Origin of the sequence: Candidatus Chazhemtobacterium aquaticus, from assembly GCF_009936135.1 — a bacterium.
In the GTDB taxonomy this organism is placed as follows: Bacteria; Patescibacteriota; Microgenomatia; order UBA1400; family Chazhemtobacteraceae; genus Chazhemtobacterium; species Chazhemtobacterium aquaticus.
This window is the reverse complement of the sequence record NZ_CP047901.1, coordinates 166,443-281,363: the sequence shown is the minus strand read 5'-3', so window position 1 is coordinate 281,363 and position 114,921 is coordinate 166,443. Positions and strand designations below refer to the sequence as shown.

At 44.7% G+C, this 114,921-nt stretch carries 105 protein-coding genes, 8 tRNA genes, 1 other RNA gene and 1 pseudogene (2 of these 115 running past the window's edge); 58 read left to right on the top strand and 57 right to left on the bottom strand.

Annotated elements, in window-relative coordinates; translation table 11 throughout:
* The 7 genes from MICH65_RS01445 to MICH65_RS01415 form a co-directional block, all read right to left on the bottom strand.
* A protein-coding gene (locus MICH65_RS01445; RefSeq protein WP_161931651.1) for a DHH family phosphoesterase crosses the window boundary here: on the bottom strand, positions 1-230 show its start. The gene continues 709 nt to the left of window position 1, outside the view; only the first 230 of its 939 coding nucleotides appear in the window; it begins with the start codon at positions 228-230; the stop codon falls past the left edge of the window.
* A 56-nt stretch (positions 231-286) separates the two neighbouring features.
* On the bottom strand, positions 287-1,765 hold the full coding sequence (gene infB / locus MICH65_RS01440; RefSeq protein WP_161931650.1) for a translation initiation factor IF-2: 1,479 nt from the start codon (positions 1,763-1,765) through the stop codon (positions 287-289).
* 47 nt (positions 1,766-1,812) lie between these two features.
* Positions 1,813-3,150 (bottom strand): transcription termination factor NusA, encoded by a 1,338-nt coding sequence (gene nusA / locus MICH65_RS01435; RefSeq protein ID WP_161931649.1) that lies wholly within the window; start codon positions 3,148-3,150, stop codon positions 1,813-1,815.
* Between the two features lie 111 nt (positions 3,151-3,261).
* A complete protein-coding gene (locus MICH65_RS01430; RefSeq protein WP_161931648.1) occupies positions 3,262-4,116 on the bottom strand; it encodes a DnaJ C-terminal domain-containing protein in 855 nt (284 codons plus the stop codon).
* Between the two features lie 96 nt (positions 4,117-4,212).
* Positions 4,213-6,123 carry a molecular chaperone DnaK gene (gene dnaK / locus MICH65_RS01425; RefSeq protein ID WP_161931647.1) on the bottom strand — a complete coding sequence of 637 codons (1,911 nt, stop codon included), beginning with the start codon at positions 6,121-6,123 and terminating at the stop codon, positions 4,213-4,215.
* A gap of 86 nt (positions 6,124-6,209) precedes the next feature.
* Positions 6,210-6,659: a nucleotide exchange factor GrpE gene (locus tag MICH65_RS01420; RefSeq protein ID WP_161931646.1), complete on the bottom strand. Its 450-nt coding sequence runs from the start codon at positions 6,657-6,659 to the stop codon at positions 6,210-6,212.
* Positions 6,660-6,666: 7 nt separating this feature from the next.
* Positions 6,667-7,392, bottom strand: coding sequence for a hypothetical protein (locus tag MICH65_RS01415; protein ID WP_161931645.1), 726 nt, complete (start codon positions 7,390-7,392; stop codon positions 6,667-6,669).
* Between the two features lie 131 nt (positions 7,393-7,523).
* Between MICH65_RS01415 and MICH65_RS01410 the strand changes: the two genes are divergently transcribed.
* A complete protein-coding gene (locus MICH65_RS01410) occupies positions 7,524-8,906 on the top strand; it encodes a GH39 family glycosyl hydrolase (RefSeq protein ID WP_161931644.1) in 1,383 nt (460 codons plus the stop codon).
* A 6-nt stretch (positions 8,907-8,912) separates the two neighbouring features.
* Here the strand turns inward: MICH65_RS01410 and lepA are convergent, their stop codons facing one another.
* On the bottom strand, positions 8,913-10,685 hold the full coding sequence (gene lepA / locus MICH65_RS01405; RefSeq protein WP_161931643.1) for a translation elongation factor 4: 1,773 nt from the start codon (positions 10,683-10,685) through the stop codon (positions 8,913-8,915).
* Between the two features lie 20 nt (positions 10,686-10,705).
* Positions 10,706-12,355 carry a murein biosynthesis integral membrane protein MurJ gene (gene murJ / locus MICH65_RS01400; protein ID WP_161931642.1) on the bottom strand — a complete coding sequence of 550 codons (1,650 nt, stop codon included), beginning with the start codon at positions 12,353-12,355 and terminating at the stop codon, positions 10,706-10,708.
* A 211-nt stretch (positions 12,356-12,566) separates the two neighbouring features.
* Between murJ and rpsT the strand changes: the two genes are divergently transcribed.
* The 9 genes from rpsT (at position 12,567) to MICH65_RS01360 (ending at position 22,729) form a co-directional block, all read left to right on the top strand.
* Positions 12,567-12,887, top strand: coding sequence for a 30S ribosomal protein S20 (gene rpsT, locus MICH65_RS01395; RefSeq protein ID WP_161931641.1), 321 nt, complete (start codon positions 12,567-12,569; stop codon positions 12,885-12,887).
* A 52-nt stretch (positions 12,888-12,939) separates the two neighbouring features.
* Complete coding sequence (locus MICH65_RS01390) at positions 12,940-13,527, top strand: PilN domain-containing protein (RefSeq protein WP_161931640.1); 588 nt, start codon at positions 12,940-12,942, stop codon at positions 13,525-13,527.
* Positions 13,520-14,203 (top strand): hypothetical protein, encoded by a 684-nt coding sequence (locus MICH65_RS01385; RefSeq protein ID WP_161931639.1) that lies wholly within the window; start codon positions 13,520-13,522, stop codon positions 14,201-14,203. The genes MICH65_RS01390 and MICH65_RS01385 overlap by 8 nt, the downstream gene beginning before the upstream one ends.
* Positions 14,204-14,219: 16 nt before the next feature.
* On the top strand, positions 14,220-14,645 hold the full coding sequence (locus MICH65_RS01380) for a hypothetical protein (RefSeq protein ID WP_161931638.1): 426 nt from the start codon (positions 14,220-14,222) through the stop codon (positions 14,643-14,645).
* 154 nt (positions 14,646-14,799) lie between these two features.
* Positions 14,800-16,497 carry a fibronectin type III domain-containing protein gene (locus tag MICH65_RS01375; RefSeq protein WP_161931637.1) on the top strand — a complete coding sequence of 566 codons (1,698 nt, stop codon included), beginning with the start codon at positions 14,800-14,802 and terminating at the stop codon, positions 16,495-16,497.
* 3 nt (positions 16,498-16,500) lie between these two features.
* Positions 16,501-18,261 carry a hypothetical protein gene (locus tag MICH65_RS04355; RefSeq protein WP_177525414.1) on the top strand — a complete coding sequence of 587 codons (1,761 nt, stop codon included), beginning with the start codon at positions 16,501-16,503 and terminating at the stop codon, positions 18,259-18,261.
* Positions 18,262-18,265: 4 nt separating this feature from the next.
* The gene (locus MICH65_RS04310; protein ID WP_165983839.1) at positions 18,266-19,339 is read left to right on the top strand and encodes a hypothetical protein; all 1,074 of its coding nucleotides are present in this window, start codon (positions 18,266-18,268) and stop codon (positions 19,337-19,339) included.
* A gap of 114 nt (positions 19,340-19,453) precedes the next feature.
* Positions 19,454-20,719: an FAD-dependent oxidoreductase gene (locus MICH65_RS01365; protein WP_161931636.1), complete on the top strand. Its 1,266-nt coding sequence runs from the start codon at positions 19,454-19,456 to the stop codon at positions 20,717-20,719.
* A gap of 9 nt (positions 20,720-20,728) precedes the next feature.
* Complete coding sequence (locus MICH65_RS01360) at positions 20,729-22,729, top strand: DUF2298 domain-containing protein (RefSeq protein ID WP_161931635.1); 2,001 nt, start codon at positions 20,729-20,731, stop codon at positions 22,727-22,729.
* Here MICH65_RS01360 and MICH65_RS01355 read toward each other — a convergent pair.
* On the bottom strand, positions 22,726-23,811 hold the full coding sequence (locus MICH65_RS01355) for an LCP family protein (RefSeq protein WP_161931634.1): 1,086 nt from the start codon (positions 23,809-23,811) through the stop codon (positions 22,726-22,728). The genes MICH65_RS01360 and MICH65_RS01355 overlap by 4 nt on opposite strands.
* 29 nt (positions 23,812-23,840) lie before the next feature.
* Positions 23,841-24,506: a triose-phosphate isomerase gene (locus MICH65_RS01350; protein WP_161931633.1), complete on the bottom strand. Its 666-nt coding sequence runs from the start codon at positions 24,504-24,506 to the stop codon at positions 23,841-23,843.
* A 56-nt stretch (positions 24,507-24,562) separates the two neighbouring features.
* Between MICH65_RS01350 and MICH65_RS01345 the strand changes: the two genes are divergently transcribed.
* From MICH65_RS01345 to MICH65_RS01335, 3 genes are read left to right on the top strand one after another with little or no spacing between them, the layout of a single operon-like run.
* Complete coding sequence (locus MICH65_RS01345) at positions 24,563-26,473, top strand: ATP-dependent helicase (protein WP_161931632.1); 1,911 nt, start codon at positions 24,563-24,565, stop codon at positions 26,471-26,473.
* 9 nt (positions 26,474-26,482) lie between these two features.
* Positions 26,483-27,490 carry a lipid II:glycine glycyltransferase FemX gene (locus MICH65_RS01340; RefSeq protein ID WP_161931631.1) on the top strand — a complete coding sequence of 336 codons (1,008 nt, stop codon included), beginning with the start codon at positions 26,483-26,485 and terminating at the stop codon, positions 27,488-27,490.
* Positions 27,490-28,317 carry a lipid II:glycine glycyltransferase FemX gene (locus MICH65_RS01335; protein WP_161931630.1) on the top strand — a complete coding sequence of 276 codons (828 nt, stop codon included), beginning with the start codon at positions 27,490-27,492 and terminating at the stop codon, positions 28,315-28,317. The genes MICH65_RS01340 and MICH65_RS01335 overlap by 1 nt, the downstream gene beginning before the upstream one ends.
* On the opposite strand, the gene MICH65_RS01330 is transcribed toward MICH65_RS01335, so the two are convergent.
* The 3 genes from MICH65_RS01330 to MICH65_RS01320 are packed head-to-tail and all read right to left on the bottom strand — an operon-like array spanning position 28,283 to position 32,852.
* On the bottom strand, positions 28,283-31,387 hold the full coding sequence (locus MICH65_RS01330) for an ATP-dependent helicase (RefSeq protein WP_161931629.1): 3,105 nt from the start codon (positions 31,385-31,387) through the stop codon (positions 28,283-28,285). The genes MICH65_RS01335 and MICH65_RS01330 overlap by 35 nt on opposite strands.
* Complete coding sequence (locus tag MICH65_RS01325) at positions 31,380-31,787, bottom strand: dUTP diphosphatase (protein ID WP_161931628.1); 408 nt, start codon at positions 31,785-31,787, stop codon at positions 31,380-31,382. The genes MICH65_RS01330 and MICH65_RS01325 overlap by 8 nt, the downstream gene beginning before the upstream one ends.
* Positions 31,788-31,823: 36 nt before the next feature.
* Positions 31,824-32,852, bottom strand: a complete 1,029-nt coding sequence (locus MICH65_RS01320; protein WP_161931627.1) for a DNA recombination protein RmuC — start codon at positions 32,850-32,852, stop codon at positions 31,824-31,826.
* Positions 32,853-32,908: 56 nt separating this feature from the next.
* Here MICH65_RS01320 and MICH65_RS01315 point away from each other — a divergent pair, with 56 nt between their 5' ends.
* From MICH65_RS01315 to MICH65_RS01305, 3 genes are all read left to right on the top strand, one after another.
* Positions 32,909-33,262, top strand: coding sequence for a hypothetical protein (locus MICH65_RS01315; protein ID WP_161931626.1), 354 nt, complete (start codon positions 32,909-32,911; stop codon positions 33,260-33,262).
* Between the two features lie 133 nt (positions 33,263-33,395).
* Complete coding sequence (locus tag MICH65_RS01310) at positions 33,396-33,761, top strand: Trp family transcriptional regulator (protein ID WP_320410902.1); 366 nt, start codon at positions 33,396-33,398, stop codon at positions 33,759-33,761.
* A gap of 23 nt (positions 33,762-33,784) precedes the next feature.
* Positions 33,785-35,224, top strand: a complete 1,440-nt coding sequence (locus MICH65_RS01305; RefSeq protein ID WP_236870868.1) for a methionine--tRNA ligase — start codon at positions 33,785-33,787, stop codon at positions 35,222-35,224.
* On the opposite strand, the gene MICH65_RS01300 is transcribed toward MICH65_RS01305, so the two are convergent.
* Positions 35,221-36,075, bottom strand: a complete 855-nt coding sequence (locus tag MICH65_RS01300; RefSeq protein WP_161931624.1) for an SDR family NAD(P)-dependent oxidoreductase — start codon at positions 36,073-36,075, stop codon at positions 35,221-35,223. The genes MICH65_RS01305 and MICH65_RS01300 overlap by 4 nt on opposite strands.
* 22 nt (positions 36,076-36,097) lie before the next feature.
* Between MICH65_RS01300 and MICH65_RS01295 the strand changes: the two genes are divergently transcribed.
* The 6 genes from MICH65_RS01295 (at position 36,098) to MICH65_RS01270 (ending at position 42,333) form a co-directional block, all read left to right on the top strand.
* Positions 36,098-36,877: a TatD family hydrolase gene (locus MICH65_RS01295; protein ID WP_161931623.1), complete on the top strand. Its 780-nt coding sequence runs from the start codon at positions 36,098-36,100 to the stop codon at positions 36,875-36,877.
* Positions 36,878-38,395, top strand: coding sequence for a glycosyltransferase family 2 protein (locus MICH65_RS01290; protein ID WP_161931622.1), 1,518 nt, complete (start codon positions 36,878-36,880; stop codon positions 38,393-38,395).
* A gap of 97 nt (positions 38,396-38,492) precedes the next feature.
* Positions 38,493-40,010, top strand: coding sequence for an ArnT family glycosyltransferase (locus MICH65_RS01285; RefSeq protein ID WP_161931621.1), 1,518 nt, complete (start codon positions 38,493-38,495; stop codon positions 40,008-40,010).
* Between the two features lie 14 nt (positions 40,011-40,024).
* Entirely contained in the window at positions 40,025-40,372 is a 348-nt protein-coding gene (locus MICH65_RS01280; protein ID WP_161931620.1) for a hypothetical protein, read from the top strand.
* Complete coding sequence (locus MICH65_RS01275) at positions 40,373-41,452, top strand: glycosyltransferase family 4 protein (protein ID WP_161931619.1); 1,080 nt, start codon at positions 40,373-40,375, stop codon at positions 41,450-41,452.
* Complete coding sequence (locus MICH65_RS01270) at positions 41,401-42,333, top strand: decaprenyl-phosphate phosphoribosyltransferase (protein WP_161931618.1); 933 nt, start codon at positions 41,401-41,403, stop codon at positions 42,331-42,333. The genes MICH65_RS01275 and MICH65_RS01270 overlap by 52 nt, the downstream gene beginning before the upstream one ends.
* A 49-nt stretch (positions 42,334-42,382) precedes the next feature.
* On the opposite strand, the gene MICH65_RS01265 is transcribed toward MICH65_RS01270, so the two are convergent.
* Positions 42,383-43,324, bottom strand: coding sequence for a PEGA domain-containing protein (locus MICH65_RS01265; protein WP_161931617.1), 942 nt, complete (start codon positions 43,322-43,324; stop codon positions 42,383-42,385).
* 84 nt (positions 43,325-43,408) lie between these two features.
* Between MICH65_RS01265 and MICH65_RS01260 the strand changes: the two genes are divergently transcribed.
* Positions 43,409-43,480 (top strand) — tRNA-Cys (locus tag MICH65_RS01260).
* A gap of 7 nt (positions 43,481-43,487) precedes the next feature.
* Here MICH65_RS01260 and MICH65_RS01255 read toward each other — a convergent pair.
* Both MICH65_RS01255 and MICH65_RS01250 read right to left on the bottom strand, forming a co-directional pair.
* Positions 43,488-44,576, bottom strand: coding sequence for a type I glyceraldehyde-3-phosphate dehydrogenase (locus MICH65_RS01255; protein ID WP_161931616.1), 1,089 nt, complete (start codon positions 44,574-44,576; stop codon positions 43,488-43,490).
* Between the two features lie 18 nt (positions 44,577-44,594).
* Positions 44,595-45,599 carry a phosphoglycerate kinase gene (locus MICH65_RS01250; protein ID WP_161931615.1) on the bottom strand — a complete coding sequence of 335 codons (1,005 nt, stop codon included), beginning with the start codon at positions 45,597-45,599 and terminating at the stop codon, positions 44,595-44,597.
* Positions 45,600-45,893: 294 nt separating this feature from the next.
* On the opposite strand from MICH65_RS01250, the gene MICH65_RS01245 reads away from it, so the two are divergent.
* The gene (locus MICH65_RS01245) at positions 45,894-46,595 is read left to right on the top strand and encodes a M23 family metallopeptidase (RefSeq protein WP_161931614.1); all 702 of its coding nucleotides are present in this window, start codon (positions 45,894-45,896) and stop codon (positions 46,593-46,595) included.
* Positions 46,596-46,721: 126 nt separating this feature from the next.
* Entirely contained in the window at positions 46,722-47,819 is a 1,098-nt protein-coding gene (locus MICH65_RS01240) for a tRNA-ribosyltransferase family protein (protein ID WP_161931613.1), read from the top strand.
* 45 nt (positions 47,820-47,864) lie between these two features.
* Here MICH65_RS01240 and MICH65_RS01235 read toward each other — a convergent pair whose 3' ends face one another.
* From MICH65_RS01235 to MICH65_RS01205, 7 genes are all read right to left on the bottom strand, one after another.
* Positions 47,865-48,476: a DNA-3-methyladenine glycosylase family protein gene (locus MICH65_RS01235; protein ID WP_161931612.1), complete on the bottom strand. Its 612-nt coding sequence runs from the start codon at positions 48,474-48,476 to the stop codon at positions 47,865-47,867.
* Between the two features lie 76 nt (positions 48,477-48,552).
* Positions 48,553-50,181, bottom strand: coding sequence for a chaperonin GroEL (groL, locus tag MICH65_RS01230; RefSeq protein WP_161931611.1), 1,629 nt, complete (start codon positions 50,179-50,181; stop codon positions 48,553-48,555).
* A 54-nt stretch (positions 50,182-50,235) separates the two neighbouring features.
* Positions 50,236-50,565, bottom strand: coding sequence for a co-chaperone GroES (locus MICH65_RS01225; RefSeq protein WP_161931610.1), 330 nt, complete (start codon positions 50,563-50,565; stop codon positions 50,236-50,238).
* Between the two features lie 143 nt (positions 50,566-50,708).
* Positions 50,709-53,225: a type IV secretory system conjugative DNA transfer family protein gene (locus MICH65_RS01220; RefSeq protein ID WP_161931609.1), complete on the bottom strand. Its 2,517-nt coding sequence runs from the start codon at positions 53,223-53,225 to the stop codon at positions 50,709-50,711.
* A gap of 57 nt (positions 53,226-53,282) precedes the next feature.
* Entirely contained in the window at positions 53,283-53,912 is a 630-nt protein-coding gene (locus MICH65_RS01215) for a prohibitin family protein (protein WP_161931608.1), read from the bottom strand.
* Positions 53,913-54,043: 131 nt separating this feature from the next.
* Positions 54,044-54,910, bottom strand: coding sequence for a hypothetical protein (locus MICH65_RS01210; RefSeq protein WP_161931607.1), 867 nt, complete (start codon positions 54,908-54,910; stop codon positions 54,044-54,046).
* A 15-nt stretch (positions 54,911-54,925) separates the two neighbouring features.
* Positions 54,926-56,671: an ABC transporter substrate-binding protein gene (locus MICH65_RS01205; RefSeq protein ID WP_161931606.1), complete on the bottom strand. Its 1,746-nt coding sequence runs from the start codon at positions 56,669-56,671 to the stop codon at positions 54,926-54,928.
* Between the two features lie 86 nt (positions 56,672-56,757).
* On the opposite strand from MICH65_RS01205, the gene MICH65_RS01200 reads away from it, so the two are divergent.
* From MICH65_RS01200 to MICH65_RS01185, 4 genes are all read left to right on the top strand, one after another.
* Positions 56,758-58,554, top strand: a complete 1,797-nt coding sequence (locus tag MICH65_RS01200) for a VanW family protein (RefSeq protein ID WP_161931605.1) — start codon at positions 56,758-56,760, stop codon at positions 58,552-58,554.
* Positions 58,515-59,564 (top strand): tRNA (adenosine(37)-N6)-threonylcarbamoyltransferase complex transferase subunit TsaD, encoded by a 1,050-nt coding sequence (gene tsaD, locus MICH65_RS01195; protein WP_236870867.1) that lies wholly within the window; start codon positions 58,515-58,517, stop codon positions 59,562-59,564. The genes MICH65_RS01200 and tsaD overlap by 40 nt, the downstream gene beginning before the upstream one ends.
* A gap of 321 nt (positions 59,565-59,885) precedes the next feature.
* Entirely contained in the window at positions 59,886-61,991 is a 2,106-nt protein-coding gene (locus MICH65_RS01190) for a valine--tRNA ligase (protein WP_161931604.1), read from the top strand.
* Positions 61,988-62,560 (top strand): tetratricopeptide repeat protein, encoded by a 573-nt coding sequence (locus MICH65_RS01185; protein WP_161931603.1) that lies wholly within the window; start codon positions 61,988-61,990, stop codon positions 62,558-62,560. Before MICH65_RS01190 ends, MICH65_RS01185 begins: the two co-directional genes overlap by 4 nt.
* A 16-nt stretch (positions 62,561-62,576) precedes the next feature.
* On the opposite strand, the gene MICH65_RS01180 is transcribed toward MICH65_RS01185, so the two are convergent.
* The 9 genes from MICH65_RS01180 to rpmH form a co-directional block, all read right to left on the bottom strand.
* On the bottom strand, positions 62,577-63,335 hold the full coding sequence (locus MICH65_RS01180; RefSeq protein WP_161931602.1) for a 50S ribosomal protein L25: 759 nt from the start codon (positions 63,333-63,335) through the stop codon (positions 62,577-62,579).
* 102 nt (positions 63,336-63,437) lie between these two features.
* Positions 63,438-66,269, bottom strand: coding sequence for a DUF4012 domain-containing protein (locus MICH65_RS01175; protein WP_161931601.1), 2,832 nt, complete (start codon positions 66,267-66,269; stop codon positions 63,438-63,440).
* Between the two features lie 263 nt (positions 66,270-66,532).
* Positions 66,533-66,952, bottom strand: a complete 420-nt coding sequence (locus MICH65_RS01170) for a ribonuclease HI family protein (protein ID WP_161931600.1) — start codon at positions 66,950-66,952, stop codon at positions 66,533-66,535.
* A gap of 12 nt (positions 66,953-66,964) precedes the next feature.
* Complete coding sequence (locus MICH65_RS01165; protein ID WP_161931599.1) at positions 66,965-68,143, bottom strand: O-antigen ligase family protein; 1,179 nt, start codon at positions 68,141-68,143, stop codon at positions 66,965-66,967.
* 18 nt (positions 68,144-68,161) lie between these two features.
* On the bottom strand, positions 68,162-68,629 hold the full coding sequence (locus tag MICH65_RS01160; protein ID WP_161931598.1) for a protein jag: 468 nt from the start codon (positions 68,627-68,629) through the stop codon (positions 68,162-68,164).
* Positions 68,630-68,674: 45 nt separating this feature from the next.
* Positions 68,675-69,418 (bottom strand): YidC/Oxa1 family membrane protein insertase, encoded by a 744-nt coding sequence (locus MICH65_RS01155; protein WP_161931597.1) that lies wholly within the window; start codon positions 69,416-69,418, stop codon positions 68,675-68,677.
* An 8-nt stretch (positions 69,419-69,426) separates the two neighbouring features.
* Positions 69,427-69,648, bottom strand: a complete 222-nt coding sequence (gene yidD / locus MICH65_RS01150; RefSeq protein WP_161931596.1) for a membrane protein insertion efficiency factor YidD — start codon at positions 69,646-69,648, stop codon at positions 69,427-69,429.
* 14 nt (positions 69,649-69,662) lie between these two features.
* Positions 69,663-70,007, bottom strand: a complete 345-nt coding sequence (gene rnpA / locus MICH65_RS01145; RefSeq protein ID WP_161931595.1) for a ribonuclease P protein component — start codon at positions 70,005-70,007, stop codon at positions 69,663-69,665.
* Between the two features lie 35 nt (positions 70,008-70,042).
* Positions 70,043-70,174, bottom strand: a complete 132-nt coding sequence (gene rpmH, locus MICH65_RS01140; RefSeq protein WP_161931594.1) for a 50S ribosomal protein L34 — start codon at positions 70,172-70,174, stop codon at positions 70,043-70,045.
* 229 nt (positions 70,175-70,403) lie between these two features.
* Here rpmH and dnaA point away from each other — a divergent pair, with 229 nt between their 5' ends.
* Both dnaA and dnaN read left to right on the top strand, forming a co-directional pair.
* The gene (dnaA, locus tag MICH65_RS01135) at positions 70,404-71,789 is read left to right on the top strand and encodes a chromosomal replication initiator protein DnaA (protein WP_161931593.1); all 1,386 of its coding nucleotides are present in this window, start codon (positions 70,404-70,406) and stop codon (positions 71,787-71,789) included.
* 321 nt (positions 71,790-72,110) lie between these two features.
* Positions 72,111-73,220 carry a DNA polymerase III subunit beta gene (gene dnaN / locus MICH65_RS01130; RefSeq protein WP_161931592.1) on the top strand — a complete coding sequence of 370 codons (1,110 nt, stop codon included), beginning with the start codon at positions 72,111-72,113 and terminating at the stop codon, positions 73,218-73,220.
* Positions 73,221-73,222: 2 nt separating this feature from the next.
* Here the strand turns inward: dnaN and MICH65_RS01125 are convergent, their stop codons facing one another.
* The 5 genes from MICH65_RS01125 to MICH65_RS01105 all read right to left on the bottom strand — a co-directional run bounded on the left by MICH65_RS01125 (position 73,223) and on the right by MICH65_RS01105 (position 81,017).
* On the bottom strand, positions 73,223-74,260 hold the full coding sequence (locus MICH65_RS01125; RefSeq protein ID WP_161931591.1) for a hypothetical protein: 1,038 nt from the start codon (positions 74,258-74,260) through the stop codon (positions 73,223-73,225).
* Positions 74,261-74,276: 16 nt separating this feature from the next.
* A complete protein-coding gene (locus MICH65_RS01120) occupies positions 74,277-76,898 on the bottom strand; it encodes a M23 family metallopeptidase (protein WP_161931590.1) in 2,622 nt (873 codons plus the stop codon).
* A gap of 45 nt (positions 76,899-76,943) precedes the next feature.
* Positions 76,944-78,842, bottom strand: a complete 1,899-nt coding sequence (locus MICH65_RS01115; RefSeq protein WP_161931589.1) for a VirB4-like conjugal transfer ATPase, CD1110 family — start codon at positions 78,840-78,842, stop codon at positions 76,944-76,946.
* Positions 78,843-78,904: 62 nt separating this feature from the next.
* A complete protein-coding gene (locus MICH65_RS01110) occupies positions 78,905-80,026 on the bottom strand; it encodes a hypothetical protein (RefSeq protein WP_161931588.1) in 1,122 nt (373 codons plus the stop codon).
* Position 80,027: 1 nt separating this feature from the next.
* Positions 80,028-81,017, bottom strand: a complete 990-nt coding sequence (locus tag MICH65_RS01105) for a PrgI family protein (RefSeq protein ID WP_161931587.1) — start codon at positions 81,015-81,017, stop codon at positions 80,028-80,030.
* A 144-nt stretch (positions 81,018-81,161) separates the two neighbouring features.
* Here MICH65_RS01105 and MICH65_RS01100 point away from each other — a divergent pair, with 144 nt between their 5' ends.
* Together MICH65_RS01100 and MICH65_RS01095 are read left to right on the top strand one after the other, a co-directional pair.
* Entirely contained in the window at positions 81,162-82,157 is a 996-nt protein-coding gene (locus MICH65_RS01100; RefSeq protein WP_161931586.1) for an integrase core domain-containing protein, read from the top strand.
* A 76-nt stretch (positions 82,158-82,233) separates the two neighbouring features.
* Positions 82,234-84,762 carry a hypothetical protein gene (locus tag MICH65_RS01095; protein WP_161931585.1) on the top strand — a complete coding sequence of 843 codons (2,529 nt, stop codon included), beginning with the start codon at positions 82,234-82,236 and terminating at the stop codon, positions 84,760-84,762.
* A 54-nt stretch (positions 84,763-84,816) separates the two neighbouring features.
* Here MICH65_RS01095 and MICH65_RS01090 read toward each other — a convergent pair whose 3' ends face one another.
* From MICH65_RS01090 to MICH65_RS01035, 12 genes are all read right to left on the bottom strand, one after another.
* Positions 84,817-86,607, bottom strand: coding sequence for a hypothetical protein (locus MICH65_RS01090; protein ID WP_161931584.1), 1,791 nt, complete (start codon positions 86,605-86,607; stop codon positions 84,817-84,819).
* 36 nt (positions 86,608-86,643) lie between these two features.
* Complete coding sequence (locus MICH65_RS01085) at positions 86,644-89,994, bottom strand: hypothetical protein (RefSeq protein ID WP_161931583.1); 3,351 nt, start codon at positions 89,992-89,994, stop codon at positions 86,644-86,646.
* Positions 89,995-90,058: 64 nt separating this feature from the next.
* Positions 90,059-90,412 carry a pilin gene (locus tag MICH65_RS01080; protein ID WP_161931582.1) on the bottom strand — a complete coding sequence of 118 codons (354 nt, stop codon included), beginning with the start codon at positions 90,410-90,412 and terminating at the stop codon, positions 90,059-90,061.
* 80 nt (positions 90,413-90,492) lie between these two features.
* On the bottom strand, positions 90,493-90,837 hold the full coding sequence (locus MICH65_RS01075; protein ID WP_236870866.1) for a pilin: 345 nt from the start codon (positions 90,835-90,837) through the stop codon (positions 90,493-90,495).
* 66 nt (positions 90,838-90,903) lie between these two features.
* Entirely contained in the window at positions 90,904-91,218 is a 315-nt protein-coding gene (locus MICH65_RS01070; RefSeq protein ID WP_161931581.1) for an Mbov_0395 family pilin-like conjugal transfer protein, read from the bottom strand.
* Between the two features lie 4 nt (positions 91,219-91,222).
* Complete coding sequence (locus tag MICH65_RS01065) at positions 91,223-91,561, bottom strand: hypothetical protein (protein WP_161931580.1); 339 nt, start codon at positions 91,559-91,561, stop codon at positions 91,223-91,225.
* A gap of 7 nt (positions 91,562-91,568) precedes the next feature.
* A complete protein-coding gene (locus tag MICH65_RS01060; RefSeq protein WP_161931579.1) occupies positions 91,569-91,940 on the bottom strand; it encodes a pilin in 372 nt (123 codons plus the stop codon).
* 5 nt (positions 91,941-91,945) lie between these two features.
* On the bottom strand, positions 91,946-92,317 hold the full coding sequence (locus MICH65_RS01055) for a hypothetical protein (RefSeq protein ID WP_161931578.1): 372 nt from the start codon (positions 92,315-92,317) through the stop codon (positions 91,946-91,948).
* A 2-nt stretch (positions 92,318-92,319) separates the two neighbouring features.
* The gene (locus tag MICH65_RS01050; RefSeq protein ID WP_161931577.1) at positions 92,320-92,718 is read right to left on the bottom strand and encodes a hypothetical protein; all 399 of its coding nucleotides are present in this window, start codon (positions 92,716-92,718) and stop codon (positions 92,320-92,322) included.
* Between the two features lie 9 nt (positions 92,719-92,727).
* The gene (locus MICH65_RS01045) at positions 92,728-93,066 is read right to left on the bottom strand and encodes a hypothetical protein (RefSeq protein WP_161931576.1); all 339 of its coding nucleotides are present in this window, start codon (positions 93,064-93,066) and stop codon (positions 92,728-92,730) included.
* A gap of 4 nt (positions 93,067-93,070) precedes the next feature.
* Positions 93,071-94,222 (bottom strand): hypothetical protein, encoded by a 1,152-nt coding sequence (locus MICH65_RS01040; RefSeq protein WP_161931575.1) that lies wholly within the window; start codon positions 94,220-94,222, stop codon positions 93,071-93,073.
* Between the two features lie 4 nt (positions 94,223-94,226).
* On the bottom strand, positions 94,227-94,610 hold the full coding sequence (locus MICH65_RS01035; protein WP_161931574.1) for a hypothetical protein: 384 nt from the start codon (positions 94,608-94,610) through the stop codon (positions 94,227-94,229).
* Positions 94,611-94,685: 75 nt separating this feature from the next.
* On the opposite strand from MICH65_RS01035, the gene MICH65_RS01030 reads away from it, so the two are divergent.
* The 12 genes from MICH65_RS01030 (at position 94,686) to MICH65_RS00975 (ending at position 102,702) form a co-directional block, all read left to right on the top strand.
* Complete coding sequence (locus tag MICH65_RS01030) at positions 94,686-96,440, top strand: SpoIID/LytB domain-containing protein (RefSeq protein ID WP_161931573.1); 1,755 nt, start codon at positions 94,686-94,688, stop codon at positions 96,438-96,440.
* An 18-nt stretch (positions 96,441-96,458) separates the two neighbouring features.
* A complete protein-coding gene (locus tag MICH65_RS01025) occupies positions 96,459-97,109 on the top strand; it encodes a PH domain-containing protein (protein WP_161931572.1) in 651 nt (216 codons plus the stop codon).
* 39 nt (positions 97,110-97,148) lie between these two features.
* Complete coding sequence (locus MICH65_RS01020) at positions 97,149-97,379, top strand: DUF5657 family protein (RefSeq protein ID WP_161931571.1); 231 nt, start codon at positions 97,149-97,151, stop codon at positions 97,377-97,379.
* 54 nt (positions 97,380-97,433) lie between these two features.
* Positions 97,434-99,296 (top strand): hypothetical protein, encoded by a 1,863-nt coding sequence (locus MICH65_RS01015; RefSeq protein WP_161931570.1) that lies wholly within the window; start codon positions 97,434-97,436, stop codon positions 99,294-99,296.
* Positions 99,297-99,353: 57 nt separating this feature from the next.
* On the top strand, positions 99,354-99,812 hold the full coding sequence (gene smpB / locus MICH65_RS01010) for an SsrA-binding protein SmpB (protein WP_161931569.1): 459 nt from the start codon (positions 99,354-99,356) through the stop codon (positions 99,810-99,812).
* Positions 99,809-100,069 (top strand): hypothetical protein, encoded by a 261-nt coding sequence (locus MICH65_RS01005; RefSeq protein ID WP_161931568.1) that lies wholly within the window; start codon positions 99,809-99,811, stop codon positions 100,067-100,069. Before smpB ends, MICH65_RS01005 begins: the two co-directional genes overlap by 4 nt.
* 63 nt (positions 100,070-100,132) lie before the next feature.
* Positions 100,133-100,522, top strand: a transfer-messenger RNA (tmRNA) gene (ssrA, locus tag MICH65_RS01000).
* A 53-nt stretch (positions 100,523-100,575) separates the two neighbouring features.
* Entirely contained in the window at positions 100,576-101,229 is a 654-nt protein-coding gene (locus MICH65_RS00995) for a ComF family protein (RefSeq protein WP_161931567.1), read from the top strand.
* 29 nt (positions 101,230-101,258) lie between these two features.
* A tRNA-Ser gene (locus MICH65_RS00990) sits at positions 101,259-101,344 on the top strand.
* Between the two features lie 40 nt (positions 101,345-101,384).
* The gene (locus MICH65_RS00985; RefSeq protein ID WP_161931566.1) at positions 101,385-102,011 is read left to right on the top strand and encodes a hypothetical protein; all 627 of its coding nucleotides are present in this window, start codon (positions 101,385-101,387) and stop codon (positions 102,009-102,011) included.
* Between the two features lie 16 nt (positions 102,012-102,027).
* Positions 102,028-102,112: transfer RNA gene (locus MICH65_RS00980), tRNA-Ser, on the top strand.
* Positions 102,113-102,177: 65 nt separating this feature from the next.
* Complete coding sequence (locus MICH65_RS00975; protein WP_161931565.1) at positions 102,178-102,702, top strand: hypothetical protein; 525 nt, start codon at positions 102,178-102,180, stop codon at positions 102,700-102,702.
* A gap of 15 nt (positions 102,703-102,717) precedes the next feature.
* Here the strand turns inward: MICH65_RS00975 and MICH65_RS00970 are convergent.
* The 4 genes from MICH65_RS00970 to MICH65_RS00955 form a co-directional block, all read right to left on the bottom strand.
* Positions 102,718-102,801, bottom strand: a tRNA-Ser gene (locus MICH65_RS00970).
* Between the two features lie 88 nt (positions 102,802-102,889).
* Positions 102,890-102,961: transfer RNA gene (locus MICH65_RS00965), tRNA-Arg, on the bottom strand.
* A 16-nt stretch (positions 102,962-102,977) separates the two neighbouring features.
* A tRNA-Ser gene (locus tag MICH65_RS00960) sits at positions 102,978-103,067 on the bottom strand.
* Between the two features lie 15 nt (positions 103,068-103,082).
* A tRNA-Arg gene (locus MICH65_RS00955) sits at positions 103,083-103,156 on the bottom strand.
* Between the two features lie 128 nt (positions 103,157-103,284).
* Here MICH65_RS00955 and dnaG point away from each other — a divergent pair.
* Both dnaG and rpoD read left to right on the top strand, forming a co-directional pair.
* A complete protein-coding gene (gene dnaG / locus MICH65_RS00950) occupies positions 103,285-105,021 on the top strand; it encodes a DNA primase (protein ID WP_161931564.1) in 1,737 nt (578 codons plus the stop codon).
* 83 nt (positions 105,022-105,104) lie between these two features.
* Positions 105,105-106,214 (top strand): RNA polymerase sigma factor RpoD, encoded by a 1,110-nt coding sequence (gene rpoD, locus MICH65_RS00945; RefSeq protein WP_161931563.1) that lies wholly within the window; start codon positions 105,105-105,107, stop codon positions 106,212-106,214.
* A 3-nt stretch (positions 106,215-106,217) separates the two neighbouring features.
* On the opposite strand, the gene MICH65_RS00940 is transcribed toward rpoD, so the two are convergent.
* Complete coding sequence (locus MICH65_RS00940; RefSeq protein ID WP_161931562.1) at positions 106,218-106,910, bottom strand: thymidine kinase; 693 nt, start codon at positions 106,908-106,910, stop codon at positions 106,218-106,220.
* A gap of 63 nt (positions 106,911-106,973) precedes the next feature.
* Here MICH65_RS00940 and MICH65_RS00935 point away from each other — a divergent pair, with 63 nt between their 5' ends.
* The 3 genes from MICH65_RS00935 (at position 106,974) to MICH65_RS00925 (ending at position 107,657) form a co-directional block, all read left to right on the top strand.
* On the top strand, positions 106,974-107,300 hold the full coding sequence (locus tag MICH65_RS00935) for a phage holin family protein (RefSeq protein ID WP_236870865.1): 327 nt from the start codon (positions 106,974-106,976) through the stop codon (positions 107,298-107,300).
* The gene (locus MICH65_RS00930; protein WP_161931560.1) at positions 107,297-107,515 is read left to right on the top strand and encodes a DUF5652 family protein; all 219 of its coding nucleotides are present in this window, start codon (positions 107,297-107,299) and stop codon (positions 107,513-107,515) included. Before MICH65_RS00935 ends, MICH65_RS00930 begins: the two co-directional genes overlap by 4 nt.
* A 67-nt stretch (positions 107,516-107,582) precedes the next feature.
* Positions 107,583-107,657 (top strand) — tRNA-Asn (locus MICH65_RS00925).
* 182 nt (positions 107,658-107,839) lie between these two features.
* On the opposite strand, the gene MICH65_RS00920 is transcribed toward MICH65_RS00925, so the two are convergent.
* Positions 107,840-108,223 (bottom strand): hypothetical protein, encoded by a 384-nt coding sequence (locus MICH65_RS00920; protein ID WP_161931559.1) that lies wholly within the window; start codon positions 108,221-108,223, stop codon positions 107,840-107,842.
* Between the two features lie 61 nt (positions 108,224-108,284).
* On the opposite strand from MICH65_RS00920, the gene MICH65_RS00915 reads away from it, so the two are divergent.
* From MICH65_RS00915 to MICH65_RS00880, 8 genes and pseudogenes are all read left to right on the top strand, one after another.
* Positions 108,285-109,181 carry an SDH family Clp fold serine proteinase gene (locus tag MICH65_RS00915; RefSeq protein WP_161931558.1) on the top strand — a complete coding sequence of 299 codons (897 nt, stop codon included), beginning with the start codon at positions 108,285-108,287 and terminating at the stop codon, positions 109,179-109,181.
* Between the two features lie 12 nt (positions 109,182-109,193).
* A complete protein-coding gene (locus MICH65_RS00910; protein ID WP_161931557.1) occupies positions 109,194-109,373 on the top strand; it encodes a hypothetical protein in 180 nt (59 codons plus the stop codon).
* 8 nt (positions 109,374-109,381) lie between these two features.
* Positions 109,382-110,071: a hypothetical protein gene (locus MICH65_RS00905; protein WP_161931556.1), complete on the top strand. Its 690-nt coding sequence runs from the start codon at positions 109,382-109,384 to the stop codon at positions 110,069-110,071.
* A gap of 94 nt (positions 110,072-110,165) precedes the next feature.
* A complete protein-coding gene (locus MICH65_RS00900; protein WP_161931555.1) occupies positions 110,166-111,260 on the top strand; it encodes a DUF2130 domain-containing protein in 1,095 nt (364 codons plus the stop codon).
* A 2-nt stretch (positions 111,261-111,262) separates the two neighbouring features.
* Positions 111,263-111,451 (top strand): annotated as a pseudogene (locus tag MICH65_RS00895) (hypothetical protein); the annotation flags it as partial.
* Positions 111,452-112,404: 953 nt separating this feature from the next.
* Positions 112,405-113,025: a hypothetical protein gene (locus MICH65_RS00890; protein ID WP_161931554.1), complete on the top strand. Its 621-nt coding sequence runs from the start codon at positions 112,405-112,407 to the stop codon at positions 113,023-113,025.
* A 119-nt stretch (positions 113,026-113,144) separates the two neighbouring features.
* Positions 113,145-114,167, top strand: coding sequence for a phosphotransferase family protein (locus MICH65_RS00885; protein ID WP_161931553.1), 1,023 nt, complete (start codon positions 113,145-113,147; stop codon positions 114,165-114,167).
* Positions 114,168-114,169: 2 nt separating this feature from the next.
* Positions 114,170-114,921: the 5' portion of a hypothetical protein gene (locus tag MICH65_RS00880; RefSeq protein WP_161931552.1), read on the top strand. It continues 208 nt past the right edge of the window; only the first 752 of its 960 coding nucleotides appear in the window; its start codon is at positions 114,170-114,172; the stop codon falls past the right edge of the window.

Here is a 114,921-nt window from a genome sequence, read left to right as displayed (position 1 = left end):
TTGCCGATGCTAGTTTTTAGTTGATTTATCCCAAAAAGGTGAGAGCTGGCTACTTTGGCAGGGGTAGAACAACCGACTGTAGAGGTCTTACCAGAGTTTTTAAGAGTTAAATGAAGGCTTAAGGCAGCTGAGAGAGAATCAACATCTGGTTCAGGAGGAAGAAGAATTAGAACGGAAGCTGAGTCCTTTAGTTTAGTTTTGAATTGATTTAGCTGATCAGGATCAAACATAAGATGGATGATATTATATCCTATATTTTCAGATTTGTGAATAATCTAGGGCGTGATTATATCAAGGTAGGTGGAGGTGAAAAAGAGATGATTTGATCTCCTGGTTTGGCGTCAAGTTGAGGAGTAAGAACAAGGCCAAATTCCTGCGAGGGAGAAACTTTTGAGACGTCTTTTGAACCAATCTTGAGAGAGGTTATGCGTGCGTTCTTGCTTGATCCATCTGATCTTTTTAGGTGAATCTGATCTCCGGTTTTGATTACTCCTGAATCAGATTTACAACCGAAAACAGTTGATTGGGGTAAGTTAAATATCTTAATGATGGTGGCTTGACCATTTATGGTTTCTTGTTGGTGTTTTGAGATGGTTTTGGTTGAGAGAAGTTGCAGGTGATCAAGTAGATCATAAATGGTGTCAAAGGTGTGAATGGGAATGTGTTCGATTTGGGCTAGTTTTTTAGCCGACGGAGTTGGTTTGGTACGAAAACCGTAGACAGGGACAGAAGAGGTTTGGGCAAGAAGGATATCTGATTCGGAAATTGCACCGGCACCGGCGTGGACGAGGTGGATTTTCTCAGGCAAATTGTGGCTAATGGCTTCGAGAGTACCAACCACATCAGTTTTTAAGAGAATACCTTGTTGTGACTGATCAGATGATGGAGAGTTGATTTCGGTTTGGGTGATATGTTGGGTTTTGGTTGAGAACTGGGAAAGAGAGTGTTTATGGGTGATTATGGAGCCGACTGGTGGCACTTGCGAGAAACCTAAGATACGACAGGGAGTCGAGGGTATGGCTTGGGGGACAGGTTGTCCCTGCCAATCGGTAAGGGCTCGAACACGACCTGAGAGAGGTGTCTCTTGGGGTTTGTTGGGAACAGTGGTGATATCTTGGCCGGGAGCCAGTGAGCCGTTCTTAAGAATAACCGTGGCTAAGGGTCCCTGGTGTTTATCGAGGGTTGATTCAATGACAATGGCTTCAAGAGTACCTTCGGGATCAGCCTTAAGCTCTTGGAGCTCAGCTAAGAGAAGAAGGTTTTCTAATAATAGGTCTAGATTGGTTTTGCGGGTGGCTGAGACTTCGACAATGGGAACATTACCACCATAGCCCTCCACCAAGACACCGGCTTCAACTAATTGAGTTTTAACTCTATCTGGCTGGGCCTGGGGAAGATCAATCTTGTTTAGAGCAACAATATAGGGGATGTTGGCGGAGTTTATGTGGGCAAGAGATTCTTTAGTCTGAGGCATGACACCATCGTCAGCAGCTACTACTAAAATTGCAAGATCGGCCGTTTGTCCGCCACGGGCGCGCATAGAGGTAAAGGCAGCGTGTCCTGGAGTGTCAATAAAGGTTAGTGGATGTTGGTTGTAGACAATTTGATAGGCACCTATGTGTTGGGTAATTCCGCCTGTTTCTCCAGCTTGAACGTTGGTACTTCTGATGGCATCTAGTAAAGAGGTTTTACCATGATCCACGTGACCCAAAACGGCGATGATCGGTGGACGAGATCGCAAAGGAGAAGATGTTTTGTCATCCATGCGGGTTAAAAGCGGTAATGAGTAATAACAGAAGAGAGCTAGTCAGTTTACTTGGACGAGTTGGTCATGGAAGAGCTGTCCTGAGGTGTTGAGGTGTCGATAGTGTCTGACTGGGAGCTGCCTTCGTCTGATTGAGATCCTTCTGGTGAGTCCGATTGTTGGTAGGTAGCAAGTTTGTTTTTGATTTCGGTGATGGTTTTTGAGCCAATGCCCTTTACTTCCTTAAGACGCTCTAAATTATCACCCATAATTTGCTCAAGTAAGACTATCCCAGCTTCCACAAGTTTGTTTCTGGTTTTGGTATCAAGGTCTAACAGATCGATTTCATATTCTTCATTACCGGTAACTTGAATGGTTGATTTGTCGCCTGCCTGAACTTTGATTTTATATCCGGTTAGTTTAGCGGCTAGTTTGACATTCTGTCCCGAACGACCAATAGCAAGCGAAAGCTGGTCTTCAGGAACAGAGACTGTAGCGGTTTTTTTGGTTTCATTGAGAGTAATTTGGAGATTCTCTGCAGGTGAGAGGGCGGCTGAGATAAATTCCTGTGGATCTTGAGAGTATTGGATTATATCAACCCTTTCACCGTTTAACTCGTTGATAACAGCTTGGACCCTGACTCCTTTTTGTCCAACACAGGAACCGACCGGGTCGACTCCTTCTTGAGTTGATTTGACGGCTACCTTGGTTCGTACCCCGGGGTCTCTAGCGATTTTTTCAATGACAACAACTCCAGTTCCAACCTCGGGAACTTCGCGAGCAAAGAGTTGGGTTACCAGTCGCGGGTCGGAGCGAGAAACAACTACTGATTCACCACGGAAAGTGTCTCTAATATCCGCAATGACAACGGCTATTCGAGAGTTGAGCCTGTAGAATTCGCCACGGATTTGCTCCTCGGGAGGCATAACTCCTTGGCCTCGACCAATGTCGAGAATGACGTTTTTACCGTCAAGACGGAGAACCTGGGCTGTAATAAGCTCACCTAAACGAGAGCGATATTCGTCGATAATGGATGATTTTTCTGCTTCTCTGACTTGTTGAAGGATGACTTGTTTGGCTGTTTGGGCGGCGATGCGACCAAAGCCAGGAGGGGTTATGTCTTTATCCTTTTTGGTTTTGGGGTCGGTGGTGATGATTTTGAACTCACCGGTTTGGTCATCTAGAACGACCGAGAGACTCGTTTGAGGAGGGGAAAGTTCTTCCTGGCTCTCTGTTTCTTCACCTATCTCGTACTGGGCGTAAATTTGAGGGTAATCTTTACGAAAAGCAGCAAGTAAGGCTTGTTTAAGGCTGTTGAGAACAGCAGAGGGCTCAATGCCTCGTTCAGTACAAATTTGATTTAGTGCGGCCGCAAATTCAGTGCGGGCCATAATTGGGTCTGACATGATCTTTATCTATGTTGTTAACTACAGCTAGTTAAAAGGTGGCGAGTAGCCACCTGATTAAGCGGGTTAATTATAACCGAAGGCAGTGGTGAAGAGCAAGTTAGAGGAAGGTTACTTAAGAGTTTGGGCAAGTTCTTGGAAGAGAATCTTTTGACGACGGTTGAGTTTTTTGGGAATAGAGATACGTAGCTTAACGTAAAAGTCGCCGTGACGAGCGGAGTTAAGGTGTTTGACACCTTTGCCTGAAAGTCGGATTACGCTGCCTGGCTGAGTGCCTGGTCTGATTTTAAGGGAGATGTGGTCGCCTTCAAGAGAAGGGACTTGAATCTGGCCACCAAGAACAGCTGTAGTTAGGGAAATTGGATAGTCAATGAATACGTCATAACCGTCACGCTGAAACTGATGGTGAGGTTCGACGTTAAAGGAGACGTCAAAATCGGAAAAACGAATGCGGGTGCCGTCAGAAGCGCCAGCCGGGACTTTGATCTTGTATTGTTTGCCTTGATGAAGGATGGTTTTTTCTGCGCCTAAGGCGGCGTCTAGGAAGCTGACTTTAATGGAGTAGTGGGGTTTTTGGGGTCCGCTACGAAAAGGGTTGGCTGACCCAAAGAAAGTTTCAAATATGTCAAAGGGGTCGGAAAAATCGAAGGAGAAATCAGCTGGACTACCTGAGGTGTAGTAGGTATATCGATATGGGCCGCTGGCCTGACCTGAACGACTAAAGGGACCGCCAGAGGATGGGTCGAAAGCACTATGACCAAACTGGTCATATGCTTGTTTTTTTTGAGGATCGCTTAAGATTTCGTAGGCTTCGTTGATCTCTTTAAACTTATCCTCGGCATCGGCAGCTTTGTTTCGATCTGGATGGTACTCGAGAGCTTTTTGTCGATATGCTTTTTTGATTTCGGTACCAGAGGCGTTTTTGGAGACACCAAGAATATCGTAGGGATCACGCTTAATAGTCATACAAGAAGATTTTATCAGCCAAATACGATATTATCTAGCACTCATTGTTGACAACTGCTAAGAATGAGCTGTGGTCTGAGGATAGATCGGAAACTATTACTCAACAACTTCCCCCTCTTCGGCCGATTCTTTTTTAGGTGAATCGTCTGAGTTTTTGGAGTTTGATTCTGTTTTTGAGTCGGCTGACTGAGATTGCGCTTGTGAAGCTGCCTTGTAAAGTGACTCACCGTATTTTTGAATCACTTCGGTGGCTTTTTTAAGCTCTGAGTCAATTGACTCAACGGTAGCATCTTGCTTGTCTTTAACCTCTTTTAGAGATTCAAGAGCTTGATTGATTGATTTTTCAGTTTCTTTGTCGATTTTGTCGCCGGCTTCTTTGAGAGTTTTTTGGGTGGTAATAATCAAGGTTTCAGCCTCATTTCTCTTGTCGACTAAGGCTTTTTTCTGGGCATCTTCGTCGGCATGTTTTTCAGCTTCAGCCTTCATCTTTTCCACCTCTTCATCGGTAAGATTGGTAGCATTTTGGATAGTGATTTTCTGCTCTTTACCAGTCCCCTTGTCTTTGGCTGAAACATTGAGAATGCCATTGGCGTCAATGTCAAAGGTAACCTCAATTTGAGGAATACCTCGGGGGGCGGGAGGAATGCCATCTAATATAAAGCGGCCTAGCGATTTGTTGTCAGCAGCCATGGGACGTTCGCCTTGAAGTATATGAATCTCAACTTGGGGTTGATTGTCTGAGGCGGTTGAAAAGACTTGAGATTTTTGAGTAGGAATAGTGGTATTTCGATCAATTAGAGGGGTCATAACACCACCAAGTGTCTCAAGTCCTAGAGTAAGCGGGGTAACATCCAGGAGAAGGACGTCTTTGACATCACCGGCGATAATTCCTCCCTGAATGGCAGCACCGAGGGCGACCGCTTCGTCAGGATTGACGGTTTTGTTGGGCTCTTTGCCAAAGAAATCTTTAACTGCTTGTTGAACCTTGGGCATGCGGGTCATGCCACCAACTAGAATAACTTGGGCAATATCTTGTTTGTTGATGCCGGCATCCTTAAGGGCTGCTTCGCACGGCTTAATGGTTCTTTTGACCAGATCGTCGACCAGCTCTTCGAGCTTGGCCCTAGAAAGCTTGAGGGTGAGGTGAAGTGGCTGGCCGTCTTTACTTTGAGTAATGAAGGGTTGATTGATTTCTGTTTCAGTGGTCGAGCTTAATTCGATTTTAGCTTTTTCGGCAGCGTCTTTAATTCGCTGAAGGGCTTGTTTGTCTTGGGAAAGATCTACACCATGTTCAGCTTTGAATTCCGAGACGACCCAGTCAATGATGGCTTGATCAAAATCATCGCCACCGAGAAAAGTGTCTCCGTTGGTTGATTTGACTTCAAATACACCATCACCAAGTTCAAGTATGGAGATATCAAAGGTTCCCCCACCAAGATCGTAGACGGCGATGGTTTCATTTTTGCCTTTATCTAGTCCGTAGGCTAAGGCGGCGGCGGTGGGTTCATTAACAATGCGTTTGACTTTTAGACCAGCTATTTCACCAGCTTGTTTAGTGGCTTGGCGTTGAGAGTCATCGAAGTAAGCAGGGACGGTAATGACCGCCTCTGTAACCTCCTCGCCGAGATAATCACTAGCATCCTTTTTTGCCTTTTGGAGGACGCGGGCACTGATTTCTTGAGGAGAGTATTGCTTGCCGTCAACTTCAATGGCAGCGAGATCGTTTTTACCTTTAACTATCTGATAGCCGACTTGTCCCATGGTTTTCTTAACGGCTGGAGAGTCAAAGCGCTGGCCCATCAGACGTTTGACCGAGGAAACTGTTTCTGAGGGTTTAAGAACCATTTGACGCTTGGCCACGTCTCCAACCAAATTGTCTTTGGGATTAACCACAGAAGGAATTAAATTTCTACCCTCAGCGGTGGGAATAATTTTGGCAGTGCCTCCTTCCATAACAGCAACTGCCGAGTTAGTTGTACCTAGATCTATACCGATAATTTTGCTCATAAGTGTAGGTATAAGTAATTGCTAATAATAATTTACTGGGTTTTGTTTAGTGAGTTGATTGTAAAAATAACTGGTAGATTTAATTGTTATTTCTTCTGACCGCTACCAACCTCAACGCGAGCGGGTCTAAGAACACGGTCATGATAGTAGTAACCTTTGGCAAGAGTGGTGACGACTTTGTTTTTTGGTCCAGGAACTACCTCGGCACAATCCATGGTTTGAGGGTCAAATATTTGTCTGTCGGAGATGATGGGAGTGACTCCTTCAGAGATTAGCAGTTGGCGAAACTGGCCGATGATCAACTCGAGACCTGAGTCTTGTAGATGTGCTTGGGCTCGCTCGAGGTCGTCGAGTAGGGGAAGAAGTTTATCTAGTAGTCCCTGATTGGCAAACTTGATGAGATCGCCTTTTTGGGAAGCGTGGCGTTTCTCTAGGTTTTGGTAATCAGCGAGAGCTCTTTTAAAACGATTTTCTAGGTCTTGAATTTGATTTTGAAGGTGGATCGTTTTGGATGATGTTTTTTTTGAAGATAGCATAATATTTTTAGGCTGATTGGGCGATTTGATTAATTAAGCTAGCCACATAGCGGACGATGGGTATGTTTTGATCATATTGCTGACGGTTGGGAGCAATAATGCCCAAGGAGCCGCGGTGATCATTGATTTGGATATCGGCAAAAAGACAGCTAGCGGGCTCCATCTCAGCATTACCTAGCTCATCACCAAGAAGGAGATGAATAGAGTCTGATCCAGCAGCTCTGGAAAAAAGAGTAATAACTCGTTGATGCTCATCAAGGAGAATGAGGACTTCCCGAAAAAGGTTGATGTCGTAAAACTCTGGATTATTGAGAAGATTTGGATAGCCTGAGTGATAGACACGGCCTGTATCGGTGGCTGCAATAGATAGTGATTTGGTGCGTTCTGCCAGAACTCGAGTTGCTTCTATTAGAAGGGTGTCGAGATCATTTCTAACCTGCCAAACTCTTTCTTTAATGGCAACTTCTTCGGCAACAGATAGCTCCCTTTCTCTTAAGAGTTCAGAGACATAAAACTTGATGGCAACAGGAGTGGGTATCCGGCCTGAGGAAGAGTGAGTCTTGGCTAGAAACCCCTTATCGGCCAGAGTGCTCATTTCGTTTCTAATGGTGGCGGGTGAAACACCAAGGCGGTATTTTTGATCAAGTGTGAGTGACCCAACCGGCTCACCAGTATTGGTGTATTCCTCGACAATGGCCTTGATGATGCGAATCTGACGATCGGATAGGTTCATAATGATCTTGAATGATAATCCGCTCTTTGAGTATTGAGCAAGTTAAATATAAGGATTTAGCAGTAAGATGTCAAGATTGCTAATCTGAGTAAAGATGGTTGGGGCGGGATTGAGTTTGCTATGCTTAATAAATGAGGAGGAGAGAGCTAAAAAAGTTTGTACCGATGGTGTTGTTGCTGATTGGGCTAGGGGTGAGTTTGTACGCTTTGCCTGAGGCAGTAAGAATGCTGAGTAAGGCAAGTGGTGAGAAAGCTGAGATAGTGGTTGATTTGGAAGCGATAATCGGTCCAATGCCAACACCATGGAGAAACTTGGCTCAAGGTGGAGAGGAAGCTGGAAATATGTTGGATAACGTTGTGGGAGAGACGAAAGCTTTGAGACCAGAGTATATTAGGCTAGATCATATATATGATATGTACGAAGTGGTAAGTCAAGATGGAGGTGGATTGAGATATGACTGGAGCAGGTTGGATGAGACAGTCAGATCAATACTCGAGGCCGGGGCCAAGCCTTTCTTGGCATTGTCATATATGCCACCGGCAATATCCAAGGGCGATATTATTGACCAGCCAAGGAATTGGGGTGATTGGGAAGAATTGGTTAAGGCGACAATCGAGCATTACTCAGGAAGAGGGGGTCTTAATATTGATGGTGTTTATTACGAGGTCTGGAACGAGCCCGATTTGTTTGGAGGCTGGAAAGTTTATGGTGAGAAGAATTATTTAAATTTGTATGCTGCGGCAGCTAGAGGAGCGGCGAGAGCTGGGAATGTAAACAGTTTTAAGCTGGGAGGACCAGCGACAACGGCTTTGTATAAGAATTGGGTAGATCAGTTTCTAGATTACGTGGTGGAGAATAATTTGAGACTAGATTTTTATTCGTGGCATCGTTATAGCAGAGACCTGGAACAGTATGAGAAAGATGTGGCTGAGATTGATGCATGGCTAGAAAGCCATCCAGAAAAAATTGATTTAGAGTTAATTGTGAGCGAGTGGGGTCATGACAGTGAGAACGATTCTGGATATGACAATGGGTTTGGAGCCATTCATACAATAGCGGCCTCGCGGGTAATGATGGGCAGGGTAAATCGAGCGTTTGTTTTTGAGATAAAAGACGGGCCAGGAGTGGAACAGTACTGGGGAAGATGGGGATTACTAACTCATGAGAAAAACGGAGAGGTGGCAAAAAAACCCAGGTATAATGCGTTGGTGTATTTGAATACTCTAGGTGATGAACGAGTATCACTTGATGGTGAAGGCTCCTGGGTAAAAGGGATTGCGGCTAGAAAAGAAGGGGTTTATCAGGTGTTGTTGGTGAATTATGACCCCAGGGGGAGTCATAATGAGCTGGTACCTATAACGTTTGATAACCTGCCTGGGGGTGAGTTTGTATATAAGAGGAGCGATTGGGGAGGAGGGGTAAAAACGGTTTCAGTAGCAACTACATCAGCTCAATGGAAAACAGAGGAACCAATGAGACCAAATAGTGCGATGGTGTTGACGTTAGAGTTTTGAGATTAATCAAAGGTTTATGCGAAATACCTCTGGTGGAAGGTTAACTTGACCAAATGATTTCATTTTGGCTTTGCCCTTTTTTTGCTTTTCGAGTAGCTTGAGGCGTCTGGTGCGATCACCTCCATAGAGTTTGGCAGTGACATCTTTTCTAAATGCCTTGACAGTTTCTCGGGCAATGATGGTGCCCCCAACCTGAACCTGAATGGGAATCTCAAATTGGTGACGGGGAACAGTATCTTTTAGTTGGGTGGCAAGACGACGGGCGGTGTTGGATGATTTTGATTTTACTTCAATTCGAGAAAGTGGCTCAATAATGACGTGATTAAGGAATACGTCAAGACGAACAAGATCTGTAGCTTGATAGCCGTCGAGACGATAGTCAACAGAGGCATATCCTGAGGAAATTGATTTGACACTGTCGTGTAGTTTGGTGATGACTTCGATTAACGGGATTCCGTAACTCAGTTTTACGGTGTTAGTGTCAAGGTACTCAGTGTTGACCATGACACCACGGAGTTCTTCAAGCAGATTGATGAGGTTACCGAGATAGTCGGGAGGAGTAATAATAGTGACTTGGGCCATAGGTTCTAAACTTTGTTTAATAGTGGTAGGGTCGGGAAAGTCGCTGGCCCTGGTTATATCCAGACTTTCTCCAGAAGTAGTCAAAACGCGATACTGAACAGATGGGCTGACGAGGGTGGCGCTGAGGTTAAAATCTCGCTCAAGGCGCTCACGAAAGATATCAGCATGAAGTAGCCCCAAAAAGCCAACTTGCAGTCCATGACCCATTGAAGGCGAGTCTGTAGGGGAGGTGGTGAGAGCTGAGTCGTGAAGCTTGATTTTTTCAACGGCGGTGACTAAGGCTTTGTATTGAGAGCTGTCGGTCGGGTATATGTCCAAGAAGAGGTTGGGTTTAATAGTGCGGTAGCCGGGTAGAGGTGTAGGCACGTGTCCATCATTTGTGAGAGTGTCACCAACCTTAACTGAGTGAATATTTTTTAAGCCTGTGGCAACATAGCCAACCTGACCAGTCTCAAGCGTTGAGGTTGCGGTCATGTTAGGAGTAAAGATGCCAATTTCTTGCGGAGTAAAGGATTGGTTGGTTTGCATTAAAAAGAGACGATTAGAGCTTAGGCTGCCATCAACAACTTTGATAAAGGCGACAACACCGAGATGGGGGTGAAATACTGAGTTGAAGACTAGAGCCCGAAGAGGAGCATTGGTATTGCCATTTGGAGAAGGAATTGAGTTGATTATAGTGGCAGGCAACTGACTGACTCCTTGTCCGGTTTTAGCCGAAAGAAGAATGGGTTGAATGGACTCGGGAACTAGTTGTTTTAGTGATTTGATTACAGCTTCTGGTTGAGCTTGAGGAAGATCAATTTTGTTGATAACGGGGATTATGGTGAGATTTTGCTGACGAGCCAAGTTGAGATTGCCCAAAGTTTGGGCTTGAACACCTTGAGTAGCGTCGACAAGTAGAAGGGCCCCTTCGCAAGCAGCTAGGGAGCGCTCTACTTCATAGTTGAAGTCGATGTGGCCTGGTGTGTCAATAAGATTGAGATAGTATGGAGATGATTGATGTGTATAGGAAAGAGTAATGGGGGCCAGCTTAATAGTGATGCCCCGTTCTTGCTCAATGGGGTGGCTGTCTAGTAATCTGGTTTGTGATTTACGATTATTGGGGGTAACGATCTCGATGAGACGGTCGGTAAGAGTGGTTTTTCCGTGGTCAATATGGGCAATGACAGCGAAGTTGCGAATTTGAGATTGATTCATGTTTTGTATTCCTGATGAGACTATTCAGATGACAAGGCGGGCGGTTCAATAACTTCTTCAGAGCGAGAAAGGATTTTGCGCCAGTTTCCGAGGCGATGGAAAATACGGGCAACGGCATCAAGTTCTTTAACACCAAGAAGGTAACTAAAGGCAAAGTAAACAAGCAAGCCGATGAGCGAGGTGATAAGTGTTAAGGCAATAAGGGGGATGGTTCTGGTGGTGTCAAAAACAAACTGATCAAGCAGTCTAAAGGGCAGCCAGAGGGAGGCGAGGGTAAAGAAGGTGGCGACAAACATTTTAAATGCGGGACCGTAGACGTGAAGCAGACCAGTTCGACGTTGAATTAAGAAAGACAGAAGGAGGAAACTTAGAATATCGGAGATGGAAACAGCTAAAGCGATACCTAGTATGCCTAGTCCTAGTGAAAGTGAGAGACTCAAGCTTAAAATCACGTTAAGAGCAACTGTGAGGAGACTGATGATGAGGGGGGTTTTGGTGTCCTCAAGGGCATAATAGGCACGAACAAGTAAGTGAGAAGCAGCTTGAGGAGCGATGGAAAGAGTGAAAAGAGCTAAGGTTTTACCAGTGAGAAGAGTGGCTGACCAAGGAAAACTGTCTGCCCCAAAAGCGAGACGCACAATAGGTATTCTTAAAATTAAAAGGAGGGCGCTGGCAGGTAGAGAAAAGAAGAGAATTTGGAGAAGGGTTTGGCTTAGGGTTTGGTTGAAGCGGACCAAGTCTCCATCGGCTTGAGAAGAGAGATTGGGGAATGAGGCTTGCCCAAGAGAGACACCAAAGAGAGTAATTGGCATGGTGTAGAGCTGCCTGGCAAAGTTAAAGATTGAGAGAGAACCAGCGGATAACAATGAAGTGATTACAACTGCGATCCAACGTTCTGCTTGAGAAACGGCTAAAGCGAGAGTGCGGGGAAGCATGAGTCGGCTGATAGTACGAACACCAGGGTGACGAAAAGAAAAGATAAGTCGATAGGAATAGCCAAGATGGCGAGCCAAGGGGACTTGAATGAGCAAATGAAGAATGGCGCCGATGACAACACCCCAAGCAGCTCCGTAAATACCCAGGGTGGGAGTAAGGAAGATAACGCCGATAATGATGCCAAGGTTATAAAGTAGAGGTGCAATAGCGGGAATCAAAAAGCGTCGATGTGACTGAATGATACCAGTGAGAAAAGTGGAGATGGTGAAGAAGACTTGACTTAGAAGCATAAGACGCATCAAACTGGCCATGAGACTAGTTTGGGCTGGTGGAAAGTGGGCAACTAAGTTGCTGATGGGATGGGCAAAGATGGCGACAAGCAAGGTGGCCGAGGAAAGAATGATAAGAAGAGAGTTTAGAGTGGCATTGGCTAAATGATTTGCCTGACGACTGCCTTGTTTTAGATAGCGACTATAGACTGGGATAAAGGCAGCCGAGAGGGCACCAACAACTAAGAGTTGGAAGATGGTGTCAGGAATGACAAAGGCGGCAAAATAGACATCAAGCTCTGATTCTTGACCACCGAAAAAAGTGCCCGCTAGAAGACGGTTGCGAACAAGTCCGAGGATGGCAGAAGCAGCATATGATGCGGCAATGATGATAGCTGCAGAGAGAATGCTATTATTCTGTTGATTAAATAGGTTTCTGGAGTTGTTGATAATATTTTTGACCATAGTGACGGATTGGATTACATAGGGGTAGGGTGCGTGAACCGATAGGCTGGTTTGTACGCTTGATACTTCGGGATTTCCCGGTGATCAAGCTGGTAGCAAATACTTTTTTTTAATTTGCTGGATTGATTATAACTGCAGAAGAGACAAGAAAGAAGGGTAACTTGTGAGTGGCAGATGGCAAATTGAGGCTGTTGTGATAGAATATGGCGGTATGCCAATATTACGCCATGCTATAAAGAAGTTGCGGGTCGATGCTCGTCGGACGCAGGTAAATAAAAGAGTGCGAACGATTACCAAAAAAGCGGTTAAGTCTGTTCGAACTGATCCAAGCCAAGAGAGTCTGAAACAGGCTTTCTCAGCTCTTGATCGAGCCGCTAAGAAACGAGTTATCCATGAAGGAAAAGTGAATCGACTTAAGTCTAGGTTGAGTCTTTTAGTGGCGAAATCAGAAGAGGGTAAGCAGGAGAAAGTGGAGAAACCGACCAAGAGTGGAGCTAAGCAGAAAAAGGTGTCAAGTAAGAAGTCAAAGTAAAGTTTAGAGGATCTTCAGATAAGTTGTTGGTGATAATTGCTACAATGGGAGTGTGCCTGCTCGAGGAAGTTTTTTTACCAAGGTGAATTTGTTACCTCAGGATGATTTTGAGCGGAGTTTTGTGGGCAAAACCCTGAGATGGTCGTTGTCGGCTGGCAAGTCAATTGTGATTTTGACTGAGTTCGTAGTTATTCTGGCGTTTTTATCAAGATTCAAGCTGGATCGTGACTTGAACGATTTAAACGAAGAAGTGATATACAAACAAGCGGTGGTAGAAAGCTATGCCGCAACTGAGAATGAGATGAGAGCATTGCAGGATAGGCTTGATGTAATTGATCAAGCAGACAGCGATACTTTGGGTGCAAGTGAGTCCTTGGCCAAGTTAATGGCAAACACTCCACTTGATGTGAGATATGAAAGGGTTGATTTGTCTAGGACAAGCATGACACTAATTGGTATGGCTGGATCCGAGAGGGGTTTTGCTGCATTGTTGAATAGTATTAGACAGAGTGGTGATTGGACACAGATAAGCTTGGGTGATATTGAGTTTAGCCAAAGACAGGGTGGGGTGATATTCACGATCAATGGTAAGGCGAGTGTTAACAATAAAACACAGGGAGGTATAGGTACCAATGAGTAACGAGAAAAAGGGGACAACCACAACGACCTGGCAGGAACCAAGAATGTACGCCGGATATTTAAGGAACGTACAGCGGTTTTATGACAGAGAACCATTGATTCAGGTTTCAGTTCAGTTGATTTTGTCGATTTTTACGGTGGCGTTTTTTGTATTTTTTGCAATAAGGCCGACACTGGGAACAATCTCAACGTTACTGAAAAAAATCGAGGACATGGAAGAGGCTAGTTTAAAGTTAGATACAAAAATCGCTCAATTGGCACAGGCTCAAGAGATACTAAGTGAGTCGGGACCTGAGTTAAAAAGACTGGGGTTAATTGCAGTACCGGTAACCCCAGAGGTTGATCGATTAAGTAAACAGATTGAGGTAATCGCAAATGAGAATAATGTTTATATTACCTCGCTTGAGTTTCAAGCATCGCCGTTGGTAGGAGGCAGGTCAAGTTTGGTTAATACAACAAACCGGGGAGTGGAGTCAGGAGGGGGTAATTTTGTGACTTTTAGTTTTGCGATTGGAGGAGCACAGGAAGGAGTGATTGGTTTTTTTGAGGATATTGAAAATTTAGATCGAGTGGTTTTGCTTACCCAAGCGGGTTTTTCCGTTCCTGAAAGCTCGTACAAGAAAACTTTTTTCTTGGCTGCATCCGGTAAGGCGACAGTTTATTATTTACCAGAGTAGAGAGAGGTAAAGAGAGATGGCAAGTAAAAAAAAGAGTAAGTCACAAGGATTGTTGATTGTTGGCGTGTTTACTTTGTTGGCGGTGGGAAGTTGGGTTGGTTTTGATATATACAGGGGTCTAACTAATACCACCTTAACTGAGGTGCAGCAGAAACAAATTCGACCTTTACGGGTAAGTGTAGATGAAGAGATGGTAGGGAAATTAAGATCGAGGAGAAGGATCGAGGATTTTTATCTTAACTCGGTTGAGTCTAGGGCTGTGCCGAGTGAAAAAATGGGAGGAGTAGGAGAAGTGAGCGAGGCTAGTCAAAGTGGGGTAGTGACAGAAACTGAGGAGGCTGGCGGTGTCCAAGAGTTGGTTTTGGATTTGGAAGAGGGCACAGGAACAAGTGGTAGCGCAGAGTTAAGTTCTCAAGAGGCGACTGAGTCGGCGAACAACTGATGATACATGACAAATAAAGGGGTTGAATATACTAGATATGGAGATTGCTTTAATTTGGTGGAGAAATTGGTTATGCTGGAGGTGGTACTAATATGGCCTGCTTTAAAAAAGCGGGTTGTTGGTGTATTTACGAGATGAAGTTGAAACGATAAATATGAAAGATTGGCTAAATAAAAAACGATTGTTGGCTATAGGCGGTGTCTTAGTGGTAGTAGTGGGAATGTTGGTGGGAGTGTTTCTGATCGCTAATCAGGGAAGTTTTAGTTTGGTATCCAAGGCTGGGCCGACGGCAACGCCAAGACAGGTTGAGATTAGCAATGTTGATAGTGAAAGTTTTACGGTGTCTTGGATATCTGATACTCAGGTGAGTGGGTTTGTTAAGTACGGTGAGTCTCCTAGTGATCTGAAGAAGACTATTAGTGATGATAGAGATCAGTTGTCTGGAAGTGTCGGACTGTACACAACTCATTACATTACAGTGAGAGGTTTGATGGCTAATACGGATTACTACTTTGTAATCGGGTCTGGTTCGGAAACATACAAGGATGAGAATGAAGCGGTGTATAAAATAAGGACTGCTCCAACGGCGAGTGCGCCAGAAAGTGACATAATTAGCGGGAAGGTGGTTATGGCCGATGGGCAGCCAGTACCCGGAGCGGTGGTTTATGTGGAGATAGAAGGAGGAGTATTAAGATCAGCTCAAACAAAAAACTCAGGAGTGTGGACTTTGCCTTTGTCACTGACAAGAACGGAGGATTTAAGTAGTTATGTAGCCTATGATCGAGAAACTACGCAGTTAAATGTTTTTGTACAGGCGGCTGAGTTGGGCACGGCGACGGCAGTGGTAACAACAGGAAACGATAGTCCGGTTCCTGATATTGTGTTGGGTGAGAGCTTGGAGGTGGTGGAGGATGTTGGAGAGGGAGCAACGAGTAGCGGTGAGCTACAGCAAAGTAGATTGGAGATTGTTGATGGGGCGTTAGTACAAAGACAGTTGACGGTGGTAGCAGGTACGTTGGTGATGGTGATTAACAAGGATGGGGAAAATCACTCAGTGACAGCGGTGGGAAGAGAGTTTGATACGGGGGTGATTGGAGGAGGAAGTGAGGGGAGTTTTAGTGCACCTGATGAAGCAGGGACTTATGCATTTTATGATAGTGTTAATCCAGATTTGGAGGTGATGAAAGGGGAAATTGTGGTGATTGCACAGATGGTGGAAGAGACTCAGGAGGCAACAGAGGCAGCTGAGTTGGGGTCAGGTTTTGGAGATATTGGAGGTAGTTATCCAGAGATTGATGAGGCTTATGAGGCAACTTTGTCAGTAAAGTTAGTGACAGAGATTGATCCAGGAGAAAATGTGGCAACCAGCACGCCTGAAATTAAAGTGGCCGGCCCTGTTGGACAGAAAATCAAGATTACGGTTCATTCTGACCCTCAGACGGAGGAGGTGACAATTGGAGAAGATGGGGAGATAGATTGGACTCCTCCGGAGGGGTTGGAGCCGGGTGAGCATACATTAGAAATTGAGTATCAGGATGAAAATGGAGTGTGGCAGAAAATTGTAAGAAGCTTTGTGGTTCTGGCTGATGAACCAACGACTGGACAAGGTGGGTTACCGGCCTTCTCGGCAACACCTTCAGCGACCTTGACTCCAACAATGAGTTTGACTCCAACACCAACAGCGACAGGTTCGGCAACTGATTCAGGCAGAGCGACAATGCCTTCTACTGAGAGTGGAGTACCAGAATCTGGTGTGTTGACCTTGACCCTGGCGATATTTATGATGGGAGTAGGTCTGTTTGCGGGAGGCGTGGTATGGCAATATAGACTAATAAAAAGGTATAGTAGTTGATAGATGGATAATAAGCCTGCTAATCAAAACCAGAGCAATGGAAATGATCAAAATCTTGATGATCAGGTCAGATATGGTGATTTGCCTTTTGATGACAACGGAAACCAAAAAGAGAGGAAAGTAGATGACCAAGCACCGAGTTTGTCTCGAGGAGATGAGGTAGATGATACAAAAGTTGAGGATGAGTCTACTAAGGCTCAGGAGGTGCTAGACGAAATGGTGGAAGTGAAAAGTGGAATCGGAGCTGATGAAGTCGATTCTATTGGGAGAGAAAATAACGGATGGGGAGATGAGAATGGTGATACGACTGAGAAGAAGATGAGGTTAAATGGTGGCCCGACAGCGGGATTACCACCATTGCCGGATTCAGCATTGCCAGGAGCAGAAGAAGTGCCATCAATAGCAGATAGCTTGCCGGAGATGGATCTTGATGAACCTGAGGCGGGTGATGCAGGTGGAGACTTGGGAGTAAAGGAAGATGACAGTAAGGGTGATCTTAAGGCTAATGATGACATGGGTGATGTAAAGAGAGGGAGAAGTAAATCGAAGATGGGATTGGTGGTAGCGGTATTGGCTCTGGTGACAGTAGCAGCGATTGGAGCTGGAGGAGCGATCTTTTTTAGCTCAAGAGTGAGTGATTTAGCAACGTCTCAGGATACTCGTTCCAGGGCTGGTATTTGTTGTGAAGCTGGTAGTTGTAATGATGGCTGGTCCTACGGCCGAGACGAAAATGCCCCACAAGCCACTTGTGAACAAAGAAAACAAGAGGCATGTGCCAGTCATGGAGGTCCTGCCAGTGGAGGTGGGTCGTGTTCTGGGGGTGGAGGTGGAAGCACTCCTACTCCAGGGGCTTTTGTTTGTGGCTCAGGTTCAGCGAGTGGTTGTGCCGGTCAACCTGATGGGCATATTTTTTCGACCGGTGGATTATGTCTGCAGTGTTTCAAGAATTCTGCAACATTGTGCGGAAGAAGAGAGGTTAGCGCGAGTTTGTGTGGTGGGGGTGGAGGGACTCCGACGGCGACTCCGACTGGTGGTGGGGGGTCTTGTGCTGGAGTGTTAGAGTCTTGTGAATCAAGGCCTTGTTGTTCGGGTCAGAATCTGTATTGTACTGGGGTAGCGGGAAGTAGGGTGTGTAATCAGACAGGTGGGGGAGATTCGTGTCCTGGTGGTTCATGTACCGGCTATTACAGTTTTCAATGTAGTAGCTTGAGTAATGGACAGTGTTTGAATAATCCAGTATTTCATGGAACAAATAGGTCAGCGGCGGTTTCAAGAGCTGGGGCGACTGGTTGTGGTCAGTGGGATCAGGTATGTGTGGGAGGGAGCAGGGAAGGTCAGCTTTGTGGTGATTTTGCTGTGATTAATAATAGTTGTGGTTCTCAGCCAACACAGACGCCAACCGGAACTAGAACTCCGACGGCTACGAGGACTCCAACTGCGACTAATACTCCGACAGGGACGCAGACGCCTACCCCGACGCCGATGTGTGCTTTGGTTAAGGTGTGGATTTTAGATCCTGAAAGTAGTGGTGATAATAGGAGTTGGGTGGAGATTGCTTGGAATGAGATAGCGGAGAATGTAGAGATTGGAGATACGATTAGGTTTACTGTGAGTGGAGCTCATGGGACATTTACTAAGGCTAGGTTTAGAATTAATAATGGAGAGTGGACTGAGACTACTGAGAAGTTTAATGGTAATTTTTACTGGGATTATCAGGTGAGTACTGCCGGATCGCATACGGTTAATGCAGAAGTATTTAAGTAGAAGTATGACAATTAAACAGAAAAAAACATTAACACTGCTCGGAATCATTGCTTTGATCTTGGGTGTGGGTTTGGGGACGATTATCGTGGTGACTAGATTGTCAACGACGGAGGAGTCGGTGGCACCAACAGCTCCAGAGAGTAGACCGCGAGCAGCTGAGTGGTATGGAGGAGAAGCGTGTAATGCGACTTTCACTATAGATGGGCCGACAAGTGGAACGATTAATATATGTACAGTGATTATTGATCCGACCGGCAAGGTGGTAGATGGTTCATTAATGCCTGAGACGAACAAATTGGAGGTGATAACTTCTGACGAAGTGACTGTGAGTGGAGGATTAAGATCAGACCTTGACACTCCACTAAGCCTTGGTACTGATGTGCTGGACAAGGACGGATTTAAGGATGCAGAGTGTGTTAGTTTTAATAACTTGGCATTTGGTAACTATGAATATAGTAAGGAGGTAATTAATCCTTCTACTGGATGGGTAGAGCCTAGATATTACGACTATTTGCTACCCGGGAATTCATTGACTGGATCTAACTTGACCAAATATGGGACTAATGCGTATTCGGACGGAGTGATTACTTTGACGGTAACAAATCCAGTGGTGACTTTGGTGGTGTTGAATCAGTATGAACCGTTGTCATGCAATGACGGTTGTAGTAGTAATACTGACTGTTCTGATGGATTGGAATGTGTGGGGGGGGCGTGTCGCAACCCTGAGTGTAGTGCGGAGACTGATTGTACTTGCGAAGTGATTAAGTCATCATGCAACCAGTCGTGTACAGTTAACAGCGATTGTGTAGAGGGTTTGATTTGCTCTGGCGGATCGTGTCGTAATCCTTCATGTACACCTGAGACTGATTGTGTATGTCCGACCAGTACTCCTACAGGTACGAGCACACCAACAGCGACTGCCACCCCAACTGGTACATCAACAAAGACACCTACTGCGACTCCAACGACAACGGTTACTCAGGCTCAACTACCAGAAGCCGGGATATCCTTGCCAACACTGGCGGCATTTGGAGGTGGTTTGATTATGGTATTGTTGGGAGTGTTACTGGCTCTGTGATGATGTTATAGAGTTGAAGGATAGGTTGTTTTTCAAGGATTTGTTGTTTGTTTTAGTTTGCTGTTTTGTGATTTATTGATGGAAGAAAGTGTTGTCTTTAGTTAGAATGAGGTGATGAAAGTTGCAATCATTGGTGGTGGTTTTACGGGTTTGGCGGCAGCAATTGAGTTGGTGGGTAACGGTTGTGAAGTAGAGGTTTATGAGGCCGAGGAGAGACTGGGGGGCTTGGCGGGTGGTTTTAAACCGAAAGGGTGGAAGTGGAGTCTAGAGAAGTATTATCACCATATTTTTACTAATGACAAGGAGATTATTCGAGTGGCCAAGAAAGTTGGTTGGCCTGCTTTTTTCTTGAGCCCGGTTACGAAAACCTGGAAAAAAGGGGTGATGAAGGAGCTGGACTCGCCTTTAGCGTTGCTTAGATATGGCCAGTTGAGTGTTTGGGGAAGACTGCGGATGGCAATGGGCCTGGTTGTATTGAAGCTGGTAATGTGGCCGAGATTAGGAGTGTTATTTGAAAGGTTCTTGGTAGTGAAAACTCTACCATTGTTGGTAGGCAGGGAGGGGTATGAAAAAATCTGGAAGCCGATGCTTATGGCAAAGTTTGGCAGGGAGGTTGGTCAAGTTAATTTGGCCTGGTTTTGGGCAAGGGTGTACAAGCGAACAAAGAAGCTGGGTTACTTTAATGAAGGTTTTGAGAGATTGGCGGAGAAAATGGGTGAGTATGTTGAGAAAAAAGGTGGGCAAATTAGAATGCAGACAAATATTAAGGAGGTTAAGCGTGAAGAAAAGAGTTGGAGAGTGAATGGAGAGAGATATGATCAGGTGTTGATAACGGCGCCGATGCCTTTGGCGGAGGAATTGTTAGAGCAAAAGGTAGCTAGAAAAAAAATCGGGTATTTGTGGGGCCAAACACTGGTGATGGAACTTGATGAAAGCTTGATGGATTGTTATTGGCTAAATATTTTGGAGAAGGACTGGCCTTTTTTGGTGGTGGTTGAACACACTAGATTGGTAGACAAGAGACATTATGGGGGCAAGCGAGTCGTTTATGTTGGCAATTACTTGGCGGCGGATGATGTGAGACTTACGATGTCGGAGGGGGAGTTGTTAGGGTTATTTGAGCCATATTTGAAGCAGGTTAATCCCCGATTTAAGAAAGGGTGGGTAAGGCGAATGTGGAAGTTCCAGTCACCGTTTGCTCAACCGGTTTTTCCTGTTAATTATTCTAGAAACCTGCCAAGGATGAGCGGTGGAAAAAAAGGTTTATGGTTGGCGAATATGAGTATGGTTTATCCGTGGGACAGAGGTACTAATTATGCAGTAGATCTGGGAACAAGAGTGGCTCAGTTAATGTTGGATGAGCAGAGAGAAAAACTTTAAGATTAAATTATGGTGAATGATTTGGTATTGATCATGGTGGTGTGGTTGATAGGCTTAGTGATGCAGTTGAGCGCTGGTCTGGTAATGGTGAGGGCGGCAAAGGATGAGCTGATAGATGGTGGTTGGGGGATGGGAAGGGTGGTGGGCTGGTTGGTTGTTGGATTGACAGTGTGGTTTGGTGGCCATATGCAGTTACCGGTTAATAGTGTGGTAGGAGTGGGAGTAGTGTCGTGGCTGTGGTTATTGTTGGCCGCAAAATGGATTTGGGTGGGTAGAAAAGAGGTGTTGGGGTGGTTGGGGAAACGGTGGCGGGTGGTAATGATGGAGGAGGTTTTGTTTTTGGCGGGACTGGTTTTTATGGTGTTGGTTCGAGGCTATAACCCAGACATCTTGGATCTGGAGAAGTTTATGGATATGGGATTTATTAACAGCTACTTGAGGGCAGAGACTCTCCCGACTGGGGATATGTGGCTGGCTGGGAATTCGATAAATTATTATAGTTTTGGTCATTTTTTGGGGAGTGTGATGATAAGGTTGTGGGGGGTTGAGATTGCTTGGGGATATAACTTGTTATTAGGATGGCTGATGGGATTGGTAATGTCGGGAGCGTTTTCGGCGGTGGTTAATTTGGCATACTGGGCAAGAGGCGAGGTTAAGGCTAAAAGCGGGGTAGAAAAAACTGTGTTGGTAGCGGGGGTGATTGGAGCTTTGTTGGTCGTATTTGGGGGGAATAGCCATGCTGCTTGGTATTGGATTAGATATGGGGGTTTTGAGGGCTATTGGTATGCCGATGCGACCAGGTTTATTGAAAACACGATTCACGAGTTTCCAAGCTATAGCTTTGTGGTAAGTGATTTGCATGCACATCTGTGGAATTTGCCAATAGTATTACTGTTTGTGAGTATGTTGGCAGGTTGGGGAAAGGCGAAAAAAAGGTCGGTATGGTCTATAGGAATGGGTGTGGTAATGGGGGTGATGGTGATGACCAATACATGGGATGTAATGGTGTATGGCTTGCTGGCGGTAATGTTTGGTTTGATGATGTTGATATCTAGAAGAGTAACGCTGGGAGAGTTGGCCTTAACAGGCTTGATGGGGTTGGTGGTAACAATGGCGGTGGCGGCTCCTTGGTTAATAGAGTTTGACTCGATTGGTCAGGGCGCAAGAATAGTAGAGGAAAGGTCGAGGTTGGGAGATTTTATGATTTTGTGGTTGGGACATTTGGTTTTAAGTGGTTTGGCATTATGGTGGTCGTTTAAAAACAGACAGAAGAACTGGTTGGTCGTTGCAGGAGTGATAACGGCGTGGATGTTGCTGGTTATACCGGAGTTGATATACGTGAAAGATATTTATCCGTCTCATCCTAGAGCAAATACAATGTTTAAGCTGACGTATCAGTCGTTTGTGTTGATGTCGATCATGATTGGAGTTGGGTTAGGTTTGACCAGATCAACTGGGCAGAGAATAGTAATGTGGAGCTTGGTGATATTGGGTTTGTGTGGTTTTTTGGCATATACCCCCCAAGCGTACTTGGGCTATTACTCAAGTTCAGGGAGTTATCGGGGCATAAATGGGGAGAAGTGGTTAGCAAAAGAGGTACCGGGTGATTATGGGGGAATATTGTGGCTGAGGAACAATGCCAGGGGTGGAGAGGTGGTATTGGAGGCAGTAGGAGAAAGTTACACTAAAAACGCTAGAGTGTCGGCGTTTACAGGGCTACCAACAGTATTAGGTTGGAGGGTTCATGAATGGTTGTGGCGCGGGGGATTTGATATTCCCGGAGAAAGAACTGAGGAGGTGAGGGTTGTTTATGAAGATCCTGGGTCTAGGGCGGCTTGGGAGGTTTTGGAGAGATATGGGGTGAGATACGTATTTGTTGGGACCAAAGAACGAGAGGCTTACGAAAGTCTTGATGAGAATGGATTGAAAGAGTTGGGTAGAGTAGTTTATATGCAGGAAGGGACGACGATTGTTGAGATAGGAGATGGTTTGAGAGAGACGATTTATTAGTCTTGTTGATTGAGTTGGTTTTGAATGTATAGTTTTAGGGCATTCCAGTTGTTGTCTTTGGCGATGAGAACCCATTGATTTTGGTAAGGCTGCTTATCTTGAGGAACCTCAAGGATGCCGATTTCGCCGGTTTTGGAGTCGTCAGTAGCAAGGCTTATTGAGCGGATCTTGTCAGATTTGAGGTTTAGGGCAATTTTGGCAAAGGAAGCGTACTCGGTGTCAAGAATATCGGTATCGATGTAGACTTGATAAAGACCAAGAAGTTGATTGATTTTGGGTAAATCAAGCAAGGTTTTACTTGAGATAAGCTTGTCTTTGAAGGCAATGAGAACCTGTTGTTGCCTTTGGCTTCTGGCGAAGTCAGTCCCCTCCTCTCCTTGAGCGTGGCGAGAGCGAACATATTTTAAGGCAAGTTCTCCGTCAAGATGTGCTAGGCCGGCATCAAAGTGTAAATGTTCATAACGGAGCTCTTCAGGATAAGCATTCTCCATACCAGGAATGGGATAACGATAGTCGTCAAAGGTTCTCTTGATATCAACATCGACTCCGCCAACTAGATCAATAGCCTCCTTGAATCCATCAAAATTAATGGCAAATCCATAATGAATGGGTAGATCGGTGATTTCGGCGACGGCAGATTTTGCTAAGATGAGTCCGCCGCCGGCTTGTTTTTGCTCACCGTAGTAGTAAACAGCATTAATTTTCGTTTTGAGAGAGTCGACCCACAGATCTCGGGGCAGGGAAATAAGGGTGGCAGCTTTTTGGTCGTGGTTGTAGGAAATTACAATGATTGAGTCAGTAAGAAGGGCACCTTCGTGACCCTCTCCGCCCATACCGAGAAGAAGAATATTGGTACGACCTTGAGTAGTCTTGAGGTTCTGGGATGCGTCTTGAGTAAACGAGATAATAGCAGAGGGACCCTTAAGAAGAGTTTGGACCAGGTGGGTTAGTGGGGCAACAAGAGAGTAGAGAAAAAAAATGCCCAGACCTAGTCCTGCAAGCAGAAGTGTGAGTTTGATTTTTGATGAATGTTGAGGCAGTTTTCGTTTCAGACGAGAGAAGATGTTATTAGAACGAGACATAAATATTTTTTACAGGTTAATAGAAAAGGCTAGCTAGGCTTGATAATTTTAGCAAATTCTTCTGGATCAAGAGAGGCTGAGCCAACCAAAACTCCAGAGATATACTCTTGGGAGAGATAATCTGTCACGTTAAATGGGTCGACAGAACCACCATAGAGTATGGGGAGAGAACGATTGTGGGCTAGGGTAGTTATTTTGAAGGCAATTTCATTGGCTCGTTGTGGTGACTCGGATTGGCCAGTACCGATAGCGGATAATGGTTCATAGGCAAAAATTAAATTCTTGATTTCAAGAAGCTCAAGTAGAAGCACTCGAATTTGGGATTCGAGATACGGTAAATCTAGACAAACAATAGGGGTAATGTTAGCTTTTTGGAGAAGTCTGACCTTTTGAGCCACCAGTTGGTCAGTTTCTTGGAGGTCTTTTCTGGTTTCGGAATGACCGACTAAGCAATAATCAACTAGGCCGCGGAGTTGCTGTGCCCCAATTTGCCCAGTGTGAGCCCCGTTGTCATATGGAGAAACAAATTGAGCGGCTAGAGATAGTTGAGGTGAGGGGGTGATTGAACCAAGGTGGATATGTGAAGTGGCAACGATAATCTGGTCTTTAGTTGAGGGTGGGGCGAACCGAGAGAACCATTCTTGAGCTTCTTTGAGGCTAAAGTTTTGTTTCCAGTTGGCGATGAAATATTGCATATTTATACGTAGATGCGTGGATATGATTTATTAATTAGTTTACACTAGGTGGTTGCATGATTGATTGGAAAAACGAACTAAACGAACAACAGTTGAGGGCTGTTTGTTATGACAAAGGGCCTTTATTGGTACTGGCAGGGGCTGGTTCAGGAAAAACTAGGGTGTTAACTTATCGAGTGGCTTGGCTGATTGACCAGGGTAAGGTGAGGGCCGAGGAGATTATACTGTTGACGTTTACAAACAAGGCGGCGGGTGAGATGAGACAGAGGGTGGAGCAATTAGTTGGAAAAAGGATTGGTTTTGCGGGGACTTTTCATGCTTTTTGTGCACAGTTATTGAGAAAATATGGCGAGCGAGTTGGTCTAGGTCGAAATTATGTAATTTACGATGAAACTGATAAAAAAGAACTGATTAAGACGATCGTTAAAGAGTTGGGATTTGATGAGAGGGAGTTAAAACCAGCAATGGTGATGGCCATGATTGGTAATGCTAAAAATGAGATGTTGGGAGTAGGTGATTATGCCGAAATGGCAAGGGGTTTTAGTCAAAAACAAGTAGCGCAAGTATGGGAGAGATACGAGATGAGAATGAGAGAAAGTAATGCCGTTGACTTTGATGATTTATTAAGGTTGGGGGTAAGGTTGTTGGAAATAGATGAGGTTGGGGAAAGAATGAGGGCTGAGTATAGTCAAATTTTGATTGATGAATACCAGGATACTAATAGGGCTCAGTACCGGTTAACTACGTTGTTGGATGGAAAGCGAGGTAATTTAACTGTAGTTGGGGATTTTTCCCAGTCGATTTACAGTTGGCGAGGAGCTGATTATCGTAATTTAAATTTATTGAAGCAGGAGTATGCTAATTTGGAGACAGTTAAGCTGGAGGAGAATTATCGAAGTACACAGCGGATCTTGGATGCGGCCTACGGGGTAATTGGGAATAATACTGGTCATCCAATTCTAGAGTTGAAGGCTATTGGTAAGTTGGGTGATAAGGTGATGACATATGAAGCAAAGAACGAACGAGAGGAAGCCAAATTTGTAATAGAAAAGATGAATGGTGAGTACGGGAAATATGCGGTGCTGTATAGGACGAATGCTCAGTCAAGATCCCTTGAGGAGGCAATGATTAGAGCGGGTGTGCCTTATGTATTGGTGGGAGGAGTTAAGTTTTATGAAAGAAAAGAGATTAAAGATGTTTTGGCGTATTTACGGGTAATAGCTAATGAAGTGGATATGTTGAGCTGGCAGCGGATAGAGAAACTGGGAAAGAGGAGGGCGGATAAGTTTAAGGGTTGGTTGGAAACGGTGAGAGGTGGAGGTGAGTTGAGCACTGAGGAGCTTTTGATGGGAGTGCTTGAGAATAGTGGATTTGTTGAGAAGTTTGATCGAAACAATGAGGCAGACTTAGCAAGATTGGAGAACATTCAGGAGTTGATGAGTGTGGCAAAAGAGTTTTCGGATCTTAATAGTTTCTTGGAAAATGTGGCATTAGTGCAAAGTGAGGCTCAATCAAGCCTGGATCTGGATAAAGGAGTGGTGACTTTAATGACAGTACACGCAGCAAAGGGTTTGGAGTTTTCTGAGGTGTTTGTGGTAGGCCTGGAGGAAGGATTGTTTCCACACTCAAGGTCAATAATTGACAAGGAGCAGTTGGAGGAGGAAAGAAGGTTAATGTATGTGGCCATGACAAGAGCTAAAGAAAAGTTGTATTTAAGCTATGCCAGACAAAGACTGTTTTTTGGACAAAGAAACAATGGTAGTCCGAGCCGGTTCTTAAGCGAGATACCCGAGAGCTTGATGGAAACGATACGAAGCCGAACTCCCGCCTATGTGGACAGGGGTAGAAAAAAGGAAAGTAATGGTTGGAGGGTAGTAAACGAGTGGGAGACGGCTCCAAAGCCGGTGAACGGAAGAGTGGTGGAGGAATTGGTAAGTGATGATTTTGATGAAATAGACAGCTGGTAGAATTGAAGCATGATTCAAGAGGTAAAAGAGGTTGATAAAGATAGGTTTAACTTACTGGCAACACATCCCTTGCAAAGTTGGGAGTGGGGTGAGTTTCGTGAGAAGACTGGTGTGGAAGTAATTCGATTGGGTTGGTATCGAGATGACAATCTAGAGGAAACTGCTCAGGTAACACTGCACCCGATACCTCGTTTGCCCTGGAAGGTTGGTTATTGGCCCAAAGGAGGAATACCAAGTGAAGAAATGGTGAGTGCGGTAGAGAAGGAGGTTAGAAAGAAGGGTGGGATATTGGTAACAATGGAGCCGAATGTGTTAAAAGGTCAGGGAATGCCAAGGATTGAGGAGTTGAGAGAAAAATATGTTGTTTATGGGGGAAGGCCTTTATTTACAAGGTGGAGTTTTTGGCTTGATTTAACTAAAACAGAGGAGGAGCTCATGGCGGGGATGAAGAGTAAGACCAGATACAATGTGAGATACGCCGAGAGGAGGGGGGTAAAAGTAGTCGAGGATAACTCAAAGGAGTCGTTTGAGCAGTATTGGAAACTAACCGAGGAAACAACAAATAGACAAAAATTTTATGCACATAATCGTGAGTATCACAGGCTGATGTTTGAGACGTTAAGTAAGAGTGGTATGGCGAGGTTGTTTCGGGCGGAGTATAAGGGCAAGACATTAGTAGCTTGGGTGGTGTTTATATTAAACGGAGTAATTTATTACCCTTACGGAGCTTCAACAAGAGAGTTCCGTGAGGTTTATCCTTCGGACGCGATGATGTGGGAAGTGATTAAGTGGGGAAAGAGCCAGGGGGCAAAGATTTTTGATATGTGGGGATCACCTGGACCTAATCCAAAGCCTAGCGATAGCTGGTATGGGTTTCATCGTTTTAAGTTAGGGTTTGGGGCTGAACTGGTTGAGTTTGTGGGAACATATGATTTGGTGATAGATAAGTGGCTTTACCCTCCGTATCGGGCTTTGAATGAAGCGCGTTGGGTGTATTTGAGGGCTAGGAAAAGATAATGGACTTAAGACAGTGTAGGAAATATGGCGCGTTTTTACGACGTCAGGGCTGGAAGGTAGAAAGGGTGAAAACCAAAAAAGGAAACTTTGTGCAGGTAGCGATAAAAAAAATACCGATGTTGCCGATTTCGATAATGAAGTGTCAACGTTTTGCGCACGAGCCAGAGGGTAGATGTCTTAATCAACTGAAGCGAAAGCATGGGGTGATCTATTCGATTTGGGAGCCAGCTAATGATAAGGCCGAGGATTATTGCATTCGAGAAAAGATGGAACGAAAAGAGAGCGGTTATCTTCCTGGGGCGAGCGTTGTGGTAGACCTGAGACGAAGTAAGAAAGAAATCTGGTTAGGGGTGAGTAAAGATACAAGAAGGGTGATAAGGAAAGCTTCGAGGGTGGAGGTTGAACAAATCACGGAGGCTAAAAAACGCTGGTTAGCGTGGAAGTCGTGGCAACAATTTGGAAGAGGTTATGTACCGAGATATCAAGCGTTTGAAAACATGGCGAAGAGTTTTGGAAAAGACATGGTGATGGTGGTGGGACGTGACCGAGAAAAGATTGTAGCAGGTGAAGTGTTATTGATTTGCGAAAAGAAAGCTTACTATTATTATGCCTGGACTTCACAGAGTGGGCGGAGAATTGGGGCTCAGGCAAAACTAGTGTGGGAGGGAATGATGAGGATGAAGGAAAGAGGAGTTAAATCTTGGGACTTTGAGGGAATTGATGATTCTAGAAATCCAAGAAAAAGCTGGGTAGGATTTAGCCGTTTTAAGATGAATTTTGGCGGAGAGAGGGTTATCTATCCTTTGAGTTACCGTCAGTGGTTTTGAGTAGAGATAGTTGTTCACTAGAGTATTGCGGTATACCTTGAGGCCAGCAGTGGTCTTTGAATTCGCAGCTTTGGCAGATTGAGTAGTCTTTGGTGCGATTAAATTTGAGAGAGCGAATGTCTTTCATGGTGGAACGGATGACGTTTTTGAGTTCTTCAACTTCCTCTTGAGTTATGGTAAACACCTCTTTACCAGTTTTTTTTTCTTGTTGGGGGGACTCGACAAAATCGAGTTCGGTTTGGACAACTTTGGGAGAAAAACTAGAGTCAAGATCGGTTAAGAGCTGATAGAAAACCAGTTGTCTCTTGTAGGCGCCGTCGGAGTCCTGGGTATTGCCCTCTATCTGTCCTCGGGTTTTTCTTTTGCCAGTCTTGTAGTCTATGACGCGAACAGTTTGATTGTTTGGATCAACAAGATCAATCCGATCAATTTTTCCAGCAAGAGGAATATCATCTAGGGTGACCGATGAGAATCCATAGCCAAAAAATTTTTCGGTAAAGAGAGGGGGGGTGAAGTCGTTTTGGTGGAGATCGTAATAGGCGGAAAGAACTTTTTTACCTTGTTTTAACCTGGCGTGGTAGTCAGATTCAGTCATGATTTCTCGCTGAAGAGCAGTAGAAAAGTGTGTGATGAGGAAGTCTTTTGACGGTAGTTTAGCTTCGGTTTTAAATTGGTTATGGAACCGCTCGAGAGCGGCGTGAACAGCAGTACCAAAAGAGAGATACGATTCCTTGGCTTTGGGAACTCGGAGGAGGGTGTTGAGTTTAAATTTATACGGACATTCAAGATAGGAGTTAAGGGCGGTGACTGATAGCCGAAAGTTAGCGAGAACTGAATTAAGAAAGGCAGACTCCGGAGATGATATCTTATCGCTGGAAGGAGTGATTAGCTTCTGGAGAAGTTGGTTTATTTCATCTTGATCGGGCTGGGTGTTTTTTTGATTGACTAACTTTTGGGGGAGCTCGTGAATGAACTGAGAAGGAATGGTGGTTTGGGTGCGGCCGTAAGAGAGGTGGGAGAGAGGGTAAGAGATGTGAATTGAGTCTTTAGCTCGGGTCATGGCGACGTAAAACAAGCGACGCTCGTCCTCTATTTGATCATGAGGTGCATGATGGCTGTTTTGGAGGATATTAGGAGGAAGTTTGATGAGTTCTCGGGTAGACTGATTACCCCATTTGCCGTCAATGCAGTTAACAATGTAGACATGTCCCCACTCCAGGCCCTTAGATTTATGGGCAGTGGTGAGTGTGACACGATCAGTAGTAAGGTCGACGTCGGGTGGTGAAATGATGATGTTATTTTCGATCATGAGGTCGAGAGAATTTAGAAATGATGCAAGATTAAGCTTGGCGTCATTATGGTTAAGCTGTTTGATCATTTCGAAAAAGGCGTTAAGGTTCTTGAGATGCTCGGGAGAGTCTTTTTGTGAAAGGAGCCAGTCAAGGAGAGAGGATTGTTCGAGAATGAGTTGAGCGGTTTCTGTAAAAATATGATTGCTATCAAGCTCATTCCAAGTTGCAAGTTTTTGAATGAAATCTATAAATTTTTGTGGTTGTTCTATGTCACTGTTACTCTCAGAGAGAGAGTTGATAGTGTCGAGAATAGTGGCTTTGTTTTTGGCGGCGAGTCTTGAAAGCTTGAGAATATCAAGAGGGTTTATCTCCATAAATGGGTAATGAAGGAGGATAAAAAGGTCAAGATCTTCGATGGCTTGTCTGGACTGGTGAGTTACCCTGAGAAGTTTAACGAAATATTTGACAACAAGTGTGTTGAGGATATTTTGTCCACCAAGGATTTGGTGGGGAATCTTGTAGTGATTGAAGAAGTCGGAGACAGGGAGAAGGTCGGCGTTATTACGAGCGATGATGACGATGTCCTCGGGTGAGGTACCTGAGGAAATTAGTTGGGAGATTTCTTTAGCGAGGTAAAGATTCTCCAAAAGTGAGTGGCTGGCTGCGTGAATGTTGATTTTTCTGACGGGGGAGTTGGTTCGGGCTTTGAGTTCGCGCTTGATTTCGGGAAAAGAGCGCTGAAGACTGATTGTGTTGTTGTTAATGACCGATCTAGCAGCGTCAAGAATGAGTTGTTGGGAACGATAGTTATCAGTTAGGGTGATAATTTTTGCTTGCGGGAAGGAGTTTTTGAAGTTGAGAGCATTCTCGAGTGAGGCGCCCTGAAAACGGTAAATACTTTGCTCATCATCAAGAACGACAAAGAGGTTTGCTTGAGGTCCCCAGAAAGAAGTGAGAAGGGTGAGAATCTGATTTTGAGCTGAGTTGGTGTCTTGGTACTCATCAGCGAGAAAATATTGGAACCGTTCTTGGAAGATGCTTAGTAGTTCATTGTTGGTTGTAAAGGCGTCGATGACCCAATTGATCATGTCTTCAAAGTCATAACGACCCGTTTTTTCAAGTGCCTGTTGGTATGCCTGGTAGATTTTGAGGAGATCGAGGTTTTTGGTAAGGTTTTTTTGTTGGTTGGAGAACTCAGTTTTTGACAAATCGTCTTTGTCTTTTTCTAGCTTTTTCAGCTGAAGTTTGAGGACGGAGGCAAGTTCCTCTGGGTCGATGGCCTCACGTTTAAGAGTTTGAATTGAGGAGATGATGGCAGAGGTGTAGTAGTGAGGAGCGTTGATTGGTTTTAGAAGTTCTAGTTGTACGTCGTCAATAATTTGGTTGATGATTTGATATCTCTCTAGATCGGCAAGTGGCTGGGCAGATTGGGAGCGAATGAAATATTCTGGAAAAGATTGGATCACTCCAGAGGCGAAGGTGTGGAAGGTCGAGATGTGAACCTTGTATGCATCAGGGCCAATAAGCGAGATGAGCCGTTCTCGCATGGCAGTGGCGCCGGAGTCAGTGAAGGTAAGAGCAAGAATGGCGGAAGGGTCGGTGTCAGTTTGTCTAAGAATATTGGCGATGCGAGTCGCGATGATCTGGGTTTTACCAGTACCAGGACCGGCGATGACCATGACAGGTCCCTCGATTGAGGTCACAGCTTCTCTTTGGGCAGGGTTAAGAGAGTCTAAGGCTTTTTGGAAGGCGGGTGTGAGCTTGGGTTGCTTAGTCATAGAGTTTATTTTTACCGCTACGGCGATATGAATCTTTAGCTTGCTGGTATTCTTCTCTTGTTTTTAAAGTCACAGGATATTTCTTGGCGAGTTTTTCAGTTTTCTGGTAGAAGTTACTGGAGAAATCGAAACCGCTCTTATTGATGAAACGAAGAAGATAAAAGAAAACATCTACCAATTCGTAAGCTATTTCTTTCTTTTTATTGGCTCTTGTTTGCCATGCGCCGTCTGATGACCACTGATAGTGTTCCGCGAGTTCGCCTAATTCGATAAAGGCAGAAAGAAGAAGTTGCTTAGGATCATTGTTGACCCAGTTGCGTTCTGTGGAAAAGTGTTCTACCGCGTCCCGAAGATCCTGGAGAGTAGTGTCATTATCTGTCTTGGAAGATTTTTTGGCCATGCTGGGGTCAGTATACACCCAAAGAAAAGGCGAATTCTAGTCGGAAAGGAGTTTTTCTTCTGGGGCGGGAAGGGAAGAAGTTGAGTCTATTTTAGTTTGAAGTTTGTGAAAGTCAGAGCTAATAGCAGTCATGTTGGAATTGGCGTTGGTAATGTGTTTTTGAAGGACAGATAGTTTGTCTGCGAACTCGTGAGAGGTTTTTTGGATGTCTCTTAGACTTTTGAGGATTAACTGGGCCTCTTGAGCAATACGCTGACCTTCAAAAGAAACTAGAATAGTGCGCAAGAACGCGTAGAACGTGGATGGAGATACAGGTAAGACCCTCTTGGCTTGAGAGTAGTCCTGGATCTCGGGAGATGTGGCGGCAATGTCATAGTAAATGGTTTCAGACGGAATATACATGAGAGCAAAGTCCAGTGTTCCTTCTTCGGTGCGAATATATTTAGTGGAAATGGTGCGAATGTGTTTTTTGACATCATTGATGAACTGGCGGTGGTATTGATCGCGCTCCTTTGAGGAGTCTGATTGGTTCATTTTGGTAAAGTTCTCCATAGGAAATTTGCTGTCAATGGGTATTATGCCTGATTGAGTCTTGATAGCTGCATCAACAATGTCTCCAGACTGAAAACGATGTTGAAGAGAGAAAGCTTGTTTGGGAAGGATTTGACTGAGAAGATCGTTAAGGACTGTTTCTCCAAGGTTGCCGCGTAGTTTGGGTGAGTTGAGAAAATCTTGAAGGTCTTGCATTGATCGTCCAATTTCAGAAAATTTACCAGTTTCATTTTTTAGCTCACTTATTACTTTGGCTGCATTATCAAGACGCTGGTGAAGCTGTTGATAGCTTTGCTGCAAGGTATTAGTTACGTTTTGATTGGAGGTGTTTAGTGTTTGAGTAAGTGATTGCTGAAGTTGGTTAAGATCACCCTGAGTTGTTTTTAGCCATTCTATAAGGGTGTCGTCATCCCTGCTTTGAAATATTTGTTGAAGTTGGCGGCGAATCAAGAGGTAGAGAGCCACAAAACCAAGGAAGATGAGAGTTAGGGTTAGTGAAAACTGATCTGGCATGAGGTCAATTATCGCACATGGGAGATGGTGGTGGAGAGTTAAAGTAAAATAGTAGTGTGAGCAAGCCAGAGAGAAGGGTTGGGAACTATTGGATGACAGCGATCATTACACTAACTTGGTGGTTTATTTTAGGCGGAATGATTTTATGGGTTGACCCTGAGGTGGTGGCAGATTATCCTTTACCGGGAAGTTATGGATTGTTTTTTCTTTTTTTATTTTTAGGTGTTTGGTTTTTGGCAAGTTTAGTTTTGTCAAACAGCAGAAGGGGGTTGTTGGTTGCTATTTGGTTTGTGTTGATTGGTTATCTACAAATTTGGGGGTTAGCAAATTTGGTAAACATGGGGTTATTGACAGGAGCTTTGGTTGCGTTAGAGATATATAAGGGCGGCGGTAAATTAAAAAGGGGTTAGCAGAAAGGTAAGAATTGATCTTGTTCTTTGGATTGTTGGGTTGAGCGTGTTATTAACGGTTGACAGTAGGGTCTAGGATAGGATATAAAGTAGCCAGTTTGATTAAGTAAATTTCTGCCCAGAAAGGCGGATTATGCAGGTTTCGAGCAGGCGGTTAAATAGAACAATTGAGAGTCAAATTTATAAGATGCTTTTTGGGTTGATGGCGGATATAAAAGATCCTCGAGAGGTGAAGATTGTGATGGATGACTTGCTGACGAGTTCGGAGTTAACTGCAATGGCTAAACGTTTAGCAATTGCAGTTTATTTAGATAAGGGAAGAAGTTATGAGGATATCAAGAACCATTTGAAGGTGAGTTCGGCGACAATTGCCTCAGTGGCTGAGCAAATGGGAAATCCAGGAATTCAGTCTGCTTTGAATAGGATTAAGGCCGAGCAATGGGCAGATGAAGTGAGCGGAAAAATATCTGACTTGGTAAAAAAAGTTTTACCTAGATAAAGGTTGGTTGGGTTAGATACAATATGAGGAGAATGAAGCGAGGATATTATATTTCAACGACTCTACCTTATGTAAACGCAGAGCCGCATATCGGTTTTGCCTTAGAGATAGTGAGAGCTGATGTTTTAGCCAGATATCATCGTTTATTGGGGGAAAGGGTATTTTTTAATACCGGGACGGATGAACACGGGCAAAAAATTTTCCAGATGGCGCTTGCAAGAAAAATGGATCCTCAGAAATATGTTGATGAGTATGCAGGCAAATTTGAGCTGTTAAGGTCAGCGTTGAATTTGTCTTATGACAAGTTTATCAGAACCACAGATCAGCACCACCGGATGGCGGCTCAGGAGTTTTGGCGAAGGGTGGAAGAAAATGGATATATTTACAAAAAAAATTATCGGGTTAAGTATTGTGTTGGTTGCGAGCTTGAGAAACAAGATTCTGAGTTGGAAAATGGTAGATGTCCAATTCACCCGAACAAAGAGTTAGAAGTAATCGAAGAGGAAAATTATTTTTTTAAGTTTTCGGCTTTTCAGGAACGGCTATTGAGTTTGTATAAGGAGCGTGGTGAATTTGTGGTACCAGCTAATCGACTTAAAGAAATAAGAAATTTTGTAGAAGGCGGGCTTAGTGATTTTTCTATTTCCAGAGTAAGAGAAAAAATGCCTTGGGGTGTGCCGGTTCCTGGTGATGATAGCCAGGTAATGTATGTATGGTTTGATGCTTTGGTCAATTATGTTTCGACATTAGGCTGGCCTGATGATTTAGAAAATTACAGTCAGTGGTGGCCAGGGTTTCAAATTGCGGGCAAGGATAACTTGAGACAGCAAGCGGCGATGTGGCAGGCTATGTTGATGGCGGCTGACCTTGATAATAGCAAACAGATTTTAATTAACGGTTTTATAACTTCGCAGGGGCAAAAGATAAGTAAATCGCTTGGCAATGTGGTTAATCCGATTGAGTATACAGATAAGTACGGAACGGATGCGGTTAGATATTTTCTGCTGGCCAAAATAAATCCATTTGACGATAGCGATTTTACACAGGAGCGTTTTGAGGAGAACTATATGAATGATTTGGCGAATGGCTTGGGAAACTTGATTGCGCGAACGATGGCGATGTGTGACGGACTGGAGATTAAAATTGATGAAGATAAGATTCTAAAGTGGGAAGGAAGGAATGATTTGATTACAAAAGCCTTAGATGGTTATGAGTTTGATAAGGCGATAAATATAATTTGGGATGAGGTTAGGCAGACAAATGCTTTGATTAATCAAAAGGAGATTTGGAAGTTGAGTGGTAGGGATAAGAATTTTGCATTGGAAGAGATTGTGTTAAGAATAAGGAACATCGGTGTTAGTCTGCAGCCGTTTATGCCAGAAACGGCAGAGAAAATAATGAAGATTTTTGGAAATAAACAGGTTGTTAAAGGTGAGCAGTTGTTTCCGAGACTGAAGAGTTAGGCGTTTTGTTGAGGACGGGGGGCGTGAGCAATGGTTTTAACAATCCAAAAGAAGAGTGGTCTTGGAAGAAGTCGGTGGAGATAATAGAGTAACTGGGCGTCAAGACCGATTGGAACATTGGCAGGATAGTTTTGGGTGGAGATAAGTTGATTAATTACTTTGGCAACTTGGAGAGGGTGAGATCGTGTATGTTGACGTCTCGGGTTGGCGAAAGATGCTTTTAAGTTTGAATTAAACTGCTGGTGAGGAGAAAGTGTTCTCTTTGAGTTTAAGCGGGGTAGCTGACTGTTTTTCCAGAAATTTGTACTAAATGATCCTGGATTGAGAGAAACAGTCTTGATACCAAATGGTGTTTCTTCGTGACGTAAGGTCTGGGTCAAGGCTTCGATAGAGAACTTGGAGATTGAGTATGGCCCGTAGCCTGGTAAAGAGAATAAACCAAGAATGGAGCTGATGTTTATTATTAATCCGGCTCGACGAGACCTCATTGAGGGAAGGACAGCCTTGATAACCTTGTAGGTTCCATAGAGATTAACTTCGAGTTGTTGCTGGAGATGATCGACTGAAATGGTGTCAAGGGTACCAAAGAATCCGTAGCCTGCGTTGTTAATTAGAACCTCAGGTGGTGTTGGTAGTGAGGAGATGATTTTTGAAATCCTAGATTGGCTCCAACGCAGATCGAGTAAGAAAGGTTGGGGTTGGTGTTGGGGGGGAAGGTGAGTAAAAAGATTAAGATCTGAGTTGCGACGAACTGAGGCATAAACTTGATAGTCTTGTTGGGCAAGATAAATGGCTGTATGGTAACCAAGACCCGAGGAACATCCGGTGATAATAATGGTTTTGGGCGCCATAAAAGGATTATACTGTCTGAAGATGATAGATACGCACGCTCATCTGAGCGATCAAGCATTCGAGGGAAGGTTGGATGAGGTGGTTAGGTCGGCGGAGGATGTGGGAGTGGAGAGAATAATCGTACCCAGTGTTGACTTACAAGATGCGATCAAGGTAAAGAGCATTGCTAAACAATACAAAGGTGTTTACGCACTGGTTGGTGTTCATCCGGAGAAAGTAATTAATGAACCAGAATTCAAGCTCGAGATTGACAAGCTGGTGAAATTGATAAAAGGTGAGGAAAGGGTAGTGGGAATTGGTGAGATCGGGATGGATTTTTATTGGGACAAGCAGAAAAAGACAAAGAAGGCGCAGGTCGAGCTGTTCAAAAAACAGTTGGAGTTGGCTGTTGTGATGAGTTTGCCGGTGGTAATACACATGAGAGAAGCTGAGGAGGAGATGATGGAGGTAATCAAGTCCATGGATCGCGTACCTAGGGGCCAGTTTCATTGTTGGTCGAGCGGGGGGGATTTTCTAAAATTGGTGTTGAGCAAGGGTTTTTATGTTAGCTTTGGGGGAAATGTAACTTACAAGAAAAATGGGGTTTTGGTTGATTTGGTTAGACAAACACCTCTTGAGAGACTGGTTTTGGAAACAGACTCGCCTTATTTGGCTCCTGGAGAGTTGCGAGGAAGGGTGAATGAGCCGAAAAATGTTAGAATAGTGGCGAGCTTCTTGGCGGGTTTGTATGAAAAGTCAGTTGAAGAAATTAACGAAATAACAAGTAAAAACGCTCTAGAATTGTTTAATAAAATGAATTAGATGAACAGAGTATTGATTCCTTTTCGATTGTTTTTGATTAGATATCCGAGGTTGTCGCAAAGACTACTTGAAATACTGCCCGGATTTGTATCGTGGAACTTGATTTTGTTCCCGGTGTGGGGCTCGTTTTTTATTCCCGTGGTGGTGGCATATTACATTATTGCGTTCTATGTGTATTGGTTTTATAGATCTGTGTCTATGGCAGTATTGTCGTTGTTGGCTTATTACAGGATCAGGGCGTCAGAAAAATATGATTGGATGGGGGATGTAAGAGGTTTTAAGGATTGGAAAAGGGTTAGACATGTGGTGGTGATTCCTAACTATAAAGAACCACTACATACATTAGAGAGGAACTTGGAAGCTTTGGCTAAACAGACCTTTCCGGCAAAGCAAATAATTCCAGTGTTAGCTTTTGAGGAACGTGCAGGTGAGGAGATTAATGAGCCAAGAATGAAAGCCCTTAAGAAGCGGTTTGAGGGGGTGTTTGATGATTTGATATTTGCAGTTCATCCTCCTGGTATTGCTGGTGAGGTAGTAGGTAAGTCGTCTAACGCGGCATGGGGAGCTAAGGAGTTTGTAAGGGTGTGGAAGAAAAATCATAAAGACGACTGGGATATTGATTACATGACAATATCTTCAGCAGACGCCGATGTTCAGCTTCACCCCAATCATATGGCAGCTTTGACATATAAGTTTCTAGATTCTCCTCATCGCTATAGGCGAGTATGGCAAGGGGCAATTCTTTATTACAACAATATTGAACAAATTCCTTGGTTGATGAGGGTGTTTAATCGAGCCTCTTCAATTGTCCAGATGGGAATGTTGATGAGACCTGAAAGATTAATAAATTTTTCGACATACACCTTGTCACTGAAGTTAATGGATGAGGTGGGTTATTGGGATACTGATGTTATCCCGGAGGATTATCGAATGTTTTTTAAGGCGTATTTTGCCACTGGAGGAGAGGTGGAGGTCGAGCCAATCTTTTTACCCATATATGCCGACGCGGCTGAGTCAACTTCGTTTATAAAAACCTTTAATAACACTTATCAACAAGTGAAGCGGTGGGCGTGGGGAGCAAGTGATGATGCATATTTTTTAAAGGGGTATATCATGGATCAGCGAGCAGATTTTTGGGACAAGACTTTAAGGGTATTAAAGGTATTAGAGGATCATTTCTTGTGGCCAGTAAACTGGTTTGCAATTACACTTGGCGCCACATTACCACCCCTGCTTAATGAAGATTTCGCAAGAACGATAATGGGAAAGACATTGCCGCAGGTGGCGAGTGCCATTCTGACAGCATCGTTGATTGGTTTGCTATTGATAGTGTTTGTTGACATGAAAGCAAGGCCAGGAGTGAAAGATTTGCCCTTATGGAGAAAGGTTTTGTCGCCGTTTGAGTTTGTGTTATTACCAGTAGTTGGTCTTTTGTTTACGGCATTACCCGGTCTGGAGGCTCATACAAGACTAATGATGGGAAGATATTTAGAGTATAGAGTGACCGAGAAGGTATAAGGGTCTGCATGAGTTTGTTTGGCTATCAGTTGATTGAAAAGTGAAAGGGTTTTGGAGCTTTTGGGCTGGTGTAAGATTTAGTAGACTAGATGAAGATATGGGAAAGCAAAGATTGTTATTTCGGGATTGGTGGTTAAAACTTAAGACTGGAATAGAGAAAAATGAAGGGCTGATTCTTATTTTGTTACTGGTGGCAGTTTTGAGGATTCCAGGATTATTTGAGCCTAACCGGTATGCTGACGAGGACATTTACTTAACCTTAGGTCAGGGTTTGCGCAAGGGATTAGTTTTTTACCGAGATATTCATGATAATAAGCCGCCTTTATTGTATTTAGTAGCGGCAATGGCAGGGAGTGTGATGTGGTTTAGATTGATTTTGATGGCTTGGAACTTGGTGAATGTGGTGTTGGTATGGAAGCTGGCAGAAAAGTTAATTAAGAGTAGGTGGTTGATGGTGTTGGTAACGGGTGTATTTGGAGTTTTTACATCAATACCGTTAACTGAGGGCAATATCGCCAATGGTGAGGTGTTTATGATTATGCCAGTGACTGCGGGAGTGTTGTTGATGTGGGTTGAGAGTAATAAAAGAGTCATAGTTTGGAAAAAGTGGATAATGGCTGGGGTTTTGTTTTCTTTAGGATTTTTGTTTAAGGTGCCGGTTTTGTTTGATTTGTTCGGGGTGTTGTTTTGGTTAAGTGTTTATCAAGTGAGTGATTGGCGTGGGTGGTTTAAGTGGATTGTGGATAGAAGGCTTTGGCTCGTGTTAATAGGGTTTCTGGTTCCGGTGTTGTTAAGTATTGTTTATTATGTAGCGGAAGGAGCTGGTGAGAGGTATTTGCGCTCTGCTTTGGGGCAAAATATTGGCTATTTATCTTCTTGGGAGGGGGGAAGTGGGGCATTTTATGAAAACGGGTTGTTTCAGAGAGGAGTCGTGCTCTTGGTTTGGCTGATAGCTATTTGGTGTTTAAGAAAGAGGTTGGGCAGAGAGTTTGGACTGGCTAGTTTATGGTTGGTAGGGGGTCTGTTTGGAGCTAATTTAGCTGGTCGGCCGTATCCACATTATCTAATTGAGATTGTGGCACCAGCCAGCTTGTTGATAGGACTAGTAATTGATAGATTTAAATTGATAAAGGCAGGGGTGGCTTTCGTTTTGGCGCTGACTGTGGGAGTAGCCATATGGAGATACGAGTACTGGTATTACAAGAGTGTTGATTATTATGTCAATTTTGTTATGTATGTTACTGGCCAAAAAACCAGAGAAGATTTTTATGATTTCTTTGGGAATGGAGTGGTGCGAAATATGAGGGTAGCTGAGTATATTAGACAAAGAACCGATCAGGACGCTAAGATTTTTGTGTGGGGGACCGAACCGGCGATATATGTTTTAAGTGATAGATTGCCAGTTGGTAGATATACGGTGAATTATCACATTAGGGATTTTGATGGTATGAGTGAAACAATGGCTGCCCTGACTAAAGAGGGACCAAAATACATTGTGACCATAGAGGGTGAGCTGGTTGATAGAGAGCTTGATGCATATCTATCGGCATACTACCTGCAGGTAATGGAAGATGGCGGGGCAGTGGTGTGGCGACGTTGGGAAGCGAGTGATTGAGGTAGAATGTGTTTATGAATAAAGGAGGTTGGCTAAGTGAGAAAGGGGTGATGGCGGGAATGTTGACGGGCTTGGGCTGTTGGTTGATGGCGGTGATTTTGTTGGTAGTCAATTGGCAGAGGTTACCGCCGGAAATGCCTTGGTTTTTCTCGATGCCCTGGGGAGAACAACAACTAATTGAAAAAACTTGGTTAGGGGTGATGGTGTTTACTTTTGGAGGAGTGATGATTGTGAACGGATTGTTGGTGAGGTTGATTGGGGGTGGTGAGGAGTTGTTGAAACGGGTTTTGATTTGGGGTGGAGTAACGTGCGAGCTGTTAATGGTTTTAAGCCTGATTAGAGTAATAATGGTGGTGCTGTAAATGAATAGCTGGAATTTAACTATTTTTCCTTTTTTGATAGCTGCAGTCATAGCTGGAGTGATAACGCCAGTAGTGATTAGGGTCTATAAGAAATTTGGGTGGGTGGTTGATCCTAATCGGACAAAGCATCCAGCACACACTCACAAGGAGCCAGTACCAAAAGGTGGGGGGATTTCGGTAGTGTTGGGGACGTTGTTGACAGTAGTTGTCTTACTGCCTATTGATAAACATTTACTGGCCATAATGTTGGTAGGAGCTCTTGTGATGATAGTGGGTGTTTTGGATGATATTTATGACTTGAGTCCATATTTAAGACTGGTCACCAATTTATTGGCAGCCTTGATGGTAGTAGGCGCTGGAATTGGAATTTCTTATATAACTAACCCTTTGGGTGGTGGTGTGATTATGCTAGATAAGGGAATTTCGTGGGGAGGAGAGAGGCAAGTGCTGGTTTTGGCAGACTTGCTAGCATTGCTTTGGATACCGTTTGTGATGAATGCAGTCAACTGGAGCAAGGGTCTTGACGGACAGTTGCCAGGAATTGTGGTGGTTGCCGGAGTGGTAATTGGGGTGTTGAGTTTTAGATATAGTGCTGACGTGGCTCAATGGCCGGTGGCCGTGTTGGCTTTTGCTCTGGCGGGTTCTTATGCAGGCTATTTGCCGTTTAATTTCTACCCGCAGAAAAGTATGCCAGGATATGGAGGGGGTAGTTTTGCAGGATTCATGCTAGCTACGTTGGCAATACTATCGACGACAAAGATTGGAACCGCCTTGGTAGTGTTAGGAATACCGTTAATAGACGCTGTCTATATTGGAATTAGAAGGATATTTCAAGGTAAATCTCCAGTGTGGGGGGATCGGGGTCACTTGCACCATAAGTTGATGGATTTGGGTTGGGGAAAGAGAAAGGTGGCCGTGTTTTATTGGTTGGTGACAGCGGTGTTGGGGTTTATGGCTTTAAGATTAGACAGTAGACAAAAATTTTATACAATGGTGTTAGTAAGTTTATTATTAGGAGCCTTTTTGTTATGGGTATCTTATGGGCGTTATTTAGGACGGCGAGACCGAGACAGTGGATAAAGAATGCGGCGTTGTTGGCGCCAGTGGTTTTCAGCGGTCTGTTGTTAGTGCCAGGCAGGTTGGAGAAGGTGGTGGAGGCAATAGTGGTATTTACCTTGATAAGTGCGAGTGTTTATATTTTCAATGATTTGTTGGACATAGAGGCTGATCGTAAACACCCGTTTAAAAGAAAACGTCCTTTGGCGTCTGGTGAGTTACCGGTGTCTTTAGCAGTATTTGCGATGTTGGCTGGTGTGATAATTGGCTTGGCCTGGGCATATGCCATGAATATGTTTTTCTTTGGTATATGTTTGACCTATTTAGTCGTTTCAGGCTTGTTGTACACTTATTGGCTGAAAAATATCCCGATTTTGGATGTGATTACGATTGCAACAGGATATATTTTGAGGGTGTATGCGGGAGCGGTGGTCATTGACGCTCATATGAATGTGTGGTTTTTGTTGACTGTGATTTCACTTTCATTGTTTTTGGCTGTGGGCAAAAGAAAAAGCGAGATGACTTTACTTCGTGGAAGCGGAAACACTGCAGCTGTCAGGGAGACTTTGAAACGATACACTGAGGAGCTGTTGAATATTTATACGGCGATGTTTGCTACGGCTTCGTGGTTGTCGTACGCCTTGTTTACTTTTAATCAGCCAAGAATTGAGTTTGAGGGTAAGGTTTTAACCTTTCTGTCACTGTTACCAAAAACTTTTTTATCTGAAAAGTGGCTTATGGCAACAATCCCGTTGGTAGTATATGGTGTGATGCGATACATGCAGTTGATTTACGAGAAGAACGAGGGTGAAAGCCCGGAGAGAATACTGTTGTCTGATAAGCCGCTGATCATAACAGTGGTGTTGTGGGGGGTGATGGTGTTAGGACTTCTTTATGTAGCTTAAGTTAAACGGTCGTATCAAGTAGTGTGGTGGTAAAGGCGGGGATAGAAGATTAGTTTACGAGAGTGGAGTATTGAGAAGAGACCCAGCCTATTTGAGTAGGAGAGTATTGAATCTTGTAATAGCCGTTGGTGGATTGATTAAGATATGAAAAACGCTCACCATTGTTAGCAGTAGATATGATTGAGCCGCCACCTGGCTCAGTGCGAATATTAACCCAGCCAACAGAGCTATCGATCTCAATGTAAGGTTTGGGAATGGCTGATGAGGTAGAAGCGGGAGATGGGGAGAGGTTGGCGGTAGGTTTTAGGCTGGGGGTAGTGGTTGGCTTGGGTGGAGATGAAGGGGTTGGCGAAAGATTGGCGGAGGGGGTAGCTAAAAAGGCTGATGGGGAGGCTTCGGTATTGAGACCTAATAGGTCGGGTGAACCTTTTTTGGCCAATTGAGCGGAGATCGTGAGACTATAGCCAGCGACAGTCCTGGCTCTTATGGTTTTATCTTCAAAACCTGGCGAGGTTAAGAGAATGGTGTGTTCACCCTCAGTGAGAGTATCGAGAGAAACAGGGGTGAAGCCCTGAGGATTGCCATCAACAGTAACAGTGACCGAGTCGGGAATGGTGGTCACCGCAAGCCGGGATTGATCTGAAGACTGGAGTTTTTCGAAGGAGAGACTGTAGCCATGCGATTGATCAAGCGAGGCGGCTAATTTTCGATCAATAACAGTGAGAACACCAGGCACTAGAGTTATCTGAGTCTCCCATGGTTGGAGCGAGTTGTCAGACGGAACAAGCTTAATGGTATAAGTGCCTGATTTTATACCCTCTTCTTGAATGGGGGTGATACCAAGCGACTGACCATCAAGAAGGACGGTGGCTTGAGGATTCGAAGTTACTTGAAGGCCAGATTTTTGAGAGGAGGTGAGGCTGGGTAGTTTAAGAGAGCAACCTGAAAGAAGAATGGATAAGATGAAAATAGGAACTAGCTTGCGCAACATGGTAGGCAAAGTTTATCAGCTTAGCCATGAATTGACAAATGAGGAAGGCTGAAATTAAGCCTGGAATGTTACAATTAAGTGGCTGGCCTGGTAGCCAAGTGGGAAGGCAGGAGTCTGCAAAACTCTTATTCACGGGTTCGATTCCCGTCCAGGCCTCAAAAGTTTATGAAAGTGATTCCCCGGCTGAGACGACTTGCTCAATTAGGCGATTAGCGTAACCCCATTCGTTATCGTACCAAGCCATTATTTTGACTAAGTCACCGTCGACTACGCGGGTGAGTTCAAGATCAACGATGGCCGATTCAGGACGACCAATGATGTCTGAAGAAACCAGAGGTTCTTGAGTGACGGCTAGAATGTGACGATAGAGTGGAGATTGAGAGGCGTCAATAAACATTTGATTAACTTCGTCTACACTAGTGGTTCTTTGAGTCAGGAAGGTGAAGTCAGTTATTGAGGCCGTGATAACAGGAACTCTTAAGGCAATACCATCGAAGAGGCCTTTGAGGTCAGGGATGGTTTCGGTAGTAGCGAGAGCCGCTCCGGTTGAGGTGGGAACAATATTGGCTGATGCAGCACGGGCGCGCCTAAGGTCTTTGTGAGAGTTGTCCTGAAGGTTTTGATCATCGGTATAGCCGTGGATAGTGTTCAGGACAGCCTTCTTGACTCCAAGCTTGGCATGCATAACAGCGGCGACTGGAGCGACACAGTTAGTGGTACAGGAGGCGTTGCTGATAACAGTGAGGCTGTTGGTGCGATCTCGAGGAGCAGAGAGAAGGTCTTGATGGTTAACCCCAATGACGGAGGTCGGGGTATTGCCTCCTTTGGCTGGAGCAGAGATGATGACTAGTTTGGCTCCGGCGGTGAGGTGTTTACCAGCCTCTTCTTGGGTGCGAAAAACACCAGTGGATTCAATTACAGCATCGGGCTGGTATTTTCCCCAGGGTAACTTCTCTGGGTCACGTTGTGCTAGGATGGGAATGTCTTTTTTGCCAAGAATAAAATATCCTATAAGAGGGTCTTCGTCGGTAGCTTTGTCTGGTGGTTTAACCTCACGATAGTCTAGAGGTATGTCAAGTGTCCTATAAGCAGTGTCATATTTGGCAAGATGAGCCCAGCCTGAAACGGGCATTGATCCAGAGGTATTGATGGCAACCAAGTCAAGAGAGTCTTGAAAACGTTTTAGCCAGACTCGAAATGACGAGCGACCGATACGACCAAAGCCATTGATGGCGAATTTAAGGTTGGGCATAGTTAGAGTATGGCTGATTTATGAGATAGCTTCAAGTGCGGGTAGGGTGTGGTGAGCTAGATAATGAAGCATGGCGCCGCCGCCGGTACTAATATGGTCAAAACGAGGGTTCAGATTTAGTAGTGAAATAGCAGATTCGGTATCAGCTCCACCAGCAATTTTGAGGGCAGGGGAGGAGGCGATGGCTTGAGCGACTGTCTGAGTGCCTTTACGATTGTCTGGGTCCTCAAATTTTCCTAAGGGTCCGTTCCAGATGACAGTGGAGGAGTGGGAGATAATCTGGGAAAAGTATTGGGCGGAATCTGGTGTGATATCGAGATGATCAGAAGTTAATTTGGCTATGGTGAGTTTTGGGTTTTTTAGAGACTGAAGAGCGAGGGCACCTCCAATTAGCACGTTATCGTATTGGTTGATAAAGTTATCCACAAATTTGAGTTTGTCAGGCTTGGCTCCACCTAGTATTAGAGTTATAGGTCTTTTGGGTTTATTTATTATAGGGTTTAATGCGGTAATTTCGCGGTCAAATTGGTGACCAAATAATGTAGAAAGAAGCCGTGGCAAACCAACTACAGAGCCCACTTCCCTATGCGAGGTGCCAAAAGAATCATTGACAAAGAGATGTTGGTTTTGGGCAAGTTTTTGAACAAATTCTGGGTCATTATTGGCTTCACCAGGCCAGAAGCGGAGATTTTCCAGAAGGGCGACTGGGGAAGTGGTGGTCCCCCACTGCTCTATTTCATCAAGCGTGTTGAGCATGGGGATATTGAGTTTGGTTAAGTCTATAAGTGTATTTAGAACTGGTTTAAGGCTGTAAGATGGGTCAGTTTTTTTTGGCCTGCCACGATGTCCAATGATTAAGGTTTTGCGAGCGTGCTTGAGACAAAGTAGTAGCGTGGGTAGAGTGGCTTCAAGCCGAGTGGTGTCAAGAACTTGGTTGTTTTTAATGGGGACATCAAGATCCAGGCGGAGAATGAGAGATTTATGAGAGATTGAGGCTGAAGTTAGGAGTGGGTATGGTGACATAAAGGATTGATGCTAGGCTGTTATGGTTGACTTTTTGGTTAATATAGGGTATATTTGTTGCTTAGAAAGTCTGTGATAAACAGGCTTTTTTAGTATTAACCCTTAAAGATAATATAAGGGTTTTTTAGCCTTAATGGCTAAACACGGTTGTTGTTGACGTCAGTTCTCGATTCAGAATAACACAATGGTCTGAAAAGAGATGACGGGAAGTGGAGTTCTATCCGCAGCCGGAAACTTCACCCTTCCTTTTGAAGACAACAACAGTGGTTGAAGCGCGGTTAAGTAGCCGCACTTATGATACAACGAATCGAAGCTTTAGGCCTGTTGGGGTTAGGTTTGTGGACGAAAAATCCTGGTGATATGGAAGCTGGGAAGATGTTGATTGCTTGGATCAAATCGCTTGGTTTGTGGGTTAGAAAGTTATTGCCTGAAACCAGAAAGTCTAATCCAATATCCAAACTATTGAGGCCAGTTTTTGAGGCTCCAAAAATCAAGAGTTTGGTAGGGGTACAGCTCACTATTGTTACCTTGCTGACTGGAATGTTTTCGAGTATTCCAGCTTCAGCGCTGGGAGTAGTATCAAGTGAGATGGTTGGATTAGAGAAAAAAATGGAAATCCAGATAAAAACTGATTCCTCACTCACCTACCCTGTTCCTGAAGCCATTGGCGTATCTCAGACATATCACGTGTTTCATGCTGGTATAGATATTAGGGCACCTAAAGGATCAGTTGTACTGCCATTAGCAAGCGGTAAGGTGGTGGCTGTATTAAATCATAGAAGTGGTTATGGTCGACATTTGATAATCGACCACGGTGGTGATGTGCAGTCATTATATGCCCATTTAGGCAAAATTTATGTCCAGGAGGGCGATGAGGTTGCTGGAGATAAAGCAATTGGTGAGATTGGCATGACAGGATGGACCACTGGTCCTCACTTGCATTTGGAGGTAATTGAGTCTGGTAGACGTGTAAATCCAGCTTTGTATTTGAGGTAAGTTGATGAATCTGTTATGACTCGGTTTTTCCAGATATCTTTTTAGATATTGGTTGATACGCCAGTTAAATATTTTGTGTGGAAATCTTGTCTTTTTTGTGGATATGTAGTGAGGTACAATTAAGAGGTGGTTCAAGAAAAACAGTTTATAAGTAAGTTTGGGAAGATTAACACGCCCGTGTTTTTCCCAGATGCTACGAGGGCTGTTTTAAAGTCGCTGGACAGTGAAGACATAAGAAAGACTGGGACTCCAGGGATTTTGGTGAATACTTATCATTTGTTTCTTGAACTGGGAAAAGATGTGTTGAAGAAGCATGGTGGAGTTCGTGGGTTTATGGGATGGGAGGGTGGTCTTATATCAGACTCTGGGGGTTTTCAATTGATGAGCCTGGTAAAACAAACCGGAAATGGGAAAGTTGATGATGAAGGAATTGTGTTTAGGCCAAGCAGAAAGAAAAAAATAATATTTACTCCGGAGAAGTCAATAGCTTTCCAGATGGAGATCGGAGCTGACATGGTGGTGGTTCTGGATGACTTTACTCCCCCGACAGCGAGTTACGAGGAAGCAAAAGAGACAGTGAGAAGAACAATTGATTGGGCAAGGAGATCTAAGGAAGAGTTTGAGAGGATTTGTGAAACAAAAAAAATAGCAGTGAAAGATAGACCTTACCTGCTAGGGGTGGTTCAGGGAGGGTTCTATGAGGATTTAAGACGTTTTTGTGCTCGAGAGTTAGGCAAGATTGGCTTTGATGGTTTTGGTTATGGAGGTTGGCCTATTAACAATGATGGAAGTTTTGATTATAGGTCTGCTGAAATTATTGCGGAGGAGGCGCCTGAAGGTTATTGGTTATATGGTTTGGGAATTGGTAAACCAGATGAAGTAGTAAAACTGGCAAAAATGGGGTATCACATTTTTGATTGTGTGTTGCCAACTAGAGATGCGAGGCATAAACGATTGTATGTATATAACGCTGAGAGTATTGACGAAATCGATGTCGGAAAAGAGAAATTCTGGCAGTATTATGTACCGGATAAGGAAAAATATTACAAAGATGATAGACCGGTAAGCACGGCGTGTGATTGTTTGTTGTGTAGGAAATATAGCAGGGCTTATTTAGCTCATTTATTTCGAATTGGGGACATGACAGCTGGTAGATTAGCAACTATTCACAACTTGAGATTTTACTCTCTCTTAATGGAGAAGTTGCAGGAAGATAAGGATTAGGTGTTTTTAGAAGATGGGACAGTTTTTGAAGTTGATTGATCAGTTCTAGACCGGAGAGTTGTCAAGACTAGCCCAGAGATAGCGACTAGCAAGACTGCGATAAGGTGACCATTTTTGAGAAAGATGATTTATGGCATCAAAATCTTGTCGGTCGAGATGGTAAAGGCGACTAACGGCGGTTCTCAAGCCTAGATCGTGGATGGAGAAAATATCAGGTCGTTGAAGAGAAAAGATGAGAAACATGTCTGCTGACCAGGGGCCAAGACCCTTGAGCTTGGTGATTTGCTCAAAAACGGACTCGTCGGAGGCTTTTTTAAGCTGATCTATTATGATCTGGTTGTCGATAACGGATTGGGAAAGGTGGTGGATGTAGGTGATCTTGGGTTGAGATAAGCCAACGGAGCGAAGTTGTTCAGCGGAGAGCTTAAGAAGACGGTGGGGAGTAACCTTGGCAGATGATTTGTAGTTGAGTAAATGATGTAGACGATTGGTAATACTTTTTGCGGCCTTAACAGAAAGCTGCTGGCTGATGATGATATTGACTAGGTCGAGATAGAGATTGGTTGACTCCTCTAGTGGAGGTAGATGATATTGATTGATTAGTGATTTGATAACTGGATCGTGAGAGAGATGTTGTTCTGGCGTAGTTGATTGCATCAGAGAAATTATATCGATAAAAACAAACCTCCCACGATAAGGAGGCTTGTTTTAAACATCTTTAGTCTAATTGATTTTACATTCCCATCATTCCGGGATTGGGAGTTGAGTCTTTGTCCCCTTCTTTTTGAGGAATCTCGGTAATGAGCGCTTCGGTGGTAAGAATCATGCTGGCCACAGAGGCGGCGTTTTGGAGGGCAGCCCGGGTAACCTTGACCGGATCAATAATGCCAGCGGATAGCATGTCACCGAATTCGAGGGTGACGGCATTGAAGCCATAAGATTTGTCAGGGTGTTGTTCAACTTGTTTAACTACCCAACCCTCCTCGGCTCCAGAGTTTTTGGCTAACCAGCGGAGAGGTTGAGAGAGAGCGTCGGCAACAATTTTGATACCAACCTTTTCGTCATCGTTATCGAATTTAAGTGAATCGAGAACTTTGGCGGCACGAAGGAGAGCAACTCCCCCTCCGGGGACGATGCCTTCCTCAATGGCCGCTTTGGTGGCACCAACAGCGTCTTTAACTCTTTCCTTTAGCTCGTTCATCTCAGTCTCGGAGGCAGCGCCAACTTTAATAACGGCAACGCCACCGGCGAGTTTGGCAAGACGCTCTTGAAGTTTTTCCTTATCAAACTCTGAGGTGGTTTTGGAGATAGCATTTTTAAGCTGAGCAATACGAGTATTAAGGCTGTCTTTGCTTCCTTGTCCACCGATAATTCTAGTGGCATCCTTGTCGGAAACTACCCGATCAGCTCTACCTAGGTCTTCTAAAGTGACAGACTCTAGTTTTCGACCAGTATCTTCACTGATAAATGACCCTCCGGTGAGAATGGCAATATCTTGAAGCATTTCTTTACGATTATCACCAAACCCGGGAGCCTTGACTGCAAGAACATTAAAGGTACCTCGTAGTTTATTAACAACTAAAGTAGCCAGAGCCTCACCTTCGATATCGTCAGCAATAATGACGAGGTTTTTGGTGGTTTTGACGGTGTTTTCAAGGAACGGGAGAAGGTCGTTAACGGCTGATATTTTCTGGTCAGTAATAAGGATACTGGCATCTTCGATGACGGCCTCCATGTTGTCAGGATCAGTCACGAAATATGGGGATGAGTAGCCTTTGTCGAAAGACATACCCTCTTTAAGTTCGGTTTCGATCTCCAGACCTCTTCCCTCCTCGACTTCAACCAGACCGTCTTTACCACCCACCTTACTAAGGGCGTCAGCGATGGTTTTACCAATTTGAGGGTTTTGGGCTGAAATAGTAGCTACCGCCTCCCAGTCAGATTCCTTGACTGTTTTGCTATTTTTCTTAAGTTCGGTGGTAACTGCCGCAACGGCTTTATCAATACCTCGCTTCATAAGCATTGGGTTGCTGCCAGCAGCAACTGCCTTCATGCCTCCGTCAACTATCTGTTGGGCGAGAAGAGTGGCAGTGGTCGTACCGTCACCGGCGGCGTCATTGGTTTTTTCGGCGGCTTCTTTGACAAGCTGTGCGCCCATGTTTTCAAAAGGATCCTCGAGTTCGACTTCTTTGGCAACAGAGACACCATCATGAAGAACAGCGGGAGCGCCCCATTTCTTATCAATGGCGACGTTTTTGCCACGAGGGCCTAGAGTAGTAACAACAGCACGGGCAAGTTTATCAACACCCGTTTTTAGTTTTTTTCGGGCTTCTTCAGAGTAGGTGATTTGTTTGGCTGACATGGTTATTGGATAGTAAAACTAATTAATATTATTTGTATTTATTTTCGAGAGTGGTTACTGTTTTTTCGAGCTTGAAGCTACGGCTAGGATATCTTCGAACTTTAGAAATTGATAGTCGACTTGGCCAAGAGTAAACTCGTTGCCGCCCCATTTTTTATAGACAACCATATCCCCTATTTTTGCGGGGGCTTTAATGGTGGTACCGGACTCAGTAAGAAGATCAGATCCTACGGCTACCACAGTACCGTATAATGGAGCTTCGTCGTGAGATTCGGGAAGATAAATACCAGAAGCGGTTTGTTTTTCAGTATCAGCTGGCTGAACTAAGAGATGGCCAGGTGTAGGCTTAAGGGTGTTAAGGGTAAGGGTTGATTGTGTGGACATGAGTTATTAGTGTAATTGATAATTTCGAAGACAGAAAGCGAGTGATTATCACTCGACCTATTCGATTGCTATTTTAGGGAGACAGTTAGTGAGTGTCAAGAGGGTGATTGATGATTGGACTAAACAGAGATGCTTATCATAACTTATTTTGTCGCTGATGGCTCCTGGTCAAGAATCATGGTTAGGTTAAGCCTGTTTTTATCATCAATTTCATAGAGCTTAACCTTTACTTGATCGCCGGTTTTTAGCAAGTCTTGAGGTTTTTTAATGTGAGACTTGCTTAAGTTACTGACATGAACCAGGCCTTCGTATCCAGGAAGAATTTCAACGAATGCTCCGTAGTCTTTGATGTTTTTGACGATGCCGGAATAGACCTTGCCGAGTTCTAACTGAGACAGATCAAGGGGTGGTCTGGCGTCCGAGGTGGGGTTTGACTGCGTCTGGGGTTGAGGCATGGGATGAGGCAAACTGGGTGATGGAGTTGAGACGGGAGTGAGATCGACTGGTTGTGAGTATTGAGAGTGGGATGCTTCGAGCACTCGGGGTCGGTTTTGATTTTTGATATCTGGTAAGGGGAGGGTGTAGGCAGGGAAGGGATTGCTGATGCGATCGTCGATACTTAATTTGGTAATGATTTGGAACTTGCCAAGATTGACTAGGTCGTCAACGGTATAGAGTTCACCAAACTCTTTGGAGATACTGGTTGCGTCATCTGCGCCCATGACAAAGGTGGCGATGGTGCCAACGTTACCAAAAATAGCTTTTTGGATTTCTTCAGGAAGTTGGGCAGTATATTGGTTGGCAAGGATGAGACCAAGTCTGTATTTCCTGGCTTCGGCAAGAATTTTTATAAAGGAGGTGGTAGCAAAGTTTTGAAACTCGTCGACGTAGAGAAAGAAGTCTTTGCGTTGTTCTTCAGGAATATTGATGCGGTTCATGGCGGCTAGTTGAAATTGGGTAATAAACATGGCGCCAAGCAAAGTGGCGTTATCCTCCCCTAGCCTACCCTGGGATAGATTGAGTAGGACGATTTTACCCTGATTCATCATTGATTCCAGATCGATACTGGATTTGGGGTTTTTTAAGATTTGGCGGATGGTAGGGCTGCCAATGAATTGGCCAACTTTATTAAGGATGGGAGCAATGGCTTCGTTTCTCAGTTTGTCACCATATTGATCGAACTCGCGAGTCCAGAACTCGATGAGGACTTGGTGGGTTTCGGGGTTGAGCTGAGTGACAAGTTGAGTTCGGAAATTTTTGTCGGTGAGTAATTTGGGAATGTCAAGCAGGGTTGATCCTTCTATTTCAACTAGGGTCATAAGGGTGTTTCTTAGGATGTATTCCAGACGAGGACCCCAGGAATAATGGAAGATTTTTTGAAAAATCGAGACAATACCCGAGGCAACTAATTCTTTGTGCTCTGGTCGCTTAACCTCGAGAGGATTCAAGTGAAATGGGTGCTGAGCATCGGCTGGATCGAGATAGGCGATGTCAGCGAGACGATGCTCTGGGACATAATCAAGTAGAGTCTGCTCGACCAGGTCACCGTGAGGATCAATGACGGCAAAACCTTGATTATTATGCATATCGGAGATAGCCATATTAGCCAGGAGAGTTGACTTTCCGGTACCAGACTTACCTAGGATATAGAAATGACGACGACGGTCTCGAAGCTTGATACCAAAGTCGGCTAGTTGGTTTTTGTATTCGGTGCGGGCAAAAAAATTGGTGTCTTTAAGGATGGTGGGGTCAAGAGTGTCTTTGGTGGGAAGATTGTCTGGAGCTTCGCCTTTAATGGTTTTGCCCCAAGCGATGTTACGAAGTCCGGAGAGGCTTTCACCAGGAAAATGATACAAAGAAGCTAGTTCAAGAACATTGAGGTATTGGTTTTTGGGTAAAAATCGGGGATCGCGAGCAACCATGGAGGCAATGAGGTTGGAGGTTGAGCTAGTTTTGGTTGGGACTAATGAGTTACCTTCAGATAAAGCAAAAGTGCCGAGAGCACTACTCATCTGAGATACCAGAAGTTGTGCTTGGGAATGTTGTGGGCTGACACCAAGGAGACGAATGCCAACGTGAAAGGCTTTGGTGGAAAGTTTTTCTTCAATGAGGGCTTGTTGGGGATGAGGTTTGAAAGTTTCCGGGTCAGAACTTACTCCTTTTTGAATAACGCTCTTGCCTGTGCTCGCCCAGTTGGAGGGAGCTGCAGTAAGAAGGATTTGAATAATGGCGGCGCTACCTGGTTGAGTTTTACCAAGAACTCCAAGAAGGGCAGCTAACGGATCTGTATCAGTAAATTTTGAGTAGATCTTTATGGGTAGATAATAGGGTGCGCTTAAGGTAATTTGTGATGCAGACTGGGTACCATAACGAGACCAGGTACCTAAGTAGTCTTGAGTAGGGGTGATAACAGCCGTAGGATATTGGGCGGCGATCTGGCTTTTAACTAGCGGGGCAGTTTGAGAGTCACAGGTAACAATGAAAAAGACACGTTGGTTGAGGCTAGCAATTTCGAGAGAAAGGGTTGGTTGTTTGTTCTGGAAACGTTGCCAGAAACTGGTACTTAAAGTGCCCGATAGGCTTGATAGAAGCTGAACAGTAGCTTCAGGAGTTTCTTTAGAGTCTTTAGCGGTTCGAATCTCGAGGACAGTGCGAGACATAGTGTTTTTTTAGCAGATAAGATGTTGCTTAGGAATGATTATAAAGGGAACAAGAGGTTAATGTGTAGGAAGTGGAGTCGAAGAGGGTGAATTTTCGAAAATAATTTCTTTTTGAGGTTGGTTTGATTGATCAAGAATCTTTACTTCAGAGAGGAGTACTCCTTCAACTATAAGTCCCTTGTCATCAAAAAGCCGATTAAGTTCTTGCTTGAGTGCTTCTTCTACTTGGGTTCGTGATGAGCGAATCTGGTCAGCGGTGATTTGAGTAAAGATATTAGCAATACGGGAACGGGCAAATGGGCGAACCACCTTGCTAACAAAGTTGTCGCCGATGTTTTCCCAGAGCTCTGGAGCATTGGCCTTGTCGATTTTGAAGAGCAAAGAACCTTCCACGGAGATTGGATGGCCATCCTGGGTAACTGTTGTAATTGGCTCATCACCTAAGGCTTCTTTCTGGTTTATATCAAAACCTTTCCTAATGGTGTATTCAAGAATCTGGGCATTAAAGAGCTTGGCGACTTGCCAAAAAGGGAGTTTTAGATGAAGACCCGGCCCCCAAACTCGAGGAAGGACGCCTGCACCTCGATCATAAATGCAGGCTACATGCCCGGGTGGGACAGACACAAAAAAACCACCTACTACTTCGTCAACGAGAAAGCCTACTACAAGTTTGTCAAAATCGGCCATATTATGTAGAGTCTAGCGTTTGTCAGTTTTTGAATAATGTGAAGACTTTGGTCAGTCTTTGGTGCTGATAGCTGAGGCTGGACTTATGTACGTATGATACCAAAAAATAGTTAGTTTGACTAACAGACGAGTTAGTTTGTGTTTGTAGACTTGAGAAAGGCATTGATTCGTGGAGACAAATTGCGAGGATGAAAGTAGGCGGCATGAAGAGAGATGGATTCCTTGGTGATTTTTGGCTTCATATAGAGATATTGGAGAGAGAAGGCGATAAGGTTGAGTGGAGCAAGTAGGATATGAGTCCAGGGATCGTTAAGCACTGAAGAATGGTTGGGGTTGTCTGATCTGGTAGAAAGGACTAGGTGGTGATATGCATTGGCAAGATATCGAGATGTCCAGGAGTTTTGATTAAGAAAATGTTGATATGTTTGATGGCGATCGTATAGAGGTTTAACTTGGAGCACTTCATGTGCGGTATAAAGATTACGTTTTGCGGTTGGCACAGCGAGACTTGAGGTATCAAGCCAAAGGTTGATACACAGGGTGTTGGGTTGTGGTCGGTTGGTGGTAGGAACACGTTTTTTACCTAAAAGGAGTAGACAGATGGTAACTAACAAACGAGTAAGCCAGAGAGTGTGACGAGTGGTGATGATCATTAAATCGATATCATCTTTGGGCCTGGCGTTGTTAACAGCAAGAGAGCCGGTGAGGGTGATCAAGCGAATGGTAGGAATGTATGAGAGAAGGTGTATATGACGAGAGAGTTGGGTTAGTTTTTGTTTGGTTAGTTGGCGGCGTTGACGACGAAGGCTGAGGGATGGTTTATCTAGATTATAGGTGTAGCTGGGGGGAAGACGTGAAAGAGAACGAGTAAGGTTGGCTTTGCTAATGGTTTTGGGATAAATTAGCCAAAAATGAAGTTCTGACAGATTAAGTGGTAGATCAAAAAAACGGGCATAGTTAAGAGTGACGATAATGGCAGATCGCAGATTCGGTTTCATTGGAGAGAATGGGGTCTACTTAGCAGGGGTGGGGGTGATGGAAACAAGGTTGTATTGAGAGAGTACTTGGTAAAAACCTTGTTGGAGAGTGGTAACAGCTGAGGCTTCATTAGCTCCAGAGAGGTGAGAGTTAATAGCGTCCTCAAGGTACTTGTTTAGTCTGGAGTTTATACCTGTAGTGCCGTCATGGGTGAGACTGGTGGTGTAAAAAGTTTTGGCGGTTGCGGCTTGGGTAACAAAAGGGCCGACTATTGGATTTGTAGCAATAGTGCTGGCAAGGGCTTTGTTAGCTGGAGCCTGGCCGAAGCCTCGTTGCTTGGTTGCGGTGTCAAAAAGAAGCTGTTGAGCTTGGGATGAGGAGAGGAATTTAACTAACTTCCAAGCTTCGTTGGGGTGAGAAGCGTTCTTAGGAACTCCCTCAACCCAGTAATTGACCCAGGTGACAACTGGAGCGTCGGGTAACTGGGGTACGGGGTAGATTTTCCAGGAGAGAGAGGGGTTGAGTTCTTTGATGGTAATGGCTTGCCAGGAAGGGGCTAAAATCATGGCAGCTTTTCCGGCAGCAAAGGCCTGAACCGAGGAGGGAAGGTTGTTGCTCCAGACTGCATCAGTTTTGGTAAAGAAAGTGTAGTAGCGTAAAACTTCAGAAACCCGATTAGTGGGAGTCAAGCTTGACATGGAAACTCCGTTTTGAAGCAACATGAGTGAGACGATGTCAGGCCAGTGGTCAACATTGGTAGTAGTACCCAGAGCAATACCAGCACGAGAAATCTGGCCAGTATTAGGATCTATTTGGGTTAGTCGTTTAGCGACAGTTCTTAAATCAACCCAGGTGGTAGGGACAGATTCTTGGGCGGAGTTGAATATTTCTTGATTGACATATAAACCAAGGCCTTCCAGAGTCGCGGGAACGGCGTAGACTTGATTGGAGATAACGACAAGGTCTTTTACAGCTGGGTAGAAGTTGGCATCAATTTCAGTTGGAGTAATGATGTTTTCTGGAGCTGGTTTAAGATGAGAGATAAGTTGTGGTATCCAGGTAGAGTGAAAACGGATAACGTCAGGTGGGTCTTTTTGAGTAAGTAGGGTTTGTAATCGCTCTCGGTAGTCGGCGGATTGTTGCATTTGATAATCAACTTTGATACTGGGATTTTGTCGTTCAAACTCATCAAGGACAACACGCATAACCTCTGGCGGCTCCCAAAGTCCATAGTAGGTGATCGTAGTGGTTTTGGTATTAGGCGATGTGGGAGTAGTTTCTGATGAAGCTTGGTTGGAGGAGCCGGGCAGAACAAACTTGATTACAACGAAGGCAATGACAGCTAGGATAACAAGTCCGAGAATGATAGGAATTAAAAATTTGAATGGTGATTTTTTAGGAGTAGTGGCAGGAGTAGGTGTTTCTTGAGGAGGAGGTGGCGGTGGATCAGCCGGTGGCATGGAAGAAGAAGGTGAGGCGGAAGTTGGAAATGCAGGAGGTGGAGGCGGAGTTGAGTTGGGACTGGTATTGTCCTGGAAAGGCGGTGTTTGGTCTGAGAACGGGGTAGGTGAGCCAGGAGAGGGTGGTGGGGATGCTTCTTGAGGAGTAGGTGATGATTCTGTCGTGTTAGGGGGGGTGGATGAGTCAAGAGTAAAGTCCGAGGGGGGTGGAGGGATGTTTAGAGGAGAAGGAATTGGCCCGGTGTCTTGTGAATTTGGGTCAGGATTAGAATTTTGATTGGGATCTTGATTTTGGTCGGGCGGCATTGGAAAATCGGGCATAGGAAAGAGTATGTTATTGGTTTGAGTATATCATGATGAAGGCGAAGAAAAAGACGGTGATACGGCTGACTGATACAATTGAGGACATGCCAAAAAAGAAAGGTTTAAACAAGAAAGCGATTAACTTATGGAAAATGGTGAGATATGGCAGTAAAGGTCTTGGAATTGTGGTTTTTGGAGTAGTGTTGATGTTGGTAATAGTGATGGCATATCTTGCTGCTTATAACGGCAAGATCGTGCCGGGAGTGCAGGTTTCAGGAGTTGAGGTGGGAAACTTGACCGGAGAGCAGGCGGCTAAAGTATTAGAGGCACGTTTAGAGAGAGATGGTGAGAGAGAGTTGGTGATAAGACACGAAGAACGTGCATGGAGGCTAAATGATGATAATTTAGGAATTGAAATTAGTGTTCCGTTGACGATAAATCAGGCGTGGATGGTGGCTAGATCTGGAAATATTTGGGAGCGATTTGGAGAGGCTCAGAGAAGTTTTTTTGAGGGGGTTAATCTACCCCTTGAGGTATCAATTGATGAAGATCTGTGGTTACCAGTAGTGGCGAGTATATCAGCTGAGATAGAGGTGACAGAGATTAAGCCAAGTTTGAGAATTGAAACTGCTGGTGGGGATAAAGAGATTGTGTACGAGCAGGGTCAGGCTGGTTTGGAGGTAGATGAGGATAGATTAAAGCAAATGATATTGGAACATCGCGCTTGGCTCGATGATCGAGAAATCACCTTACCGGTGAAGCAGTTGAGAACTGAGGTGAGTGAGGAGTCGGTAAAAAAGGCAATAACAAAAGCGGAGAAATTAATAGGTGGTAGTTTGATAGTTAAACTAGAAGATAATGAGTGGGTGTTGGGTGAAGAAGAGTTGGTTGGAATGATTGCAATCGGGGATGATGCAACTAGTCGCGACAGAATTAGCGAGCTAGTTACTGTGTATTCTGAGGGGGTTAATCGTGAGCCACAAAACGCTGTATTTAGATTTGAGAATGGTAGGGTAGTTGAGTTTGCCCCTGGTAAGGAAGGGATAACTGTAAAAGAGGATGATTTGATGGATAGATTAGTGGAGGCGTTGGATAGCTTTAACGGCAAAAACAAAATTGTAGTAGAGACACCGGTGGAGAAAAAGGAGCCTGTAGTGTCGACAGCGGAGGTTAATAACATGGGGATTAAGGAGTTGATTGGAAGAGGTAAGTCAACCTATCTTCATTCAATAATTAACAGGGTGCATAACGTATCATTGGCCGCAAGAAGAATAGGGGGGACTTTGGTGGCTCCAGGAGAGGTTTTTTCGTTTAACCAAACATTGGGCGAGGTATCACAAGCCACTGGATACAAACCGGCTTATGTAATTAGTAGCGGCAGAACAGTGCTTGGAGATGGTGGTGGGGTGTGCCAGGTGTCAACCACTTTATTTAGATCCGTTTTAGATGCTGGTTTACCAATAATTGAAAGAAAGCCACATTCATATCGGGTTTCTTACTATGAACAGGATTCCAAACCAGGGATTGATGCGACAGTATATGATCCAAGTGTTGATTTTAAGTTTAGGAACGATACACCGGGTTATATATTGATTCAAGCGATAGTAAACGAGGCCGAACGGACGCTAGTATTTGAGTTGTATGGAACTGATGATGGAAGAGAGGTGACGTTGGGCGAACCTAAGGTTTGGGGACAGTCGGCTCCCCCACCACCGTTGTATCAAGACGATCCAAGCTTACCGGCGGGAGTGATAAAGCAAATTGATTGGGCAGCGTGGGGAGCTAAGACAAGTTTTGAATACAAGGTGACCAGAGATGGAGAGGTGCTTCAGGATGAGACTTTTTATAGTAATTATAGACCTTGGCAGGCAGTATACCTGAGAGGTACTGGGGGGCAATAAAGATGATTTTGGCAATAGAAAGTACGTGCGACGAAACTGGTGCAGCGGTTGTGAAAAAGAAACAGAGTGGGAATGGTGTGGAGGTGATAGCAAATGTAACAGCTAGCTCGGCTGAGATGCATAACAAATATGGTGGCATTGTGCCCGAAGTGGCAGCGAGAGAACAGTTGAGAGTGATTGGATCGGTTATAGAGGAGGCGATGAACAAAGCTGGATTGAAATATGAAAACCTGGAGGCGATTGCGGTGGCTTATGGTCCTGGGCTAATGGGTAGTTTACTAGTGGGGGTGGAAACGGCAAAAACCTTAGCTTATGTACACCAAAAGAAGTTGTTGGCGGTTAATCATATGCAGGCACATTTATTGGCAAATTGGATTGATGATGAGCCAAAACTACCTGGAGTCGGACTGGTGGTTAGTGGGGGTCATACAGATTTGGTTTGGCTTGAGAATATGAGTGAATGGTTTGAGTTAGGAGGGACTCGAGATGACGCGGCGGGAGAGTGTTTTGATAAGTGTGCAAGAGCCTTAGGTCTACCCTACCCAGGTGGTGTTTCGATTGAAAGAGTGGCCGAAAATGCGAAGTCTATTGGAGTGAAGTTACCTAGGCCACTGAAGGGTGGGTCTGGATATGACATGAGTTTTAGTGGTCTTAAGGCGGCGTTGTTGCGCGAGGTAAAAAGTAGAGGTGAGTTAGATGAGAGTGATAGAGCAGGGTTGGCAAAAGAGGTGAATGAGGCGGTAGTGGAGAGTCTGGTTGAGAAAACTGAAAAGGCAATAAAGGGAAAACATCCTAAAAGTGTTCTTTTGGCAGGAGGGGTAGCGGCAAACAAGCTGCTGAGAAAAAAAATTAAGAAAATATGTGATGAGTTGGGGGTGGAGATGTACGTGCCTGAAATCAAGTATTGCACTGATAATGCGGCGATGATTGGTGCCGCGGCAGTATTAAGACCAAAGGAGGCAGATGTGTTTGAATTGAATCCTGATCCAGGTTTGGATATTTTTGGCTGATTATGTATCTTTTGCCTTTGGCGGAGAGAGTGCGAGGCGATAAGGACAGACGGTTTGAACGGAGGCTATGGTAGAATGGCGGTAACGGCGATGATTGGACTAGTCATCCGATAGCTGAAAGAAGAAACCTATTAGTTGTTTGAGATAGGGAGTAGAGCTTTCCGGGTAGGCCCGTTACAGCTGGAGTTGAGTATGGTTGAGGTTGGTACCTTTCCTTTTTAGCTTGGGAAACCACAACACGCAGGTAGCGTGTTTTTTGTGTTTGTACAATATGATGAAGTAAGAAAGAAATAAATTAAATAATTTTTTATCAAAACGAAAATGGACAAGACATACGAGTTTAAAAATAATGAGGAGAAAGTATATAGAAAATGGGAGCAGTCGGGTATTTTTGCGGCTCCCGAGGCAAAAGAGGCAAAAAAGAGGGGTCAGGAGCCGTTTTGTGTGATTATGCCACCACCAAATGCTAATGATCCAATGCATGTGGGTCACGCCATGTTTGTGACGATTGAGGACATCATAGTTAGATACCACAGAATGAAAGGTGACGCAGTCTTGTGGTTACCTGGAACAGATCATGCAGGTATTGAGACGCAGTATGTTTTTGAAAAAAAATTAGCTAAAGAAGGTAAAAGTAGATTTGATTTTTCTAGAGCGGAGCTTTATGAGATGTTGTGGGACTATGTTCAGAAGAATGGCCAGACAGCTATCGAGCAAATGAAGCGATTAGGAGCAAGTGCAGATTGGAGTAGATATAAGTTTACTCTTGATAAAGATATTGTTGAGCTGGCACAAGAAACCTTTATTAAACTAAACAAGGATGGCCTGATTTATCGTGACGAGAAGTTGGTTAATTACTGTGTAAAATGTGGAACAAGCTACTCGGATTTAGAGGTGGAGTATGAAGAAAGAAGAGTTCCTTTGTACTATATCCGCTATCCCCTGGTTGAGAACCCAAAAGAATTTGTGGTAGTGGCGACAGTCAGGCCAGAACCAATATTTGCAGATACACACTTGGCTGTTAATCCGAATGATGAGAGCAAGAAGGGTCTTGTCGGAAAAAAAGTAATTAATCCATTGAGTGGTGAGGAAATGGAGATTATTGAAGATAGTTTCGTGGATCCTGATTTTGGCACAGGCGTGGTGAAACTAACACCCGCTCATGATCATAACGACTGGGAAGTGGCAGAGAGACATGGTCTACCAAAAAGACAGGCTATTGACGAAAAAGGTAGGATTACTGAGTTGGGGGGATGGTTAGCCGGTGAGAAAGTAGACAAAGCGAGAGAGATGGTAGTTGAGGAGCTTGAGAAAAAGGGTTTGATAGAAAAGGTCGATGAGAATTATGTGAGTCGAGTGGGAACTTGTTATCGATGCGGAAGAGCAATTGAGCCATTACCTAAGAAACAATTTTTTATCAGGGTCAAGCCGTTGGCGAAACGGGCGATCGAGGCACTGGATCAAAACAAGATCAGGATTCATGGTCCGGGAAGAGAAAAAATCCTGAGGCATTGGTTAAGTAATCTCCGCGACTGGAATGTAAGTAGGCAGATTGTGTGGGGAATTAGAATGCCTGTGTGGTACAAGGAGGATGGTAATGGAGAGGATTATGTGGTGAGTAAGACAAAACCAGGGGACGGATTTGTTCAGGAGGAGGACACTTTTGATACCTGGTTTAGCTCGGGTCAATGGCCAGTGTTGACGTTAAAAACCAATAAGCCAGGCGATTTTGAGTATTATTATCCGACTACGGTGATGGAGACGGCATATGACATCTTGGTATTTTGGGTAATGAGGATGTTGATGCTGGGGATTTATTTGACTGACCAGATACCGTTTGAGCAGGTTTATTTGCATGGGTTAGTGCGAGATGAAAAAGGAGTGAAGATGAGTAAGTCAAAGGGTAATGTGCTTAACCCGATCGACATGATCGATAAGTATGGTGCTGACGCTTTACGCATGGCTTTGGTGATGAGTTCGACACCTGGAACTGATAAGAATGTGGGTGAAGAAACGATAAGAGGAATGCGTAATTTTGCAAATAAGATCTGGAATGCGGCTAGGTTTGTGAAGATGAGTGATGTTGGTAAGAATAATGATCAGGCGCCGGGAGATGAAAAGTTCAGGAAGCGCCTTAGTAAAGTAGTAACTAAGGTTGAAAAGCAGCTGGACGATTTGAAAGTTGGTTTGGCAGCCGAGACGGTGTATAACGAGTTTTGGCACTGGTACTGCGATAAGTGTATTGAACAAGGTAAAGAAGGAGTTATATCAGCAGGTGAGCTTAAAAACGGATTAGTAGTGTTTTTGAAGTTACTTCACCCCTTTGTTCCATTTGTGACTGAGTTTGTTTGGCAAAATCTGAACGAGGAGGAAGGGATTCTGATCGCAAGTTCGTGGCCTGGGTACGATGATATGATGAAAAAGTGAAAAGAAGAGTGGCCATAAAAAACAGAATTACGGCTAAACGCAGACGATTGAGGGTGGGTAAGTCTGATGGGTTAGTAGACTCACCTATATTTAAAAGTCTAGTAGGTCTGATCCCTGTCCTGGTTATGATGGTTATAGCTAGTTTGAACCTGTTTCCAGTTAATGACGAGCTGAGAAAAGAGCAGCACCGGACTGGACAGTTCCCCTACTCTACCCTAGCCCACTGGGATTTGGCACGTGAATCAGCAAAGAGGTTTGACTATACAGTGGCTGAGAAAGAGTATCGATTGGGTGAGAAATATATGAGTAAGGACTCCCCTGTCTTGGGAGCATCGAGCGAGATTGAAGACTTGATATGGCCAGAAACGAAGCTTTTGGATGAGGTGAAGAGATTGAGTGATGAGGATATTGCTCCCAGGTCTAGATCCTTATTACTTAATTTGGCCATTGATTATTGGAGTCTGGGTGAGAGTGAGTTGGCAAAAGAGGCGTTGGAAAAGGCGGCTAGAATTGACCCGAATGACAGTTTAGTCAGTAGGATGGAATGGTTGCTGGATGTGGAGAGATAGTTTGGAAAGTTGAGATTTATTCAGACTTGGATGGCTCGCCTGAGGTAGGTTTATCGCCCGAGTCAGGTTGTTTATCCGTCTGAGGCTCGTCTGAGTCAGGTTTGTCGCCACCACCATCAGTGCTGGCCTCTGTACCCTCATCACCTTCCGGTGAGGGAGTAGGTTCAACTTCTTCCTCTTTAGGTTCTTGGGCTTGGACAACTTGTTGATCAGGTTCCGCGTCTATCTCCACTTTGGTAGCGTCAATCTTAATGTCCTTAACTGAGAGGAAGTCCCCAAATTCCTTAAGACTTGAAAGGTCAACCTCTAAGGAGTCAGGAAGGTCTCCTGGAAGAGCCTCAACATCAAGCTCATTGATTATTTGAACAATGACAGCGCCCTTCTCTTCCTCTGCTGGAGCAGTTCCGATTAATTCAACAGGGACAGTGGCAGTCACCTTTTGGGTTAGATCAATTTGATGAAAGTCCACATGAAGAGGAGTATCAGTGACAGGGTCGAGGTGGACGTTACTGACCAGTACAGGTCTTGTTTTGCTTTCGCCTTTTAAAGAAAGGGTAATAATGTTCGTTTCACCGGCTTGTTCATATGTTTTTTGGAAATCTTTGAGATCTAGTTGGATCGATGTCGAGGTAATTTTATTACCAAAAATATTGGCGGGTAGTATCCCTTGTCTGCGTAAATTTTTTACCTTACGTCCAGATAGGGTTCGTGGTTCAACTGAGAGATCAATCTGTTTTTTGGTCGTAGATTTGGTGTTTGCTTTGGTGGTGGACATGGTTGTTTTTAAATTATTTGTCTGAATGCAATATTTAACTTTTTAATCCGTGACTGGGTCAGTAGTTTAACATTGTTTGAGCTTGACAGCAAGCTTGGGTGCCTAGAACTGAATAGCAAAGATAGTATCTTGGAGTAATTGATTGTGGAAGATAGTTTGTTGGTTTTGGGTAGTAGCTGGTTGTGATATCTGACGAGGAGTTAGGTTTTGCGGGTAATTGAAGGTGACGCTTACAGGATCCTTGTTTGTGCCCGGTTGTTTTTCCCAGTTGACAGCAAGTGTGCCTGGAAGTTGAGTAAGATTAAAAATTTGGGACGAGCGGAGCGAGATGATGAGTGATGATTCTGTTTGAGGGGATATCTCGTAGATATAGGCAATTTCTTGCAGACCGAGTTCGAGATTGGGAGTAATTCTAACTGGTTGAATTTCTTGTCCGGCAAAATTGGTTGATATTAACTGAGAATGGAGTGGTGTGTAGATTCTGGTGAAGGTCTTGTATTTTCCACCAGGCCAGGAGTTGTTGGGTGAGTTATTGGTGTAATCTATGGTGATGGTATGGTCAATTTGTCCTTGCTGGCCAATGTTAACTTGGTGGTTAAAGCGACGATCGAGATAGTAGTTGCTTTGATTGATGCCAACATTGGCTTCTATGAGAGAAAATGTCTGGGTGGTACAGTTCTGTTGATTGAAGCGTGATGGACATGACGGATTATTAATTGATCCATCCCAGTTGTAGGTTGATAGCATGGATTGGATGGACGGTTGATCTGAGTAGATAAGAAGATGGTTTTCGGATAGTGATTTGGTTAAGACGGTGGATAGAGTTATTAGGTGTATTTGTTTTTCTTGGAGTTTAGAGATGATTGAATTGGCGAGGGAAAGCAGAAGTTGAGTTTGTTGAGAGTCGGATTCGTTGTCTTGATTGCCAAACTGAATGTTTTCCAACAGATTGTCTGACGTTATCGGATTGGTTTGTTCTGGAATAAGAACTGGTCCAGTGGCTTTGATAAGCTCTTGAAGTGCATATAAATCTACGGCAATTACCCCATTGGTGGGCCGGTTAAGCATTTTGTCGACAAACCATTGAGCTTGGAGAGCAGATGAAGGAAAGTGAGCAGACCAGTTTGAGTCTCGTAGAAACCATCGATCCTCCCCCAGATAGGTGGCAATATCGGGAGGTGGTGTAACAATACCGTCAAGTTGGCTGTCGAGGGTTGGCACGTTATAGGTTTGAAAGTTGGTCAATCGCCCATTGGTGAATGTAAGTAAACCAGCAACCGCCACTAAGCCTCCAGCAGGACGAAGTTCTAGATTATTCTGGAGTAAAAGAAGGTGTGTTTGTGGTTGTTCCTGGGCGATTAGATCAGGAAGAATGGATACTAGTTTTAAGGCCTGTTCAGTTGTTTTTCTCATTTCTGGTAGATTGTCCTTGGCGGTTTTTAGTTTGTCATAAGCAAATAGATTTGAGTTAAAGTCAACCTGATCAACACTCGCTTGGACTAATGAGAGATGTTGATAGAGCGAGTCTAGGCTAACCTTGAGGTCGGAGTTAGCTGAGTGAAAGTTTCCGGTATTAGTATTGGTTATGATGGAGTAAAGTTGGTCAGCCTTGACGAGAGTGGTTGAGGTTAGACTTAGAATATCGCTAAGTCTTACGGCAATATCGAGTTGTTGGTCATATTTGTCGTATTTAGTTTTTGGAAAAAGAGGTATGAGCTTTTTTGTGATTCCTAAGGTGACTCGTGCACGAATGAATGATGATTTTGATTTTTGTGCGGCTGTTTGAGATTGCTGATATCTCCCCTGCTCGAGATACGCGTAGGACTGGCTAAACTGACTAATCCCCTGGGTAATTGTGATGTAGAGAGATATTAGAGGTAGGAGAAAAACAATAAACACGACAGAAAGAAAGAGCAAGAGGGCTTTTTTTCTTTTTTTCGTCTTAGGCTTCTTGGCTAAATCAAAATAGTTTGGAGATTTAGTCAAAGATGGTTTTGGTGGAATGTCATTAACTTGATCTGACTGAACGCTTTGGTTTGGTGTTGGTGATAATGGTGGTCGAGTTTCCTGAGTTAAACTCTCGTTGATTGGAGGTGAATAAACTTCATGACTAATGGCGAGTGTTTCGCTAATAGCAATGTCAAGGTCTGTGTCTGGGGACCAGTTTAATTGGGCTTGAGTGGCAATTATTTGGTTAGGATCAGGTAAAACTGGAGGGTTGGGAGCTGGGGAAATATACTCAATGGGTGGAGTGTGGTCAAGAATCTCTGCGGAGTGTGTTTTGAGGTGTTGGGAGAAGCTTAGTTCAGATATGGGTTCAAGGGTGGAGAGGAGGTAAGACTGTGACTGGGTATTACCAGAAAAAATTGCTTTGATAATTCCCTTGACGACATCCTGGCTGTATGTAGGATACAAAGGTGTCTGTCCTGTATCCATAAGCTCGAGGGATTGATGGTTTAGTGCGTGGGAAATATGTGAGAGAGCTGGGTTGGTGTACTGAGGCGTGGTAAGTGGTCCAAATACATCGGTTAACAAGGCAACTCTAAAGTTGTGGTTGCGGAGATAGGTGATGAGCTGGTCTGTCTTGGCTTGATTACGAAAGTTGTCAATGATTATTATTTTGGATTGGGGTGGGGTGTTATAGAAGAAGCGTTCGTATTCGTGTGGACTAATGGCACCAAGAGAGGGATAGAGGTAAAAGAGATAATCGATACCTTGTGTTTTAGCCTGGGTGATAGAGCTGACTCTTGTGTGTTGATGTGTTAATGAAGATCGAGAAACATCTCCAAGTGCGGAAGGAAGAAAGATGAGCTGAGCTTCAATTTGTAGTGTTTGTAGGGCATTAGAAAGTTCTCCTGCTAGAAGTGATGTGTGGCTAAGAATAGCTGCTTTTGGTTTTTGAGATTGTTGTTCAATGATGGGCAGGTCTTTCATGGCGGTTTGGGTCTGTTATTAGCATACCGGGTTGGATGAGTGGCGGCAATTCGTGTTTATTAGGCTTATATAAGTAGTTAGAGATCTTGATTATTTCGTATGTACGTTTTTTGTGTTAGTGTTTAGCCTTGTTGTTAGCTGTTGATTGTGCGTATATATGCCGTGCTTTTGTTCTTACGCTTCCACATGAAAACCTAGGTACAAATAGATATCTCTTTATCCACAAGGATGATGAGTTATACAAATCCTAGAGAATGAAAGGCTTAGTGTCGATCGAGTTCTTGATTAAGGAGTTCGTCTGGAAGAGTATTGAGGTGACGTTTGACGTGAGTAAAGCTAGTAGGTTTGTTGATTTGACGGATAAGTTGATGGGTAGTCGTGGCAAGCTGTTGAAGATTGGTGTTTTTGATTTTATACCGACCAGTTAGTTGAAAAACCACAAGTTCGGAGTCGAGCACGAATTGAAGACTGGAAAACTCGGAGTACTTATTGAGGTCGGCAAGAATAGTTTCGAGAGCAAGAATAACGCCACGATATTCAGCTTCGTTATTGGTTGTATGGCCTAGATAGCGACTGGTGGAGTAGACAACCTCTCGGTCAGGGTTGAGAAAAACTGCAGCACAAGCAGCCGGTCCTGGGTTGCCGCGAGATCCGCCATCGGTATGAATTGTTAGGGTTGACATGGTGGTATTGTATCAGCTGGAGTGTCTGGAGAGGTTCGAGTTGAATAATAATCCAACAAAGAAACTAATAAGCAAGCGGTTTTGGGGTAGAGTAAGCCAGTAGTGGTCTAGAGATCCAGTAATGAGAATGGCAAGAATGACGGGAAGAAAAAGTGTGTTTATTTTTCGTTGTGGTCTGATGGAGAGAAGGGTAATTATTGGGACAAAACCTAGTTCAGATAAAAGAAGAAGGTATATATTATGAACCGGCTGAAGTAGATAGTGATTTAGAGGAGGAGTAATTTGGCTTAAATATATGGTGAAGTTGTTAAGACCTAAGCCAAAAAAGAGATGTGACCAAGTCGCTTTGAGTGCATAGAAGTTGAGAAGTTGACGTGTGGTAACGCTGACTTGAGATCCAAGTGATAGTGGAACTGTGAAGATAAGAGTGAGAAGTAGGGGAATCAGAATGATTAGGAAGGGTGAGTATGAAACAGAAAAAAATAGTGATATTACGGATGCGATAAGCGCAAATATAGCTGATCTTGAAAATGTGGTAAGAAGTGCGAGAAAACTGAGTAATAGTGTTATTTGGATTAAGACGTTTTTGAGATTAAGTTTTCTTTTAAGGATAATAATCAAAAGGGATACAACAACTAGATATCCAGCAAGTGAGTTTGGGTGAGAAAACATTGAGTATGATCTTAAAATTTGTTGGCCGGTAAAGGGTAGAATGGTTTTGGCGATATCTGGTGTGGTGAGAGAGTAGTGTCTCTCACCCAACCAATAAAAGGGGCCATCAAGTGACGATTGGGATATAAACTGGAAAATGGCAAGTAAGGAGACTAGGATTGTTGAGACCGAGATAGAGGTAAGGAGTGAGGATAGAGTTGACTTGTTTTGGGTCGATACTGCAAGAGAAAAATTTAAAAGAAGTAGGATGCGAAAAAGAAGGACAAGTGAGTTGAGAGGTTGCAGTCCGAGGAACGAGGAGAGGAGAATCGTGGAAACCACAATTTTTACCGATTTGTTAAACAGAAAGCGTGGTGGGTGAATGAATAGAAGAGTGAGTAGGAGTAGATCAGTGAAATAAACAGTGATAGAGAGATAGTCTATGGATAAACCATGGAGGAAAGACCATGACGGCCAGAGATGAAGCCCTAGCTGAGTAGGGAGCAGAAAAGTGATGAGAGTCAAGACCGTCCGAAGCATATGGACAGTATACGAGTCTTAGCTGTTTTTGGGTGAGACAAAGAGTTGTCGGTTGGGTTCTTCTCCTCGAGATTCGGTGGCAACCTGAGAGTTATGACTGAGATGGTCGTGAATAAGATGGCGCTCATAAGAGTTGAGACCAGGGATGATAATTTCCTGTCCGTTTTCAACTGCTCTTTGAGCTGCTTGATCGGCTTTGACAATAAGCTGTTGCTCTCGGCGTTGTTGATAATCGCCGACATTGACTTTAATTCGATACCATTGATTTAGTCGCTGACTAACGATTAAGGAAAGTATTAATTGAAGAGAAGATAGAGTTTCACCTTGATGACCAATAAAAACACCTGACTCCTCGGCTGGTAAATTGATTTGAACAACAAGAGAGTCTTTATTAAAGTCAAGTTCAAATTGATCTACTGGAATGCCCAGCAACGAGAAGACGTTGTTGATGATATCGGTAATCTTTGTTTGTTGTTGTGAGTCCATGATATGTTGTGTTAGTAATTGACCAAGGCGGATTATAACCGATGATTAGCGAAAATTAAACCTAGCAAGTATTAAGTTCTTGTAGTGAGTAAGTCCACCAGGTCCGGAAATAATGAGTTGTTGGACGAATGAATAAATGGTGGTAACAACCCAGTAGAGAGCAAGTCCAGAAGGAAAACGAGTGGCGATAATGAGGGTCATAAGAGGCATAAGATAGATCATTTGTTGTTGAATGGACTGAGCCATTTCAAGTGAGTCTTCTTCCTTTTGACGAGGTGATTTTTGTTTAGGAGCTTTGAGGTGGGATTCTAAGCCGGTTTGCATGGCAAGTGAATAAAGTAGTTGAGTCCCACCGGCTAGAATTGGCAATATGTAATAAGGATCAGACTGAGAAAGGTCAAGCCAGAGAAAAGAGGTGTGAAGGGCTGAACCGTTGAATTGGCCACTGGTGATAAAACCGATAAAAGCTTGATAAAGTGCAATAAGAACAACGATTTGAACAAGTTGGGGTAGGCAGCCGCTTAGGGGATTGATGCCATGGTGACGATAGAGCTCAAGTTGAGCCTGTTGGAGTTTGGTCTTGTCTTTATGTTTTTTCTTAAGTTTGTCAAGTTGAGGCTTAAGCTCCTGCATTTTTCGAGCTGATTTAAGTGCGGGTAGCGAGATGGGAAGAAGGGCAGTTCGGACCAAGAGGGTAAGAACTATGATGGCGAGACCCAGACTCTGGCCTAGGTTGCCGTAAAGAAAGATTAGTAGGTGGACAATGGGGTCAGTGAGAAATGAAAGCATGAGATATATTAAACAACAGGATCATAACCTCCGGATGATAAAGGGTGACAGCGGAGTAAGCGTTTAAGACTTAAAACACTGCCTCGAATAATACCATATTTGCGGATAGCTTGATGACTATATTCAGAACAAGTCGGGTAAAAGCGGCAACCAGCGGGAGAACCAAAAACCAAGGAGATTAAACCGTGAAGGACTGGTGAGACATAACGCTGATAAATAGAGATTATCATGTTCGGTGTTTTGATTAATCTGTGTTAATTTTTGAAAAAAGTTTTTCTAGGGACTCTCTTTGTTGGTCAAAGTTGAGGTGGAGTGATGAAGGTTTGGGTAAGATGAGAAAATCATATCCGACCGGAATGGTGGGTAATAGAGAGTGAAGATGATGCTGAAGCTGGCGACGAAAGAGATTCCTTTTGACTGCTGAGGGGATTAGTTTTTTAGAGATGATTATGGCTAGTCGAGATGGTGACTCGGGTGATTCCCGAGAACCGTAATACAGTGTCAGGTCGAGGGTGGAGATTGAGCGGCCACTTTTTTGAAGCTGATGGCGAAAAAAGCGAAGAGGAAGGCGATGATGGCGGGGAAGCATAGGTCTATCTTATCCTAAAGATGGGGGTGTTTTGTTTATGCAGAAAGCTGGCGGCGTTTTTTAAGTCGACGCTGTTTTATGACTTTGGTATGTTTAGCTTGTCGATGCAGAAAGCCGTGAGTGCGTGCTCTTTTAGTTTTCTTGGGTTGATAGGTTCTTTTTGGCATGAAGTGATTTTAACACGTGGACAGCCTTAAAGAAAGATTGTGAGGCCTTTTATGCCTGAGTTAAGAGTATTGTTCAATAAGTTGTTCATTGAGCTTGTGTGAAAGCAATGTGGATAAGATTATGTGATGTTCGGATTCTGGGTTTTGATGAGGGTGGATCAAAGAAATCAAAGTTTTTATTTGGGAATATTCGGGGTTGGCAGTTGTGGAAAACTTGGATAGAGTAGCGATGAAAATGATCGATAATCTGGACAGTAACGAGATTTGGAAAAATGTATTAGGAGAGCTTGAGGTGAGCATATCTCCAGCTGCTTTTTCATCCTGGGTTAAGCCGTGTTTTATTGATTCTATAAATGAAATAGATGCGGAGAGGTGGTTGATAGAGCTGGCGTGTCCGTCAGGATTTCACTTGCGAACGATTGATGAAAGATATTATGGACAAATTAAACAAATACTGGAACGACAAGTAGGTAAAAGGTGTGAGATTGGATTGGTTGTAAAACAAAGAATCGAAAGTGTGGAGCCAGAAAATGAAGAGGCTAATGACTTGTTTAGCGAGGATAAGGAAAGTGAGTTTGATTCTCAACAACTGATTGAGGTGGGGCTTAACCCTAGATTTAGTTTTGAAAACTTTGTGGTTGGAGGGTCGAATAACTTGGCTTACGCGGCAGCCAAAGGAGTGACGGACAGTCCGGGAGTAAAACACAATCCCTTGTTTTTGTGGGGTGGAGTAGGGGTAGGAAAAACACACTTAATGCACGCCGTGGGAAGGATGTTGTTAGCCAAGGGGATGAAGGTGAGAGCAGTAACTAGTGAGCAGTTTACTAATGAGCTGATTGCGACAATTAGAAGCAAGAGTGTTGATAGTTTTAAGAAAAAATATAGGAATGTTGATGTGTTGTTAATTGACGACGTTCAGTTTATCGCAGGAAAGGAGAGTACTCAGGAGGAGTTTTTTCACACCTTCAACGAGTTGTATATGAAGGGTAAGCAAATTATCCTGACGTCTGACCGTAGGCCTCAGGATATTGAACAAGTGGAGCAAAGATTGATTTCTAGATTCTTGGGCGGACTGACAGTTGATATTGGATTACCGGATTATGAAATGCGGCTGGCTATATTAAAACAGAAGTGTAGTGAACTAAAAACGGATGCAGATAATGAAGCATTGGAGTTAATCGCAAGTAGTGTAAACACTAACGCAAGAGAGTTGGAGGGGATTTTAACTAGACTGGTAAATGCGGCTACTCTTGGCAATGGTTATTTAACTAAGGATTTGGTGGAGAAGGAGATTGGAGTAAGTGCGAAAAGGGAGGTTAAGAAATTAAGGCCTCAGCAGCTAATAAGTTTGGTGGCTAAGCAGTTTGAGTGTAAAAACAAGGAGATTGTGGGTAAAAGCAGGAGAGCGGAACTGGTACGAGCAAGACATATTGCCATGTATTTACTCAGAGAAGAGATGGGTTTAACACTTCAGAACGTGGCTCAGTTAATGGGAGGAAGGGATCATACGACAGTAATGCACGCGGTAGAGAAAATGGAGAGAGAGATTGGTATCAATCAGGAGGTTAGAGAACAGGTAATTAGAATGAAACAAGAAATCTATGGTTCAAATTGAGGCTAGATTGGGGAAAACTGTTATGGACTTGGTGAAAAAACACTGTGATTGTGAGAAACTCAAGTTGATAGAAAAATGTTATACACTTGGGAAAATAAGTTTTTCGCAAAATTATCCACAGAATGCTAGTTGATATGCGGAGACAAAAACCCGAAAAGGTGAGCGTTGAGCAAAGGGTTGATTTAGAGAAATGGTTGGTTTAGCCGATGATTATTAAATAACAACAATATTGCGAGGCATATATTTAGCACGAAATTAACATATCCACAGTACCTATTATGACTGCTACTAATTTAATTAATAAGAAAGAAGAATAGAAAGATGAAAGTAACGATTTTGAATGAACGCTTAAGTAATGCGCTTGCTGTGGTTGGTAGAGGAGTGGCGAGTAGACCTCAATTGCCAGTGTTGGCAAATGTATTGATCAGATCAACGGCTGGTGGAGTTGAGATTTTAAGTACTGATTTAGAGATTAGTTTTCGGATTAAAGTAGGGGCAAAGGTTAGAGAGGAAGGTGAAGTGAGTGTTTCAGGAAGGGTGTTGAGTGAGCTGGTGGGGACATTACCAGCTGGTCCGGTTGATTTAGAAGTTGATAAAGATAGTTTGGTGATAGAGACTAATGGAATTAGGTCTATGGTGGCAGGTATGGCTTCGGGAGAGTATCCTTCGATTCCGAGTTTTTCAGGTAAATGTGATATTGAAATTGGAGTAGAAGAGTTGGTTGAGGAAATAGAGCGAGTTGGTGTGGCTGTTGCTAAAGACGATGCGCGTCCGGTGTTAATGGGAGTGTTGTGGAAGTTTGAGAAGGATAGAATTCGATTGGTGGCGACTGATGGATACAGACTGGGGATTGGAGGTTTAAGATTATCGGTTGAAAAGGAGGGCTTGAGTAAGCTGATTTTGCCAGCAAGAGCATTGTTGGAGTTGGTAAGAATAGTAGATAAACAGGAAGTTAAAACAGTGTTGATTAAGTTTGAGATTAATAAACAACAGGTAATTTTTAAGATTGGTGAGATTGAGATAGTGAGCCGGTTGCTTGCTGGCGATTTTCCGCCCTTTGAACAGATAATGCCGGAGAGTTATTCGACTCGAGTGTTGGTAAGTCGGGAAGAGCTAACAGAGGCGGTTAAAAGGGCATCTATATTCGCTAGGGAGAGTGCAAATATTGTGAAGGTGAAGATGGGTGATAATCAGCTAAAGGTGAGTGCTAACAGTCCGCAGTTGGGAAGTAGTGAGACTGGTATAGATGTTGAGACTGAGGGTGAGGAGGTAGAGATGGCATTTAACAGTCGGTATTTGCTTGAGTATTTAGGAGTGGTGAGAGCGAATAAGGTAATAATTGAAAGCGAGGGATCATTGAAACCAGGAGTTTTTCGAGAAGAGGGTGAAGAATGGGTCCATATTATTATGCCAGTGAGAGTACAGAGTTGATATTAGTTTTGAGGATTTGTTGAGTTGGCGAAAGCAGGAACGATAAAGACAGCCGGGAAGGATGTGGTGGAAGTGGAAAGTGTACCAGTGAGACGGAAAACAGGTTGGAGAATGTCGTCATTAGAGATGGATAGATAGACTAGGTCTAATTGGTTAACTGTAAGTGTTTGATCTTTATCTTTGGTTAGATTGGTTTCTGTGTCTATTTTGTCGGAGGATATTTTAATAGCTTGTTGGGGTGCTATTTGCATAAGTTCTTCAAAAGAGAGGAGTGATATATTGCCAGATATTTTTTGATGTTGATTGATGATTGATATAACTTCCAGTTGTTGAATCTGCCCATAATTGTTTAGAACGATGGTGATGGGGGTGGTAGTACTTGACGGTGCGATGGTTGGAAGTGACTCGATGGTTTGATAGAAGCCAATTAAGGTATATTCAGCTTGGTCTGAAGTAGTCTCTTTAAAAGCAGTAGTATTTGGGTCTGTGGCTAGATATTTAATATTTTTGAGGTCCGGATTGATTTGGAGAGCAGGGAAGATGTTGTTTAGATGCTGTGTGGCTGATTGAAGTAGGAAATCGAGAGATGGTGGTGAGGTTGAGTCTGGAAGTGAGCTGTTGATGAAAGTTAGTGGTCCGTAAGGAAGATTTATATTGAGTGATAATTGATCGTTTACCCAGAGACGAGTGTGCGGATTTGTAGAAAGAAGATGATTTGGAGCAAAGCCGAGGTAAGAGACGAAGTTGTCGGTATACTGAGTGTTGAAGGTTACAGGGTTTGATTGGTAGTAAGGAAGACTTTGGGGAAGCGAGGGTTGAGTTATATTCCAGACAATTTTCAAGTCTCGGTCTGGTGGTGGAGTGGGTAGATTGGGGGAAGGTGGTGGTGTTGTGGGTTGTGGTTGGGTTAGTGTCTGGCGAGATTGTTGTTGAATAATAACGAGAATAAGGAGAACTAAGACTATACCAGCAAGGATGACAAACTTGGTCTTACGAAGTACTAAGATGGTTTGGTGAAGAGAGCTGGTGATGTTGTTCATGTAGTTTGTAATAATTTTACCAAGCTATGCTTCCACAGGATGCAAAGCCATAGCAACCATTGCGAATTTGTTGACCAGCTGCCGGACATTCGTTATAGACTAGCCCGCGATACTCAAGATGTAGGTGGGAGTTTTGATAAAGTCCAACAGAGCTGGTAGCACCTACAGCTCCAATAGGGTCGCCGGTAGATACTTGCTGTCCAGTTTCTACATTCCAAGTTGATAAGTGGCCGTATAAAACGCGATAGGTTCTACCTTGAATGGTAGACTGAATGATAACCCAGTTGCCGTAAACAGGTTCTGAGATAGCCCAGCCAGCAGCAATAACTTCCCCGTCTGAGATTGAGTAAACTGGTTCGCCGGTTTGAGCATCGACATCGATGGCCTCGATGGTTTTGTGTGAGAAGGATCCATACGGGCCTTGAATAATTTCTCCAGTATTGGTTGGCCAGATTGGATGGCATCCTGGGATGACTGGGCCAGTGTATTCGCCGTAGTCAACATTGAGATTGGAACCATAACCGGAAGTACCCAGGCCTGAGTCTAGTTGAGCGATGGTGGAAATAATGGGAGCTATGTTAAAAGCACTTAAGTAAATAATGATGGCAGCAGCAGCAGCAAAAAAGAGAGTTGCGAAAGCGGAGGCAGCAGCGGTAAAGGTGGCAGCTAGAGCTGCTTGGGCACCGAGACCAACAAGGGCGATTCCTGAGACAATCGCTCCACCAATAAAGGCGGCTCCTCCGGCAGCAGCTTCTTTAGCGTCGATTTTACTGCCATAGAGAGAGATGGCTAGTTGGTGAAGAGAGTTTTTGATTTTATCGATAGCAGCCATAGCCAGAGTGAGGGCAATGTCGACGATGATACCTAGTCCTGGAATGACGTTTAATGATTGAGCGAGGGCGTGAACGGCGGCGTTTGAGAGTAACTTGGCACCAACTTTTTTGGCCGCTTCTTGGCTTAAGAAGTTGATACCCTGTTTAAAGCCTTGATTGGCCATGATGCCAAAACCTTCTTTAAGAGCGGTGGAGCTAAGTTTGCCGGCTAGGTGGCTGGCGATGCGCTTGCCAGCGTAGGTTCCAAGTTGACTGGAGGCGAAACCCATAGGATTGGTAGCGGCTTGGAAAAAACGAGCATATCTACCTGAGAAAGCAGACAGGAATTTGTTTCTAGAGCCGTTAAGATATGAATTAAAGCGTTCGATGTAGCGCGGAACCCTGGCGCCAAAGAGTCGAGGTTTGGCTGAGGCGAGCAAATCTGTCTCTAAAGGTTTACTGACAGAACGAGCCTGGCTTACAAGTTGGGAGAGAAGGCGTCTTTGATCGGGGGAGAATTTGGCACCACGTTTATTAAGAGCTGATTGAGCAGTGGCAATTATTTGATCTGAGGAGATACCTCTACCTAGAAGCCGGGCTAGTTCTGGACTGAGAGTGTTTTGTTGAGGGAAAGAGGTAGAGACGGCGGCAGCGGCAGCAGCGTAGGGTGAGGGATGAATAGAGTGGCCAATACTCGACAAATCTTGGAAGGACCTGACAGGTTGTTGGCCTATTTCTGAGATGATAAGAGTTTCAGCTTGGTTGGATTTGATACCAGTGGCTTGATTGAGTTGGCGTGAGAGTGTTTGATTGGTGAGAATACTGACAGTGGCATATGTATTACTTATTTGGTGCTTGGGAATAGCATCGGTGATGAGAGGATCTTGTTCGGGAGCATCTCGATAAGCTGATGAGGCTAGGTCGGCAACTAGTGGGTTGTGCTCGGGTGGTATGGAAAGGGTGGTGAGTGTTTGCAGGATAGCTGGTTGGGTGATTGCTTCGGTTAGAGATTGATCTTGAACAACTACGTATCCAGTGTGGTCGTAGGTGAGTTGATCTTGGTCTGAATTAGTAATGGTGATTTGATAATCTGTTTCAGTAGCTGGTCGAACGATTTGATCAATGATTGTTTCTAGTTCTGTACTAGGTGATGAGTAGGATGGTCCGGCGACTTTAGCGAAAGCAAGTTCTGTGATGAGAGCAATACCAAGGGGGGATAGTGGTTGAGGACTGATTTCTTCGTCGAAGTCGGGGGTTGCGTGGGGTAGAGATGGTGTGAGGGCGCTGAGAGTGACTAAGTCGGAAGAAAGTTGGGCAACAGCTTGCTTTGTTTGATCGGAAGAAAGAGTGGTGTTGGTGGTGAGCTGTTTACGCTCAATCAGAGTGGTGGCGTCTTGTGTATTAGTGCGGCTGGGGTCAGTTTCTGGTTTGCCTGATAGAGCAGAAGAAAGCTGGGACCTTAATTGTTTTTGCTGATCAAGTTTGGCTTGAAATTTGTCGCGTAAGATTTGGCGACGGCGGCGTTCCACTAAAAGTTCGATGATGGCTATCTGTTTATCAGTAAGCTTGCTTTTGTCGAGATTGAGTTTTTCAGTGAGAAGATTCTGCTGGCCAGTAAGGAGAGCGAGGAGGTCGACATCAGCGCCGCTATGGGATTGTAGAAGTGCTTCATGTTCAAGATTGGTGATAACGGATTGTGGATTGATACCAAGGCTAGATAGTTGCTCGTAGATAGAGTTGATTTGGTCGAGAACGTCTGGACTTTGAGGAAGAGTCCGTAAAAGGCGAAGTTCTTGGGTAAGTTCGTGGATTTTATGGCTTTCCATAGATAATCGGGATTGGTGATGGTTACAGTTTACAGCAGCGAGGTATTAGAGGGCAGAGGAAAGAGATTGTTCCTTCTTGGCCTGCTGTTGGCGGGCGAGGATGTCTTGAGGTTTACTGGTGGCAAGAGCGTGTTCATCGGGAGAACCGACAACTCTGAGAGCAATATGGTTTTGGCCTGCAAAGAAGAGGCCTTCTCCGACATTGGCTGAAAGGAGGAGGGAGCGTTCTCCTTGGGAGAGATAGAAGACTTGGGCAACTTCGTCGATGGCGGCAGGCGATTGTTTCATTAAAAACTGAATGGCCGAGTTGGTGACAATGGCTTTGCCATAGGGAGAGCCTAAAAAGTCATCGGCGTTTTGGGAAATGATGGAGACGCCAAGGTAGTATTTGCGAGCGCGCTTGACCAAACCCTGAAGGACTTTGGCAGAGTCTTCGTGGCGCATGAGATACCAGGCTTCGTCGACAACTAGAAGACGGCGCTTGAGTTCTTTACGGATTTGGGTCCAGATGTAGTCCAGGATCATGAACATGACAATGGGGCGAATTTCGTCGGCGAGTTCGCGGAGAGTAAAGACAGTGATGGGTGAGTCGATAGAGACATTGCTTTGTTGATCGAAGATGCCTTTAAGGGCCCCTTTAACGTATTTTTCAAGACGGCGAGATAGAGAAATGGCTTCTGGCTCCTCCATACCAATTAAGGCCTTGTAAAGGTCCTCCATGCGGGGAGGTTCTTTAGTGTGAGTGAGTGGGTCTTGGGTGATGCCTTTTTGCTGGTACGCTAGGACGAGAGCCTGGTTTAAAATGGCGTCTTCGTCGGCCGACATAGATCCGAGCATGATTTTGAGCAGAGAGTTGAGATAGAGATATTTGTAACCCATCTCGTCTTCAGAGCTGTTGTCTGGGTCGGCTAGTTGGAAGGGGTTGATTTTATGATTGCTGCTGACATTAAAAGCAATGTAGTTACCGCCGACGGCCTTACAAAGCATTTCATATTCATTTTCTGGATCGATGATGATGACATGAGTGCCAAACATGAGGGAGCGCATAATTTCGATTTTGACGGCGTAGGATTTGCCGGCCCCGGAAGTGGCGAGAATGAGCATGTTGGCGTTTTCCATAGAGAAGCGATCAAAAATGACGAGTGACTCGTTGTGTTCGTTGATTCCGAAAAGGACGCCTTTATTGTCGGTGAGTTCGGAGCTGGTAAATGGGAAAGTAGTGGAGAGAGCGGTTGTGTCCATATTGCGGGTAACAAGAAGCTTGTCTTTACAGTATGGAAGGGTGGATTTGAAGGCTTCAACTTGAGAATACGAGGCAATTTTACTGACTATGATTAAAGATCCGAGAAGGCTTTGGACTTGGCTGGTGACGGTGTCTAGTTCTTTTTTGGAGTCTGCAGAAATGGTGATATAGAGAGAGAACTGGAAGAAGCGCTCGATACCTTTGACGAGTTGTTCTTGGAGGGAGTTGGCATCTTCTAGTTGGGCTTGGGTTGAGGCTTGAGGGATGCGGCCGCGTTCGATGTCAGCTGATATCTCGGCCTCCATTTCAGCAATACGACGACGGAGTTGTTCGAGAGTGCCTTTGACCTCGACTGGATAGATGAACATGGAGACGTCGATACTGTGATCGAAATTGATAAGGGGGGAAAGCCAGTTGGCAGAGACATAGCGGGGGTAACCGGCAATAAAAATGGTACGGAAGTAGGTTGAGCCAATTTTTAGGTGAGAAAAATCGACCTCAATTGAAGGAGGAGCGATGATATCTTGGATATTGACTTCACCACCAGGTTTTTGAGGTTGATTTGGAGAGGTGTGTTGATTGTCTAGTTGAGACAGTGGTGGAGTAAGCGGACTGGCTTTGGGTGTGGTAGCAAGGTTGGGTGGTGGTGGAGCAGAGTTAGGGGTGGGTGTTTTTTTGGTTAAAAAGGGCAGGAAAGCCATATGTAGGGTAAGAAGTTAAATACTGATGACAGTGGTTAAAGTATATCAAGGCAGGAAGTGTGTTACGAGAAAGGAAAAGGTGGAGGCGGTGAGGTGACCGGAGGGGAGGGAGGGATAACTGAGTCGGCTGGGTCGGGAGGTGGAGAGGTTTGGGGGTTTGGGTTAGTGGGTGTAGATGGTGGAGTGGGCATGGATAGAGTTTGGTTTTGTGTTGGTGAGGCTGGCGGGGGTGTGGGCGATGGAGATGGTAATGGAGAGGGTGATGGAGAAGAAAAGGTTGGTTGAGTTGGTGGTGTGATAGGAGAAGGATTGGGTGGAGTTACTGGTTGAGGAGTAGGTGAATGAGGTTGGTTTTGAGGGGTGGTGGTAGTTTGGTGTGGAGTAATAGGGGGAATGGGTGGAGTTGGAGTCGTGGGTTGAGTGGGGGTGGTTGGAGAAGGAGTAGGAGCCGTTGGTGTTGGGGCGATAGGGGTAGTGGGAGTGTCTTTTTCGGTGTACAGATTTCTGACTTTGGTTTGAACGGCTGGGGTTTCATAGTCAGTGGGTAGAGTGAGATATTGCTCAATGCCTTGAGTGGAGGGGTTGTAGGTTTTGTAGAAAAGGGTAACTAGCTCTTGAGTGGTGAGTTGGCGACACTGGAGGCCTAAACGAGCAAATTGACGAATGAGGTGGTCGCGACGAGGATAGAGTTCTTGTTTGGATTTGGCAACGAGAAAGTCAACATCTTGGGGTGGTTTTTGGGGTGGTTTAGCGAGTGGATTAAGGTTGTTGGAGACTTGATTGACACTTAGATAGCTGTAAGGGATGACGACGTAGAATTTTTTTTCAAGAACTTTGTTCTTTTTAACAAGACTCCTGATGAAGCTGCGGTATTTGACGATCTGCTCTTTGAGCTTTTGAGAAGAGGTTTGTTCGAGACGATCATCAAGAAGCTCTAAGTATGAAGTGATATCTTTTTTGACGGAGCGGACAATGATTTGGATAGGAAAGGAAAGAGAGTTTAGGAGTGAGGCGTAGGAGAAGATGAGAGCATCTTGTTCTTCCTCAGAGAGAAGACCAAAGTTTATGGCAGAAATTTGAAGAACTAGAGCAGTTGAACCGTCTTTTAAGATAACAAAGTGTTCTTTGATGGTGTAAATATCAAGATGTTCTTGGGTGGTAGCTTTGATGGCTTTGTCGATCATGTTATTTTGTACCTGTGGCTTGGAGTTTAATTGGGGGAATGATTTGACCGTCTAGTTTAAGATCGAAGCGGGGAAAAGTGAAACCGTCTTTGTCGGCAGTAATCTGGAAGATTCCGTCATCAAGAGGTTTGGCAAAGAGAAACTGGCCGAGCTTGTTGCTTTTGGTGGCGCGGATGGTCTGACCGTTTTTAAGGATCTCAACAATGACTGATTCCAGGATTTTACCCTGTGGGGAGAGAGTCATGCCAACGATAGTGTTGGGGGTTTGAGGGGTGCTGGGGATGGGGAGGTCGGTTGAGAAGGAAGCGGAGGTTCCTGGTTGAGCTGGTGTATCGGAAACAGTAGCGGTAGAGGTGGTTGGAGCGGGCTTAGAAGAGGATTGAGTTGATTGATGATTGGTGTTTTGATGAGATTGCGGAGTGACAGCAATTGGTTTTGGTGGTGAAGCAAATACGTTTTTGGCTGATTTTTTGATATCTTGGCTAGTGGGGATGAGGGGTTCGGGTTGGGGTGGTGGAGTAGGGTTGGGAGTGGGTGGAGTAGCTCTGGTTAAGGTGTGGATTTGAGGGACTAAATTAGGGCGCTCGATTTTTGAGGTTTGAGGTTGAGTGGCAGTGGGGGAAGGACTAGTGGGGGGAGAGGATTGTAGAGCCTGCGTAATGGAGGTGGGAGCTTGGTTTAGAGATGGTTGTTGGTTGTTGGGTTTTTGCCAGACATAGATGGTGGGAGCGTAGATGGAGCGGATAAAGGCAACAATCCATTGATCCAAGGGTCGGCCCTGAACAGGGACAAAGGCAATGGCAGCACCAAGGCCAACAATGATAGAGATGAGAGGCCATTTGAAGAAGGAAGGAAGGGGGGTGGCGTAGATAACTAGACCAATGACTATGCCAGCTGCTAGCTGGAGAAATTGTTTGAGAGTCATGTCGCCAACTAAGCGGAATTGATAGCTGGTGACGTTTTGGGGGATGGGATGCTGTTGGACGGGCATATGCCTTAAGCTTGGTTGGTAATGAAACTAGTATAGCCCAGTGCATAAGTTACGACACATATTGGACTAGGGAAAGTCCATATGAGTCACGAAACAGACAGACTTAGAACCATTCTCCCCAGACGTCCTGGCTACAATGTCTGGATGAAAAAAGTTGTTTCCACTTCAGCCTTTGCTGATTCTGAAACTGCCCGATATCGCTTGCGAGTCATCACCCACTACCATCGGTTTGGTTTGGCTGCCACTTTGTCTGCTTTTCCGGTTAAAAGAAGCACTTTGTTTCTTTGGCAGAAAACGTTAAAGGAAAGTAGAGGTAAATTGTCCTCCTTAATTCCCAAGACTACTCGCCCTAAAGTGTTTCGCCAGATGAACACCCATCCTCTGGTTCTAGCGGAAATCTGTAGGTTAAGAAAAACCCATTACCGCTTGGGTAAACACAAACTCTACCCTCTTGTTAAACGATATACCGATAGTTTAGGTCTTGTTGCTCCTAAGGAATCTACCATTGGCAAGATCATCAAACGGAATCGTCTCTTCTACGATCAACCCACCTTTGGTTACCATGATCCGGGGAGAAAGCAGCCTCAAAAGAAACAGAAAACGAGAGTAAACAAGGCTCCTAAACCAGAAACTGGAGGATATGTAGAGTTAGACACCATTGAAACCATTATTGATGGGATTAGGCGTTACACCATTACTGCTATTGATGTTAAGTTAAAGGTTGTCTACGCTCAAACCTTTACTACCAAACATGCCAGGAACGCTCTTGAGGTATTAAAGACCATTGCCAGTGTCCTACCGGTATCAATTCACACCGTCCAAACAGACAATGGTAGTGAGTTTGAAGGAGTCTTTGATCAATACTGCCAGCAACAAAAGATTAAGCATTGCTGGACCTATCCTCACTCTCCTAAGATCAACGGAGTAGTTGAGAGATTCAACCGAACGATCCAGGAAGATTGCCTTGATCAATATCAGGATGAAATGCTAGATCTTAAACTCATCAACCAGCGAATCAAAGAGTATCTTACCTTCTATCACCACGACCGAATCCATGAATCTTTAGCTGATCAAACCCCTTCACAAGTCATCGGTTACAATATCAATTACCAAACCCCGAAAAGTCCAATATGTGTGTAACCTGTACACCCAGGTGTTGTTTGAGGGTAAGTATGTTAAAATCTAGAGGTAGTTATAGGTTATTTTTACTGCCCAGATGAGTGAGAAGGCTCAGTCAGATATGGAACGAGAAAGACGAAGACAGGAAACTGTGGTTCAGGTTTTGGAAAACTCCGGAGATGCTTTGAGGGATGAGTTGAAAGGTATGTTTGTGACTGAGGAGAGGGGTGGTCAGACGGTCAATGTGATTAATCCGGATAGAAAAGCGAGTGATATGGAGCTAAGGACAATGATTGGTTTGGGCAAAAGAGAGGGAGTGGTGAGATTGGGGGTATTGGAGCAGAGAATAGGTCCAACGCCAGAAGAAATTGAGGAACGACAGGTGTTACGAGCGCAGGTGCATGCAGGATTCGTGAGAGAGATGGAGAATATTAACAAGAATGGTTTTCCAGTTAGAGGAGATGTAAAGGAGAGGATAAAAGCGAGCGTACCTGAGAGTTGGGAGGAGTGGACTCCCCCTCGAAGTGAGAGTGTGAATGAGAGTGAAAGCGATAACACTGGTAGTGATGACGGTGAAGAAGGACATAGGCCAATGACCGACGAGGAAATTGCGCAAGCTAGAATGAATATTGCTGTGCCTAACCAGTCATTAGATCCGGTGAGTGGAGATAGTGGGGGTGGTGGAGGTGGAGGTGAAACTGAAGGAGGTGGACGAGGGGGTGGCAACAGAAGGAATAATGGGGAAGGTGGTAGAGGGGATGGGGTGCCTCCACCCCCTGATGGTGGTAATGGAGAGAGAAAAGAAGATGATGATGAAGAGCCAATGGAGGAGCCTTATTGGGGAACGCCGTTTGATTGCGATAGCTGTGGAGGTCATAACGACGGAGGGTTAAGGTGTGGTAGTTGTTCGGAGATAAGAAAGGATGTGAGAGATAATCCTGAGATTATGAGAGACATCCAGAACTTTGAGGGAGAGTATTATGCGGCGATGGATGCATTGGCTGAAGATGGTGACGTTGGTCTGTTGATTGACTGGATGGCTGAGTATAGGGATAGAGGATATATGAATCGAAGTGTGAGAAGGAATGTGATGAGAGAGATAAGAAGATCAGGGAGATATGAGGAGTATGTTGGAAGAAGAGATGAGGTTAGAGCCAGAAGTGCGGTTGGCAGAGATAGTGGTTCAGTGGAGAGTGACTCTGGTGTGGTTGAGTTGCCTGCATCGCGTGAGGAATTGTTTGTTGAGGTTAGAAGGTTGGTAAGACAGAGATTGTCTAACTCAATGGATTTTGTAGACCCAAGTGAGCTGATGTCAGGAATTGGGGTAATTGATTTAGGTTTTGCTAGATATCGTGTTCCCGAGGTGATGGGGGCGTACAGAGAGGTGTTGGAAGCGGAGATTGGGATGCGAGTAAGGCTGCATAATGGCATGGTGGCGAGAAAAGGTGGGGATTACTCGACATGGGTGGAGAATTGGCAGGAGTTGATGAAAAAACCAGAGTGGGATCAGGTGGGTTTGAGGGTGCCCGATTATGTGGTTTTGGGTAGGATGCAAGAGGCTGGAGGATTTTCAGTGGCGTTAATGGATAGGGCATTGCAGTGGTTGTATACTGAGGTGGAGAGGGGGGGGTATGCTCCAGGTGGGGAGCTGACTGATGCGAGCAGAAATGAGGTGAGGCGTAGAATGATTCAAGCCTTTGGTGGAGGTAGCCCAGGAGTTCGCGACGCTTTGGATCTCGCTTGGGATTTTTGGCAAAGCCATGAGGCGGAGGCAGGATTGTGGCCTGGCCATCCTCTATATAATGCGGTAAATTTTAGACAGAAGTTTTTAGAGAAGGGTATATTACCGGTAGGTGAGTTTTTGAAGAGTGAGAGAGAGTCAGGGCCAGGTCGGTTTTGGGGAGCGCTTGATAGATTCTTGAGTGGAGCAGAAGGAGAGAAGTATGAAAGAGGTGGGGGAGACATTCCTAGGTTAATGAAGGATGGGTTTGAGTTGATGACTGTGTCAGGGCAAAATGGATGGAATTTAATCCGTGAGGGCAGATTGATATCTAGATTAGCCTTGTCCGAAATGGATAGATCGCCATACGAGAACATGGTGACTGCGGCAGTTGCTTCTAAGGGGGTATGGGAGATGGTGATCAAGATTCCCGAGGTTAAGCAACAAGAGTTAACTACTGAAGGTATGTGGGTTGGATGGAAAATTAAAATTGAAGCACTTAAAGCGCAGGGTGTGTTGACGCCTGAAGAGGCTGATTTGGTGAAGTTGTTGTATGCAAAATCCTTGTTATGGTATTACAGTCCGTATAACCAAAAGGCTAATCAGTTTAATGACCCAGGTAACGTAAGAATGGCTTTTCACAGAGCGCTTGATTCGGGTTTTTTTGCTTTGAGTAAGAAACCAGTGCCTGAAGAGTATGCGTCCAATGAACAATACGAGGAGGACATGGAGGCTTATGAACGAAGTGTGAGAGTAATGAGCGACTTTCGGAGGTACGCAGAATTGGTTTGGGGGAAGACCGTTTTGGTTTTTGGGTCGAGTAGGAATGAGGGTGATAGAAAGAAGGCTAAGCTTGAGCGACAAAGGAAATTTGATTCGAGAGCGGTTCCTTCAGCTGGCAGGTAGTTGGTGGTGATTAGTTTGTACACCATGACGGGTTGAGTAAGTTGTATTGGGGTTTTATGACCTACTAACTGGAGTTTGATCTCCTTCAGTGCCGGCTGGTTTGACTTTTCCTCCTGAGAGGATGTTGACGCTTGTGTCGATTTGCTCCTGCCTACCTCTAAGTTTACTGCTAAACCTAGGCAATCTTCTCGCTAACACCCCTCCTTCTTCAGTAGCTTTACCAATTAAGCCCGCCTCAGCTTTGTAGCCTGCGGTTAAAGATTCTATGGCAGCAGAACCGTAGGGGAATGGTTTGACTTTGAAGGCATCCATGACCATATCTACGAACTTAGGTGACATGAGGAGAAGAGCGAGGCCTATCAGGGCATACCACTCGGACGCTCCAGCGGCAACCGCGCTTCCTATTATAGGAAAATTACTAAGCCACTCAGTTTGAGGTGATAGGAGGGGGACGTTAGGAATTCTTTGGGTGTTTTCTATTAGGGACAGTGAGACATTCCCGTCTATTCCGGGGATTATGTTTGCTAAACCATTTAATGTATCCTGGATTAAGGAGGCGACTGGTTGGGTCATAAAATATCCGGAGAAAAGAAGAAGGATGGAGGCGACAGGGAAGACAATAATGTTAGCAACAAGGTTGGTAATCCAAGTACTAAAAACGTCATTCTTGCCGGGAAAAATACCGCTAAGAAGTATGAGGGGAGAAAGAACTAGGTTGATAAAGATGGTGACGTAAGCAGTGACAAGTTTAACAAATAGCTTAATGAGGGCGATAATGACGGCAATGAGTATGATAAGGATGAGAATTAGCCCTATGCCGGTAAAAGTAGTGAGTGCCATAATAATGGTAAATATGTTTCCAGATATTCCGGTGAGGGCTCCTAAGGTTCCAGGCACGCCGGCGTAAACAGCTAAAATTGTTTGGAAAATTGAGGTGAGGATTAGTCCGCCTCCTCCTGAGGCGAGGCCGCGGAATATATCATTGACGAACCCAAGTACTCCTTTGGATTCTCCAAAGACTCCAAAGCTGTCTAAGGTGTTGAGTATAAGATAGTAACCAACCCACATAAAGTCGATAAGTAGACCGACTATGGCATAGGAAAAGGTGATGAGGATGAGGGTGACTATTAGTTTAGGAAGAGCTAGTTGAATATTGGCAGCTGTTTGAGGGTTAATTTTGACACGGAACATGATCATGAAGCCGTAGATGACGAATGCGAGAATGAAGAAGAAGTAGGCTATGTTGCGGAAAGCTTTCCAGAGAGGTAGAAAACCTTCAAGACGGGCAAAGCCATATCCACCACCTTCTCCAGTGGCGTTTTGAGCGTATGCTGGTTGGGTTAGGCTATGTCTTTGGAGGTTGTTATTGATGTAGGCGATATATTGTTGGGTACTCGCCGGAGGGGTTGAGATTAAGTAGGAAATGCCACCACTAATTTGGGATATCATACCTGAGTTCGATGATGTGTTTTTGAATGTGGCATTATTTTCTTGAATGTAGGTGAGATAATTAAAGCCGTTGTTTTGAGAAATGGTGTCAACAAGGGACTCGAAGAAGTCTTTGATCATATCCTCATCTGCCTTGTTTTGCTCGCCATTTATCAGTTCATAGAGATGGAGGATGACAATATCTCCAAAGCCGCGGTTTTGACCCATGAAAGTTGATGTTTCACTCTCAGGATCGCATCTGCCGGCATACCAGGTTTCTAGATTGATAACATTGCCTTGGCGACTGTCGCAGAAATCTCTTAAGATGTCTTTAGTGTCTGTTTGAGCATGAGCGGGAATGGATAAGGTAAAAAACAGGCAGAGAGTGGTGAAAGTGAGAAGGATTTTCTTGAGCATCTGGGTTGATTATAACAAGATAATGAGAAGAAAAAGCTATGGTTGGTAGAGTGAACACTGATTGTCGGTGGCCATGGCTTCAAGATACCCCTGGTAGTAGCGGAACCAGAGACTACGTTGAGAGGTGAGAATGGGTAGAAGACTGTTGGAGATGGATTGGGCCTGGGAAGGACTAACCCAGATGGGAACGCAAAGCTGTTGTTGATTGACTTGGTCTGCGGAGCATGCACCTAAGACTCTCAGGATGTTGTTTAAGGTGCGAAGATAGGAGGCGGAGTAACCATATTCTTGAAGGGTTTCTAGGTCAGTTTTATTGTCTCGACAGTCGTTGGATATGGTGTCAGTAAAACAGGAAGTTTTGGAGGGAATGTCATGTCCGTACATTGTGGCACCGATATCAAAAGGAGCACATCCGAAGTGTTTAACATTGGTGCCGTCGCTGTGAATGCTGGTTAGCCCTCCGTTTTCGTTGAGAGCAACAGTGATGGCGAAGTAAGGATTTATAACTTTACCAGAACAAGAGGTGGAGAGGGCTGTGTCGACGACGTATGAAGAGCATGATCCGCCAGGACAGATGTTTTCGAAAAGATATTGTTTGACCTGACAGGCTGAGTCGGTTGATCCAGGAGTGGTGAGTTCATAGGGTTGGTTTGGTGTGGAGATGTATTGATCAAGTTGTTGGCAATCTTCAGGGTCACCAATTTGGAGAGAATCGGGACGGAGCCAGAAGTTTCGAAGTTTGCAGAGATCAATTTCAAGTTGGCCACCTTTGCGTGCGACTAGTCCTGTTTGGTCACCAGTTCCACCGGCTTGGGCAGAGAGGGTGACAGCTGAGTCATTGTCTTTACTAGCTTGATACTGAGCTTGTTTGGCATACATGGGATCTTCTGTGTATTCGGAAAACATTTCGGTAAAAGGTTGGGGTTGGGGGGTAAAGTCGCGAGTGAGCATTTGATGGTAGAGAGAGAGGTTCATATGGGAGGCCCAGTTGTATGTACCACTGGTGTCAGGCATACCAAGATACGGTTCGGAGATGAGGCGACTAATGTCTGTCATAAGGGGGTTGGCAAAGGTGATGATGGAACGACCGACTTGAGAACGAACCGGAAGGTCCGGGTCTCTTTGTCCAGGAATGCCACCTGTGGTATTGGTGATGTAAAGAGGAGGACAAGAGCCGGTGTTGATGTCGTAAGAGCAAGTATTGCCAGTTTCGTAGGTACAAGTGATATCTGATCCAGAGGTGGTGGGAGTGCCATAGTAAATTGAAGTCTCGGTGGGGATAAGAACTGATTGATCAAGAACGTCGGTATATTCTGATCCAGGAAGAGGAAGATATGGGTCTTGCGCCTCAAGCTTTTGAGGGTAGGTGAGGGGTGAAGAAAGAGTTGGGTCTTGATTTTCGGGATTGTAACAGGTGGTAGCTAGATCTGAAGCCCAGTCTGCTCCATATTCTGAGTTAGTGCGAGCAGCGGCTGCCATGTGAGTGAAGGATTGTTGGGATTCGGGGGTGAGGTTGATTTCGCCACTTTCTTCGTATTCGATGGTGTAATCTTTTGAGGTAGGTAGAGTGTCGGTTCTTAGGGTGTTTAGCCATTGAGGGCTTAGGGCGGTTAAGATGCCACTAACTTTATTGCTTAAGATATCGACTAGGGCTTGAATATATGGGAGATTGTCGGCGATGACCCCGGCTCGATTGCGGTTTTCTCCTGATAGGAAATCGGTAGGGTCTTTGTATTGAAGAGCAAGATATCCGCGCACGTTGTCGAAGTCGAAAGGGAGAAAGGCGTCGTACATGGCACGAGTAGTTTCAGGGAGCCTGTAGTAGGTTTGTTCAGGGGTAAGAGAATCAGCGGTTATGCCACAGCGATTGGGAACTGGAAAAAGGCGAAGACAGTCGGGAAGAATGTTCTCTAGTTCACTGATGGTGTAGGTCTGAGTGCTGCCACCTTGAGAATAGGCAAACTCGGAGTCAAAAATGGGAGGGTCTTGAATACGGAAGCGTTGGAAGAATTCAGCTTTGGCCTCAATTTGTTGACGGAGGCTTAATAGGCGCCACCAGGTACGAAAGGCTTCTTTGGGAGTATCTTCTGTAACAGAAAGTGGTTTATCGGCAAGGGCGTTGTAAGGGTAGCCGCGAGCTAGGTTGTCGATAGGTATAGATCGCCAGGCGGTGTGGTCTGGTCCTAAACCACCAAGTTGGAGTTGTGAGTAGTTAACAAGGAGTCGTACATCCATGTACTCCTGGGGGTCATTGGGCAAATTGGTGATGGTGGGTGGAATGCCACAAGAAGTTCGGGAGAGTGATCCTTGAGGCGTGAGAGTACATTGAGGTGCGTATTGTTCAAGAGCACTATGGACGTAGGGAACTCTGGATTTGCAGGTACCACCAGGTCGGGTGAGATTGCCGTCGTAGTAACAATCAGGTTTTTCTCTTTCGGTACAGCTTTCGGGATCAATTTCAAGTCCATCGGAGGTAAAGACCCGGCCGTTGATGTAGTACCACCAATCTATGAAGCCGTTGACGGTTTGGTCAAGACTAGCGTCATATTCTGGAGGACAGTGAGGAAGAATGAGAGTGGTGGCGGTTTCAATGCCAGGAGGGAGAGGAGTGTTTTGAAACCAATCAACTTGTTGTTTAACGGTTGGCGGAGGGTTGTTGGGATTAATACCCCAGCCTTCAAAATGGATGACATCCTTGCCACACATTTTTTCTTGTTGATAGAGGTGGACAGTGTTCCAAGCATAGGCTCCGCCACCAACAGTGGGAGTTAGCTCAAAAATATCGGAGACATTGTAATCCACATAAGGACATGTGCCTGAACGAGTAAATTCGTCCATCCAGGGATCGGCGTTAAAGACGCCATTGAAAAGATCTGGTGGAGCTGGGGCTAGGGGAAGGTCTTGCCGAATAGTTTGGGCAAAGAGGATGAATTTTTCGGCATATTCTCGCGCGCCTTGGCGGATGGAGGCTTCATCATTGGACTGGCCAGGGCTGCCGTACCACCAGTCGAGATTGTTAGTTTCGACGCTTAGGACAACAACTTTCAGACCATTAGGAAACTCAGTGTCGACAACGCTGTTAAGACTGTTGGCGTAGGCAACAATGTCTTCATTGGAGGTGTTAGCGGAAATGTCGACTCTTAAAATGGTGGGAACATTAAGATTTTTGATGGGCACTGAGTTAAAGGCGACTGGACCATCAATATCGATGTAGTTGATCACAGAGACAACACCAGTGTAACTTTGGGCAGCTATGACAGTGGTGCCCGCATTAGGAACAGCTATTTCAGGTCCAACGGTTCCCGCAGGGTTAGCTTGGGCAAAAACTGTGTTGGTGAGTAGAGATGTGATTAGTAGGGTGGAGAGGGTGGCGAGTAGATAACGCATAATTCATTTTAGCCTGGTTTGGGTAGAGGTGAAGATGGGTCTTGGGGTGAGAGCTGGTTTGGGGCTAAGGATTGGTGATGATTTGGAACTGGGTGACGGGAGCGCCGGTAAATTCTTGAATGAGGACGAGGATGATCCAGGCAGCAGCAATACCAATGACACCAATGATGGCGAAGGTGATGATTTTTTTGGCTTCGTCAACGGCTTTGGGGTTATCTGCGCCTGCTATCATTTTGGCGCCGCCTAAGATGATCATGCCAATGGCGACGAGGGTGATGATGGGGGCGATGATAGCTAGTAGATTAGTGATGATACATTTGAAGCCCTGGATGGTGGCAACATCGTTGTTGGGTCCAGCAACGCAGTTTGGGTCAATACTAGCCCAGTCTTGGGCATGAGCGGTGAAGTTTAGCTTCATGAGCAGATTGTAGCATGGCGGGATAACAAAAAAACCTTCCTGGTGGAAGGTTCTTTTGATTAACTTTGTTGAAAATAAAGTTATTCGATGGCAGGAAGAGAAAGACTGCTGATTTCACCGATTCCAAGGAATTGGACAACGACGGTGATGATGGCATAGGCAGCAGCAATAATGACTAAGCCGATAATGGCATTAGTGATTTTTTTCTGAGCTTCTTCGGTTTTGGTTTTATCTCCACCGGCGGTGATCCATTGAAGGCCACCAAGGATGAGATAGAGGAAGGCGGCGAGAGCGCCGATAACGATAGCGGCGTTAACTAGACCAGAGAGAAGGTTGCCAATGCTACTAACAGCGTAATCTGGTTCGGGAACACCAAGATCGGACTGGGCTTGTACTGGTTTGATAAGCGATTCAAGTAGTTTCATGCTTTGGATAAGATAATTAATGGTTAAGCTGATTATATTCAGATGGGTTTGACCCTGTCAAATGGGTCAGATTTCATCACCGATACCAAGAAAAGCTTTAACGACAGTGAAAATGGCATAGGCAGCGACGAGAATTACTAGGCCAATAAGGGCGTTGGTGAGGTGTTTTTGAGCGGATTCGACTTTTTGGGTATCTCCGGCTGAGGTGATCCAGTTGATACCACCTATGATGAGATAGATAAGGGTGGCAAGGGCACCAACGACAATGGCAGTGGTGACGAGGGTGCTGACAAGATCACCAACGTTGCTATAAGCAAAGAAGCCGGTGACTTGGCTATCAATATCTGATGTTTGAGCGTAGACGGGTTTGATAATATTCATGGTTTTAGTTGCCAAAGGTCCAATCAATATTAAGAATATTGATACCAACAACATCACTGACCACGGCCATGATGGCGTAAGAAGCGGCAAGAACGATAAGGCCGGTGAGTCCGTTGGTGAGGTGTTTTTGAGCGGATTCGACTTTGGTTTTGTCGCCTCCGGCAATGACCCAGTTGATTCCGCCAATAATGGTGTAAAGGAGGAAGGCGAGGCCGCCAACGACGACGAGGGTTTTCCAGAGCTGAGAAACATAGAAAGCTAAACCGGCTCCACCAGTAGTGTCGGTACCAAAATTTTGGAGGGCAGGGTTGGAGATGGCAGCGTAGGCGGATTTGATAAACATATTGTGGTTATAAGCCGAGTAGGCTGGCTGGATTTAATATATCAACTTCAAGGACTGTGCCAACAATACCGGCGATAGCGTAGGCGACGACGACGACGATAAGGCCTATGGCGGCGTCGGTAAGCTGTTTGGTGGCCTTTTGATGTTTTTGTTGGTCACCACCAGCGGTGATCCAGTTGATGCCGCCAATGACGAAGTAGATGAGGAAACCTAAACCAGCGATGGCAGTGAGTGCACCAAGAAGAGTGCTAATGAGGGTTTCAAGTGAGGTGCCAGCAGTAGCGGAGCTGATGTTTTGATGAGATCCCGGGCCGACAATATCACCTCCTTGGGTGAATGCAGCGTGAGCTTGGGGGATGAAAAGTTTGACTAGATTCATGATTATTAGAAATCAGTAATGGTTTTTATGGTTGGTTGTAGGATGTTAAAGCCTGTGCCAAAAAAGAGAGCACCAGCAATGTAGGTGATGATAAAGGCGGCGGCGACAACCACAAGACCAATGACAGAGTCGGTGATTTTTTTCATGGCTTCGCCAGTTTTATTGCTATCACCAGCACCGGTGATGTAGTTGAAACCGGCTAGAATGATTTGGACAAGAAACCAGATACCAGCAACGACAACTAAGAGATTAACGACTGAGTTAAATATTTTGTAGATATCGCTGGGTCCAGTAACAATAGAGGCGGGAGCTTGAATGGTGCCAATAGGATCGGTTTGAGCGTAAACGACGGGTATAAGGAGTTTGATTAGGTTCATGGTTAGAATAAGTTTTGAGAGTCACCAGCGCCGACCATAAAGAGAAGGCGGGTGATCCAGAAAGCGATGGCTGACAAGGCCAGTCCTACTAAGGCGTATGTTATCATATCGTTGACTTTTTTGGTTTCTTGGGCATTGCCTGCGTGACTTATATATTTGATGCCGGCAATGATGATAATAATGAAGGAGAGAATGCCAGTGACGATGGGAACGAAACTAACGATTGGGTTGAGGAAAGTAGAGAGAACGCCACCACTGCCTGGATTGGGAAGGTTTTGGGCAGCAGGAAACATGTCTTTAAGGTTGGTTTGAAAGGGATTGAGTTGAGCGTGGGCAAGATGGGGATTTGAGATAAAGAAGAGAGTGGTTAGTGGAAGAATGAGAAGTTTTTTTGTTTTCATGTTTTGTTTCTAGTTTATTGGAACGCTAGCATCAAGACTGAAAAGAGCAGCAACTAAACGGACTATAACAAAGCTGGCAAAGACAACGATGAGGCCAATTAATCCAGTGGTGAAGCGCGAGTTGGCTTTGGAGACGTTATCGGGAGAACCTTCGGACATAATATAGGTGACGGCGGCGATGACTAGGTTTGAGAAGAAGACGAAGCCGACGAGGAAGAAGGCTAGGTTGACAAGATTAAAACTTCCAGTACCCCCAGTAAGAAGGCCAGCAATATTCCAGGTGGCGGGGTCGGTAAAGTTGGTGGCAGGGTTAGGGACATTGGTAATGTCAGCTTGAGCAAGTAGCATGGCTTTATTGTAAACCAGGGAGGTTGAGAATGTTAATACCAAGGAAGTTAAGCATAACTACTGAGAGGGTAATGAGGATGAGGCCTTGGATGACGGCGGCGATGATTTGTTGTCCCGACTGGATTTTTTGAGGATTGCCTTGAGAAAGGGTAATAAGAGCAGTGGCATAGAGAAGCAGTAAAAGAGCTATACCACCACCAATGCCTATACTGACAGTGAGGAAATCTTGAGTAAATTCGACTGGTTTGACGGCAATGCAGCCAATGGCGGTGTTGATGCCGCGCTTGCCAGTGACAGTACTACAGGTGAGATCGTAGCGATCTTGTTCGGTGGGGTCTTCGTAGAAAGGCAGAGAGGTGTCGAAGCGGGTTTCAAGGGTGTTGTCAAAGTATTCCCACCAGCTGTAGTTGCCCGGAGCGACGGTGACGCGAGGAACACTACAGACTTGTTGCCCATCGGCGTCTTTGATCTGAACTTCCATGATACCAACGTTTCGATCAATGCCTTGGAGAGTGAAACAGGTGTAGTAGCGGTTGGTGTTTGGGTCAAAAAGAGTGGGGAATTGGCCGGAGACACTTTGGGTAGTGCGAACAGCTGACGGGCAGCGACCTAGTCCGGCGACACAGCAGACCGCTCGAGCCCCCACGGCAGTGAGCGGGTTGTCGTACCAATCGTCGTCATGACAAGAGCAGTTGTTGACATACTGGCCGAGAATGCTGGTGGCGCCGCGGCGGCAGATGCCGGTGATTTGGGCGACGCGATGGAGGTCCTCAATAGTGTCGGCGGCGACACAGTAAGTGACGTCCCAGTTTTGGCCTCCCCTGCCGGCGCCGATGTGGGCGAGTGCACACTCAATAGGTCTTGGTTCTGGGCCTGGGGTGGGGGCAGCGGTTGACAGACAGGTTGAAGTAGTTGGAGAACAGGCAAAACCCTCTTCGCAGCAGGGCTTTAGTGAGTTGCAAGGTTGGCCACTGTCAAAACAGGAAGGATCGCGAGGGCATTCGGCAGAGGTGGTACAGATAAGTTCGCCTCCTTCGCAGGTGAAGGGTCCGGTGCATGTAGAACTGCTGGCGGCGCAACATTCGGCTTGAGCGGGGGAAGCGGAGAAAAGAAAGAGGTTTGTGAGGAAGATGAAAAGGAAGATTGTTGTACGCATTTTATTAATTAAGGCCGGGTAGATTAAGAATGTTGATACCGATAAAACCCATGAGGACAGTGGCCATGGTGACAAAAATAAGACCACCGATGGCGGAGGTGATGATTTCTTTAGCAGCGTTGACTTTGTCGGGCGATCCAGCTGACATGGTGAGTAGGGTAAAACCGTAAAGAAGGAGAAGGAGGGCAATACCACCACCAATGCCAACAGAGAATCTTAGGATGTCTCCGGCAAAGTCACCAGGCTCAAGTGAGACACAGCCGATAGCAGTGGCGATGCCGGAGCTATCGTTACAGAACAGATCGCCAGGGTTTTGAGCGAGAACTGATGAGGGAAAAAGAAGAGATGTAGTGATAAGGGTGAGAAGATTAAAGTAAAGTTTTTTCATGGTTGAGTGTATAGTTTGATGATAGCATTGGTAAAAGAAGGAAGAGTAGGCCTGGATGCGTTATTATAGTAGGTAATGAGATGGAGAGTAATACTAGTGTTGCTATTGGTGGGTTTGCTGGGTTGGTTGACGAAGCCGGTGGTGGCAGAAACAAATTGTGAGGGTTTGGGAGGTGAGCCGCTGTATGAATGTTTAGGCAGGCAGATTACCGACTTGTCTAAAGCCTTGGCAGATAGCAAGGCAGCGACGGCACCACTAGAGTCTGAAGTAAATAGGTTGGAGAGAGAGATTGCTTCAATTCAGAGGCAGATTGGAGCTGCGGAAGATAGGCTGGATGATTTAGCGGATGAGATAGAGGATAGGGAGAAAGATTTGGCGGTTCAGTACCTGCTGTTGGCTGAGAAAACAAAAGGATATTACAAGAGGATGAGGACTTCTTCAGGAGCAGTAGAGTGGTTGTTGGCGGTGGGGAGTGGTGAGTTGCAGCAAGAGTTGGGTTATCGGGAGGTGGCAGTGAATCAGGACAGGGTGATGATTGCATCATTAGCGGAGGAGATTGCAGGGCTCGAGTCTGATAGGGCTGATTTGGAGGCAAGTAAAACGAGGTTGTCGGGGTTGCAAGCGAGTTTGGATAAGGAGGCGGATTTCTTTAAGAAAGAGATTGCGGGGGCGAAGGAGTATCAGAAGAGTTTGGAGGGTAAGATTGCGAGTTTGTCAGCTTTACAACAATCGGTTTTGTCAGCAAAGGCAGAGACGTTTAGTACGACCGTAGGTGATGTGCCGTTGGCGGATGATTACAACGCTTCAATAGAGGGTTTTCGGAATTCAGCTCCTGGAGGAAGTTTTGCAGTATTTTCTTTTGGAGCGCCCCATTTTAAGGGAATGAGTCAGTATGGAGCCTATGGGAGGGCTAAGGCTGGACAATCAGCGGAAGAGATTTTAAAGGCTTATTACGGGAATGTAAGGATTGAGACGGTTGATACAAGTTTTTCGATCAATACCTCGGTTGGGAGCTTGCCTTTTGAGGATAATTATATGAGAGGAATTTCAGAGATGCCCTCTTCTTGGGCGGATAAAGGAGGGATGGCGGCGTTAGAGGCACAGGCGATTGCGGCAAGAAGCTATGCGTTGTCATATGTGGGGTGGCGGATGGGAAACAGATCAGCGTCTGGTTCGATTTGTACAACAGAGAGTTGTCAGGTCTATCGATCAAGCAAGGTGGGGGACGCTAAGTGGGGGGAGGCAGTGAATAATACTAAGGGCAAGATTTTGGTGAGTAACAATACGGGGGAGATTATTAGTGCATGGTATGCCAGCACGTCAGGAGGATATCAGGAGTCTTATCAGACATTGGGTCACACAACGCCGGGGTTTTGGGATGCTGAGGGAGGAAGGAGTGGTTGGACGTCAAATGCATGGGAGAGTAGGGCGGGCAGTCCGTGGTTTTACAAGGCTTGGTACAAGAGTAGAAGTGGTGATATGTGCGGAAGAGATAATCCATGGCTGTCGGGAGAGGAGATGGCTGACATTATTAATGCTTGGGTAGTGGTTTATCAGAGAGGTGAAAGTGATGACCGGGTGACTCCAATTGGATCTTGTTGGGGAGGTAATCCGTATTCAATATCTGAGCTTAAGAGTAAGGGTGGGTATGGAAGAGTGACTGGGGTGAGTGTGACTTACCGAGATGATGGGGTGACTGACTCGGTTAATTTTCAGACGGATAAGGGATCGATATCAATTAAGGGAGAGGAGTTTTACAAGGCGTTTAACTTGAGGGCGCCGGGTAGGGTAGCGGTGAAGAGCGGTTTGTTTAATATTGAGAGTAAGTGATGAGGTACAATTAAGTATATGCCTCAGGTATTTGACGCAAAGAAAAAAGGTGAAGGAAGAAGACGAGGGGGTCGGTATAGTCCGGTGTTTGAGGAGTTGTCAAAGAAGAGAGATAGTGCTGTATGGAGTGCTTTCGCTGTTACTCCTCCTAACTTGCGGTTTGAGACCCAGGAGCCAGACGAGAAAATTATTCTATTGTTGAGACAGCATCCAGTGGTTAATTTAGGTTGGATAGTGGTAGCAGTGGGAATGGCCTTGATGCCAGCGTTTTGGGAGTATTTGCCGTTTTCATGGTTGCCGGTGAGGTTTCAATTGGCAACCGCAGTGCTGTGGTATTTATTGGTGTTGGCTTACGTATTGGAGAAGTTCTTAAATTGGTACTTTAATGTGTATATAGTGACTGATGAACGAGTAGTGGATATTGATTTTCACGGGCTGATTCATAGGAACTTGGCGGTAACACAGATTGCTAATGTACAAGATGTTAACTTTGTGCAGACTGGGGGTATGGCAGCCATTTTTAATTATGGTGATGTGTTTATTCAGACGGCGGCAGAGCAGAGAGAGTTTGATTTCTTGAGAGTGCCAAATCCGGGAAGAGTGGTGGAGATTCTGTATATGCTTCAGCAGGAGGAGCAACAAGAGGAGTTAGAAGGTAGATTAAAATAGGTGGATGGAAGATGTATAAATTATTAAGTTGAGTAAAAAATGGACTTAGGAGAAATAACAGGAGAGACAGGACAGATTTGGATACTGGTAAAGTGGTTTTACTTGGCAGCCTTTGGAGTGTATTTGATTTTTTCAGTGATTGTGTGGAGACAGATAGTGTTGATGGCGAGAACCTTAAATGGAGTGTTGGAAGTGCCTTTGAAGGTGATGGGTTTAGGATTAATGGCTGGAGCAGCTGTAGGATTGATTTGGGCGATGGGAACACTTTAACCTTTTGGAGGATTGGGATTAGTTTGATTAGGGCGGGCTTGTTAATATAGAGGTATGAGAGATAAGAGACTGGGAATTGAGTGGAAGCAGGTGGTGGGTGGTGCTAGTGATGAGGTTTGGTCTCAGGTGCGTTGGGAGAGTGGTGGTGAGAAGGGTCGGGCGATGTTGGTGGTAATGAGTTTGGAGGAGGTGATGAGTGGCGAGGGGGGAGTAAAAGAGAAGGGGAGAGGATTGATGGAGGAGGTGGTGGAGAGTTTTGTGTTGGGTGAAAAAGAAGGATGGGAGTGGGTGGTTGAACAAGTGGACAGGTTAAGAAGTGAGATAGGAGATATTGGAAGCGTAGTGGTGGGTCAGGTATTGGTTGATGATGAGGGGAAGCGAGGAGTGTATATAGGAGGTTGGGGAGGTATGAAGGTGGTGTTAGTGAGAGGAGGGGAGAGAGTGGAGGTTTGGGGAGGTGGAGAAGCGGTGTCTGGCTGGTTGTTGGAAGAGGATGAAGTGGTGATAGGGAGTGAGGAATTTGTGAATGGTATTTGGAGTGAGGGGGCGAGTGAGGTTGAGATGGTGGCTAAGATGGGAGAGATGGAGGATGGAGCTAAGGTGGCAGGGTTGGTGGTAAAGGTAAAAAGAATTAAGTTAGTTGAGGAGGTTGTTGATAATGAGCAAGAGGGCATTATTGAGTTGGTTGAGCCTGAGATAAGTGGGATAGAGCCATCAAAAGCACAGGTGATGGTAGTTAATGAAGAACCTGGTTGGAAGAGAGGTTTAGCTAGATTAAAGAGAAAGTTGGGATTGGGTGGTAGAGGAATTACGCTGCGAAGTGAAGAGAGTGGAAAGAGACGGTGGGCGATGGTATTGGGGAGTGTGTTTTTGGTGATATTTTTAGTAAGTGTGGTGGTTGGAGCTGGAAGAAGATCGGTGATGAAGGAACGTGAGGAGTTTGAGGGGGTGAGCGAACCGATTGAGTATGCGCTGGAGGAAGCGGTGAGACTTAAGAGTGTGAACGCGGTGAGATCGAGGAGTTTGGTTATAGAGGCAAAAGAAGAGATAGTGAGTCAGGGAGATAGATTTGTAGAAGGTAGGTTGAGTGAAGAGTGGGCGGAGTTGGCCAAGAGAGTCGATGAGGTGTGGTGGGAGGTGAGTGGTGAGGTGAGGACAGAGGGGCAGATGTGGTTGGATGCTGGAGTGTTTAAGGAGGGACTAAGGATGGAAGGAGTGGATGTTCGGGATGAGTGGATGTATTTGTGGGGTGAGGATGAGAGAGTGGTGGTGAGAGTAAGCTTGAGTGACAAAAGTGGTGAGGTGGTGGCTGGGGGTGAGAGCTTAAGTGGGGTGGTGGATATTGCGGGGGCAGATGAAGAGATTTTGGCTCTAAACGGGAGTGACGTGGTGGTGGTGAGCGAAGAAGGAGAAGAGACAGCAAGGCTTGATATGGAAGGAGTTGTAGGTAGGTTGGTGGAGGGATATGGGATTAATGCGTATGTGGTGGCTGGGGATGACTTGTTTAGGTTTCCAGGAACGGGGGAAGGTTATGGTAAGAGAAGGCGATTTTTGTCGCCTGGTGTGGTGGTGGATATGAGTGGAGTGGTGGATATGGCCATTGATGGAGAGGTGTGGTTGTTGGCGAGTAATGGGGAGGTGGTGAGATTAAACCAAGGCTTAGTAGTTGATTATGAATTAAAGCCAGTTGAGGAGTGGCAGAAGCCTGAAAAGATAATGGTAAGCGAGGAGAGAGGCAGGGTGTGGGTTTGGGATAGAGAGATGGGGGCGGTGGTTGAGTTTGATAGAGAGAGTGGAGATTACTTACAGAAATTGGTTTGGGAGGGTTTTGGTAGGGCAGGGGGGGTAGATTTTGATGAAGAGAGAGGTAGATTGATGGTGGTAATTGAGGGTGAGGTGTGGGTGGTGGGGATATAAAGGTTGATTTTGTGAGTAAACGAGGGTTTTTGTGTGGACTTGAGTTAGAATATGGTCATGAAAGCGGTAAATAAGAAGGCCTTGAGTGATTATGAGGTGCTAGATAAGTGGCAGGCTGGAATAGTGCTGACGGGTGCTGAGGTTAAGAGTGCGAAGAAGGGGGCGTTATCGATGAGTGGTTCGCGGGTAGTGGTGTTGGATGATGGTGGAAAAGAGGAGGTTTGGGTGGTTGGAATGCAGATAAGTCCGTATGAGTATTCAGGTGATGAGGAGTATGACCCAGTGAGGCGAAGAAAGCTGCTTTTGAGGCGGGATGAGGTGCACGAGATGGCGGGTAAAATGAGGCAAAAAGGTTTGACGGTAGTGCCTCTAAAGTGCTATAATAGTCGTGGTTTAATAAAAGTGGAGCTGGCTCTAGTTCGGGGGAAGAAGAAGTACGAAAAAAGGGAGGAGTTGAGGAAAAGAAGTGAGAAGAGAGAAATAGAGCAAGCTTATAAAAAGAGGAGGCTAAATTGAGTGAGTTAAAGTTGGCTGATAAATTTTGGAGTGAGGTGGTACCTAGTTGTGTTGAGGGGTTTGAGTGGGGGTCAGCTTTGAAAAAAAACCAAAAAAAGGATGATGTGCAGAAGTCTTTGAAAGGAGTGCTTAAAAATCTGGATGAGGCTGAGTTCGATTTGTTTACAGCGCAGCTGGTGATTAAAGCATCGGGCATGGGTATTGTGGGAACTGATTTGACGGAGATAATTACGTGGTTTAAAGAGATAAGGGCTTAGTAGTTGGTATATCGGGCTATTTAGTTGATTTTTGAGGCTAAAGATGATAGAATGTTTCCTATTGGGGACGTCAGGATTTTGACGTGGATGAACTTTGACAGCGGCAAGTCGAGCTAGGCACAACTCGTAAAACGGCTTAAAAAAAACAACTGAGGATAAAATCATCTCAGCCAGCGACTCACCTTTAGGTGAGCCCGCTTCTGAAGCTGCGTTCGCTTTCGCTTACGCTGCCTAAGACACGCTTAGAGGAGATGCTTGGGGCAACTCTAGGAGTGGAAAATACTCAAGCTGCAGGAAAGAAGGTGATTGAGTCTTTCTTAAGTAAAAAATCATCTCCTGATAATGAAACCTGTTTGTCGGCTGTTGTCGGGTAGTAGTAAAGACAGACTAAACTTGTAGAAGCTGATTAAAGATTGTTTGCGGACGTGGGTTCGACTCCCACCGTCTCCACCAAGAAAAGAAAGGCGCCTTTAGGGGGCGTCTTTTTTTTGGTTTAGGATATAAGAGTGAGAGGATGGGAGTGGTTGTTTCCAGTTAAGTGCGCTGGTTGTGGTAAGGAGGGGGTGGAGTTGTGTGAGGGGTGTAGATTGAGGTTAGTTAAGGCGAGGCAGGTTTGTGTTGAGTGTAGAAAAGGTTCGATTGGTGGTCGGACTCACAAGAGGTGTTGTAAAGAGTTGGGCCTAGATGCGGTTTTTAGAGTTTTTAGATATGAAGGATTGATGCAGAGGGTAATTAAGGCAGTTAAGTACCGGTTTAGACACCAGTTGCTTAGAGAGTGCGTGGGAGAGTATGGAAGGAGACAGGTTTTTATGAGAGTGGATGGGGTGGTGCCGGTGCCACTACATAGAGTAAGAGAGAACTGGAGAGGTTTTAATCAAGCAATGATGTTGGCTGAGATTTTGGCAGAGAGTTGGGGTGTTAAGGTGTTGGAAGTGGTTAAAAGAAAAAAAGCGACCAGGCCTGTGGCAGAGATGGGAAAAAATGAGAGGGAAAGGGAGATTTTGGGAGCATTTGAGCTGGTAAATATGGAGTTGATTAAGGGGAAGAGATTGGTGGTGGTAGATGATGTAGTGACAACAGGAGGAACTATGAAGGAGGTAGCTAAGGTGCTTAAGAAGGGAGGTGCAAGATGGGTGGGTGGATGGGCCTTGGCAGGCTAGAGGCTGAAAAATGGTAAAATTATGGTGTTGGTGGGGTGCTCCGAATGGTAAGGAACCAGTCTTGAAAACTGGCGCCCGCAAGGGCTTGCAGGTTCGAGTCCTGTCCCCACCGCCAGGTAGTTGACTGCGTGTTTGGGTTTTGTTAGGGTAATAGTATGGTTGGGAGAGAGTCTAAGGTGGTTTTAGCAAGGAAACTTAGGGATGAGGGTTGGTGTTACAGGGCCATAGCGTCAAAATTGGGAGTGCACCCCTCGATGGTGAGTTGTTGGTGTAACGATTTGGGTAGGTCGGTGGTGAAAAGAAATGGTTTGGTTAGGAAAAATCATTTAAAGAGAATGAGATTTTACAGAATGGATAGAGTTAGTGTTGATAGTTTGAGGGATGACGAGGCTCGAGTTTTGGCTGCAATTTTGTATTGGTGTGAAGGAAGTAAATATCCATCAACGACACACCTCGGGTTTACAAGTAGTGATGAGCAAATGCAAAAAGTTTTTATTGGTTTGTTGAGAAGAGGGTTTGTTCTTGATGAGACTAAATTTAGGGTATGGTTGCAGATTCATGAGTCTCACGACAGGTCGGAGGTTATTGGGTTTTGGTCAGGCGTTTTGTCAATCCCTGTGTCACGGTTCTACAGACCTAAAGTGACGAGGAAGGTTGGTGGGAAGTATAGGAGCGTTTATCATGGAACGTGTAGCTTGAGATACTATGATTATTCGATGAATATCAGGTTGATGGGGATTTATTCGAGGTGGGCTTCAGGCGTTCTGAGGCTGGTGGCATGATAGAATGTATAAGCATGGAGACGTCGCCTAGAGGCCGATGGCAGCGGGTTGCTAACCCGCGTCCTTAACGGGACACGTGGGTTCGAATCCCACCGTCTCCGCAGAGTAATTATTTAAAGTATTTTAGTGTGGTTGGTGAGAAGAGGAAAAATGATACGATTAAGGTATGGAGAAAAAGAAAGGAGAGGTGGTGCAGGATTATGGTCAGGAGAGAGAGTTGTTGCGATGGGAAGCTGAGGAGAGGTTGGCTATAAAGAAGTCGAGGGATTTTTATAGCACAATGATGGTGTTGGCGATCTTAGTAGGTATTGTGTTGTTTTTCATTGAAGGAATTATGCCAGTGTTGGTGGTGGCGGCAATTTTATTTGTAGGGTATGCATTGATTAATGCAGAGCCGAGAATAGTGATGCATCAGATTACGAATAAAGGAATTGTGACTGAAGGGGCAAGATATGTTTGGGATGAGCTAGGCAATTATTGGATTGATGAGCAGGAAGGTAGAAAGGTATTGCACGTGATGACATATCGACGGTGGCCGACAAGGTTGGTAATGGTGTTACCTAAGAGCGGTGGAGTAAATGAAAACGATGTTAAGAGAGTGTTGAGTGAGTATCTGGAGTGGGAGGTGCCTACTGTGACGAGAATAGACAAGATGGTGAGTTGGTTTAATGAGAAAGTTCCGTTGGAGTAGATAGGTTATACGGGGCGGAGGAGGTGGGATTCGAACCCACGTGTGCTTGCGCACACCTGCTTTCCAAGCAGGCAGAATGGACCGCTATCTGACTCCTCCGGAGTTTGTTTATTATACCAAGGCCAAGACTTGTTTTATTGAGTAGTAGATTTAGGGAGATCTGGTGATGTTTGATTTGGTGGTGAAGTGCCCCCAGGAGGAATCGAACCTCCAGCTACGGTTCCGGAAACCGTTGTTTTATCCATTAAACTATGAGGGCTAGAGGGAATGAAATTTGGCGGTGGGGGTGGGATTCGAACCCACGGTAAGCTTGCGCCTACATCGCTTTTCGAGAGCGACCAGTTCAACCACTCCTGCACCCCACCTAATGGATATGGATGCGCACCCGGCGCGATTCGAACGCACGACCCCCAGTTCCGCAAACTGGTGCTCTATCCAGCTGAGCTACGGGTGCAGATAGGTAATTTTACCATTTATATGGCTAGATGAAGTAGAATTGGGACTGAATGGATATTGTGAAGTCAAATATTGTGAATAGATATTTGTTGAGGGGTTATACTATGTCGGAATAGAGGAGAAGATATGGATCAAATAGAAGAGATTAAGGCAAAAATCGATATCGTGGAGTTGGTGGGGTCGTATGTGAACCTAAAGCAGGCGGGGAGGAACTTTAAGGGTTTGTGTCCGTTTCATCAGGAAAAGACGCCGTCATTCATGGTTAATCCGGAGCTGCAGATATACAAGTGCTTTGGGTGTGGAAAGGGTGGCGATGCGATCTCCTTTATTCAGGAGGTGGAAGGGGTGGAGTTTAGGGAGGCACTGGAGATGTTGGCTGAGAAGGCAGGTGTGGTTTTAAAATTTGAGCGTAAGCAAGGGGGAGGGGTAAGAGATCAGTTATTGGCTGTGAATGAGGCGGCAGCTGAGTATTATCATTTTTTGTTAAGTAAACACCAAGTGGGAGGAGAAGCGAGAAAGTATTTGTCGGGAAGAGGATTAAACGAGAAGGTGATAGAGAGTTTTAGATTGGGATATGCATTGCCCACGTGGGATGGTTTAGTGAAGTATTTGGTGGGTAAGAAGGGTTACAAGATTGATTTGCTGGAACAAGCTGGTTTGGTGGTCAAGACGGGAGAGAACAAGGCATATGATCGATTTAGGGACAGGGTGGTTTTTCCATTGATTGATCACAGGGGAAGGGTGGTGGGATTGGCAGGTAGAGTAATGCCAGGGGCTGATGAGAAAGCGGGGGCTAAATATATTAACTCACCCGAGACTGAGGTGTATCACAAGTCAGAGATGTTGTATGGTTTTTATCAAGCCAAGCAAGCTATACGAGAAAAGGATCGAGTAGTGTTAGTGGAGGGTGAGATGGATATGATTAGTAGTTTTGTGGCAGGTGTGGGAGAAACAGTCGCGGTAAAGGGAACAGCATTAACAGAGGGGCAGATAAGGCTGATAAGGAGGATGACGAGGAATTTGATATTGGCGTTGGATGCAGATGGTGCTGGTCAGACGGCGACAAGAAGGTCGATTGAGTTGGCTGAGAAGGAAGGTATGTATGTGCGGGTAGTGAAGGTAAGTGGGGGTAAGGATCCTGATGACGTGGCTAGGGAAAAACCAGGAGAGTGGCGGAAGATGGTGGAACAGGCGGTGGATGTATATGACTACTATATCGAGAGTGCGGTGGAGAGATATGGTGGTGCTCAAGCACAAGATAAACGGAGGATGAGTGAGGAGGTGGTGCCGGTGCTGGCAAGAATCGAGAATGAAGTCATGAGAATGCATTATGCAAAGAAGTTGGCGAGAGTCTTGGAGGTGGAGACGGAGGTGGTTTTAAGTGAGATGTCCAGAGTAGGGAGGATGAGTGTGGTGCGAGGAGAAAATATGAGTGAGGATGTGAGCGAGGTGAAGGATAGGGGTAGTGGAATGGAGAGACAGATATTGGCTTTGTTGTTGCGGTTAGATAAAGAGAAAGGTGAGGGGGTATTAGAAGAAGTAGTGGATTTAATGGAGGATAGTTTACAAAGAGTGGTTAAGGAATGGTTTGGAAGCAAGAAAGAAGTGGTTGAGTTTATTAAATCACTGCCGGCTGAGCTACGAGGTTTGGCAGAGGAGGCGTATATTCAGGAGGTTGATGAAGAGAGGGCAGAGAGAGATTTACGTGAAGTGGTAGAACAGTGGAGAAAAAAAAGGTGGAGAGAGGTGATGGAGAGCTTAAGGAAAGAGCTGGTTGAAGCAGAGGAAAATGGAGACGATGAGAGAGTGGCTAAGCTTCGGGATAAAGTGGTGAGATTGAGCAAAAAAATAGCTAAAGTTTGAAAAAGATGAGAAGCAATGATATATTAGGCGCAGTTTGATGAACCACCCAAAGAAAGGGGTGGATTTTTTCAGTTGTATAAAGGATGGCTACTAAGAAGAATAAGATAACGATCCCAAAGCAAACCATCAGTTGGGAAGGATTGCTGGAACAGGGCCGCGAACAGGGGTTTGTGACTCAAGAGGATATTTTGCGCCTATTTCCTGAGGCTGAGGAGCATATTGATGAGGTTGACAAGCTATATGATCAGTTATTGAAGGAGGAGATTGATGTATTTGAGACGGTGGAGGAAGGTGAAGAGGTTGAGGTAAGCGAGGTAAGTGAGGAACTAGAAAAGGAACTTGAGGCATTAACGGCTTTGGATGATAAGGCGATTAAGGATCCGGTAAGAATGTATTTAAAAGAGATTGGTCGGATTCCTTTGTTGGCTCGAGAGGAGGAGATTTCTTTAGCGCAGAGAGTGGATAAGGGAGATGTAAAGGCAAAGGAGAAGTTGACCTCGAGTAACTTGAGATTGGTGGTGTCGATTGCAAAGAAGTATATCGGCAGAGGAATGAGCTTCTTGGACTTAATCCAGGAGGGAAACAAGGGACTAATTCGAGCGGTAGAGAAGTATGACTGGACCAAGGGTTTTAAGTTTTCAACCTATGCAACTTGGTGGATTAGACAGGCGATCACTAGAGCGATTGCAGATCAGGCAAGGACGATTCGAATTCCGGTTCACATGGTGGAGACAATCAACAAGCTAATGAAGACACAGAGGCAGTTGATGCAAGAACTGGGCAGAGAGCCAACTCCGGAAGAGGTAGGAAGTGTGCTGGAGATAGATCCTGATAGAGTTAGGGAGATTTTTAAGATTGCTCAGAAGACAACCTCACTAGAGACACCGATTGGAGATGAAGAGGATTCGCTATTGGGTGATTTTATTCCTGATGAGACACAGGCTTCACCTTATGACCAGACTTCTCAGAGATTACTTAAGGAAAATGTACAGGAAGTGATGGACTCGTTGTCTGATCGGGAGAAGAAGGTGTTAGAGATGCGATTTGGATTGCATGGTGAGAAGCCAATGACTTTAGAAGAGGTGGGGAGAGAGTTTGGAGTGACCAGAGAGCGGATTAGACAGATTGAAGCTAAGGCATTAAGAAAACTGCGCCATCCATCATCAAAGAAAAAACTGCAGGATTATCTTTAGGAGTTATTCTTCCAAAAAGGAAGCGAGGAGATCATGGAAGCTGGGAGCGCCTGGAACATCATGGCAGTCACGGCATCGGGCTTCGTAGTTTTCCTGGGCACCAACAACAATGAGAGGGCTGTTGTAGGGAGCGGGCTGGCCATCAATGAGGCGTTGGGTGCGATCGGCATCGAGTGAGCCACAGTGAGCACAAACGGCAGTTAACTTTTCGACTTGGCTGGCATGGGCTAGGAGTTCGGGCATGGGACCAAAACCCTCACCTTTAAAGTCAAGGCCGAGACCGGCGATGACAACTAGGCGACCTTCATGAACCAGTTGTTCGACAGTGAGAATCATGGCTTGGTGAAGTTGGTGGGCTTTATGAGGATCGTCGGGATCAGTGTAGAACTGGGCTTCGTCCCAGAGAACGACTAGAGTTTCCGGCTTAATGTGTTGGTAGACCTCAAAAGGGTGGGCATAGGCTTCGCAAGGATGGGAGAGACCAGAGTGGGAGTTTAGGGTAGTGGGGCCGTTGTAACGATTATCAATGGGGTGCTTGAAGGCTTGGGTGGGGATGCCGGAGCGTTCAAATCGTTTGGCCATGGTGATGAGGCGTTCGGTTTTGCCGGAGTACATGGAGGCGTCGATGACGCGGAGTTTGCCGTCTTTTCCGCGAAGGTTTTCTACGTGGTTTCGTTTTTCTTTTGGAACTGCCACAGGGGTGATTATATGGCCCTAAAAAAAGTTTGCAAGGGGAGAAAGAAATGATAGGATGTGGGTATGTTAGTAAACTTAGTAGTGAATGCGATTGCTTTTTATGTAGTAGCTTATCTGATTCCTGGGGTGGAGATTGCAGGATGGGAGGCTTTGTTAGTAGTGGCGGTAGTGTGGGGGATAATGGCGATGCTGGTGAGGCCATTACTGGTATTACTAACGTTGCCGGTGAATATCGCAACACTGGGATTGTTTACCTTTGTGATTAATGCGTTGCTACTTATGTTGACGGCTAGATTGGTACCAGGATTTGAGATTGTGAGTTTCTGGGTGGCGTTACTGGCAGCGGTGATGTTGTCTTTGGTTAATATGGTGCTATCAAGGATTAGATGAGAGGTAACTGGGAGATAATGGAGGCGGCAATGGGTGGGTGGTGGACGGTGTTGATGTTGATAATCGTGGCTGATGTGATTTTACGAGGCATGGGAATGTGGAGAGCGGCTAGAAAAGGACAGCAAGGCTGGTTTGTGGCAATGTTGGTGATAAATAGCGTGGGGATATTGCCGGTGGTTTATATGCTGTTTTTTGAGAAAAAGGGGAAGAAATAAAGTTTTTTTGAGGCTGGAGAGGTAGAGGTTTTATTAGTTTTACGGTAGAATGAGAGAGTTCTTTTATTCCCCGGTAGCTCAGCGGTAGAGCAGGAAGCTGTTAACTTCAAGGTCGCTGGTTCGAATCCAGCCCGGGGAGCCAGGCTTGACGATGTGCATAAAATGCGATTTTGTCGAATGGTTTTTTCCATTCATATCGCACTTTTTTGCCATCTAAGGTAAGGTTCTGAAGTGTCATGTTGATTAGGATGCGTTTTTCTTTCTGTTCGGAACGTTTTAGCAGATCTGCTGCCTTGTTGGCGAGTTTTAGGATGTATTCTGAGGCTAGATAGTAGTCCTTGTCGACTGTTTGGAGTCTTGATATTTTTGTTGATATTTCGTCTTGTTTATTGCGATACTCTTCTCGTTTTTTCTCATAGAAGTCCATAGTAATACATCTATAAGAAAGTAGTTCTTGTTACCTCCTGCATTCATGATGTCAGAGGTCTTATTGGTCAGGCTTTTGAGAGCTGTTGGAGTGTCTTCGATTTTGATTATCTTTTCGTCTTGTTCCAGTTGAAGAAGGATGTCGTGAAGTTGGCCTAAATCAATTCTTGAAAGTCCGTTACCTGTGCCAAGTCTGAGTTTGGTGAAGTATTCTTTGCTAGTGAACTGTCTAGCTTCGTTAATAGCTTCAACAGTGATGTTGAGTTTTTCTTCGTAGGTCATTAGTCGTTACATCTTTATTGTTGTTTATCTTATTTTATCAAGTTTATGTTAGAATCTGCTCATGGCAGGCAGTAAGATACCTGTAATAGGACAGGTGCTTAATGAGAGAAATCAATCTCACGATACGAGAAAGAAGGTAATAATTAAGCTTGAACGAGAGTTGGGCAGGACTGTTATTTCTCTTTTTACTAGCTTTAAATATCCAGTTATCTTGAGTGATGATGATGCTGATATGCTAGAGGCTTTATTGCAGACAATGGACTTGAGTGATGGTATTGCTTTATTGCTAAGTTCGCCAGGCGGAAGTGGTTTGGCCGCAGAACGAATAATAAATATTTGTAGACGGTACAGTGGCACAGGTGACTACTGGGTAATCATTCCAGGGAAAGCTAAATCTGCTGCGACTATGGTATGTTTCGGTGCAAGCAAAATATATATGGGACCAGCTTCGGAGTTGGGACCTATTGATCCTCAATTGTCGTTTGTGGAAGATGGTAGGTATAAGAGGTTTTCGCTATATAACATTGTGGAGAGTTATAGAGACTTGTTCGATAAGGCGACAAATGAAAAAGGGAATCTCGAACCTTATCTCCAACAACTTCTCAGATATGACTCAAGAGAAATAAAAGAATACGAAGATGCAATCTCCTTGTCAGCAGATATTGCGGTCGGAGCTTTGAAAACAGGGATGATGTCGTCATTAAGTAAAAAAGACATAAAAAAGAACATAAAGATGTTCTTAACGCCAAAAGTTACAAAGGCTCATGGCCGCCTAATTGATAGAGACAAGGCTAATTCTTGCAAGTTGGTGGTTGAGAACATGGAAAAAGATGATAAGGTTTGGTCGCCTAGTTATGAACTATTTGTGCGTCTGAATAGTTTTGTTTCTAATCAGGTAACCAAGTGCGTGGAAAGTAGAGAACAGTCATATGTCTCCAGCATTGATGCACATCAATGATATATTGAAAGTATGAAGAAGACGATAAAAAAAGCTACATCTGTTAAGAAGATTACTAAGAAAATTGAAAAGGCAAAGCAAGAGTATAAGAAAATTTATGTTGATATGGGGCCGTTTATTCCTGAGACAAAAAGAGAAGAGATTACTACAGAAGGAAAATGGCGGACAACTTCGTCTTTGAGTCTTTATTAGGTTTGTGAATGACCAAGGGTAAAAAACAAGAAGAAGTCTTGATTAGTCCCTACACCGCCGTGCGTCTTTTTGCCAAGACATATCTGAATGTTGGTGGTGTTTTACTGAGTGATAGGCGATATAAGGTTACGAGGGAGGCGTGGATCGCTTCTATGTTTCTGATCGCACTTCAAGATAAGTTTGGCATGGAATGGTGGTTTACACCTGTAAGAGATGATGGTTCACCAGACTTTAACTGTTACTCGTTTGTGGAAGGGGAGATTGGTAATTCGAAGGAACTGTTGAAACTTGAAGTTTTTGAATGGAGGAAAGAAGTTGAAGAAGAAGATATTGTAGAAGCTGTAAAGAAGATTAAATTGAATAAGATTGTAGATCCAAATATTACCTTACTTTGTTATGTTCGGAGAAATGTTGTAATTCCCCCTGCAACCATCTTGAAGGATAAATTTGCAAATTTAAATCCTAAAGTTAAGGATATTTGGTATATCGGTGATGTTACTCCTGATTCAAAGGAATGGAGAATTACGCAAGTATTTCCTAACATAGTGGCAATAGATCTTGATTATGACAAGGTGTTAGGCACAAAGGAAGAAAGGTCCTTTATAACGTCGTCTTTTGGGAAAACTGAAGGAGATAAATTCAAACCTACAGGTAAAGAAGTTTTACTTACCCCAGAGTTTGATATAGAGGTGCAATAGTTTTGGTTTCTAGCTTTATTAGTGTTTCTGATAGATCAATTTCTTGGTTGAGGAACGAGTCCAGTAGGGGGAGGAGAATGAAATTTCGGAAGCTTTGACGAGGCAGATACAGGATGAGGTTATTGCAGCAGAGCGTGTAAAACATGAGGAAGAGCTCGAATCAGTGAGGAAACAAGCAGAGCAGGATGCTGGTAAAAAACTTGAGTCTCAATATGAGCTCACAGTCAAGAATCTCACGGAAACTGCAAATGAAGAAAAAGATAGGAATAAAGCCTTGCTTAAACAATTGGAAGATTTAAATACAGAGATTAGAGGTCTGAGAAGAAAGGATGAGGAGAGAGATCTTCAGATGAAAAAAACTATAGCTGAGGAAGAAGAAAAGATTAGACTTGACGCTAGAAGGCAAGCAGAATCGGAGCATCAATTGAAGGATAGGGAAAAAGACAAGAAGTTGAGTGATCTCGAGCAGCAACTTAAAGATGCTCAGATCAAGTTGCAACAAGGATCTCAGCAAACACAAGGCGAGATCCTAGAGCTGGAAATAGAATCTCTATTAAGAGATACCTTTGCCTTTGATTTGGTAGATGAGATTAAAAAGGGACAAAACGGGGCAGACATTAGACAGACGGTTTGTTCTCGAAATGGGACGAAATGTGGGGTGATTCTTTGGGAATTTAAAAACTACCAGAAGAACTGGTCAGATAGTTGGTTGTCTAAACTTAAACAAGATCAACGGAATGAAAGTGCTGATGTAGCGATTTTGGTTTCGAGCACGATTCCAAATAACATGCAGTCTGATATGGAATTTAGGGATGGCGTTTGGGTTTGTAAGCCAAGCTTGGTCGTCCCTCTTGCTACAGCACTTCGTGATCGTTTACATGATGTCGCACGTCAAAAAGCAATAGGAGAACACAGAGGTAAAAAGGCTGATTTGATGTTTGACTACATTACTGGGACGGAATTTCGCCAACAAGTAGAGGCAATGGTAGAGGTTCACCAGGAAATGAAAGATCAAATTGATAGAGAAAGGAAAGCTTATGAATCTTCATGGAAAAAGCGAGAACAACAATTAAATAGATATTTATTAGGCTTGGCGGGGGTTTGTGGGAATGTTCAAGGAATAGCTGGACAATCTTCTATACCGACATTTAAAGGTTTGGATGTTTTGGAGTTAGAAAGTGGTCTTTAATTATGAAATTTGGACTAAGAACACCCTCTCTTAAAAAAAGAATTGCTGCCAGAACCTCCTGGAAGCGAGTTGTGCGTCATAGTTTGGGTCTTAAGGCTCCAAGAGGTATGGGGTTGCTTACAAATCCCAAAAAAGCACTTTACAACCGTGTCTATAGTAGGACCACTGTGGGTGTTGACAGGCTCCTTAAAGTCCCGAAAACGCGAAAGAACTCATCCTCGCGTAATGCTAATGACGATCTTCGTCCAGGCATCGAAATATCAAATACGGGGAACATAATCAGGAGCTCTAGTAAGGCCTTAACTGTGACGAGTAAGAATTTTGTGGAGCTGCGAAATCAGGTGACTGACATCTATAACAAGCGAATGGAGCTTAACAAAGAACTTCGGTCAGCTAAGATCAAGTTTTACGCCTTAACAGCTGCTCATTTACTCAGTTTTCCTTTGATTGTTGGATTCTTCAACAAGAAAATCGCTGTTATGCGTACCGATCAGCAAAAGCTCGTCAAAAAAATTGAGGAATTAGTCTTGGAAACTTACGTCAAGCTTACCTTTGCAGATAAGTCACAGTTGGAGAAGAGCTGGCTAAACTGCATTGACGCATTCGACGAGCTGATGAAGAGTAAGAAGATTTGGGATTTAACCTACGCTGAGTCGGTTGATAAAGCCAAAGCTCGTACTATTGCCCAAACCGCCACTAAGCGCACTCTCATTAACGGAGATGATAAAAAAGTGGTCGATTTCATCAAAAGTGATCTGCCCTCTTTGTACCTAGCAAATAGTAACGGTCCAGATTTGTTTTTCTTTCCCACTTTTTTACTTTTGTATAAGGGCAATCAAGAGTTTGGTATTTTTGATTTGAAAGAAATAAAGGCAGTAATGAAGCTTACTGGATATGTCGAAGAAGAAAAAGTTCCTGGTGACACCGAGGTAATCCAGCATACATGGAAGAAAACAAACAAAGATGGTTCTCGCGATCGACGATTTAAGGGTAACTACCAAATTCCGATTGTGAAGTACGGTGACTTAACACTCACTTCAGAGGCGGGACTAGAGGAGTCTTTTATGTTTAGTAACTTTGACGCCTTTACTGAGTTTGCTAAAACATTTGAGCATCACATCGCATTATTAGTGAGGATTAAATAATGCTGGGACTTTTTAACAAACCAAAGAAAATCGAAGGTGATATTGGTTACTATGGTTTGGAGGATTGGTGGTTGTCCATGTTTACCAAGGATGAAAGAAACCGGATTGAAGAGGTGTATCATCCCATGGGTGGTGATTCTGAAACAAAGCCGCTAACAGAGGGAAAGCTTACCTACTCATCACAAACCGCGGCGGGTTTGTTGCATTGCCTTGCTGGTTGGTTTAACAAGCCAGGAGACAGAGAGATAGCGAAGAAAATCATCGAAAAAGCAAACGAGTTGGCTGATGAAGGTGATGATATTCTTGATCAGCATTTTGCACTACAACAACGGATGGAGATTTACTATCGAGAACGGGATGCTAACCCCGATGCACTAGATGAAGCAATTAAGGCTTGTGAGAACCAAATAAAGATTGCTCCGGCAGCAGCTAAACAATTCCTGAAGGAATATCCCAAACAGCCATTACCTGGTCACGCTGGGTACACGCAATTGGCTATCATCCTAAAGAAGCAAGGTAAGTACAAAGAACTTATTGAACTTTGTCAGCAAGCCAAAATTCAGGGGTGGGATGGAGATTGGGATAAACGGATGGTGGACGCTGAGAAGAAGTCGGTCTAAAAGGGGTTGGGAGAAGGATCGGAGAGGAAAGTTAGTATCTGATTCCGCAAAAAATTTGAACTACATTTGAGGAGTTTTTTATCGACAGATAGGGAAATACCTTATATAATGCACACATAATGTTAGAAATGGTTGAGCGGCAAGTCAGCCGTATCGTCAACCTGCCCAAACTTAAAGAAGCTAATTTTTCCAGCGAGATAGAAGTTCGTCCGGGTTCCCCTTTTTATGTTTGTGTCCTTGAGAAGGAGGATGGGGAGAAGATTATTTTGAAGATGGGGACGCCGGGAAGAGTGAAGAAAGAGGTTGAAGGGTATGGTTTGGTGCCAGAGATATTTCCTAAGCCTAAAATATTGTCCGTTTCTAATTGGGGGATCGAGTATGAGTTTTTTGAGGGAGAAGAGTTGTTTGACTTGGTTCGAGGAGACAGGCAAGAAGCGTTTCAAACATATCAGGACTATGTAGACAGGACTATGGCATTATGGACGGGAAATATGCGGAAGGCGGGTGAGGAAAAGACTGTATATGACCACCGCCGTTTGACAGAAAAAACCTTGAAGAAAATAGGTAAGAGTTTGGAAAGTGGAAAAGTTGGTTTTGCCGGGGATCAACCAATGGTAATTAATGGTAGAGAGTACCCTTCTTTGAAGGATACTTTTGGTTTGGCTGTTTCTTTGGTGGGAGAGCCAGAAGAGATAGTGCTGGATACTGGTGATGCCAATGGATCAAATATTTTGATAGCTCAAGATGGAAGATGGGTATTAATTGACTTTGAAAAGGCTGGTTGGTATGACCCGGCCTACATCATTGCTAGACAGATCGGACAGTGGGCATTGACCGTTAATGATCCCAATGATGTCAGTTGCTCTTACTCTCTCCGGGGAAATAAAAATGTAATTGAGTACTCGGCTGATGTTCCCAATTTGGTTTCACTAATGGAAACAGAGGCAATGGTGCTGGGGAGTTATCTTACAAGTGTCGGGGATAACTCGTGGAAGCAGCGGGCGGCGTGTTATCAACTGGTTTTTTTGTCGAGGATGGCTGTTCTAAGCTCATCAAGGTTTTATAGCTTGCTGCGGCAAAAAGACTTGTCGAAAGTTGTCATGGCTAAAGCAGTAGAGGGTTTTTATCAATTAATTGATTAATAATGGAAAGACTAAGAGGTTTTTACACTCAAACAGTTCCCTTTGAAGCTAAGCATAGCGAAAGCACTTTAAGGTTATACCAGGATGTTTTTGGTTATAAGGACTACAGTCCGTATATCCAACAATTAATGGCAGGTGACATGAGCGGTTGGGACTGGAGATATAGGGATGGGTCTTCTGTACGGTTGGTTGCGCTTCAGGAGGATGGAGAAGTAGCCGGCCATTTGGGAGCGACAATTAAGGATGTTCAGGTAGGTGATCATACAATAAGAGGGGCAGAGATTATTGAGGGTGTAGTCAAACCATCACTAAGGGGCGGCATCACTCTTTATAAATTGATACAGGAGGTGCGTCACCAGCTAATTGATGTTAATGGTATTGACTTCGCAATTTTATTTCCAAATAGTTTTTCGGCAGGGACGGTGCTTAAGAGGGCGACGGCACAAAGGGAAGCATTTTTATGGGAGAGGCCATTAGTTTCTGTTAAGGGAACTTTTGTAGAGCTAAGTGGTGAGGAATTTTTGAGTTTAGCGCCAGCTTTGTATTACCGGAGACTATTTGCCAACCCGGGAACAGTAAGAAGCGTGGACTATCTAAGATGGAGATATTTAGAAAACCCGTCTGGTAACTACCGCTTTATTGGTTCCTCGTCAGGCGAGGCAGTAGCGGTTATTAAGAGTTATGGAGAGACCAAGGGGCACATTGTTGATGTTGTAGCGATGGGCAAGGAGAGTTTCTTAGAAGTTGTTGATGG

What these genes read in the sequence shown, in the direction of transcription:
- infB (WP_161931650.1), bottom strand. Translation starts at nt 1,765, where the DNA reads ATGGATGACAAAACATCTTCTCCTTTGCGATCTCGTCCACCGATCATC.
- nusA (WP_161931649.1), bottom strand. Translation starts at nt 3,150, where the DNA reads ATGTCAGACCCAATTATGGCCCGCACTGAATTTGCGGCCGCACTAAAT.
- MICH65_RS01430 (WP_161931648.1), bottom strand. Translation starts at nt 4,116, where the DNA reads ATGACTATTAAGCGTGATCCCTACGATATTCTTGGTGTCTCCAAAAAC.
- dnaK (WP_161931647.1), bottom strand. Translation starts at nt 6,123, where the DNA reads ATGAGCAAAATTATCGGTATAGATCTAGGTACAACTAACTCGGCAGTT.
- MICH65_RS01420 (WP_161931646.1), bottom strand. Translation starts at nt 6,659, where the DNA reads ATGCTATCTTCAAAAAAAACATCATCCAAAACGATCCACCTTCAAAAT.
- MICH65_RS01415 (WP_161931645.1), bottom strand. Translation starts at nt 7,392, where the DNA reads ATGAACCTATCCGATCGTCAGATTCGCATCATCAAGGCCATTGTCGAG.
- MICH65_RS01410 (WP_161931644.1), top strand. Translation starts at nt 7,524, where the DNA reads ATGAGGAGGAGAGAGCTAAAAAAGTTTGTACCGATGGTGTTGTTGCTG.
- lepA (WP_161931643.1), bottom strand. Translation starts at nt 10,685, where the DNA reads ATGAATCAATCTCAAATTCGCAACTTCGCTGTCATTGCCCATATTGAC.
- murJ (WP_161931642.1), bottom strand. Translation starts at nt 12,355, where the DNA reads ATGGTCAAAAATATTATCAACAACTCCAGAAACCTATTTAATCAACAG.
- rpsT (WP_161931641.1), top strand. Translation starts at nt 12,567, where the DNA reads ATGCCAATATTACGCCATGCTATAAAGAAGTTGCGGGTCGATGCTCGT.
- MICH65_RS01385 (WP_161931639.1), top strand. Translation starts at nt 13,520, where the DNA reads ATGAGTAACGAGAAAAAGGGGACAACCACAACGACCTGGCAGGAACCA.
- MICH65_RS01380 (WP_161931638.1), top strand. Translation starts at nt 14,220, where the DNA reads ATGGCAAGTAAAAAAAAGAGTAAGTCACAAGGATTGTTGATTGTTGGC.
- MICH65_RS01375 (WP_161931637.1), top strand. Translation starts at nt 14,800, where the DNA reads ATGAAAGATTGGCTAAATAAAAAACGATTGTTGGCTATAGGCGGTGTC.
- MICH65_RS04355 (WP_177525414.1), top strand. Translation starts at nt 16,501, where the DNA reads ATGGATAATAAGCCTGCTAATCAAAACCAGAGCAATGGAAATGATCAA.
- MICH65_RS04310 (WP_165983839.1), top strand. Translation starts at nt 18,266, where the DNA reads ATGACAATTAAACAGAAAAAAACATTAACACTGCTCGGAATCATTGCT.
- MICH65_RS01365 (WP_161931636.1), top strand. Translation starts at nt 19,454, where the DNA reads ATGAAAGTTGCAATCATTGGTGGTGGTTTTACGGGTTTGGCGGCAGCA.
- MICH65_RS01360 (WP_161931635.1), top strand. Translation starts at nt 20,729, where the DNA reads ATGGTGAATGATTTGGTATTGATCATGGTGGTGTGGTTGATAGGCTTA.
- MICH65_RS01355 (WP_161931634.1), bottom strand. Translation starts at nt 23,811, where the DNA reads ATGTCTCGTTCTAATAACATCTTCTCTCGTCTGAAACGAAAACTGCCT.
- MICH65_RS01350 (WP_161931633.1), bottom strand. Translation starts at nt 24,506, where the DNA reads ATGCAATATTTCATCGCCAACTGGAAACAAAACTTTAGCCTCAAAGAA.
- MICH65_RS01345 (WP_161931632.1), top strand. Translation starts at nt 24,563, where the DNA reads ATGATTGATTGGAAAAACGAACTAAACGAACAACAGTTGAGGGCTGTT.
- MICH65_RS01340 (WP_161931631.1), top strand. Translation starts at nt 26,483, where the DNA reads ATGATTCAAGAGGTAAAAGAGGTTGATAAAGATAGGTTTAACTTACTG.
- MICH65_RS01335 (WP_161931630.1), top strand. Translation starts at nt 27,490, where the DNA reads ATGGACTTAAGACAGTGTAGGAAATATGGCGCGTTTTTACGACGTCAG.
- MICH65_RS01330 (WP_161931629.1), bottom strand. Translation starts at nt 31,387, where the DNA reads ATGACTAAGCAACCCAAGCTCACACCCGCCTTCCAAAAAGCCTTAGAC.
- MICH65_RS01325 (WP_161931628.1), bottom strand. Translation starts at nt 31,787, where the DNA reads ATGGCCAAAAAATCTTCCAAGACAGATAATGACACTACTCTCCAGGAT.
- MICH65_RS01320 (WP_161931627.1), bottom strand. Translation starts at nt 32,852, where the DNA reads ATGCCAGATCAGTTTTCACTAACCCTAACTCTCATCTTCCTTGGTTTT.
- MICH65_RS01310 (WP_320410902.1), top strand. Translation starts at nt 33,396, where the DNA reads ATGCAGGTTTCGAGCAGGCGGTTAAATAGAACAATTGAGAGTCAAATT.
- MICH65_RS01305 (WP_236870868.1), top strand. Translation starts at nt 33,785, where the DNA reads ATGAGGAGAATGAAGCGAGGATATTATATTTCAACGACTCTACCTTAT.
- MICH65_RS01300 (WP_161931624.1), bottom strand. Translation starts at nt 36,075, where the DNA reads ATGGCGCCCAAAACCATTATTATCACCGGATGTTCCTCGGGTCTTGGT.
- MICH65_RS01295 (WP_161931623.1), top strand. Translation starts at nt 36,098, where the DNA reads ATGATAGATACGCACGCTCATCTGAGCGATCAAGCATTCGAGGGAAGG.
- MICH65_RS01290 (WP_161931622.1), top strand. Translation starts at nt 36,878, where the DNA reads ATGAACAGAGTATTGATTCCTTTTCGATTGTTTTTGATTAGATATCCG.
- MICH65_RS01285 (WP_161931621.1), top strand. Translation starts at nt 38,493, where the DNA reads ATGGGAAAGCAAAGATTGTTATTTCGGGATTGGTGGTTAAAACTTAAG.
- MICH65_RS01280 (WP_161931620.1), top strand. Translation starts at nt 40,025, where the DNA reads ATGAATAAAGGAGGTTGGCTAAGTGAGAAAGGGGTGATGGCGGGAATG.
- MICH65_RS01275 (WP_161931619.1), top strand. Translation starts at nt 40,373, where the DNA reads ATGAATAGCTGGAATTTAACTATTTTTCCTTTTTTGATAGCTGCAGTC.
- MICH65_RS01270 (WP_161931618.1), top strand. Translation starts at nt 41,401, where the DNA reads ATGGGTATCTTATGGGCGTTATTTAGGACGGCGAGACCGAGACAGTGG.
- MICH65_RS01265 (WP_161931617.1), bottom strand. Translation starts at nt 43,324, where the DNA reads ATGTTGCGCAAGCTAGTTCCTATTTTCATCTTATCCATTCTTCTTTCA.
- MICH65_RS01255 (WP_161931616.1), bottom strand. Translation starts at nt 44,576, where the DNA reads ATGCCCAACCTTAAATTCGCCATCAATGGCTTTGGTCGTATCGGTCGC.
- MICH65_RS01250 (WP_161931615.1), bottom strand. Translation starts at nt 45,599, where the DNA reads ATGTCACCATACCCACTCCTAACTTCAGCCTCAATCTCTCATAAATCT.
- MICH65_RS01245 (WP_161931614.1), top strand. Translation starts at nt 45,894, where the DNA reads ATGATACAACGAATCGAAGCTTTAGGCCTGTTGGGGTTAGGTTTGTGG.
- MICH65_RS01235 (WP_161931612.1), bottom strand. Translation starts at nt 48,476, where the DNA reads ATGCAATCAACTACGCCAGAACAACATCTCTCTCACGATCCAGTTATC.
- groL (WP_161931611.1), bottom strand. Translation starts at nt 50,181, where the DNA reads ATGTCAGCCAAACAAATCACCTACTCTGAAGAAGCCCGAAAAAAACTA.
- MICH65_RS01225 (WP_161931610.1), bottom strand. Translation starts at nt 50,565, where the DNA reads ATGTCCACACAATCAACCCTTACCCTTAACACCCTTAAGCCTACACCT.
- MICH65_RS01220 (WP_161931609.1), bottom strand. Translation starts at nt 53,225, where the DNA reads ATGTCTCGCACTGTCCTCGAGATTCGAACCGCTAAAGACTCTAAAGAA.
- MICH65_RS01215 (WP_161931608.1), bottom strand. Translation starts at nt 53,912, where the DNA reads ATGGCCGATTTTGACAAACTTGTAGTAGGCTTTCTCGTTGACGAAGTA.
- MICH65_RS01210 (WP_161931607.1), bottom strand. Translation starts at nt 54,910, where the DNA reads ATGAAACCGAATCTGCGATCTGCCATTATCGTCACTCTTAACTATGCC.
- MICH65_RS01205 (WP_161931606.1), bottom strand. Translation starts at nt 56,671, where the DNA reads ATGCCCGATTTTCCAATGCCGCCCGACCAAAATCAAGATCCCAATCAA.
- MICH65_RS01200 (WP_161931605.1), top strand. Translation starts at nt 56,758, where the DNA reads ATGCCAAAAAAGAAAGGTTTAAACAAGAAAGCGATTAACTTATGGAAA.
- MICH65_RS01190 (WP_161931604.1), top strand. Translation starts at nt 59,886, where the DNA reads ATGGACAAGACATACGAGTTTAAAAATAATGAGGAGAAAGTATATAGA.
- MICH65_RS01180 (WP_161931602.1), bottom strand. Translation starts at nt 63,335, where the DNA reads ATGTCCACCACCAAAGCAAACACCAAATCTACGACCAAAAAACAGATT.
- MICH65_RS01175 (WP_161931601.1), bottom strand. Translation starts at nt 66,269, where the DNA reads ATGAAAGACCTGCCCATCATTGAACAACAATCTCAAAAACCAAAAGCA.
- MICH65_RS01170 (WP_161931600.1), bottom strand. Translation starts at nt 66,952, where the DNA reads ATGTCAACCCTAACAATTCATACCGATGGCGGATCTCGCGGCAACCCA.
- MICH65_RS01165 (WP_161931599.1), bottom strand. Translation starts at nt 68,143, where the DNA reads ATGCTTCGGACGGTCTTGACTCTCATCACTTTTCTGCTCCCTACTCAG.
- MICH65_RS01160 (WP_161931598.1), bottom strand. Translation starts at nt 68,629, where the DNA reads ATGGACTCACAACAACAAACAAAGATTACCGATATCATCAACAACGTC.
- MICH65_RS01155 (WP_161931597.1), bottom strand. Translation starts at nt 69,418, where the DNA reads ATGCTTTCATTTCTCACTGACCCCATTGTCCACCTACTAATCTTTCTT.
- yidD (WP_161931596.1), bottom strand. Translation starts at nt 69,648, where the DNA reads ATGATAATCTCTATTTATCAGCGTTATGTCTCACCAGTCCTTCACGGT.
- rnpA (WP_161931595.1), bottom strand. Translation starts at nt 70,007, where the DNA reads ATGCTTCCCCGCCATCATCGCCTTCCTCTTCGCTTTTTTCGCCATCAG.
- rpmH (WP_161931594.1), bottom strand. Translation starts at nt 70,174, where the DNA reads ATGCCAAAAAGAACCTATCAACCCAAGAAAACTAAAAGAGCACGCACT.
- dnaA (WP_161931593.1), top strand. Translation starts at nt 70,404, where the DNA reads ATGAAAATGATCGATAATCTGGACAGTAACGAGATTTGGAAAAATGTA.
- dnaN (WP_161931592.1), top strand. Translation starts at nt 72,111, where the DNA reads ATGAAAGTAACGATTTTGAATGAACGCTTAAGTAATGCGCTTGCTGTG.
- MICH65_RS01125 (WP_161931591.1), bottom strand. Translation starts at nt 74,260, where the DNA reads ATGAACAACATCACCAGCTCTCTTCACCAAACCATCTTAGTACTTCGT.
- MICH65_RS01120 (WP_161931590.1), bottom strand. Translation starts at nt 76,898, where the DNA reads ATGGAAAGCCATAAAATCCACGAACTTACCCAAGAACTTCGCCTTTTA.
- MICH65_RS01115 (WP_161931589.1), bottom strand. Translation starts at nt 78,842, where the DNA reads ATGGCTTTCCTGCCCTTTTTAACCAAAAAAACACCCACCCCTAACTCT.
- MICH65_RS01110 (WP_161931588.1), bottom strand. Translation starts at nt 80,026, where the DNA reads ATGATCGACAAAGCCATCAAAGCTACCACCCAAGAACATCTTGATATT.
- MICH65_RS01105 (WP_161931587.1), bottom strand. Translation starts at nt 81,017, where the DNA reads ATGCCCGTCCAACAGCATCCCATCCCCCAAAACGTCACCAGCTATCAA.
- MICH65_RS01100 (WP_161931586.1), top strand. Translation starts at nt 81,162, where the DNA reads ATGAAAAAAGTTGTTTCCACTTCAGCCTTTGCTGATTCTGAAACTGCC.
- MICH65_RS01095 (WP_161931585.1), top strand. Translation starts at nt 82,234, where the DNA reads ATGAGTGAGAAGGCTCAGTCAGATATGGAACGAGAAAGACGAAGACAG.
- MICH65_RS01090 (WP_161931584.1), bottom strand. Translation starts at nt 86,607, where the DNA reads ATGCTCAAGAAAATCCTTCTCACTTTCACCACTCTCTGCCTGTTTTTT.
- MICH65_RS01085 (WP_161931583.1), bottom strand. Translation starts at nt 89,994, where the DNA reads ATGCGTTATCTACTCGCCACCCTCTCCACCCTACTAATCACATCTCTA.
- MICH65_RS01080 (WP_161931582.1), bottom strand. Translation starts at nt 90,412, where the DNA reads ATGAAGCTAAACTTCACCGCTCATGCCCAAGACTGGGCTAGTATTGAC.
- MICH65_RS01075 (WP_236870866.1), bottom strand. Translation starts at nt 90,837, where the DNA reads ATGAAACTACTTGAATCGCTTATCAAACCAGTACAAGCCCAGTCCGAT.
- MICH65_RS01070 (WP_161931581.1), bottom strand. Translation starts at nt 91,218, where the DNA reads ATGAATATTATCAAACCCGTCTACGCTCAAACATCAGATATTGATAGC.
- MICH65_RS01065 (WP_161931580.1), bottom strand. Translation starts at nt 91,561, where the DNA reads ATGTTTATCAAATCCGCCTACGCTGCCATCTCCAACCCTGCCCTCCAA.
- MICH65_RS01060 (WP_161931579.1), bottom strand. Translation starts at nt 91,940, where the DNA reads ATGAATCTAGTCAAACTTTTCATCCCCCAAGCTCACGCTGCATTCACC.
- MICH65_RS01055 (WP_161931578.1), bottom strand. Translation starts at nt 92,317, where the DNA reads ATGAACCTAATCAAACTCCTTATACCCGTCGTTTACGCTCAAACCGAT.
- MICH65_RS01050 (WP_161931577.1), bottom strand. Translation starts at nt 92,718, where the DNA reads ATGAAAACAAAAAAACTTCTCATTCTTCCACTAACCACTCTCTTCTTT.
- MICH65_RS01045 (WP_161931576.1), bottom strand. Translation starts at nt 93,066, where the DNA reads ATGCTACTTGCTCAAGCTGACATTACCAATGTCCCTAACCCTGCCACC.
- MICH65_RS01040 (WP_161931575.1), bottom strand. Translation starts at nt 94,222, where the DNA reads ATGCGTACAACAATCTTCCTTTTCATCTTCCTCACAAACCTCTTTCTT.
- MICH65_RS01035 (WP_161931574.1), bottom strand. Translation starts at nt 94,610, where the DNA reads ATGAAAAAACTTTACTTTAATCTTCTCACCCTTATCACTACATCTCTT.
- MICH65_RS01030 (WP_161931573.1), top strand. Translation starts at nt 94,686, where the DNA reads ATGAGATGGAGAGTAATACTAGTGTTGCTATTGGTGGGTTTGCTGGGT.
- MICH65_RS01025 (WP_161931572.1), top strand. Translation starts at nt 96,459, where the DNA reads ATGCCTCAGGTATTTGACGCAAAGAAAAAAGGTGAAGGAAGAAGACGA.
- MICH65_RS01020 (WP_161931571.1), top strand. Translation starts at nt 97,149, where the DNA reads ATGGACTTAGGAGAAATAACAGGAGAGACAGGACAGATTTGGATACTG.
- MICH65_RS01015 (WP_161931570.1), top strand. Translation starts at nt 97,434, where the DNA reads ATGAGAGATAAGAGACTGGGAATTGAGTGGAAGCAGGTGGTGGGTGGT.
- smpB (WP_161931569.1), top strand. Translation starts at nt 99,354, where the DNA reads ATGAAAGCGGTAAATAAGAAGGCCTTGAGTGATTATGAGGTGCTAGAT.
- MICH65_RS00985 (WP_161931566.1), top strand. Translation starts at nt 101,385, where the DNA reads ATGGTTGGGAGAGAGTCTAAGGTGGTTTTAGCAAGGAAACTTAGGGAT.
- MICH65_RS00975 (WP_161931565.1), top strand. Translation starts at nt 102,178, where the DNA reads ATGGAGAAAAAGAAAGGAGAGGTGGTGCAGGATTATGGTCAGGAGAGA.
- dnaG (WP_161931564.1), top strand. Translation starts at nt 103,285, where the DNA reads ATGGATCAAATAGAAGAGATTAAGGCAAAAATCGATATCGTGGAGTTG.
- rpoD (WP_161931563.1), top strand. Translation starts at nt 105,105, where the DNA reads ATGGCTACTAAGAAGAATAAGATAACGATCCCAAAGCAAACCATCAGT.
- MICH65_RS00935 (WP_236870865.1), top strand. Translation starts at nt 106,974, where the DNA reads ATGTTAGTAAACTTAGTAGTGAATGCGATTGCTTTTTATGTAGTAGCT.
- MICH65_RS00930 (WP_161931560.1), top strand. Translation starts at nt 107,297, where the DNA reads ATGAGAGGTAACTGGGAGATAATGGAGGCGGCAATGGGTGGGTGGTGG.
- MICH65_RS00920 (WP_161931559.1), bottom strand. Translation starts at nt 108,223, where the DNA reads ATGACCTACGAAGAAAAACTCAACATCACTGTTGAAGCTATTAACGAA.
- MICH65_RS00915 (WP_161931558.1), top strand. Translation starts at nt 108,285, where the DNA reads ATGGCAGGCAGTAAGATACCTGTAATAGGACAGGTGCTTAATGAGAGA.
- MICH65_RS00910 (WP_161931557.1), top strand. Translation starts at nt 109,194, where the DNA reads ATGAAGAAGACGATAAAAAAAGCTACATCTGTTAAGAAGATTACTAAG.
- MICH65_RS00905 (WP_161931556.1), top strand. Translation starts at nt 109,382, where the DNA reads ATGACCAAGGGTAAAAAACAAGAAGAAGTCTTGATTAGTCCCTACACC.
- MICH65_RS00890 (WP_161931554.1), top strand. Translation starts at nt 112,405, where the DNA reads ATGCTGGGACTTTTTAACAAACCAAAGAAAATCGAAGGTGATATTGGT.
- MICH65_RS00885 (WP_161931553.1), top strand. Translation starts at nt 113,145, where the DNA reads ATGTTAGAAATGGTTGAGCGGCAAGTCAGCCGTATCGTCAACCTGCCC.